This is a genomic window from Jatrophihabitans fulvus (assembly GCF_054781375.1).
Window position 1 is genome coordinate 1 of record NZ_BAAGUN010000007.1, and the last position, 115,343, is coordinate 115,343.

General features: G+C 72.2%; 102 protein-coding genes and 4 tRNA genes (1 of these 106 running past the window's edge). 76 read left to right on the plus strand and 30 right to left on the minus strand.

Annotated elements, in window-relative coordinates; translation table 11 throughout:
• Positions 1-114: 114 nt before the first annotated feature.
• Both ACYVP9_RS19530 and ACYVP9_RS19535 read right to left on the minus strand, forming a co-directional pair.
• On the minus strand, positions 115-606 hold the full coding sequence (locus ACYVP9_RS19530; RefSeq protein ID WP_460606625.1) for a cysteine hydrolase family protein: 492 nt from the start codon (positions 604-606) through the stop codon (positions 115-117).
• Complete coding sequence (locus tag ACYVP9_RS19535) at positions 603-2,084, minus strand: purine-cytosine permease family protein (protein ID WP_460606626.1); 1,482 nt, start codon at positions 2,082-2,084, stop codon at positions 603-605. Before ACYVP9_RS19535 ends, ACYVP9_RS19530 begins: the two co-directional genes overlap by 4 nt.
• A 240-nt stretch (positions 2,085-2,324) precedes the next feature.
• Between ACYVP9_RS19535 and ACYVP9_RS19540 the strand changes: the two genes are divergently transcribed.
• From ACYVP9_RS19540 to ACYVP9_RS19560, 5 genes are all read left to right on the plus strand, one after another.
• Entirely contained in the window at positions 2,325-2,558 is a 234-nt protein-coding gene (locus tag ACYVP9_RS19540; RefSeq protein WP_460606627.1) for a DUF4244 domain-containing protein, read from the plus strand.
• A 76-nt stretch (positions 2,559-2,634) separates the two neighbouring features.
• Complete coding sequence (locus tag ACYVP9_RS19545) at positions 2,635-3,003, plus strand: TadE family type IV pilus minor pilin (RefSeq protein ID WP_460606629.1); 369 nt, start codon at positions 2,635-2,637, stop codon at positions 3,001-3,003.
• The gene (locus tag ACYVP9_RS19550) at positions 3,000-3,407 is read left to right on the plus strand and encodes a flp pilus-assembly TadE/G-like family protein (protein WP_460606631.1); all 408 of its coding nucleotides are present in this window, start codon (positions 3,000-3,002) and stop codon (positions 3,405-3,407) included. The genes ACYVP9_RS19545 and ACYVP9_RS19550 overlap by 4 nt, the downstream gene beginning before the upstream one ends.
• Positions 3,408-3,530: 123 nt before the next feature.
• On the plus strand, positions 3,531-4,742 hold the full coding sequence (locus ACYVP9_RS19555; protein WP_460606632.1) for a L,D-transpeptidase: 1,212 nt from the start codon (positions 3,531-3,533) through the stop codon (positions 4,740-4,742).
• 225 nt (positions 4,743-4,967) lie between these two features.
• Positions 4,968-6,215, plus strand: coding sequence for an IPT/TIG domain-containing protein (locus tag ACYVP9_RS19560; protein ID WP_460606633.1), 1,248 nt, complete (start codon positions 4,968-4,970; stop codon positions 6,213-6,215).
• Positions 6,216-6,286: 71 nt separating this feature from the next.
• On the opposite strand, the gene ACYVP9_RS19565 is transcribed toward ACYVP9_RS19560, so the two are convergent.
• The gene (locus ACYVP9_RS19565) at positions 6,287-8,620 is read right to left on the minus strand and encodes a DEAD/DEAH box helicase (RefSeq protein ID WP_460606634.1); all 2,334 of its coding nucleotides are present in this window, start codon (positions 8,618-8,620) and stop codon (positions 6,287-6,289) included.
• Between the two features lie 200 nt (positions 8,621-8,820).
• On the opposite strand from ACYVP9_RS19565, the gene ACYVP9_RS19570 reads away from it, so the two are divergent.
• The 10 genes from ACYVP9_RS19570 to ACYVP9_RS19615 all read left to right on the plus strand — a co-directional run bounded on the left by ACYVP9_RS19570 (position 8,821) and on the right by ACYVP9_RS19615 (position 21,820).
• On the plus strand, positions 8,821-9,165 hold the full coding sequence (locus tag ACYVP9_RS19570) for an STAS domain-containing protein (RefSeq protein ID WP_460606635.1): 345 nt from the start codon (positions 8,821-8,823) through the stop codon (positions 9,163-9,165).
• 199 nt (positions 9,166-9,364) lie between these two features.
• Complete coding sequence (locus ACYVP9_RS19575; RefSeq protein ID WP_460606637.1) at positions 9,365-11,707, plus strand: proton/sodium-translocating pyrophosphatase; 2,343 nt, start codon at positions 9,365-9,367, stop codon at positions 11,705-11,707.
• A 280-nt stretch (positions 11,708-11,987) separates the two neighbouring features.
• Positions 11,988-12,896 carry a hypothetical protein gene (locus ACYVP9_RS19580; protein ID WP_460606638.1) on the plus strand — a complete coding sequence of 303 codons (909 nt, stop codon included), beginning with the start codon at positions 11,988-11,990 and terminating at the stop codon, positions 12,894-12,896.
• A gap of 73 nt (positions 12,897-12,969) precedes the next feature.
• Positions 12,970-13,599, plus strand: a complete 630-nt coding sequence (locus ACYVP9_RS19585; RefSeq protein WP_460606639.1) for a hypothetical protein — start codon at positions 12,970-12,972, stop codon at positions 13,597-13,599.
• Between the two features lie 63 nt (positions 13,600-13,662).
• The gene (topA, locus tag ACYVP9_RS19590; protein ID WP_460606641.1) at positions 13,663-16,422 is read left to right on the plus strand and encodes a type I DNA topoisomerase; all 2,760 of its coding nucleotides are present in this window, start codon (positions 13,663-13,665) and stop codon (positions 16,420-16,422) included.
• Between the two features lie 157 nt (positions 16,423-16,579).
• Entirely contained in the window at positions 16,580-18,586 is a 2,007-nt protein-coding gene (locus ACYVP9_RS19595) for a bifunctional MFS transporter/dTMP kinase (protein ID WP_460606642.1), read from the plus strand.
• Positions 18,583-19,200, plus strand: coding sequence for a dTMP kinase (tmk, locus tag ACYVP9_RS19600; RefSeq protein WP_460606643.1), 618 nt, complete (start codon positions 18,583-18,585; stop codon positions 19,198-19,200). Before ACYVP9_RS19595 ends, tmk begins: the two co-directional genes overlap by 4 nt.
• Before the next feature lie 22 nt (positions 19,201-19,222).
• Positions 19,223-19,765, plus strand: coding sequence for a MarR family winged helix-turn-helix transcriptional regulator (locus ACYVP9_RS19605; RefSeq protein ID WP_460606644.1), 543 nt, complete (start codon positions 19,223-19,225; stop codon positions 19,763-19,765).
• Positions 19,762-20,976 (plus strand): DNA polymerase III subunit delta', encoded by a 1,215-nt coding sequence (locus ACYVP9_RS19610; RefSeq protein ID WP_460606645.1) that lies wholly within the window; start codon positions 19,762-19,764, stop codon positions 20,974-20,976. The genes ACYVP9_RS19605 and ACYVP9_RS19610 overlap by 4 nt, the downstream gene beginning before the upstream one ends.
• Positions 20,977-21,010: 34 nt before the next feature.
• On the plus strand, positions 21,011-21,820 hold the full coding sequence (locus tag ACYVP9_RS19615) for a PSP1 domain-containing protein (protein WP_460606936.1): 810 nt from the start codon (positions 21,011-21,013) through the stop codon (positions 21,818-21,820).
• Positions 21,821-21,865: 45 nt separating this feature from the next.
• Here ACYVP9_RS19615 and ACYVP9_RS19620 read toward each other — a convergent pair whose 3' ends face one another.
• Positions 21,866-25,096 (minus strand): TIM-barrel domain-containing protein, encoded by a 3,231-nt coding sequence (locus ACYVP9_RS19620; protein WP_460606647.1) that lies wholly within the window; start codon positions 25,094-25,096, stop codon positions 21,866-21,868.
• On the minus strand, positions 25,093-26,343 hold the full coding sequence (locus tag ACYVP9_RS19625) for an ROK family transcriptional regulator (protein ID WP_460606648.1): 1,251 nt from the start codon (positions 26,341-26,343) through the stop codon (positions 25,093-25,095). The genes ACYVP9_RS19620 and ACYVP9_RS19625 overlap by 4 nt, the downstream gene beginning before the upstream one ends.
• A 149-nt stretch (positions 26,344-26,492) precedes the next feature.
• On the opposite strand from ACYVP9_RS19625, the gene ACYVP9_RS19630 reads away from it, so the two are divergent.
• Positions 26,493-27,047, plus strand: a complete 555-nt coding sequence (locus ACYVP9_RS19630) for a hypothetical protein (protein ID WP_460606650.1) — start codon at positions 26,493-26,495, stop codon at positions 27,045-27,047.
• Positions 27,048-27,054: 7 nt separating this feature from the next.
• Here ACYVP9_RS19630 and ACYVP9_RS19635 read toward each other — a convergent pair whose 3' ends face one another.
• The 4 genes from ACYVP9_RS19635 to ACYVP9_RS19650 are packed head-to-tail and all read right to left on the minus strand — an operon-like array spanning position 27,055 to position 29,901.
• Positions 27,055-27,819: an AIM24 family protein gene (locus tag ACYVP9_RS19635; RefSeq protein ID WP_460606651.1), complete on the minus strand. Its 765-nt coding sequence runs from the start codon at positions 27,817-27,819 to the stop codon at positions 27,055-27,057.
• Complete coding sequence (locus tag ACYVP9_RS19640) at positions 27,819-28,460, minus strand: AIM24 family protein (protein WP_460606653.1); 642 nt, start codon at positions 28,458-28,460, stop codon at positions 27,819-27,821. Before ACYVP9_RS19640 ends, ACYVP9_RS19635 begins: the two co-directional genes overlap by 1 nt.
• Positions 28,461-28,466: 6 nt before the next feature.
• Positions 28,467-29,084 carry an AIM24 family protein gene (locus tag ACYVP9_RS19645; RefSeq protein ID WP_460606654.1) on the minus strand — a complete coding sequence of 206 codons (618 nt, stop codon included), beginning with the start codon at positions 29,082-29,084 and terminating at the stop codon, positions 28,467-28,469.
• 34 nt (positions 29,085-29,118) lie between these two features.
• On the minus strand, positions 29,119-29,901 hold the full coding sequence (locus tag ACYVP9_RS19650) for a PI-PLC domain-containing protein (protein ID WP_460606655.1): 783 nt from the start codon (positions 29,899-29,901) through the stop codon (positions 29,119-29,121).
• A 124-nt stretch (positions 29,902-30,025) separates the two neighbouring features.
• Between ACYVP9_RS19650 and ACYVP9_RS19655 the strand changes: the two genes are divergently transcribed.
• The 3 genes from ACYVP9_RS19655 (at position 30,026) to ACYVP9_RS19665 (ending at position 31,508) form a co-directional block, all read left to right on the plus strand.
• The gene (locus ACYVP9_RS19655; protein WP_460606656.1) at positions 30,026-30,784 is read left to right on the plus strand and encodes a VOC family protein; all 759 of its coding nucleotides are present in this window, start codon (positions 30,026-30,028) and stop codon (positions 30,782-30,784) included.
• A gap of 52 nt (positions 30,785-30,836) precedes the next feature.
• Positions 30,837-30,912, plus strand: a tRNA-Thr gene (locus ACYVP9_RS19660).
• A 287-nt stretch (positions 30,913-31,199) separates the two neighbouring features.
• Complete coding sequence (locus tag ACYVP9_RS19665) at positions 31,200-31,508, plus strand: STAS domain-containing protein (RefSeq protein ID WP_460606657.1); 309 nt, start codon at positions 31,200-31,202, stop codon at positions 31,506-31,508.
• Positions 31,509-31,519: 11 nt separating this feature from the next.
• On the opposite strand, the gene ACYVP9_RS19670 is transcribed toward ACYVP9_RS19665, so the two are convergent.
• From ACYVP9_RS19670 to ACYVP9_RS19680, 3 genes are all read right to left on the minus strand, one after another.
• Entirely contained in the window at positions 31,520-31,813 is a 294-nt protein-coding gene (locus tag ACYVP9_RS19670) for an STAS domain-containing protein (RefSeq protein ID WP_460606658.1), read from the minus strand.
• 70 nt (positions 31,814-31,883) lie between these two features.
• Positions 31,884-32,261, minus strand: coding sequence for a cupin domain-containing protein (locus ACYVP9_RS19675; protein ID WP_460606937.1), 378 nt, complete (start codon positions 32,259-32,261; stop codon positions 31,884-31,886).
• A gap of 23 nt (positions 32,262-32,284) precedes the next feature.
• Complete coding sequence (locus ACYVP9_RS19680; RefSeq protein ID WP_460606659.1) at positions 32,285-32,731, minus strand: GNAT family N-acetyltransferase; 447 nt, start codon at positions 32,729-32,731, stop codon at positions 32,285-32,287.
• Positions 32,732-32,769: 38 nt separating this feature from the next.
• On the opposite strand from ACYVP9_RS19680, the gene ACYVP9_RS19685 reads away from it, so the two are divergent.
• Complete coding sequence (locus tag ACYVP9_RS19685; RefSeq protein WP_460606660.1) at positions 32,770-33,126, plus strand: FKBP-type peptidyl-prolyl cis-trans isomerase; 357 nt, start codon at positions 32,770-32,772, stop codon at positions 33,124-33,126.
• Here ACYVP9_RS19685 and ACYVP9_RS19690 read toward each other — a convergent pair whose 3' ends face one another.
• The gene (locus ACYVP9_RS19690; RefSeq protein WP_460606661.1) at positions 33,127-34,146 is read right to left on the minus strand and encodes an Lrp/AsnC family transcriptional regulator; all 1,020 of its coding nucleotides are present in this window, start codon (positions 34,144-34,146) and stop codon (positions 33,127-33,129) included. It lies immediately after the preceding gene.
• A gap of 147 nt (positions 34,147-34,293) precedes the next feature.
• On the opposite strand from ACYVP9_RS19690, the gene ACYVP9_RS19695 reads away from it, so the two are divergent.
• The 17 genes from ACYVP9_RS19695 (at position 34,294) to ACYVP9_RS19775 (ending at position 54,557) form a co-directional block, all read left to right on the plus strand.
• The gene (locus tag ACYVP9_RS19695) at positions 34,294-35,826 is read left to right on the plus strand and encodes an MFS transporter (RefSeq protein WP_460606662.1); all 1,533 of its coding nucleotides are present in this window, start codon (positions 34,294-34,296) and stop codon (positions 35,824-35,826) included.
• A 149-nt stretch (positions 35,827-35,975) separates the two neighbouring features.
• Positions 35,976-37,286, plus strand: coding sequence for a geranylgeranyl reductase family protein (locus tag ACYVP9_RS19700; protein WP_460606663.1), 1,311 nt, complete (start codon positions 35,976-35,978; stop codon positions 37,284-37,286).
• 95 nt (positions 37,287-37,381) lie between these two features.
• On the plus strand, positions 37,382-37,741 hold the full coding sequence (locus tag ACYVP9_RS19705) for an NADH-quinone oxidoreductase subunit A (RefSeq protein WP_460606938.1): 360 nt from the start codon (positions 37,382-37,384) through the stop codon (positions 37,739-37,741).
• A gap of 87 nt (positions 37,742-37,828) precedes the next feature.
• A complete protein-coding gene (locus ACYVP9_RS19710) occupies positions 37,829-38,368 on the plus strand; it encodes a NuoB/complex I 20 kDa subunit family protein (RefSeq protein ID WP_460606664.1) in 540 nt (179 codons plus the stop codon).
• Position 38,369: 1 nt separating this feature from the next.
• Positions 38,370-39,131: an NADH-quinone oxidoreductase subunit C gene (locus ACYVP9_RS19715; protein WP_460606665.1), complete on the plus strand. Its 762-nt coding sequence runs from the start codon at positions 38,370-38,372 to the stop codon at positions 39,129-39,131.
• A complete protein-coding gene (locus ACYVP9_RS19720) occupies positions 39,122-40,444 on the plus strand; it encodes an NADH-quinone oxidoreductase subunit D (protein ID WP_460606939.1) in 1,323 nt (440 codons plus the stop codon). The genes ACYVP9_RS19715 and ACYVP9_RS19720 overlap by 10 nt, the downstream gene beginning before the upstream one ends.
• 79 nt (positions 40,445-40,523) lie before the next feature.
• A complete protein-coding gene (gene nuoE, locus ACYVP9_RS19725; protein ID WP_460606666.1) occupies positions 40,524-41,564 on the plus strand; it encodes an NADH-quinone oxidoreductase subunit NuoE in 1,041 nt (346 codons plus the stop codon).
• Positions 41,565-41,567: 3 nt separating this feature from the next.
• Positions 41,568-42,860 (plus strand): complex I 51 kDa subunit family protein, encoded by a 1,293-nt coding sequence (gene nuoF / locus ACYVP9_RS19730; RefSeq protein WP_460606667.1) that lies wholly within the window; start codon positions 41,568-41,570, stop codon positions 42,858-42,860.
• Positions 42,860-45,304: an NADH-quinone oxidoreductase subunit G gene (locus ACYVP9_RS19735; protein ID WP_460606668.1), complete on the plus strand. Its 2,445-nt coding sequence runs from the start codon at positions 42,860-42,862 to the stop codon at positions 45,302-45,304. Before nuoF ends, ACYVP9_RS19735 begins: the two co-directional genes overlap by 1 nt.
• Entirely contained in the window at positions 45,304-46,629 is a 1,326-nt protein-coding gene (nuoH, locus tag ACYVP9_RS19740) for a complex I subunit 1/NuoH family protein (RefSeq protein ID WP_460606669.1), read from the plus strand. Before ACYVP9_RS19735 ends, nuoH begins: the two co-directional genes overlap by 1 nt.
• A gap of 149 nt (positions 46,630-46,778) precedes the next feature.
• A complete protein-coding gene (nuoI, locus tag ACYVP9_RS19745) occupies positions 46,779-47,327 on the plus strand; it encodes an NADH-quinone oxidoreductase subunit NuoI (protein WP_460606940.1) in 549 nt (182 codons plus the stop codon).
• Positions 47,317-48,123: an NADH-quinone oxidoreductase subunit J gene (locus ACYVP9_RS19750; protein ID WP_460606670.1), complete on the plus strand. Its 807-nt coding sequence runs from the start codon at positions 47,317-47,319 to the stop codon at positions 48,121-48,123. Before nuoI ends, ACYVP9_RS19750 begins: the two co-directional genes overlap by 11 nt.
• The gene (gene nuoK / locus ACYVP9_RS19755; protein ID WP_460606671.1) at positions 48,120-48,419 is read left to right on the plus strand and encodes an NADH-quinone/ubiquinone oxidoreductase subunit 4L family protein; all 300 of its coding nucleotides are present in this window, start codon (positions 48,120-48,122) and stop codon (positions 48,417-48,419) included. The genes ACYVP9_RS19750 and nuoK overlap by 4 nt, the downstream gene beginning before the upstream one ends.
• Positions 48,420-48,477: 58 nt before the next feature.
• The gene (gene nuoL / locus ACYVP9_RS19760) at positions 48,478-50,364 is read left to right on the plus strand and encodes an NADH-quinone oxidoreductase subunit L (RefSeq protein WP_460606941.1); all 1,887 of its coding nucleotides are present in this window, start codon (positions 48,478-48,480) and stop codon (positions 50,362-50,364) included.
• Positions 50,361-51,932 carry a complex I subunit 4 family protein gene (locus ACYVP9_RS19765; protein WP_460606672.1) on the plus strand — a complete coding sequence of 524 codons (1,572 nt, stop codon included), beginning with the start codon at positions 50,361-50,363 and terminating at the stop codon, positions 51,930-51,932. The genes nuoL and ACYVP9_RS19765 overlap by 4 nt, the downstream gene beginning before the upstream one ends.
• On the plus strand, positions 51,929-53,527 hold the full coding sequence (nuoN, locus tag ACYVP9_RS19770; RefSeq protein ID WP_460606673.1) for an NADH-quinone oxidoreductase subunit N: 1,599 nt from the start codon (positions 51,929-51,931) through the stop codon (positions 53,525-53,527). Before ACYVP9_RS19765 ends, nuoN begins: the two co-directional genes overlap by 4 nt.
• Positions 53,528-53,549: 22 nt before the next feature.
• Positions 53,550-54,557 carry a polyprenyl synthetase family protein gene (locus tag ACYVP9_RS19775; RefSeq protein WP_460606674.1) on the plus strand — a complete coding sequence of 336 codons (1,008 nt, stop codon included), beginning with the start codon at positions 53,550-53,552 and terminating at the stop codon, positions 54,555-54,557.
• 2 nt (positions 54,558-54,559) lie between these two features.
• On the opposite strand, the gene ACYVP9_RS19780 is transcribed toward ACYVP9_RS19775, so the two are convergent.
• Positions 54,560-55,324, minus strand: coding sequence for an esterase/lipase family protein (locus tag ACYVP9_RS19780; protein WP_460606675.1), 765 nt, complete (start codon positions 55,322-55,324; stop codon positions 54,560-54,562).
• A 91-nt stretch (positions 55,325-55,415) separates the two neighbouring features.
• Here ACYVP9_RS19780 and ACYVP9_RS19785 point away from each other — a divergent pair, with 91 nt between their 5' ends.
• Positions 55,416-55,682 carry an excalibur calcium-binding domain-containing protein gene (locus tag ACYVP9_RS19785; RefSeq protein ID WP_460606676.1) on the plus strand — a complete coding sequence of 89 codons (267 nt, stop codon included), beginning with the start codon at positions 55,416-55,418 and terminating at the stop codon, positions 55,680-55,682.
• A gap of 9 nt (positions 55,683-55,691) precedes the next feature.
• Here ACYVP9_RS19785 and ACYVP9_RS19790 read toward each other — a convergent pair whose 3' ends face one another.
• The gene (locus ACYVP9_RS19790; RefSeq protein WP_460606677.1) at positions 55,692-56,426 is read right to left on the minus strand and encodes a DinB family protein; all 735 of its coding nucleotides are present in this window, start codon (positions 56,424-56,426) and stop codon (positions 55,692-55,694) included.
• Between the two features lie 25 nt (positions 56,427-56,451).
• Positions 56,452-57,378 (minus strand): EamA family transporter, encoded by a 927-nt coding sequence (gene rarD, locus ACYVP9_RS19795; protein WP_460606678.1) that lies wholly within the window; start codon positions 57,376-57,378, stop codon positions 56,452-56,454.
• A 169-nt stretch (positions 57,379-57,547) separates the two neighbouring features.
• Here rarD and ACYVP9_RS19800 point away from each other — a divergent pair, with 169 nt between their 5' ends.
• Positions 57,548-58,570 (plus strand): DUF2235 domain-containing protein, encoded by a 1,023-nt coding sequence (locus tag ACYVP9_RS19800; RefSeq protein ID WP_460606679.1) that lies wholly within the window; start codon positions 57,548-57,550, stop codon positions 58,568-58,570.
• Here the strand turns inward: ACYVP9_RS19800 and ACYVP9_RS19805 are convergent.
• A complete protein-coding gene (locus ACYVP9_RS19805) occupies positions 58,563-59,606 on the minus strand; it encodes a 2-oxoacid:ferredoxin oxidoreductase subunit beta (protein ID WP_460606680.1) in 1,044 nt (347 codons plus the stop codon). The genes ACYVP9_RS19800 and ACYVP9_RS19805 overlap by 8 nt on opposite strands.
• Positions 59,599-61,470, minus strand: coding sequence for a 2-oxoacid:acceptor oxidoreductase subunit alpha (locus ACYVP9_RS19810; protein WP_460606681.1), 1,872 nt, complete (start codon positions 61,468-61,470; stop codon positions 59,599-59,601). Before ACYVP9_RS19810 ends, ACYVP9_RS19805 begins: the two co-directional genes overlap by 8 nt.
• Before the next feature lie 259 nt (positions 61,471-61,729).
• Between ACYVP9_RS19810 and ACYVP9_RS19815 the strand changes: the two genes are divergently transcribed.
• On the plus strand, positions 61,730-62,134 hold the full coding sequence (locus ACYVP9_RS19815) for a hypothetical protein (protein WP_460606682.1): 405 nt from the start codon (positions 61,730-61,732) through the stop codon (positions 62,132-62,134).
• A gap of 90 nt (positions 62,135-62,224) precedes the next feature.
• Here the strand turns inward: ACYVP9_RS19815 and ACYVP9_RS19820 are convergent, their stop codons facing one another.
• On the minus strand, positions 62,225-62,713 hold the full coding sequence (locus ACYVP9_RS19820) for a beta-class carbonic anhydrase (RefSeq protein WP_460606683.1): 489 nt from the start codon (positions 62,711-62,713) through the stop codon (positions 62,225-62,227).
• A gap of 90 nt (positions 62,714-62,803) precedes the next feature.
• Here ACYVP9_RS19820 and htpX point away from each other — a divergent pair, with 90 nt between their 5' ends.
• Genes htpX through cysS form a run of 3 tightly spaced genes read left to right on the plus strand, consistent with a single transcriptional unit; the run spans position 62,804 to position 66,373 of the window.
• Complete coding sequence (gene htpX / locus ACYVP9_RS19825; protein ID WP_460606942.1) at positions 62,804-63,664, plus strand: M48 family metallopeptidase; 861 nt, start codon at positions 62,804-62,806, stop codon at positions 63,662-63,664.
• Between the two features lie 38 nt (positions 63,665-63,702).
• The gene (locus ACYVP9_RS19830; RefSeq protein ID WP_460606684.1) at positions 63,703-64,881 is read left to right on the plus strand and encodes a cysteine--tRNA ligase; all 1,179 of its coding nucleotides are present in this window, start codon (positions 63,703-63,705) and stop codon (positions 64,879-64,881) included.
• A 19-nt stretch (positions 64,882-64,900) separates the two neighbouring features.
• Positions 64,901-66,373, plus strand: coding sequence for a cysteine--tRNA ligase (cysS, locus tag ACYVP9_RS19835; RefSeq protein ID WP_460606685.1), 1,473 nt, complete (start codon positions 64,901-64,903; stop codon positions 66,371-66,373).
• On the opposite strand, the gene ACYVP9_RS19840 is transcribed toward cysS, so the two are convergent.
• The gene (locus ACYVP9_RS19840) at positions 66,374-66,865 is read right to left on the minus strand and encodes a YajQ family nucleotide-binding protein (protein ID WP_460606686.1); all 492 of its coding nucleotides are present in this window, start codon (positions 66,863-66,865) and stop codon (positions 66,374-66,376) included.
• A gap of 77 nt (positions 66,866-66,942) precedes the next feature.
• Here ACYVP9_RS19840 and ACYVP9_RS19845 point away from each other — a divergent pair.
• Positions 66,943-67,024, plus strand: a tRNA-Tyr gene (locus ACYVP9_RS19845).
• A gap of 57 nt (positions 67,025-67,081) precedes the next feature.
• Positions 67,082-67,576: a DUF6328 family protein gene (locus tag ACYVP9_RS19850; RefSeq protein ID WP_460606687.1), complete on the plus strand. Its 495-nt coding sequence runs from the start codon at positions 67,082-67,084 to the stop codon at positions 67,574-67,576.
• Positions 67,577-67,709: 133 nt separating this feature from the next.
• On the opposite strand, the gene ACYVP9_RS19855 is transcribed toward ACYVP9_RS19850, so the two are convergent.
• The 3 genes from ACYVP9_RS19855 to ACYVP9_RS19865 are packed head-to-tail and all read right to left on the minus strand — an operon-like array spanning position 67,710 to position 70,555.
• Positions 67,710-68,543: a COG4705 family protein gene (locus tag ACYVP9_RS19855; RefSeq protein ID WP_460606688.1), complete on the minus strand. Its 834-nt coding sequence runs from the start codon at positions 68,541-68,543 to the stop codon at positions 67,710-67,712.
• 48 nt (positions 68,544-68,591) lie between these two features.
• Positions 68,592-69,884, minus strand: a complete 1,293-nt coding sequence (locus ACYVP9_RS19860; protein ID WP_460606689.1) for a sensor histidine kinase — start codon at positions 69,882-69,884, stop codon at positions 68,592-68,594.
• A complete protein-coding gene (locus ACYVP9_RS19865) occupies positions 69,884-70,555 on the minus strand; it encodes a response regulator transcription factor (protein WP_460606690.1) in 672 nt (223 codons plus the stop codon). Before ACYVP9_RS19865 ends, ACYVP9_RS19860 begins: the two co-directional genes overlap by 1 nt.
• Before the next feature lie 91 nt (positions 70,556-70,646).
• Between ACYVP9_RS19865 and ACYVP9_RS19870 the strand changes: the two genes are divergently transcribed.
• Genes ACYVP9_RS19870 through ACYVP9_RS19880 form a run of 3 tightly spaced genes read left to right on the plus strand, consistent with a single transcriptional unit; the run spans position 70,647 to position 73,824 of the window.
• Positions 70,647-72,182 (plus strand): glycosyltransferase 87 family protein, encoded by a 1,536-nt coding sequence (locus ACYVP9_RS19870; protein WP_460606691.1) that lies wholly within the window; start codon positions 70,647-70,649, stop codon positions 72,180-72,182.
• On the plus strand, positions 72,179-73,084 hold the full coding sequence (locus ACYVP9_RS19875) for an undecaprenyl-diphosphate phosphatase (protein WP_460606692.1): 906 nt from the start codon (positions 72,179-72,181) through the stop codon (positions 73,082-73,084). The genes ACYVP9_RS19870 and ACYVP9_RS19875 overlap by 4 nt, the downstream gene beginning before the upstream one ends.
• The gene (locus tag ACYVP9_RS19880; protein WP_460606693.1) at positions 73,081-73,824 is read left to right on the plus strand and encodes an ABC transporter permease; all 744 of its coding nucleotides are present in this window, start codon (positions 73,081-73,083) and stop codon (positions 73,822-73,824) included. The genes ACYVP9_RS19875 and ACYVP9_RS19880 overlap by 4 nt, the downstream gene beginning before the upstream one ends.
• Before the next feature lie 22 nt (positions 73,825-73,846).
• Here the strand turns inward: ACYVP9_RS19880 and ACYVP9_RS19885 are convergent, their stop codons facing one another.
• Positions 73,847-75,346, minus strand: coding sequence for a lytic murein transglycosylase (locus tag ACYVP9_RS19885; protein WP_460606694.1), 1,500 nt, complete (start codon positions 75,344-75,346; stop codon positions 73,847-73,849).
• A gap of 264 nt (positions 75,347-75,610) precedes the next feature.
• Here ACYVP9_RS19885 and ACYVP9_RS19890 point away from each other — a divergent pair, with 264 nt between their 5' ends.
• From ACYVP9_RS19890 to ACYVP9_RS19985, 20 genes are all read left to right on the plus strand, one after another.
• Positions 75,611-76,870 carry a COG1470 family protein gene (locus ACYVP9_RS19890; RefSeq protein ID WP_460606695.1) on the plus strand — a complete coding sequence of 420 codons (1,260 nt, stop codon included), beginning with the start codon at positions 75,611-75,613 and terminating at the stop codon, positions 76,868-76,870.
• Between the two features lie 215 nt (positions 76,871-77,085).
• Entirely contained in the window at positions 77,086-77,709 is a 624-nt protein-coding gene (locus ACYVP9_RS19895) for a response regulator transcription factor (RefSeq protein ID WP_460606696.1), read from the plus strand.
• Between the two features lie 124 nt (positions 77,710-77,833).
• Complete coding sequence (locus ACYVP9_RS19900) at positions 77,834-82,651, plus strand: hypothetical protein (RefSeq protein ID WP_460606697.1); 4,818 nt, start codon at positions 77,834-77,836, stop codon at positions 82,649-82,651.
• 2 nt (positions 82,652-82,653) lie between these two features.
• Positions 82,654-83,364, plus strand: coding sequence for a Pvc16 family protein (locus ACYVP9_RS19905; protein WP_460606698.1), 711 nt, complete (start codon positions 82,654-82,656; stop codon positions 83,362-83,364).
• Positions 83,365-83,508: 144 nt separating this feature from the next.
• Positions 83,509-84,231, plus strand: coding sequence for an eCIS core domain-containing protein (locus tag ACYVP9_RS19910; protein ID WP_460606699.1), 723 nt, complete (start codon positions 83,509-83,511; stop codon positions 84,229-84,231).
• A complete protein-coding gene (locus ACYVP9_RS19915) occupies positions 84,228-86,333 on the plus strand; it encodes an ATP-binding protein (protein ID WP_460606700.1) in 2,106 nt (701 codons plus the stop codon). Before ACYVP9_RS19910 ends, ACYVP9_RS19915 begins: the two co-directional genes overlap by 4 nt.
• The gene (locus ACYVP9_RS19920) at positions 86,330-90,244 is read left to right on the plus strand and encodes a hypothetical protein (protein ID WP_460606701.1); all 3,915 of its coding nucleotides are present in this window, start codon (positions 86,330-86,332) and stop codon (positions 90,242-90,244) included. Before ACYVP9_RS19915 ends, ACYVP9_RS19920 begins: the two co-directional genes overlap by 4 nt.
• Complete coding sequence (locus tag ACYVP9_RS19925; protein WP_460606702.1) at positions 90,241-91,236, plus strand: hypothetical protein; 996 nt, start codon at positions 90,241-90,243, stop codon at positions 91,234-91,236. Before ACYVP9_RS19920 ends, ACYVP9_RS19925 begins: the two co-directional genes overlap by 4 nt.
• 180 nt (positions 91,237-91,416) lie before the next feature.
• A complete protein-coding gene (locus ACYVP9_RS19930) occupies positions 91,417-92,982 on the plus strand; it encodes a phage tail sheath family protein (protein WP_460606703.1) in 1,566 nt (521 codons plus the stop codon).
• A gap of 30 nt (positions 92,983-93,012) precedes the next feature.
• Complete coding sequence (locus ACYVP9_RS19935) at positions 93,013-93,459, plus strand: phage tail protein (protein WP_460606704.1); 447 nt, start codon at positions 93,013-93,015, stop codon at positions 93,457-93,459.
• Positions 93,459-93,920: a hypothetical protein gene (locus tag ACYVP9_RS19940; RefSeq protein ID WP_460606705.1), complete on the plus strand. Its 462-nt coding sequence runs from the start codon at positions 93,459-93,461 to the stop codon at positions 93,918-93,920. Before ACYVP9_RS19935 ends, ACYVP9_RS19940 begins: the two co-directional genes overlap by 1 nt.
• The gene (locus tag ACYVP9_RS19945) at positions 93,917-94,075 is read left to right on the plus strand and encodes a DUF6760 family protein (RefSeq protein ID WP_460606706.1); all 159 of its coding nucleotides are present in this window, start codon (positions 93,917-93,919) and stop codon (positions 94,073-94,075) included. The genes ACYVP9_RS19940 and ACYVP9_RS19945 overlap by 4 nt, the downstream gene beginning before the upstream one ends.
• Positions 94,076-94,132: 57 nt before the next feature.
• Positions 94,133-96,313: a hypothetical protein gene (locus tag ACYVP9_RS19950; protein WP_460606707.1), complete on the plus strand. Its 2,181-nt coding sequence runs from the start codon at positions 94,133-94,135 to the stop codon at positions 96,311-96,313.
• A gap of 16 nt (positions 96,314-96,329) precedes the next feature.
• Positions 96,330-96,770, plus strand: a complete 441-nt coding sequence (locus ACYVP9_RS19955) for a phage tail protein (protein ID WP_460606708.1) — start codon at positions 96,330-96,332, stop codon at positions 96,768-96,770.
• 1 nt (position 96,771) lies between these two features.
• Positions 96,772-97,533 carry a CIS tube protein gene (locus tag ACYVP9_RS19960; protein WP_460606709.1) on the plus strand — a complete coding sequence of 254 codons (762 nt, stop codon included), beginning with the start codon at positions 96,772-96,774 and terminating at the stop codon, positions 97,531-97,533.
• Positions 97,523-99,340, plus strand: a complete 1,818-nt coding sequence (locus ACYVP9_RS19965) for a VgrG-related protein (RefSeq protein WP_460606710.1) — start codon at positions 97,523-97,525, stop codon at positions 99,338-99,340. Before ACYVP9_RS19960 ends, ACYVP9_RS19965 begins: the two co-directional genes overlap by 11 nt.
• A 27-nt stretch (positions 99,341-99,367) precedes the next feature.
• Entirely contained in the window at positions 99,368-99,775 is a 408-nt protein-coding gene (locus ACYVP9_RS19970) for a GPW/gp25 family protein (protein ID WP_460606711.1), read from the plus strand.
• Entirely contained in the window at positions 99,775-101,727 is a 1,953-nt protein-coding gene (locus ACYVP9_RS19975) for a baseplate J/gp47 family protein (RefSeq protein WP_460606712.1), read from the plus strand. The genes ACYVP9_RS19970 and ACYVP9_RS19975 overlap by 1 nt, the downstream gene beginning before the upstream one ends.
• Entirely contained in the window at positions 101,724-102,272 is a 549-nt protein-coding gene (locus ACYVP9_RS19980; RefSeq protein ID WP_460606713.1) for a phage tail protein, read from the plus strand. Before ACYVP9_RS19975 ends, ACYVP9_RS19980 begins: the two co-directional genes overlap by 4 nt.
• A complete protein-coding gene (locus ACYVP9_RS19985; RefSeq protein WP_460606714.1) occupies positions 102,269-103,720 on the plus strand; it encodes a zinc ribbon domain-containing protein in 1,452 nt (483 codons plus the stop codon). Before ACYVP9_RS19980 ends, ACYVP9_RS19985 begins: the two co-directional genes overlap by 4 nt.
• Before the next feature lie 75 nt (positions 103,721-103,795).
• On the opposite strand, the gene ACYVP9_RS19990 is transcribed toward ACYVP9_RS19985, so the two are convergent.
• From ACYVP9_RS19990 to ACYVP9_RS20005, 4 genes are all read right to left on the minus strand, one after another.
• Positions 103,796-105,727 (minus strand): hypothetical protein, encoded by a 1,932-nt coding sequence (locus ACYVP9_RS19990; RefSeq protein WP_460606715.1) that lies wholly within the window; start codon positions 105,725-105,727, stop codon positions 103,796-103,798.
• 403 nt (positions 105,728-106,130) lie between these two features.
• On the minus strand, positions 106,131-106,913 hold the full coding sequence (locus ACYVP9_RS19995) for a succinate dehydrogenase/fumarate reductase iron-sulfur subunit (RefSeq protein ID WP_460606943.1): 783 nt from the start codon (positions 106,911-106,913) through the stop codon (positions 106,131-106,133).
• Between the two features lie 46 nt (positions 106,914-106,959).
• Entirely contained in the window at positions 106,960-108,912 is a 1,953-nt protein-coding gene (locus ACYVP9_RS20000; RefSeq protein ID WP_460606716.1) for a succinate dehydrogenase flavoprotein subunit, read from the minus strand.
• A 9-nt stretch (positions 108,913-108,921) separates the two neighbouring features.
• Positions 108,922-109,734: a hypothetical protein gene (locus tag ACYVP9_RS20005; RefSeq protein ID WP_460606717.1), complete on the minus strand. Its 813-nt coding sequence runs from the start codon at positions 109,732-109,734 to the stop codon at positions 108,922-108,924.
• Positions 109,735-110,086: 352 nt separating this feature from the next.
• On the opposite strand from ACYVP9_RS20005, the gene ACYVP9_RS20010 reads away from it, so the two are divergent.
• The 3 genes from ACYVP9_RS20010 (at position 110,087) to rpmG (ending at position 110,465) form a co-directional block, all read left to right on the plus strand.
• A tRNA-Thr gene (locus ACYVP9_RS20010) sits at positions 110,087-110,159 on the plus strand.
• A 26-nt stretch (positions 110,160-110,185) separates the two neighbouring features.
• Positions 110,186-110,259, plus strand: a tRNA-Met gene (locus tag ACYVP9_RS20015).
• 41 nt (positions 110,260-110,300) lie between these two features.
• Complete coding sequence (rpmG, locus tag ACYVP9_RS20020) at positions 110,301-110,465, plus strand: 50S ribosomal protein L33 (RefSeq protein ID WP_460606718.1); 165 nt, start codon at positions 110,301-110,303, stop codon at positions 110,463-110,465.
• 174 nt (positions 110,466-110,639) lie between these two features.
• On the opposite strand, the gene ACYVP9_RS20025 is transcribed toward rpmG, so the two are convergent.
• Positions 110,640-111,125 (minus strand): DUF559 domain-containing protein, encoded by a 486-nt coding sequence (locus tag ACYVP9_RS20025; RefSeq protein WP_460606719.1) that lies wholly within the window; start codon positions 111,123-111,125, stop codon positions 110,640-110,642.
• Between the two features lie 785 nt (positions 111,126-111,910).
• Between ACYVP9_RS20025 and ACYVP9_RS20030 the strand changes: the two genes are divergently transcribed.
• The 5 genes from ACYVP9_RS20030 to ACYVP9_RS20050 are packed head-to-tail and all read left to right on the plus strand — an operon-like array spanning position 111,911 to position 115,307.
• Complete coding sequence (locus ACYVP9_RS20030; RefSeq protein ID WP_460606720.1) at positions 111,911-112,615, plus strand: TetR/AcrR family transcriptional regulator; 705 nt, start codon at positions 111,911-111,913, stop codon at positions 112,613-112,615.
• Positions 112,612-112,941 (plus strand): DUF4873 domain-containing protein, encoded by a 330-nt coding sequence (locus ACYVP9_RS20035; protein ID WP_460606721.1) that lies wholly within the window; start codon positions 112,612-112,614, stop codon positions 112,939-112,941. The genes ACYVP9_RS20030 and ACYVP9_RS20035 overlap by 4 nt, the downstream gene beginning before the upstream one ends.
• A 37-nt stretch (positions 112,942-112,978) precedes the next feature.
• On the plus strand, positions 112,979-113,428 hold the full coding sequence (locus tag ACYVP9_RS20040) for an FAS1-like dehydratase domain-containing protein (RefSeq protein WP_460606722.1): 450 nt from the start codon (positions 112,979-112,981) through the stop codon (positions 113,426-113,428).
• On the plus strand, positions 113,425-113,838 hold the full coding sequence (locus ACYVP9_RS20045; protein ID WP_460606723.1) for a MaoC family dehydratase: 414 nt from the start codon (positions 113,425-113,427) through the stop codon (positions 113,836-113,838). Before ACYVP9_RS20040 ends, ACYVP9_RS20045 begins: the two co-directional genes overlap by 4 nt.
• The gene (locus ACYVP9_RS20050) at positions 113,826-115,307 is read left to right on the plus strand and encodes a gluzincin family metallopeptidase (RefSeq protein ID WP_460606724.1); all 1,482 of its coding nucleotides are present in this window, start codon (positions 113,826-113,828) and stop codon (positions 115,305-115,307) included. Before ACYVP9_RS20045 ends, ACYVP9_RS20050 begins: the two co-directional genes overlap by 13 nt.
• Before the next feature lie 4 nt (positions 115,308-115,311).
• Here ACYVP9_RS20050 and ACYVP9_RS20055 read toward each other — a convergent pair whose 3' ends face one another.
• A protein-coding gene (locus tag ACYVP9_RS20055; protein WP_460606725.1) for a pyridoxal phosphate-dependent aminotransferase crosses the window boundary here: on the minus strand, positions 115,312-115,343 show its 3' end. The gene runs 1,168 nt beyond the window's last position; only the last 32 of its 1,200 coding nucleotides appear in the window; its start codon lies off the right edge, out of view — the gene reads right to left on this strand; it ends in the stop codon at positions 115,312-115,314.

The following is a 115,343-nucleotide window of genomic DNA, read 5'->3' on the forward strand; positions in this document are numbered from 1 at the left end:
GGTGGCGGGCGGTGGCGGGCGGTGGCGGGCGGTGGCGGGCGGTGGCGGGCGGTGGCGGGCGGTGGCGGGCGGTGGCGGGCGGTGGCGGGCGGTGGCGGGCGGTGGCGACGCCTGTCAGAAGACGCGCACGAGCGGCTCGAACAGGGCCATCGCCTCGAGCGCGCGGACGTGGGAGGTGTCGTCGGCGCCGGCGCACGCATCGCGCACGACCCGGACCCGTCGGCCGGCGTCGGCCGCGGCCAGCACGGTCGACAGCACGCAGCAGTCGGTCGACACGCCTGCGACGACGAGCTCGTCCCCGCACGCCGCGGCCAGCCGCGCGTCCCACTTGCCGAACGTCGGCGCGTCGAGGGTCTGACGGTCGCCGAACGGTGCCACGAGCCGCCACATCGGGTCCTCGGTCGGACGCAACGCGAAGGGCCACTGCGCGTAGTAGTCGCGCCACGCGCCCTGCGGTTCGGACGGCGCGACGAAACGCGTGAACACGACGTCCGGCTCGTGCTCGGCCACCAGCCGCTCGATCACCGGCACGATGTCGCCGAAGCGCGGCGCGCCCCACGGGCCGGTCGCGAAGACCTCCTGCAGGTCGATGACGACGAGGGTCACGCGACGGTTTCCTGGCGGCGGACGGTGGCGGCCGTGCCGGCGAGGGTGACGAGGAACCCGACCGCGAGGGACACGAGCACGCCGAGGCCGGCACCTGCCCATTCACCGGTGCGGCCGCCCAGGTGGAGCGGACCGAGCAGATACCCCTGCCAGGTGAGCCAGTCGACCTTGCTGGTGGCGGTGACGAGGCCCCAGCCGATCGCGGTGCCACCGGCGAGGGCCAGCATGGGAAGGGCACGGACGTCGCCGTAGCGACCGCGGCGGTCGAACAGGGCATCGGGGTCGTAGTCGCGGCGCCGCAGCGCGACGTCGGCGAGCATCACGCCGCACCACCCGGCGATCGGCACGCCCAGGGTGACGAGGAAACCCTGGAACTGGCCGACGAAGTCGTCGGCGAAGAAGACGACGTAGATCGAACCGCCGACCATGACGACGCCGTCGACGAGCGCCGCGACGGGCCGCGGCAACCGCACGCCCGCGGCGAGCAGGGCGAGTCCTGACGAGTAGATGTCGAGCACTGCGCCTCCGACGAGGCCCAGCACGGCGACGACGAGGAACGGCACCAGGGCCCAGGTGTCGAGCAGCGACGCGAGTGCACCGACGGGATCGCCCGCGATCGCGTCGCGCAGGTCGGCCGACGAGCCTGCCAGCAGCAGGCCGAAGACGAGCAGCAGCACCGGCGCGAGGGCGCCGCCGAACGTCGTCCACCCCACGACCCCGCCGCCGGGCGAGCGGCGGGGCAGGTAACGCGAGTAGTCGGCCGCGGCGTTGACCCAGCTGATGCCGAACCCGGTCAGGAACAGCACGAAGCATCCGAGGACGTTCTGCCAGTCGCCGGAGGGCACGGCGCTCACGGCGGACCAGTCGATGTCGCCGGCGACGACCACGAGGTACACGACCGTGAGCACGCCGGTCACGACGGTGATGACGGCCTGCATGCGCATGATGACGTCGAACCCGGCGAACCCGCCCAGGATGATCAGCCCGGCCACGACGACGAGCGCGAGCACCTTGGTCGCGGCGCCGGAGCTCCAGTCGAGCTCGCGGAACACCGTCGCGGTGGCGAGCGTCGCGAGGATCGTCAGCGCGGTCTCCCACCCCACGGTGAGCACCCAGGACAGCACCGCCGGGACGCGGTTGCCGCGGACGCCGAAGGCCGCCCGGCTCAGGACCATCGTCGGTGCCGATCCGCGTTTGCCGGCGAGCGCGACGAAGCCGCACAGCAGGAACGACGCGACGATGCCCAGCGCACCCGCGATCAGGGCCTGCCAGAACGAGACGCCCAGGTACAGGCCGAACGAGCCGTAGCTGAGCCCGAACACCGACACGTTGGCGCCGAACCAGGGCCAGAACAGTTGCCTCGGACGGCCCTTGCGCTCGTCGTCGCCGATGATCTCGATGCCGTTGGTCTCGATCGCGGTCGTGCGGGCGGACGACCCGCGCGGCTCGGCCTGCGGCTGCTTCTGCGTCGACACCATGGTCGCCTCCTCGGACGGTGCGCGGACACGACGCTAATGCGTGGCGCCGACATTCCCGCGCGTGCGCGGCGGAGCGCGGGAAGGCGTAGCGACAGGCGGCGAGCCGGGGCGCACGCGACCCGCCCGGACCGTAACCCCGGACCCCGACGTGACGGGGTTTCGCCGTCCACAGGCAGGCGGTCGTCCACAGACGGCCGTCGGCGGACGGTCGGACCGGCCCGTTCGATCCAGGCTCTCCGCATGACCGCTCTTCTCGCCCTCGCCCTGATCCCGCTCCGTTCACTGCCGTCCCGGCTGAGCGCCGGCGCCCGCCGGGCCCGCCGCGCCGTCGACGCCGGCATGTCCACGGCGGAGTACGCCGTCGGCACCGTCGCCGCCGTCGGCTTCGCCGTCGTCCTCTACAAGGTGGTGCGCAGTCCGGCGGTCTCGTCGGCCCTCAGCCAGATCGTGAAGTCGGCTCTGAATGCGATCTGACCCCGGCCCGTGCCCGGACGGGTGTCGGCAGCCGGGCGGGCGCGGGCGGCGACTCCGCCGCCGTCGCGACGCCGGCATGGCGACCGTCGAGCTCGCCGCGTGCCTGCCGGTCCTCGTGGTGGTGCTGGGCGCTGCGCTGACCGCGCTCGCCGTGGTGTCCGGACGGGTGCGGGCCCAGGACGGCGCGCGTGAAGCCGCGCGGGCGGCGGCGCGCGGCGATCTCGCGGTCGCCCGACGTCTCGCGGCCGACGCCGCGCCCGGTTCGACGCTGTCGGTGGCCGCGTCCGGTACCGGCGAGGGCGGCACGGTGACGGCGACCGTCCGGCTGACCGTGCGGCCGCTCGGCGACCTGCTGCCCGCGTTCACCGTGACGGCCCGCGCCACCGCGGCGACCGAACCGCTCGGCGACGACAGGTCCGCGGCAGCTGCGGGCGCGGCGGGATGAGCCGCCGGCGCGTCGCACTGCCGACCGCGTCACTGCGGACGGAACAGGGGTCGGCGTCGGTGTGGGTCGTGGCCGCGTGCTCGCTCGTCATGCTCGTCGCCACCGCCTCGGCAGTGCGCTCCGGGGCGGTGCTGGCCCGGCACCGCGCCGAAGCGGCCGCCGACCTCGGTGCGCTCGCCGGCGCGACCCGTATCGGGCTGGGCGGTGCGCCCTGCGACGCGGCCCGGGTCGTCGTCACGCGCAACGGCGCGCGGTTGACCGGGTGCCGGGTCCGGCTGGCCGCCGACACGCGCAGCGGCACCGTCGTCCTCACCGTGACCTCGGCGCTTCGGTTGCCCCTCGTCGGTCTCGGCACCGTCACCGCCTCCGCGCGGGCGGGCCGGCTACCCGCCGGCACATCGTGACCGTGACGTCCACGCCACCGCGGGTGTGGCGCGTCCTGCCGCGCCGTCAGGACGCTGAGAGGACGAGACCGGACCGAGACCGGTCCCACGCAACCGCGGCGCACTCCGCCACGTCGAACCGTCGTGACGATCGGAACGCTGCGCGGTCGAGCCCGCGCCCACCTGACCCACTCCGTGCTCCGGCCCGCCGCCGTCGCGTCCGTCGCACTGGCGGCGGTCGCGCTCGCCGCGTGCTCGGGCACCTCGGGCACCTCGCACGGTGCGTCGGCGCCCGGTTCGGCCGGCACCCCCTCGGCACCGGGGGCCGGCGGCTCGTCGGGTGGCTCCACGCCCGTGGGCGGGCCCGGCGCCTCCAACAGCCCCCGCAGCTCCGACAGGTCGAGCAGCTCCGACAGGTCGAGCAACTCCGACAGGTCGAGCAACTCCGACAGCTCCCGCGGCACCAACGGCTCCCGCGGCACCAACGGCTCCCGCGGCACCAACGGCTCCCGCGGCACCAACGGCTCCCGCGGCACCAACGGCCCCCGCAGCGCCAACGGCCCCGCCAGTCCGGTGCACATCAGCCTGTACAACGCCGACGGCGCGCACTACGGCGTCGGCATGCCGGTGATCGCCTACTTCTCGCGGCAGATCACCGACGCCGCGCCGCTCCAGCAGGCGACGACGATCACCGTCGACGGCAAGCCCGCCCACGGCGCGTGGTATTTCGAGCAGTCCGGCGCCGGCCACGGTCCGAACGAAGGGCACCTGCGGCTGCAGGGGTTCTGGCCGGCACACTCCACGATCCGCATCGACCTGCCGGCAAAGGGACTGTCGGCCGGCACGGGGCTGGTCTACGACGACAGCCTGACCCTCGAGTTCTCCACCGGGGCCCGCACCATCGGTTACGTCAACGACCGCGACCACATGATGACGATCATGAGCGACGGCACGCGGTGGGGACGCTTCCCGGTCTCGCTCGGCGCCGCCGACACCCCGACCCTGCGCGGCACGAAGGTCGTCATGGAGAAGCAGTACGACACGAGCATGCGCGGGCCGGGCTATTACGACCCCGACGTCTACTGGACCGAGCGGCTGACCTACGGCGGCGAGTACCTGCACGCGGCGCCGTGGAACGAGCCGCCCTACGGCAACATCGGCCGCAGCGACAGCTCGAACGGGTGCACGAACCTGACCACCGCCGACGCGAAGCGCATCTACGACTTCCTCCGGGTCGGCGACGTCGTCACGTACCCCAACGCCTCCGGACCGCGCATGAGCATGGGCGAGGGCTTCGGCGACTGGAACGTCTCCTGGTCGCAGTGGCGCACGGGCGGTCTCGTGCCGACGACCTGACCCGAGGCGCCGCGCGACGCACGGCCGGCTCGAGGATCCACAGGCACGCCGAACCACAGAGGGCCCTGAGGGCCTTGATCACTTGTGTGGCCTGTGTGACCCTTCGGGGGCTCGGGGGAGAATCAGGAGTACTTCATGCGCTCATTTCGCGCTTTTCGTCCCGTCCGTCCCGCCGGACCCGCCCGGCCGCACCGTCTCCGCCGTGCGTCTCGCGTGGTCCTCGCGGTGACGGTCACCGCCACCGCGGTCGGCGCGACGACGGTCGCCGTGTCGTCGCCGTCGGGCGCCGCGCCGGCACTGCCGACGATCACGTCGCTGTCGTCCCACAGCGGCGTCTGGTGGGGCGGCCTGCAGATCACCGTGCGGGGCACCAACTTCACCGGCGTCCAGAAGGTGACGTTCGCGCAGAGCTCCGGGTGGGACGTCACCGTCGTGTCCCCGACGCTGCTGACGGTGCGCACGCCCGACCACGCCAACGGCCTGACGCACGTGCGGGTGACCACCGCCGCCGGGCAGTCGCGGCGCAGCGACGCGACGAAGTACACCTTCACCTCCCCGACCATGGACACGCCCATCTACGGCGGGTTGACGGCTCGCCAGGAGCAGCGCATCTCGTGGCAGGTGCGCCAGAAGCACCGTCCGGCCCGCATCGCGCCGAAGGCGAAGGCCTGGACCCGCGCCATGGGTCTCACTGCCATCCACCGGGCGCAGTCGTGGCTCGGCCTGCCGTACTCGTGGGCGGGTGGCAGCCCCAAGGCCCCGACCTACGGGGTCTGCTCTCGCAACGGCGGCGACAACGACTGCCGCGTCATCGGCTTCGACTGCTCGGGCCTGACTCTCCACTCGTGGGGTCCGTACCGCACCCTCGACCACTACGCGCAGACGCAGAAGGGCCAGGCGGGTCGGTTCCACCCGACCGTCGGGCAGCTCGTGCCCGGCGACCTGGTCTTCTTCTCGTCCTACATCCCCGACGGCATCGGCCACACCGCGATCTACGAGGGACGCGGCTGGGTGATCGAGGCCGGACAGAGCGGCACGCTGGTGCGCCGGTCCCGGCTCGCCGACCTGATCAAGTGGGACGGGGAGTACCGCGGCGCGGTGCGTCCGATGAGCACCGGCAAGCAGGCCGCCGGTCCCGTGATCACCTCCGCCACCAAGACGGTCCCGGCCGCGGGTGGCCGGGTCACCCTGACCGGCCGCAACCTGTCCGACGTCACCGCCGTGACCGTCGGCACCAGCCGCGTCTACACGTTCGTCCAGCGCACCGCGACCAAGCTCGTGGTGAACGTGCCGGCCCGGGCGGCGGGCAGGACCACCCTGATCGTGAGCAACCCCTGGGGCAACTCGCGCACGCTCGCGCTCGGCTACACCGGCCGGACGGTCACCGCGCACCGCGCGCAGACATCCCCGGGGACCCTGCCGCCGGTCGGCATGCGGCACACCGGCAACCGGGCCGCCACCCCCGCCCGCTGACGACCGGGCCGACCCGCGCACCACCGCGGGTCGGCCCGCTCGACCCACCCGCTGGGGTCGGTCGGGTTCGGTCAGTCCGACGCGAGGTGCCCGAGCACGAGGTCGAGGAGCACGACGGCACCCGCCTTGTCGAGCGGCTCGTTGCCGTTGCCGCACTTGGGCGACTGCACGCACGAGGGGCACCCGGTCGGGCACTCGCACGCGGCCACCGCCTCGCGGGTCGCCCGCAACCAGTCGACGAGCGTCGCGTGCCCCCGCTCGGCGAACCCCGCCCCACCGGGATGCCCGTCGTAGACGAACACCGTCGGACGCCCCGTGTCGGGGTGCAACGCCGTCGACACCCCGCCGATGTCCCAGCGGTCGCAGACCGCGAGCAGTGGCAGCAGCCCGATCGCGGCGTGCTCGGCGGCGTGAGCGGCGCCGGGGACGTCCGCGATCGACAGCCCGACGGCATCGAGGGCGGCCTGCTCGATCGAGTACCAGACGGCCGTGGTGCGCAGTTCCCGCACCGGCAGGTCGAGCTCGATCTCGTCCATCAGCTCGCCGGTGTCCAGACGCCGCCGCACGTAGCCGACGACCTGGTTGCTGACGTCGACGGTGCCGAGCGAGACCCGCACCGGACCGTGCCGCGACGCGGCGCGCTCCTGCACGATCGCGATGTCGGTGACGTCGCGCGCCGACGTCGACCACGGCGGCGACTCCGGGTGCACCGTGGCGACCGCGTCCTCGACGTCCAGGTCGTCGACCACGTAGGCCCGGCCCTGGTGCAGGTAGACGGCGCCGGGATGCACCGTGCCGTGCGACGCCCCGGCGTCGACGGTGCCCACCAGCGCCCCCGTCGACCGCTCGACCACCGACACCGGCGGCCCTCCCGCGCCGCGGATGTCGGTGTCGGGACGGTCGTGCTGCGTCCAGAACCACCCGGCCGGACGGCGCCGCAACCGGGCCCGGGCCACGAGGTCGTCGAGCACGACGGTCACCGGGGCGGTGTCGCCGTCCGCCGCGAACCAGCGCGCCTCGTCCGGACGGATCGGCAGCTCGGCGGCAGCGCAGCACAGCTGCGGCGCGAGCACGTAGGGGTTCGCGGGGTCGAAGACGCTGGCCTCGACCGGCCGTCCGAAGAGGGCCTCGGGGTGGTGCACCAGGTAGGTGTCGAGCGGGTCGTCGCGGGCGACGAACACGACGAGCGACTCGTCGCCGCGGCGTCCGGCCCGACCGGCCTGCTGCCACACGGACGCGCGCGTGCCCGGGTAACCGGCCAGCACGACGGCGTCGAGTCCCGAGATGTCCAGACCCAGCTCGAGGGCGTTGGTCGCGGCCACCCCGAGCAGCTGCCCGGACGACAGCGCCGCCTCGAGGGCGCGACGCTCCTCGGGCAGGTACCCGGCCCGGTAGGGCGCGATGCGGTCGGCCAGCTCGTCCAGGCCGGCCTCGCCCAGGTGGCGGACGGCGCCGAGCGCAGCGAACTCGGCGCCCCGCCGCGACCGCACGAACGCGATCGTCCGCGCCCCCTCGACCACCAGGTCGGCGAGGATGCGACCCGCCTCGGCGCCGGCCGCGCGCCGTACCGGCGCGTCGTGCTCGCCGCGCAGTTCGGTCAGCGGCGGTTCCCACAGCGCGAACGTCTGGGCCCCGCGGGGTGACCCGTCGTCCTGGACCGCGACCACCGGCGCGCCGACCAACCGGCTCGCCGCCGCCGCGGGTTCGGCCACCGTCGCCGACGCGAGCACGAACACCGGGTCGGCGCCGTAGTGCGCGCACACCCGCCGCAACCGCCGCAGCACCTGCGCGACGTGCGAGCCGAACAGCCCGCGGTACCCGTGGCACTCGTCGACCACCACGTACTTCACCCGGCGGAAGAACGACGACCAGCGTGCGTGCGCCGGCAGGATGCCGCGGTGCAGCATGTCGGGGTTCGTCAGCACCCAGTTGGCGTGCGACCGGACCCAGTCGCGCTCGGTGAACGGGGTGTCGCCGTCGTACGTCGCCGCTCGCACCGCGGGCAGTACGAGCTCCTGCAGCGAGCGGAGCTGGTCGCCGGCGAGCGCCTTCGTCGGCGAGAGGTACAGCACCCGGGACCGGTCGTCCTCGAGCAGGGCGGTGATCGCGGGCAGGTGGTAGGCGAGCGACTTGCCCGACGCGGTGCCGGTCGCGACGACGACCGACGTGCCCTCGTGCGCCAGCGACGCCGCCTCGACCTGGTGCGTCCACGGCCGCGCGACCCCCCGGGCGGCGAGCCGGTCGCGCAGCACCGGCGCGACCCAGGCCGGCCAGTCGCCCGTGCGGCCGTCGCGGGCGGCGATGCGCTCGACGTGCGTGACCGGCGACCGATCGGGCGCGACGCCGAGCAGCAGCCGGTCGAGCAGATGCTGCACGATGACGTTCCCCTCCTGGGCCTGTGGCATGCTTGCCCCGGCAGACCGCCGGGCGACGCACGGCTCCATGGAACCCTTCCGCACCGACAGGCCGCGCTGGCGGCCGAACCGGGTGCGGGTGGCGGGTCCGAGCGGCGCGGCGGGTCAGGGCGCAGCACGCGCCCCTGCCCCATCGACTGCGACGGTGTCCGCACCGGCGCACGGCACGTCAGGACGAAAGGGTGGCACGCGTGGAGCTCTCGGTCTCACGCCAGTCGGTCGGCGGGTTCCCCGTCGTGGCCGTGAGCGGGGAGGTCGACGTCTATTCGGCGCCGGCGCTCAAGGACAGCCTCACGGAGCTGCTGCAAGGAGGGGTGTCGACGGTCGTGGTCGACCTGACCGCGGTGTCGTTCCTCGATTCCACCGGCCTGGGCGCGCTCGTCGAGGCCCGCTCGGCCACCACGGACGCCGGCGGCGCGCTGCCGCTCGTCTGCACCCAGGAGCGCATCCTCAAGCTCTTCGCGATCACCGGTCTCGACGGCGTGTTCTCCATTCACGCCAGCGTCGACGACGCGGTCGCCGCGCTGCAGAGCTGACCCGTCGGCCGGGATCCCGGCCACCCTGGGCGGACACCCCGGCGTGGGACCCCGCCCGCAATTCCCCCTCAGCGCGGGCTAAAGTACGCGGGTCAGCGCCGGGCGCCACGGTTCTGTGGCGATTCGTCCCCGGCGCACAACCATGTCACCGGTGCCGCGCCGATCCACGGCGGTGCCGTGAGTCGAGCAGGGGAGCTCTATGGTCTCGCACCACCTGGGGAGCGCCGGGACGCTGGCCGCGGACAATCCGCTGGCGATCGACAGCGGTCAACGCGGCTTCGTCGTCGTCATCGCGGTCGTCGCGGTCCTCGCACTGGTCTACGCGTACGTGCTCGTCCGCGAGGTCCTCGCGGCCGACACCGGCACCAAGAACATGCAGGACATCTCGCAGGCCGTGCAGGAGGGCGCCGCGGCGTACCTCAACCGGCAGTTCCGCACGCTCGGGGTCTTCTCGATCCTGGTGTTCGTCCTGCTGCTGATCCTCCCGGTCAACGAGGGCGGCGCCAGCGTCCGCATCGGCCGCGCGATCTTCTTCCTCGTCGGGGCGGCGTTCTCGGCCGCGGTCGGCTACATCGGCATGACGATGGCGACCCGCGCGAACGTCCGCGTCGCCTCGGCCGCCCGCGGCGGCAAGGCCGAGCGCGGCTTCCACATCGCCTTCCGCACCGGCGGCATCGTCGGCATGCTCACCGTCGGCCTCGGCCTGCTCGGTGCCTCGATCGTGCTGATCGTCTACAACGAGCACGCCCCGACGGTGCTCGAGGGCTTCGGCTTCGGCGGCGCCCTGCTCGCGATGTTCATGCGTGTCGGCGGCGGCATCTTCACCAAGGCCGCCGACGTCGGCGCCGACCTCGTCGGCAAGGTCGAGGCGGGCATCCCCGAGGACGACCCGCGCAACGCCGCCACCATCGCCGACAACGTCGGCGACAACGTGGGTGACTGCGCCGGCATGGCGGCCGACCTCTTCGAGTCCTACGCCGTCACGCTCGTCGCCGCGTTGATCCTCGGCCAGGCCGTGTTCGGTGCGGACGGCCTGCTGCTGCCGCTCGTCATCGGCGGCATCGGCGTCATCAGCTCCGTGGTCGGCATCCTCGCCACCAAGCTGCGCGCGTCCGACCGCAACGGCCTCGTGCCGATCAACCGCGGCTTCTTCATCTCGGCCGCCACCTCGCTCGTGCTCGTCGCGATCGCGACCTTCACGATGCTGCCCTCCAAGTTCAGCGACTTCGACGGCGTCCAGGACTTCAAGTTCAACGGTGACCTGCCGACGGACGACGCCAACCCGGCGCTCATCGCGTTCCTCGCGGTGCTGATCGGCATCGTGCTCGCGGTGGTCATCCAGCAGCTGACCGGCTACTTCACCGACACGCTGCGCCGTCCGACCAAGGACGTCGCCGAGACGTCGCTGACCGGCCCGGCCACCGTCGTCCTCTCGGGCATCTCGCTCGGTCTCGAGTCCGCGGTGTACACCGCGGTGCTCATCGGCCTGGCCGTGTTCGGGGCGTTCCTGCTCGGCTTCGGCTCCGTCGGCGTCGCGCTGTTCGCCGTCGCGCTCGCCGGCTGCGGCCTGCTGACGACTGCGGGTGTCATCGTCTCGATGGACACCTTCGGCCCGATCAGCGACAACGCGCAGGGCGTGGCCGAGATGTCCGGCGACATCGACGAGCAGGGCGCCCGCGTCCTGACCGATCTCGACGCCGTCGGCAACACCACGAAGGCCATCACCAAGGGCATCGCGATCGCGACGGCCGTGCTCGCCGCCACCGCGCTGTTCGGCTCGTACACCGACGCGATCACGCAGGCATACGAGCGGTACAACGCCAAGGGCCTGCTGGACTTCAAGATCATCTCGCCGAACATCCTGATCGGTGCGATCTTCGGTGCGGCCGTGGTGTTCCTCTTCAGTGGCCTGGCCATCAGCGCCGTCGGCCGCGCGGCCGGCCGGGTGGTGTTCGAGGTGCGCGAGCAGTTCCGCACCAAGCCCGGGATCATGGACTTCAGCGAGAAGCCCGACTACGCCCGCGTCGTCGACATCTGCACCAAGGACTCGCTGCGCGAGCTGGCCACGCCCGGCCTGCTGGCGATCTTCGCGCCGGTCACCATCGGGTTCGCCTTCGGCGCCGGCCCGCTGGCCGGCTACCTCGCCGGTGCCATCGCCGCCGGTGTGCTCATGGCCGTGTTCCTCGCGAACTCCGGTGGCGCATGGGACAACGCGAAGAAGCTCGTCGAGGACGGCGCGCACGGCGGCAAGGGCAGCGAGGCCCACGCCGCCACCGTCATCGGCGACACCGTCGGCGACCCGTTCAAGGACACCGCGGGTCCTGCCATCAACCCGCTGATCAAGGTCATGAACCTGGTCGCGGTGCTCATCGCCCCCGCTGTGGTGCAGTTCAGCCTCGGCGAGGACAAGAGCAACGTCGTCCGCGGCATCGTCGCGCTGATCGCGTTCCTGATCATCGCGGGCGCGGTGACCGTGTCGCGGCGCCGGCAGGTCTCGATGGGTGACGCCCCGAAGCCGGAGGCCACCGCGCGGGCGACCTGACCCGCACGGCAGCTCCGCCGAACACCCGTTCCGGGCGGTCGGTCCTCACGGACCGGCCGCCCGGTTTCGTCGTTCGCGGCCCTCCTCGGCTCGGGCCCGCGGGCTTTGCGCACAATCGCCCGATTCGGTGATGGGGAGGGCAGGACTGCCCATCCGATTCCGATCTTGACAAGTGGCCGCGGTGGGTAAGCACTGCCAGACTGGCCGACGACGTCAGGTGGAGCGGACTGAAGAAGACCGGCGGCCTGGAACGACCACCGATTCGAGAAGCGAGCACGCGATGAGCAATTACCCCCCGCAGAACCCGGGCGGTTACGGTCCCGGCAACGACCCGTACGGCCAGAACCCCGGTGGTTACGGCCAGCAGGGTGGTGGCTACGGCCAGAACCCCGACCCGTACGGCCAGCAGGGCGGCGGTTACGGCCAGAACCCCGACCCGTACGGCCAGCAGGGCGGCGGCTACGGCCAGCCCGGCGGTTACGGACAGGGCGGCGACCAGTACGGCCAGCAGGGCGGCTACGGCCAGCCCGGTGGCTACGGCCAGAACCAGCCGCCGTGGGGCGGGCCGCCCGCCGGCCCGCCGAACAACAACCGCCGCAACGCGATCATCGCCGCGATCGTCGCGGTCGTCGTCATCGCCGGCGGCATCATCGCCCTGGTCGCGTTCACCGGCGGCGACGACGACAAGACCCCCGTGGGCCAGTCGGGCAGCCCGACGCCGACGATCAGCGGGTCGCCGTCCGGGTCGGGGTCGAACGACTTCCCGAGCACGGGTTCGTCCCCCTCGTACGCATCGCCGTCGTACTCGTTGCCGTCGTACAGCACGCCGTCGTACTCGCTTCCGTCGTACAGCACGCCGTCGTACTCGTTGCCCTCGTACGGCTCGTCCGGCTCGGCGTACGGCTACTCGGCCTACAGCACGGGCCTGCGGTACTTCCTGAACCTGAACGCCAAGAGCCTCGACGGCATCAAGGCCCTGGCGTGCCCCACGACGCGCATCACGCTCACCCAGAGCACCCTCGACACGGTCCGCTCCGCCTACCCGAGCGGCACCGCGAACGAGACCGGCTCGACGGCCACGCTGAACGGCGTCATCAATCTCCAGTCCGGCCAGTCGGTCAAGATCGTCCTGACGTTGCGCGAGACCGCCGACGACCGCTGGTGCCTCGCCAAGACGATGGGCGGCTGAGCCCGGGACACACCCGACGCGAGCACACCCTCGGTGCCCGGCGACCTCGCGGTCGTCGGGCACCATGTCGTTCGTGACCCAGTTCTCGCTGTTCGGTGCGGCCGCCGCCGACCCGGCAGCGGAGGACCTGGACGGGTTGGTGATCGCCGGTGGACGGTGGGTGCGCGGGGCCGGCGGGGCACGGCTGTCGGTCGTGGTACCCGACCGGTGGCGTGCCGACGAACTGGCCGGCGTGTTCGCCGCGCTCGGCGTCGCCGAGCCCGAGGCGGACGAGCGGATCGTCACCGCCGCCGGCACCGGCGGCCTCGCCGTCCGCACCGCGTTCTCGCCACGGCTCGAACCCCACGCTGCGCGGTGGACACGCGGCGCGAACCACGCCCTGCCCCGTCCGTTCGTCCTCACCGTGACCGGCCTGCGGCTCTGGGCGGTCGCGGCCGGCCGCCGCGACGGTGCCGCGTACCTGCTCGCGACCGGCTCGGGCGGCTCGGCCGGCGCGACGGACGAGGTCGTCCATCAGGCGGCGGGTGCCGAGTTGTCCCGGCTCGGGGTGGCGGCGGTGTCGCTGTCGCAACGGCCCGGGCCGGGCTGGCGCGTGACGTCGGCGCGGCGGCTGCGGCGACTGCACGAACTGGTGGGACCCCCGCCGGACGGCGGCGCCGACGAGTGGCCGTTGCCCACTCCCGCCTTCCCGCCGCGCGGCTGAGCGAACACCCGTCCTGTACCGTCCGGCTCGACGAGGTCCCGCCGGGGCCGCAAGATCGAGAGGGTGACGCCGGTGGCGGCAGGCACAGGGTCCGCGGGCACCAAGCTGGTGATCGTGGAATCCCCTGCCAAGGCCAAGACGATCGGTGGCTACCTCGGCAAGGGCTACATCGTCGAGGCCTCGATCGGCCACATCCGCGACCTGCCGCGCAACGCCGCGGACGTCCCGCCGAAGTACAAGGGCGAGTCGTGGGCGCGGCTCGGCGTCGACACCGAACACGACTTCGAGCCGCTGTACGTGGTGAGCGTCGACCGCAAGCAGCAGGTGTCGAAGCTCAAGCAGCTGGTCAAGGAAGCCGACGAGCTCTACCTCGCCACCGATGAGGACCGCGAGGGCGAGGCCATCGCCTGGCACCTGGTCGAGACGCTGAACCCGAAGATCCCCGTCCGCCGCATGGTGTTCCACGAGATCACCCCGCAGGCGATCGCCGCCGCCGTCGCCAACCCGCGCGAGATCAACGAGTCGCTCGTCGACGCGCAGGAGACCCGCCGCATCCTCGACCGGCTCTACGGCTACGAGGTCAGCCCGGTGCTGTGGAAGAAGGTGCTGCCGCAGCTGTCGGCCGGGCGCGTGCAGTCGGTCGCGACGCGCATGGTCGTCGAGAAGGAGCGCGAGCGCATGGCGTTCCGCTCGGCCGACTACTGGGACGTGGTCGGCACCTTCGCGCCGCAGCAGCGCAAGCCCAACGACCCCGAGAGCTTCACCGCGACGCTCGTGTCGGTCGACGACACCAGGCTGGCCACGGGACGCGACTTCGACCCGTCCACCGGTCGCGCGCCGGCGAACGTGCTGCACCTGGACGAGGCCGGCGCCCGCGGTCTGGCCGCGCGCCTCGACGGCCGCGCATTCTCCGTGCAGGGCGTGGACGAGAAGCCGTACCGGCGCCGTCCGTACCCGCCGTTCATGACCTCGACGCTGCAGCAGGAGGCGGGGCGCAAGTTCCGCTGGTCGGCGCAGCAGGTGATGCGTACCGCCCAGCGGCTGTACGAGAACGGCTACATCACCTACATGCGCACCGACTCGACGAACCTGTCGCAGACGGCGCTCACGGCGGCGCGCACGCAGGCCCGCGAGCTGTACGGCGACCAGTACGTCCCCGCCGAGCCGCGCACCTACAACCGCAAGGTGAAGAACGCGCAGGAGGCGCACGAGGCCATCCGCCCGTCCGGCGACTCGTTCCGCACGCCGGGCCAGGTGGCGAGCGAGCTGTCGAGCGACGAGTTCCGGCTCTACGAGCTCATCTGGCAGCGCACGCTCGCGTCCCAGATGGCCGACGCGGTCGGCACGACGATGACGATCCGGTTGGGTGGCACGTCGGCCTCGGACGAGGCGGTCGTGTTCACCACCTCGGGACGGACGATCACCTTCCCCGGCTTCCTGCGGGCGTACGTCGAGGACAGGGACGAGTCCGGCGACAAGGACGACGCCGAGAAGCGCCTGCCGCAGGTCGAGCGCGGCGACGGTCTCGACCCGCGTGACTTCACGCCCACCGGTCACACCACCTCGCCGCCCTCGCGCTACACCGAACCGTCGCTGGTGAAGGCGATGGAGGAACTCGGTGTCGGCCGACCGTCGACCTACGCCTCGATCATGCAGACGATCCAGGACCGCGGTTACGTCTGGAAGAAGGGCCCGGCGCTGGTGCCGACGTGGACGGCGTTCGCCGTCGTCGGCCTGCTCGAGTCGTACTTCTCGCGGCTGGTCGACTACGGCTTCACGGCGTCCGTCGAGAACGACCTCGACGACATCGCCAACGGCGGGCGCTCACGCATCGAGTGGTTGACGAAGTTCTACTTCGGCTCCGCCGACGAGGGTCCTGATTCCCAACGCATCTCGGCGCAGGGCGGGCTGAAGCGGCTGATCGCCGCCCGGCTCGAGGAGATCGACGCGCGCGGCGTCAACTCGATCAAGCTGCCGCACGCACCCGAGGACGTCGTCGTGCGCGTCGGCCGCTACGGGCCCTACCTGCAGGAGGGCGACGGCGACGAGTCGCGCCGTGCCTCGCTGCCCGAGGACCTCGCCCCCGACGAGCTGACCGCGGAGAAGGTCGAGGAGCTGCTGTCGGCGCCGTCCGGCGACCGCGACCTCGGCGAGACCGCCGACGGCCGCACCGTCACCGCGAAGGCCGGCCGCTACGGCCCGTACGTCAGCGACGGCGAGAAGTCGGCGTCGCTGTTCAAGTCGATGTCCCTCGACACGATCACCCTCGAGGACGCCGAGAAACTGCTGACGCTGCCGCGCACCCTCGGCCAGCTCGACGGCGAGGACGTCACCGCGCAGAACGGCCGGTACGGCCCGTACATCAAGAAGGGCAGCGACTCGCGGTCGATCGACACCGAGGAACAGCTGTTCACGATCACGATCGAGGAAGCGCAGGCCATCCTCGCCCAGCCCAAGCAGCGCGGGCGCCGGGCGGCCGCCGCCCCGCCGTTGCGTGAGCTCGGCGAGGACCCGGTCTCGCAGAAGAAGATGGTCATCAAGGACGGCCGCTTCGGCCCGTACGTCACCGACGGCGAGACCAACGCCTCGCTGCGCAAGGGCGACGAGATCGAGTCGATCACCGACGAGCGCGCCTCGGAGCTGCTGGCCGACCGGCGCGCCCGGGGTCCGGCGAAGAAGGCTCCGCGCAAGGCGGCGAAGAAGACCGCGGCCAAGAAGGCGGCCGCGAAGAAGACCGCGACAAAGGCGGCCGCGAAGAAGACGACCGCGAAGAAGGCGGCCAAGAAGGCGGCGAAGAAGGCGGCCCCGGCCGCCGCCGACTGAGGCGCGGCTGCCGCCCCGCCGCGGGTGGAGCCGGGGGCGTGGTCGGGGTGACCGATAGAATTCCGGCCGTGACCTGGGCCCTGGCGTGTCGGGCACCGGTGCAGGTGGGCCGGTGACCCGGTCCGCCGACTCCGCTCGTCGCCGTGAGAACTCACTGGTGACACTGGCCCGGATCCCCGTCGTCCGTCGCATGTGGGCGGCGATCACGCTCTCGAGCCTGGGCGACTGGCTGGGCCTGCTGGCCAACACGGCGCTGGCGCAGCAGCTGACCCGCGACTCGTCCTACACGACGCAGGGTGCGGCGATCTCCGGCGTGCTGCTGGTGAAGCTGGCCCCGGACCTGCTGTTCGGGCCACTCGCCGCGGCGTTCGCCGACAAGCTCGACCGCCGCAAGACGGTGATCGTCGGCGACACCCTCGCCGGTCTGCTCTACGCGTCCATCGCGCTCGGGTACGAACTCGTGTGGCTCTACGTGGCCCAGTTCATGATCGAGGCGATCGGGCTCTTCACCCAGCCCTGCAAACAGGTCATCCAGGTCTCGATCGTCCCCAAGCGGTTGCTGGCGACCGCGAACCAGATCTCGTTGTTCTCGGTGTACGGCACGGTGCCGATCGCCGCCGGACTCTTCGCGCTGCTGTCGGCGGCGAACCGGCTCGCGGGCACCGACACGACCGTGCGCAGCGGCGACGTCAACGTGGCCATCGTGGTGGCGCTGGCGCTCAACACCATCACGTTCTTCGTCAGCGCGGCGACCGTGTTCTACAGCCGGCGCGACATCCCCGCCGTCCCCGCCGAACGGGAGCAGGGGAAGAGCATCGTCGCGCTGCTGCGCGAGGGCATCTCGTACATGCGCGCGAACGACCTGATCCGCGGCCTCTACGTCGGCATCATCGGCGCCTTTGCCTCCGGCGGTCTCGTCGTCGGTGTCGCGCAGCTGTGGGTCCGCACGCTCTCGGCGGGCCCGGCCGGGTACTCGATCATGTTCGGCACCGTCTTCGCCGGGCTGGCCGTCGGCATGCTCGTCGGGCCGCGGGTGCTTCCCAACGTCTCGCGCAGCCGGGTGTTCGGGCTCGCGATCGGGTTCTCCGGCGGTTCGCTGCTCGTGATGTCGCTGATCCGCGACATCGTGCTCGCGGTCGTCTTCGCCTCGCTGGTCGGCCTCTTCGCCGGCATGGCCTGGATCATCGGGTACACGATGATCGGCCTCGAGGTCGAGGAACGGTTGCGCGGCCGCATCTTCTCGTTCGTGCTGTCGTCCGTGCGCATCATGCTGCTGGTCGCCATCGCGGTCGGACCGCTGATCGCGGGCGTGCTCGGCTCGCACCGCATCAAGATCGGGCAGTCGTACCTGCGGTTCTCCGGACCCGGCCTGACGCTGTTGCTCGGAGGTGTCCTCGCCCTGGGCGTCTCGCTCTACGCCACCTCGAGGGCGGGTGAGTCCCGCAAGCGTTTGCGCGACATCGCGCGAAAACGATTCCTGCGGACGTCCGCGGCGTACGGCGCGGAACGGGGCGGCCTGCTCGTGACCGTCGAAGGTGTCGACGCGGCCGCGACGGGTCGGTACGCGCACCTGCTCGCCGAGACCGCCCGCTCGCTGCGGCTCGTGGTCGTCGAGACGGCCGAGCCGACGTCCAGCGCGACGGGCCATCGGGTCACCGAACTGCTCGCCGACGGGTCCGGCGTCGAGCCCGAGACCGCGGCGCTGCTGTCGGCCGCCGATCGGGCCGAACACGTCGCCGCGGTGATCCGACCGGCGCTCGACCGCGGCGAGGTCGTGGTCTGCGACCGGTTCGTGCTGACCTCGCTCGCCGTGCACGGCGGCGGTCGCGGGGCCGACGTCGACGGCATCCGCGCCGTCAACGCCTGGAGCACGGGCGAGCTCGCCGCCGACCTCACCGTGGTCGTCGAGGGTGGTGAGCCGTCGTCCGTCGCCGGCGCGGTGGGCGAGCTCGACCTCGACGGCATCCGGCTGGTTTACGACGACGAGCTCGACGCCCACCCGGGACGGGTGCTGCGCTGCCACGACCTCGCGCCGGAGCACCTGCCCGCGGAGGTCGGCGACCGGCTGCGCCGCCTCGTCGAGCGGCGCGCCTCGCTGCTGGCCGAGCACCCGGACCTGCCCGCCCTCGCCCAGGACGCCGCCGTCGGCGAGCGCGCCACGTGACAGGGCGGTTCGTCGCGTTCGAGGGCGGCGAGGGCGTCGGCAAGTCGACCCAGCTGCAGGCGGCCGCCGACTGGCTGCGCGCGACACACGGCCGCGAGGTCGTCACCACCCGCGAACCGGGCGGCACGCCGCTGGGCGCGCACCTGCGCGAGCTCGTGCTCGCCCCCGACGGCGACGTGACGCCGCGCGCCGAGACGCTCATCTACGCCGCCGACCGCGCCCACCACGTCGACACGGTCATCGCGCCGGCGCTCGCGCGCGGGGCGGACGTGCTGACCGACCGGTTCGTCGACTCGACGCTCGCCTACCAGGGCGCCGGACGGGGCCTGGGCGAGGGCGCCCGCATGGTCACCACGTGGGCCACCGGAGGGCTCGTGCCGCACCTCACCGTGCTGCTCGACCTGGACCCGCGGGTGGGGTTGCGGCGGGCCGGTGAGCGCGCGGCCCTCGACCGCCTCGAGTCGGCGTCCGCCGCGTTCCACGCGGCCGTCCGCACCGGCTTCCTCGAGCTGGCCGCCGCCGATCCGGACCGCTACGTCGTGCTCGACGCCGACCGCCCGGCGGACGAGATCGCCGCCGACGTGCGCGAGGCGCTCGGTCGGTTGCCCGGCTGAGCAGATCTCTCGGCGTCAAGAGATGTGCGACCATCGACCCGTGGCCGACGAGGTGGACGGGATCGTCGCGGCGTGGCGCCGCGAGCGCCCCGACCTCGACGCCGCGCCGCTCGAGGTTCTCTCGCGCCTCGACCGCCTGGCCGGGGTGCTCGCCGAGCGGCGCCGCCGCATCTTCGCCTCGCACGGCCTGCGCCAGCACGAGTTCGACGTGCTGGCCGCGCTGCGCCGCGAGGGGGAGCCGTTCACGCTCACCGCGGGCGAGCTCGCCGCCCGCACCCACGTCACCTCCGGCACGATGACCAGCCGCCTCGACGGGCTGACCGCCCGCGGTCTCGTCGCGCGCACGGCCGACCGGGCGGACGGTCGCCTCGTGCGGGCCTCGCTCACCGCGGCCGGACGCGAGATGGTCGACGCCGCGTTCTCGGCCCTGCTGGCCGCCGAGCACGAGCTGCTCGCCCCGCTGCCGCCCGCGTCGCTGGGCCCGCTCGCCGACACCCTGCGGGCGCTGCTGTCGCGGGTGGAGTCGGAGCACCTGTCGGCGCCGACCGGCACAATCGGCCCGTGACCGTCTGGGACCAGCTCGTCGGGCAGGACTCCGCCGTCGCGACCCTGCGCTCGGCCGCCGGCGCCGCGGCAGACATCGCCGCCGGCCGCCCGGTGCCGTCCGGGTCGATGACGCACGCCTGGTTGTTCACCGGCCCCGCCGGCTCAGGGCGATCGGTGGCCGCCCGGGCCTTCGCCGCCGCGCTGCAGTGCGAGCGTGCCGACGATCCCGGCCCGGACGGCGAACGGCTGCTCGGCTGCGGCGAGTGCGCGCAGTGCCGCACGGTCGCCGCGGGCACGCATCCGGACGTCCGCAACGTGGTGCCGCAGGGGCTGTCGATCAGCGTGGCCGAGATGCGCTCGACCGTGGCGGGGGCGTCGCGCCGTCCGCAGCTGGGCCGCTGGCAGGTGATCGTCATCGAGGACGCCGACCGGCTCACCGAGCAGGCGTCCAACGCGATCCTCAAGGCGATCGAGGAGCCACCACCGCGGACGGTCGTGCTGTTGTGCGCACCGTCGCTGCACCCGGACGACGTGATGGTGACCGTGCGGTCGCGCTGCCGGCTGGTCACGCTGCGCACCCCCGCCGCCGAGGCGGTCGCCGGGGTGCTGCGCGACGAGGGCGTCGACCCGTCCACCGCCGAGTGGGCGGCCGCCGCCGGGCAGGGCCACGTCGGCCGCTCGCGGCGCCTCGCCCGCGACGCGGACGCCCGCGAGCGTCGCGCCGCCGTGCTCGCCATCCCGGCCTCGCTCGACTCGCTGCGTGCCTGCCTGCTGGCCGCCGACCACCTGGTCGGCGCGGCCGAGGCCGAGGCCACCGCCCTGTCCGCCGACCTCGACGCCGGCGAGACCGAGGCACTGCAGGTCGCGCTCGGTCAGGGCGCCACCGGCAAGGGGGTCGCGACGTCCGTGCGCGGGTCGGCGGGCGTGCTCAAGGACCTCGAGAAGCGGCAGAAGTCGCGCGCCACCCGCACCCAGCGCGACGCGCTCGACCGTGCGCTGGTCGATCTCGCGGCGTTCTACCGTGACGTGCTGCTGCGCATCTCCGGCTCGACGGTCGCCCCGTCGCACCCCGATCTCGCCGACGACGTCCGCACCGTCGCGAGCCGGCTCGACGCCGCCGGCGTGCTGCGCCGTCTCGACGCGATCCTTGCCTGCCGGCAGGCGATCGACGACAACGTGAAGCCGCGCATCGCCGTCGAGGCGATGACCGCGTCGCTGCGCCTGCCCTGACCCCGCCTCCCGCCAGTACGGTGGCGGGGTGCCGATGATGTGCGCGGTCGTCTTCCAGCCGCAGGGGCGGCTGTACTACGCCGACCCCGGCGAGCTGCGCGTCGCCGTGGGCGATCGCGTGCTCTACCCGACCGAGGACGGCGCCGAGGTGGCGCAGGTCGTCTGGGCGCCCGAGTGGGTGACCGAGCCGGTCGGCGGGCTGCCCGTGCTCGCCGGCGTCGCCGACGAGGCCGCGGTCGACGCCGCCGCCGCATCACGCAAGGTCCGTGCCCACGCCCGGGTCGCGAGCCGCAAGCTGATCCGTGAGCACGAGCTGCCGATGAAGGTCGTCGGCGTCGACCACCTGCCGCACGAGCGCAAGGTGACGATCTACTTCACCGCCCCGCACCGGGTCGACTTCCGCGCGCTCGTGCGAGACCTCGCCGCCACGCTGTCGAGCCGCGTCGAGCTGCGGCAGCTGTCCGCCCGCGACGAGGCCCGCCTCACCGGTGGCGTCGGCAGCTGCGGACGCGAGCTGTGCTGCTCGACCTTCCTCGTCGACTTCGAGCCGGTCAGCGTCCGCATGGCCAAGGACCAGGACCTGCCGCCCAATCCGATGCGCATCTCGGGCGCCTGCGGCAAGTTGATGTGCTGCCTGAAGTACGAGCACCCGCTGTACGAGCAGTTCGCCGCCGAGGCGCCGCCGGTGGGGGAGCAGGTCGACACCCCCGACGGCCCCGGCAAGGTCGTCGGTCACGACGTGCCGGGCGAGAAGGTCGTCGTGCGGTTGTCCGCCGACGGCCGCCGCACGCCGTGCGCGCTCGCGTCCGTCTGTTCGAGCCGCAAGGCGTACGACTCGAAGTAGGCAGGCACACGGGCCGGCGGACGGTCGTCCGCCGGCCCGTGGGCGCTACTTGTAGGTGACGACCAACCGGTCGCGGACGCTCTGCTTCGGCGTCCGGACGGTCAGCGTGCGGGTCTTGCGGTGCCACGTCCAGGAGGCCGCGGAGACCTTCCGTCCGTCAACCTTCACGACCGTGGGGGCGGTGGCGTTCGTGAACGACACCGTCCAGGCGCGTTGCCTCACCTGTCCGGCGAACGATCCCTGCGACGGCGCGATGGTCACCCGGTTGCCCTTGGCCGTGATGCGGGTGGTGGCGTGCCGGGCGGACGTCGTGGTGCCGTCGTCCTCGTAGAGCGAGTACGAGCCGGCCGCACCCTGCGCGACGGTGACGGTGACGGCGTCCAGCGGGTGCTGCACGTCGTTCGCGACGTTCTTCGTGCGGGTGGCCACGATGCCGCCCGAGCGGACGAACACCGGCATCGTGTCGAGATCGGTGGTGATCTCGGCGGTGGTGCCGCCCTGATAAGTCTTGCCGGTGAACCAGTCCGTCCAGGTGCTGCCGGCCGGGAACCAGACGGACGTCGTCGCCGAGGTGCCGGGCGTGGTCACGGGCGCGACGAGCACGTCCGGACCGTAGAGGTACTCGGCGTCGGCGCGGGCGTACGCCTCCTGCTGGTCGGGGTACTGCAGGTACAGCGGCTGCGTGATCGGCGCACCGGTCGCGCGGGCCCGCTCGGCGAGGCCGTAGGTGTACGGCACCAGCTTCTCGCGCAGGTTCAGGAACGCGGTCGCCGACGTGTCGGCCGCCGCGCCGTACTGCCACGGGAGCCGGTCGCTGTGGTTCGAGTGCAACCGGTCGATGGGCTGGAAGGTGCCGAACTGCACCCACCGCGCGTAGAGGTCGTCCGGCAGCTTCGTCGATCCCGGTTCGGTGCCCGGCTCCTGCAGTCCGCCGGTGTGGCCGCCGATGTCGTGACTGATCGACGGCAGTCCGGTCGCCGCCGACTCGCCGGGCGTGTAGCCGACCTCGAACGCGAGGGTCCGCCATGTCGAGATCGTGTCGCCGGTGAAGTGCAGCGTGGTGCGCTTGTCGGCCCATGGTCCGGTCGGCAGCGGGGTGGCGTTGCCGTACCCGCCGGCCTCGAGGGTGCCGTAGGCCCGCGAGAAGGCGAAGCCGCGGTCGACCGTCCGCGCGGTGTAGTCGGCGTACGCCTGGTTCACCCATGCGTCGCCGGTGACGCCGGGCAACGACGAGATCGACCCGTCGCAGCACCAGTCCATCCACCACAGGTCGTTGCCGTCGGCCTGCATGTCGTCGTGCAGCGACAGGTAGGCCTTGAGCTGGTCGGCGTCGCCGAAGTCGAAGACGTAGCAGTCGCCGCCGCCCCCGCCGCACGAACCCGGCTTGAGCTTGCCCTTGGCGATCTGCTGCGCCTTCGGGAACTGCGGGTCGGACGCGAGGATGCTCGGGTGCAGGTTCAGCGACGTGTGCAGCCCCTGCGCGTGCGCCCAGGCGAAGAACGCCTTCGGGTCGGGGAACTTGGCCGGGTCGATCTCCCACCCGTTCCACTGGTTCGGCGTCTTGTAGTCGGTGTCGACGACGAGCACGTCGAGCGGGACGCCCTCGCTGCGGAAGCGCGGCACGATCGTCTTCTGGAAGTCGGCCGCGGTGCGGTCGTAGTACTCCGAGTACCACGTGCCGTACGCCCAGCGGGGCAGCAGCTTCGCCGGCCCGGTGAGGGTGGAGAGGTCCTGCAGCGCCTGCAGGTAATCGTGGCCGTAGCCGAACACGTACCCGTCCTGGTACGGCTGCTGCGCGGGCCGTTGCGTGACTTTGCGCATCTTCGCGTCAAAGATGGCGGACGCGGTGTCGTCCAGCAGCGACCAGCCGTCCTGGTAGAGCAGGCCGGGGTTGGTGATCGCGCCGCCGTCGACGTTGTCGATGCTGCGGCGGTACCCGCCGAGCGGCGCGTGCGCGTCGAGCACCGGCGACGCCGCTCGGACGAACGCGACGGTGTCGACGTTGACGTTGCAGCTGTCGTCCGTCGGGCAGCCGAGGGTCACCGTGTTCGTCCCGGCCGCGAGCCTCACCGGGATCGAGACGGTCCGCCACGTGTCCCAGCTGCTCGTGGGCGCGAGCGTGGCCGTCGTCGGGTCGGACGTGCCCACCTGCACCGAGACGGAGCGGTCCCGCACGGCCTGCGCACCGGCGGCGGAGTTCGCGTAGCGCAACTGCAGGCGGTACGCGCCCGCCTTCGGAACGCCGGTCACGGTGACGGTGTCGGACGCGCCCGTCTTCTCCAGGCCACCGACGAAGCCGCGGCCGGAGTAACCGTTGTGGTCGAAGGCGAGGCGGGCCCCGCCGGCGAGCGCACCGGTGTCGGCCTCGCAGACGGAGCCGAACGCGCACGGCGTCACGGCCGGCGGCGTCACCGGCGGGTAGTCGGCGCCGGGGGTGACGACGGCGACGTTGTCGACGTTGACGTTGCCCGAGTCGGACGCCTGCCGCGACACCACCACGGTGTGCGTGCCCGCCGACAACGAGAGGCGCGTGGTCGCCACCGCCCAGGTGTCCCAGGTGGCGGTGGGCGCGAGCGACAGGGTCGAGGCCGCCCCGCCGTCCGCGGCCACGCTCAGCGTGCGGGTGGTGATCTTGCCGTCGCCGCCCTGGTTGTTGGCGTAGCGGACGGCGACGTCGTAGTCGCCGGCCTTCGCGACCGTGGTCGTGAACGACAGGCTGTTGCCCTCGTGCTCGAACCCGGCGACGAAGGCGCGGCCGGTGAAGCCGCTGTGGTCGGTGGCGGACGTCAGGCCGGACGTCGTGAGGTCCTCGGCCTCGCACCGGGTGCCGACGGCACAGGCCGCCGCGGCGGTGCCGCTCCACGGCGCGGCGGTGACGCGGTGGCCGCCGTCGTCGACGAGCACCTTCAGGTTCTTCGCCGTGAACGGACCCGAACCCACCTTGTAGCGCAGGGTCACCGCGGACGTGTCGATCGTCAGCCAACCGCCCACGACCTTGGACGTGAACCGGGTGCGCGGGAAGCCGTCGCGACCGACGGCGTTGAAGGTGGCCGCATCGACGAAGTGCGCGTCGCCGGCGTACTCGGTGCGGATCACCGTCGGCGACAGCACCTCGAAGCGGGCGTCGCCGGAGACGACGGCTCGCTGCCGAGCCGACGGCGCCGACGGTGCCGCCGAGGCGGTCGGGGCCAGCGCCGCGGCGAGACCGCCGCCGAGCGCCAGGGCCGCGACGGCGACGGTCAGCCGCCGGACGCGGGAACGGGGGACTGGTCTCACAGATGTGCTCCTTGCGGTGGTGGGACGGACAGCGGCGGCCGTGAGCTCGACCGCACGGACGGGAGATCCCGGATCGGCCGCCGGTCCTGTGACCGGTCGGCGAAGCGGGCGGGTTCGGTGAGCACGAGCGCCAGGGCGCCGGCGAGGGAGGCGCGCTCGCCCTGCGGGGTGACGGCGAGCTCGACGGGGGAGCCGAACGGCAGCGCGTGCAGCTCCCGGCGGATGGGGTCCTCGAGCAGCTCGCCGAGCGCGGTCAGCTCGCCGCCGAGCACGATGCGCGCGGGGTCGAGCACGACGGCGAGGTCGGCCAGGGCCGTCGCGAGCGCGTCCGCGCCCTCGCGGACCACCCGGCGCACGGCGGCGTCCGTCCGCGCGGTGTCGACGAGCCGGGCGAGGGACGGCACCGTGCCGGCGAGGCGGCGCAGCATGCCGTCGCCGCCGGCGTACAGCTCGAGACAACCGCGTCGGCCGCACCAGCACCGCTCGCCGTCGGGCCTGGCGGTGACGTGCCCGAACTCGCCGGCGAACCCGTGGCGGCCGCGGACGATGCCGCCGTCGCGGGCGGTGCCGAGCCCGATGCGGCTGGCGATCTTGACGTAGAGCACGTCCCCGCCGTCCGTGGGCGGACGGGTGACCGCCTCGCCGAGGGCGCCGAGGTTCGCATCGTTCTCGGTCACGACCGGGATGCCCCACCGGGCGGCCACGCTCTCGGCGAGTGACGACTCCGCCCAGCCCGGCAGCACGTCGGGTACGGCGAGGCGGCTGCTGCCGGTGGCGACGGGGGCGGCGATGCTGACGGCGGCGCCGAGCAGGTCCTCGGGGTCGACCCCGGCCTGCTCGAGGGCCTCCTCGATGCTGCGCAGCACGATGCGGCTGCCGCGCGCAGCGGTGTGGCCGCGGGCGGTGGTCGTCCAGCGCTCGGCGAGCTCGCTGTGGGACAGGTCGCCGACCGCGACGGCCACGTGACGCACCCCGATGTCGACCGCGATGGCGATGCCGGCGGACTTGTCCAGACCGACGCGGTTGGCCGGACGGCCGCGCCCGCCCGCGGGGCCGGTGCTGCGCTCGGTCACGAGCCCGCGCTCGCGCAGCTCGCCGAGCACGCTGGACACGGTGGCGCGGGACAGCCCGGTGTGGCGGGCGAGCTCCGCGCGGGTGGCCCAGCCGGCGTGCCGCAGCACCCTGACGACATTGGCGCGGTTCGTCGCGCGCAGGGCGCCGCTGGTGGGCTGCACCCGTCGTGTCACGCCTGGTCCTGTCCGCTCGCTGTGCTCGTGCGAGGAGGAACATGTCGCGTCGACAGGGATTTGGTCAATAGTTCGACAGAAATACGGATTTATGCAGTCTCATCCGGTATGCCCCTCCCGGTGTCCGACCCAGGTGCTTCGATGCGCGTATGACCGGGACACGGGCGGCCGGGGTCGCTGTGGCGCTGCCGAGCTTCGACGGCGCGGCGTTGATCGTCGCGCTCGACGCGCAGCGGGTCGCGCGCGATCTCGACTGGACACAGCTCGCGCAGGCGATGACCGACCAGTCCTATGCGCTCAACGCCGAGCTCGGCGACCACGCCATGTGCCCGGGCGCGCTGCTCCGCACGACCAAGCGCGGCACGATGTCGTGCCAGTACGCGATGCAGCTGCTGCGGTGGCTCGGCCGTCCGCCCGAGCACTTCCTCACCGGACCGGTCGCCGACGTCGGCGACACCACCCTGCCCACCGCCGGTCCCGACCGGCGGTTGCGCTGGAACCTGCCGCGCCTCGGCCGTGCGCTCGACGAACGACGCCGGGCGGACGGCCTCACCTGGGGCGCGCTCGGCGAGATCTTCGGCGTCAGCCCGTCCCGGCTGTCGAACCTGCGCACCGCGCGGCTCGCCGACATGGACCTCGTCATGCGCGTGACGCAGTGGCTGCGCCGGCCGTCCGCCGACTTCATCGAGCCGGCGGGCTGGTGAGGCCGCGCTAGCGGTTGGCCTGCTGCGCCCGCGCGACGAGGCGCTGGCCGAGCGCGCCGGCCGACTGCGCGTCGAGCAGGTTGGTCTGCGACTCGACCAGGCGCATGAGCGCGGGGTCGACGCGCAGCATCTCCGACGACTGCATCAGGATGTTGCCGCTGCCGGTGAAGTCGTACTGCCGCTCCTCGCCCGACTGGCGGCCGAACATGCCCTGCACGCCGGCCATGAACGACTGCGCCATCCAGTTGAGGTCGTGGTGGATCGAGGGGGACGGGCAGTCGGCCCAGCCGAGCAGCGCGTCGGGGTCGGCGCGGAACGGCGGTTCGACGAAGATCACCGGACCGTTGGACGACGCCAGGAACTTGCCCGTGCCGATGAGCACGAGGAAGCCGGGGACGATCGACTGCTTGAGCTCGAGGCCGGTCTCGAAGGCGAGCAGGTTGCGCGCCTTGATGGTCAGGTTGCCGTTCTCGAGGTCGTAGCTGTTGATGTCGTTGCCGCGGTCGCCGATCACAAGCTTGCCCTGGCCGCTCGCGACGACCCAGTCCTGCGTGTAGAGCGGGGACGAGAACCGAGCGGCGACCCACGCGGCCCTCGACGCGAACGCCGCCACGCCCGAGAAGTCGATGCTGCCGTAGTAGGCGATCATCGCGCCCTTGGACGTGAACCACTCGCCGTTGAGGTCGATCGAGAAGGCGTACGGGTTGATGTTGTCGTTCGCCGGCAGCGAGTGCGGGTTGTACAGCGGCGACTTGCCCATGTTCACCGACATCAGAACTTCTCCTCCGAGGCCTGCACGAACACCTTGCCGTGACCCGAGATGTGCAACTGGAAGGCCTCGCCCGAGCCGCGTCCGATGAGCTCGCGCATGCCGACACTGGCCTTGAGGTCGACCTGCAGCGCGCCGATGTGACCGACGTAGGCCTGGGGGTCGACGCCCACCCAGTCACCGTTGAGCGGCAGCTCGAAGGTGCCGCCGTGCGACAGCAGCGCGACCGATCCGGTACCGATGATCTTGGTGGTGGCGAGGCCCTGCCCGGTGACGGCGCCGCGGACGGCCGAGCGGATGCCGCCGCTGCCGATGAACTCGACGGACGTCTGCAACCGGGCGCTGTACGCGAGCAGCCGGTCGGCCTCGGCGGTGAGGGTCTCGTTGTTGAGGTCGAGCGTCGTGACGTGCAGGCCCCGGAAGCCGTACAGCACCGAGCCGGTGCCCTCGGACGCCATCATCGGCGACGACTCGCCGGACATCATCGCGCCGATCATGCCGCCCACGCCCTGGCCCTGACCGGCGATCGGACGGAACGACACCTGGCCGTCGTAGCCGAGCATCGCGCCGCGGCGGGCGAGGATCTCGTCGCCCGGCGCGACGTTCGCCCGGACGACCTTGGAGTTGATCTTCTCGAAAGGCACGATGAATCAGCGCTCCGCCGGCTGGATGTACACGCTGCCCTGGCCCTCGAACCGGAGGCTGAACGGTTCGCCGCCGCCCTCGCCGACGAGGCTCTTCCAGCTCACGCCGGAGACGAGCGACATCTGCAGGTTGCCGGTGCCGGCGACGTAGGCGTCCGGGTCGACGACCAGCGGCATGCCGGGCGCGACCTCGAGGCCGATGAGCGGACCCTCGGACGTGATCGCCGCCTGGCCCGTGCCGGTGATGCTCGTGGTGGCGAGCCCCTGACCCGCGGTCATGCCCCGCAATCCTGCGAACTGCACGTCGAGCTGCAGCCCCTGCGTCACGCAGAGGATGTGCTCGGACTCGACGGTCAGCCGGTCGTTCTGCAGGTCGACGACGGTGACGTCCAGGGCCTTCTCGGCGAGGTACACGCGACCGGCGCCGGTGCACTCCATCATCTTGATCGACTCGCCGGCGACCTTCTGCTTCAGTGCGGCCTTGAAACCGCCGCCGCCGCCCATGCCGGCGTGCTTGAAGTCGATGTTGCCGACGTAGGCCACCATCGATCCCGCGCTCGCACGCAGGGTCTCGCCCTGCAGATCCACCACCAAGATGCGGTGGTCGGCCGTCAGTGTGGCCACGCATTGCCTCCCGGGTCGCGACGGTCCGGGCAGGTTATCGGGTCAGGTCCGTCAGCGGGGCGTCGTAGGTGTCCGGCGTGTGCCACTGGCCGCGGGAGATCAGGACCTCGCGCAACAGATCGGGACGATCCGTGATGATCCCGTCGACGCCGGCGTCCAGCAGTCGGTGCATGGTGTCCGAGTCGTTCACCGTCCACACGAGCACCCGCAGCCCGGCGTCGTGCGCGCGAGCCAACAGGTCGTCCCGGAACACCGGCAGGCGCCCGAGCCGAAGCGGCACGTGGGCGAACGCGGCGTCGCCGTAGCGCGCCCGTCCGCGACCGGACGCGAGGTGGGCCAGCGCGCGCCACGGCAGCGCCGTGCACAGCTCCGGTCCGACGGCGTCGGCGAGCGAGCGCAGCCAGCCCTCGCGGGCGCCGGCGACGCACACCCGTCGCGCGGCCCCCGTGCGCCGCAGCAGATCGGCGAGGACGGGGACGGCCGCCGGCTCCTTCACGTCGATCGTGAAGCAGGCGTCGGGGAACGTGCCGAGCAGGTCGTCGAGGGCGACGACGGGCCCGCCCCGCTGCACGGGCAGGCCGCTGAGCTGCGGCAGCGTCCGGTCGGCGACGCGGCCGCGCCCGCTCGTCACGCGTTCGAGGCGTGCGTCGTGGAAGGCGACGAGCTGCCCGTCGCGGGTGAGGCGGACGTCCGTCTCCAGGAAGCGCACGCCGAGCGAATAGGAGCGGGTGAACGCCTCGAGCGTGTTCTCGGCGGCGAGTCCGGCACCGCCGCGATGGGCGACGGCGATCGGACCGGGCCGGTCGCGGTACCTCACCAACCCAGGATGGAGGCGTCCGCGGGCCGGATCGACCATTCGGCGGGCCGTTCACCGAACCTTCGCCGCCCCGCCTCCCGCCGTCGCCCGCGCGTCGTCGGACGTTTCCCCTACGGTCGCTCCCATGCGACGGGACGAGCCCTGGGCACCCGGCACGCCGTGCTGGACCGACGTGCTGACGAACGAGCCCGAACGCAGCCGCGACTTCTACGCGGGACTGTTCGGCTGGGCGTTCGAGCCCGCGGACGGCGGGTGGACGGCACGGCTCGACGGCCGCGCGGTGGCGGGGGTCGTGCCGCGCGAGCACGCCGCGGTCTGGAACACCTACTTCGCGGTCGCCGACGTCGACCTCGCCGCGGCGGCCGTGACCGCCGCCGGCGGGGTGCTCGAGGTGCCGCCCGTGCCCGTCGGCACGCTCGGCCGCACCGCCGTCTGCCTCGACCCGGCGGGGGCGGCGTTCGGCCTCTGGCAGGCCGGAGACCTCGTCGGGTGCGAGGTGGCGGACGAACCCGGCTCGCTGCGCTGGAGCGAGCTGGTCTCCCGCGACCACGCCGCCGCCACTGCGTTCTACGTCGCGGTGTTCGGCCACGGCACCTGGGACGTCGGCACCGACGAGTACCCGATCACCGTGCTGCGGGTCGACGGGCGGGAGGTCGCTAACACCGAGCCGATGCCGCCCGGGCTGCCCCATTCCGTTCCCTCGCACTGGCGCACGTACTTCGACTCGGCGGACGTCGACACCCACGCCACACGCTGCGTCGAGCTCGGGGGCACGGTGATCGAGAGTCCGCACGACTCGCCCTTCGGACGGTGGGCGAGCCTCGCCGACCCGCTCGGCGCCCGCTTCTCGGTGATCACCCCGCCGGACGGCGCTCCCCGATGAACCCGGGCACCCGCACCGGTTAGACTCGGCCGTCGCGCTTTCGCGAGCGCACGCCGCCTTAGCTCAGTCGGCAGAGCACCTCACTCGTAATGAGGTTGTCCGGGGTTCGATTCCCCGAGGCGGCTCCACCACGGCCCCGGGAGACCGGGGCCGTTCTGCATCCCTGGACGGCGCGCGACCCGTCCGCACGCCGTGACTCGCGCCTGGTCTCGACACGTGTCACGGGCGGACGCCGACAACCACGGGGCTGGGTGCGTCGTGACACAGGGTGCCCGACTCGCAGCACCACGCGTCACGGGGTGTCCGAATGCGGGTCGATGACGGGTCGGCGGACTCTCGGAACGGGGCCGCCGTCCTCGACGAGAGGGACCTAATCCCGCGCAGCGCGTGCTACGGAGCGGGCACCCTGAGCGACGTGACTGCCGACATCCAGCTCGAGAACCGCACGGGCCGCCCCTGGGTGGTGCTGTCCGGCGACATCGATCTCGGCGTGCTCACGATGGTCTTCTCCGCGTTGAACGCCCACACGCAGTCCGGGGACGTCACCGTCGATCTGTCGGCCGTCGCCTCGATGGACGCCTCGTCGCTGGCGATCCTGTTCATGAGCTTCCGCTCGGCCCACACCGTCCGGCTCGTCAACGTGCCGCCGGCCGTCGCCGACATGCTGGAGCTGACCGACACATCGACGCTGATCTCGGTCGACCACTCGCTCGCCACCCCGTAGGGGACGGACGCTCAGGCGTCCTCGACCTGCAGCACACCGATCAGCCCGGTGGCGGCGAGCACCCGGTGCACCTGGGGCTGCAGGCCCCGCAGCCGCAGCTGGGTACCCACGCCCTCGGCCTGGCGGTTGAGCCCGACCAGGAAACCGATGCCGACCGAGTCGAGGAAGCTGACCTCGGAGAGATCGAGCAGCAGCGTCTGCGGCCGCTCGTCGGTGAGCGCGGTCGTCACCTTCTCCTGAGCCTCCGACGCCGTGCGGATGTCGATCTCGCCCGAGAGGTGCACCGTCGTGATCCCGTCCGCCACGTGACCGACAGTAGTTGCCGTGACACACATGCGACAGTCGAGCCCTTTGAGCCCGTCGAGCCCGTCGCCGTCACGGCAGCAGCGAGAAGTCCTCGAAGTCGAAGCCGGGCGAGACCACGCACGCCACCAGCGTGGGGACCTCCCCGGCGGGCGCCGCGGTCTGCCAGGCGTTCGCGGGGACGAGCAGCTGACCGCCCTCGTGCAGCACCGTCGCGCCGTCCGTCCCGTCGGGGACGTCGCCCGTGCCGCCCAGGGTGACGCGGACGGGCCCACCGCCCTGCCACAGCCACAGTTCGGGTGACGTCACCCGGTGCCAGGCCGACTCCTGACCCGGTTCGAGCAGGAACGCCACGCAGGTCGCGAGTGCGCGGGGGCCGCGCGGGGTGTCGACGGTCGCGCCGTGGCGCCACGTCTCGCGGTACCACCCGCCCTCGGGATGGGGTTGCATGCCCAGCGCGCGGGGATCGAGGGTCACGACGCCCCCGCCGGCCGGTGCATCGGCGTGTGCGGGATGCCGTCCTCGACGTAGTCGTCACCGGCTCGGGCGTAACCGAAACGGGTGTACCAGTGGGCGAGGTGCGCCTGCGCCTCGAGCACGGAATCGCGGTCGCCGACCAGGTCCAGCGCCCGGGCCATCAGCTGCCCGGCGAGTCCCCGGCCGCGGGCGGCCGCGGCGGTGGCGACCCGTCCGATGCGGGCGCGGCCGTCGGCGTCGGCGAGCAGGCGCAGGGTCGCGAGCACGGTGCCGTCGTCGTCCGCGATCCACAGCTGGCGGGCGTCGGGTTCGGCGTCGCGGCCGTCGAGGTCGAGGTACACGCAGTCCTGCTCGACGACGAACACCTCCGAGCGCAGCGCGAGGATGCGGTAGAGGACGAGGGGGTCGAGCTCGGCGAGGAGCGCGTCGTGCACATCGGCCACCGGACGAGCCTGCCAGACCGCTCGTGTTGACTGGGGGCATGACCAAGCCCCTTGTGGAGTTCCCCGGCGGCGACGAGCCGTCCGAGCTCGTCATCAACGACCTCACCGTCGGCGACGGCGCCGAGGCCAAGCCCGGCGACCGCGTCGAGGTGCACTACGTCGGCGTCGAGTTCGACACCGGCGAGGAGTTCGACGCCTCGTGGAACCGCGGCCAGTCGATCGAGTTCCCGCTGCAGGGCCTCATCCAGGGTTGGCAGGAGGGCATCCCCGGCATGAAGGTCGGCGGACGTCGCCAGCTGATCATCCCGCCGCACCTGGCCTACGGCCCGCCCGGCGGTCACCGGCTCGGCGGCAAGACGCTGGTGTTCGTGATCGACCTGCTGGACGTGAAGTAGTCAGGACACGGCGAGTCGGTCGCCGTCGGTGACGGCGCCCGACTGCTTGATCTGCCGCAGCACGGGCAGCACCTCGACGCCCCGCACGCCCGGGATCGCGCCGACGGACCCGGTGACGAAGCGGTACAGGTGCTCGACGTCGCGGCACACGACCGACGCGGTGAGGTTCTGCGCGCCCGTGATCGCGGCCGCGAACGGTATCTCGCGCTGCGCGGCGACGGCCCGGCCCGCGCTGTCCAGCGCGCCCGGCTCGACCTGCAGGAACAGCGAGGCCGTCGTGTGCAGCCCGAGCGCCGCGGTCGACAGGTCCAGGTCGAGGTAGGCCGCGCCCTGCTCGATCAGCGCGGCCAGCCGGCGGGCCGCCCTCGACTCCGACATGCCGGCCGCCTGGGCCAGCCGCGACATCGGCGCCCGGCCGTCGCGGGCGAGTTCGTCGATCAGCGCGTAGTCCTCCGGACGCAGCTCGACCGGGCCGCGGTCGTCCACCGGCGCCTCCTGCGCGGTCGCGGCGACGGCCGCGGTCTGCTCGGGCGTCAGGACGTCGGCCAGTTCGATCCAGTCGTCGTTGAGTCCGGTCCCGACCCCGACGAAGCGGTGCATCACCATCGCCGCCGACATGCCGAGCACCGGCGCCGTGCGCGGCAGCCTCTGCATGAGCAGGTCGTCGCGGCTCTCGGACGAGCGTGCCCGCAGCACGCACACCAGCTCGGCGCCGCCGGACACGACGGTCACCCAGCTCACGTCGTCGCGCTGCGCCAGCGCGCGGGCCAGCGAGTCCGCGCCGCTCGGGCGCACCTGCAACCGCACCATCCAGTTGTGCTGGCCCAGTGCCGCCGGGCGCAGCAGCGCGGTCACCCGGATGACGCCGCTGCGGTGCAGCCGCCGGTAGCGCCGGGCCACCGTCTGCTCCGAGACGCCGAGCACCTGGGCGGCGACCCGGAAGGGGATGCGCGGCGACAGCTGCACGACGCGGATGATCTGCTCGTCGAGCCGGTCGAGAGCGGCGGATTCCGTCGGCATGGGGTCGATGATGGCGGAAAGCGACGTCCGGCGGCGTCTCGGGCGGTCCGCGTCCGCGCCCGGCGCGATAGTGGCGACGTTGTCGATCCCGATGGTGCTCGCCCGTCGGGACGGCAGGAGGATCGCAACGACCGAGGGAGGAACCTCATGCGCAAGTGGTTGCCGCTGGTGACGGTGTGCCTGGGCACGTTCATGCTGCTCATCGACGTCACCATCGTGAACGTCGCCCTGCCCGACATGGCGACGGACCTCGAGACCTCGTTCAGCTCGCTGCAGTGGGTGGTCGACGCGTACGCCCTCGTGCTCGCCGCGCTCGTGCTGGGCACCGGCTCGATCGCCGACCTGGCCGGCCACCGCCGCACCTACATCGCCGGGCTCGCGCTGTTCGCGCTCGCCTCGCTCGTCTGCGGCATCGCCCCGAACTCGGGCGCGCTGATCGCGGCGCGAGCGGTGCAGGGGCTCGGTGCCGCGGCGATGTTCGCGACCGTGTTCGCCCTGCTCAACAGCACCTACAGCGGACGCGACCGCGGCGTCGCGTACGGCATGTGGGGTGCGGTCGCGGGGGCGTCCGCAGCGATCGGACCCATCATCGGCGGCCTGCTGACGCAGGGCGTCTCGTGGCGCTGGATCTTCTTCGTCAACCTGCCGGTCAGCGTGGTCGCGATCGTGCTCTCGGTCGTCGTGCTGCGCGACACCCAGACCCGGGTGCGGGCGCGCGTCGACGTCCTCGGCATCGTCCTGTTCAGCGGCGCCGCCGGCTCGCTGACCTACGGGCTGATCGAGGCGACCGAGGTCGGCTGGGGCGAGCCGGGCAGCTGGGGCTGGCTCGTCGCCGCGCCGGTGTTCGTCGCCGCGTTCGTCGTCACCGAGAAGCGGGTCGCCGCCCCGATGCTCGACATGCGCCTGCTCGCCAACCGCCGCTTCAGCGGCGTGCTGATGGCGGGTCTGACCTCGAACTTCGCCGCGTTCAGTGCCTTCACCTACACGACGATCTGGCTGCAGTCGGTGCTCGGCCTGAGCCCGATCGAGGCCGGCGTGATCGGCCTGCCGCTGTCGCTCGCGTCGTTCTTCGTGTCGGCCGTCATCGGACGGTTCCTGCACCACCGCGAGCCCGGCCCGATCATCGGCGGCGGCCTGGCGCTGATCGGCGCCGGGGGACTCGTCGGTGCGGCGCTGGTGCACGGTGGGGCGAGCTGGCCCGCGCTGCTGCCCGGCTTCGTGCTCGTCGGCGTCGGCGTCGGGCTCGCCACCCCGACCCTGAGCTCGGCGGCGATGGCCGCCGTCCCGGTGCAGCGAGGCGGCATGGCGGCGGGCGCCGTCAACACCGCCCGCCAGCTCGGTCTCGCGCTCGGCATCGCCGTCCTCGGCTCGGTGTTCGCGTCCCGCGCGGCGCACGTGCTCGCCGAGCGTGCGGTGCCGCAGTCGGACGCCGTGTCCCGCGCGGTCTCGGGCGGGCAGTCGGGCGCGGTGCTCGCCCAGGCGCCGTCGGCGGCGCGGGAGTCGCTCGAGTCGGCCGTCCGCGCCGCAGCCGTCGAGGGTGTGCAGTGGTCGCTGCTCGTGTCTGGTGTCGTCGGCGCGATCGCCGCGCTGCTGACCGTGTGGCTGGTGCGGCAGCCCCGCGGCGCCGGTGTCGCCGCCGCGCCGGCCGACAGCACGGGACCGGTGGCGCAGCGCGTCTGATCCGCCTGCCGTCGGGGTCACCGTCGGGCCCGTCCGTCACCGCGGGCGGGCCCCGCGCGTTTGGGCCGCGTCCGAACGCAGGCTTACACTCGGCTCAGGACGCTAGTGAAAGCGTTCACAAAGTCCCGAACCGTTGCAGGAGTGGCTCCATGCCGGCATCCACGGCCGAAGTCCGTCCGGATTCGGTGGCACCGGACGCCGCCCAGCAGGCCGACGTGATCGTCGTCGGCGCGGGCCCGTCCGGCAGCAGCGCCGCCTACTGGCTGGCGACCGCCGGGCTCGATGTCGCGCTCGTCGAGAAGACCGAGTTCCCGCGCGAGAAGGTGTGCGGCGACGGCCTGACGCCGCGCGGCACCCGCGCCCTCGTCGACATGGGCATCGACGTCAGCGAGGCCAACGGCTGGTTGCACAACCGCGGCCTGCGCGTCGTCGGAGGCGGCCAGCGGCTGCACCTCGACTGGCCGCAGCTCACCAGCTTCCCGCCGTTCGGCCTCGTGCGCCCGCGCGCCGACCTCGATGCGATGCTCGCGAACCAGGCCGTCAAGGCCGGGGCGCGGCTCTACCAGAACACCACCGTCACCGAGCCGATCGTCGAGAACGGCCGCGTCGTCGGCGTCACCGGCCGCACGGCCGACAAGCAGCCCGTCGCGTTCCGCGCCCCGATCGTGCTCACCTGCGAGGGCGTCAGCGGCAAGCTCGCGCAGAAGCTCGGCGTGCACCGCAACGACAAGCGGCCGCTGGGCGTCGCCGTCCGGCGGTACTACACGAGCCCGAAGACGCACGACGACTACCTCGAGTCGTGGCTCGAGCTGTGGGACGGCAAGCCCAACGAGTCGCAGCTGCTGCCCGGCTACGGCTGGATCTTCGGCATGGGCGACGGCACCGTGAACGCCGGGCTCGGCGTGCTGAACTCCTCCGCCGGTTTCCAGAAGACCGACTACCGCGCGATGCTGACGCGCTGGCTCGACAACACGCCCGAGGAGTGGGGGCTGCGCGAGCAGAACGCCACCTGCCCCACCCGCGGCGCCGCCCTGCCCATGGGCTTCAACCGCACCCCGCACTACGTCGACGGCATGCTGATCGTCGGCGACTCGGGCGGGTCGGTGAACCCGTTCAACGGCGAGGGCATCCCGTACGCCATGGAGTCGGGCAAGTTCGCGGCCGAGGCGGTCGTGCAGGCGATGGCCCGTCCGGACGGCCCCAGCCGCGAGGCCGCGCTCGCCGCCTACCCGGAGCGCATGCGGCAGGAGTGGGGCGCGTACTACCGCCTCGGCGGCATCTTCGTGAAGCTCATCGGCAAGCCGTCGGTGATGCGCGCGTGCACCCGTCACGGCCTGCCGCACCCGGCGCTCATGCGTTTCGTGCTCAAGCTGCTCGCGAACCTGACCGACCCGAAGGACGGCGATCTCTCGGACCGGTTGATCACCACCCTGACCGCCCTCACACCCCCCGTCCGATAGGCGTTAGGTATGCCTAAGACCCGGCTGGGGCGAGACCGCGGACTAGCCTGTGAACGGCCGGTCCGTTCCTCCAAGAAGGGAGATGTGGCCTAGTGCTGGCGCCGTATCTGCCGATCGTCCTGCTCTTCGCCCTCGCGCTCGCGTTCGCGACGTTCTCGGTGACGATCGCACCCTTCACCGGACCGAAGCGCTACAACAAGGTCAAGCTCGACTTCTACGAGTGCGGCATCGAGCCGACGCCCGACACGGGCGGGGCGAAGCGCTTCCCGATCAAGTACTTCCTGACGGCGATGCTGTTCATCGTCTTCGACATCGAGATCATCTTCCTGTACCCGTACGCCGTGGCGAACAAGTCGCTGGGACTGTTCGGGCTCGTCGAGGTGATCCTGTTCATCGTCACCGTGTTCTCCGCGTACGCCTACGTCTGGCGCCGCGGCGGACTGGACTGGGACTGACACCCCGATGAGCGAACGCAGTGAGCGAATCAATCAGCACAGGGTTATCCGGGCCCCGCGTCAGCCCGGAGCGAAGCGAGGACTGACGTGGGTCTAGAGGAAAAACTGCCGGACGGCGTGCTGCTCGCCTCCGTCGAGAAGCTGGTCAACTGGACGCGCAAGTCGTCGCTGTGGCCGGTGCAGTTCGGTCTCGCGTGCTGCGCGATCGAGATGATGAGCTTCGGCGGCCCGCGCTCGGACTCCGCCCGCTTCGGCATGGAGGTCTTCCGCGCGTCGCCGCGCCAGGCCGACCTCATGATCGTCGCCGGCCGGCTGAGCCAGAAGATGGCGCCGGTGCTGCGGCAGATCTACGACCAGATGCCCGAGCCCAAGTGGGTGCTCTCGATGGGCGTCTGCGCCTCGAGCGGCGGCATGTTCAACAACTACGCGATCGTCCAGGGCGTCGACCACGTCGTGCCCGTCGACATGTACCTGCCCGGCTGCCCGCCGCGCCCGGAGATGCTGATCGACGCGATCCTGAAGCTGCACCACAAGATCATGAACGAGCCGCTCGGCCCCAAGCGGGCCGCGAAGCTGGCCGACCAGAAGGTCGAGCTCGTCCCGTCGTCCTACAAGTACGGCCGCTGACATGGGTGGACCAGTCGAGAGGCCCGTGCCCGAGGACTCCACGCCGGAGCAGAACGCGGCCGACGTCGCCCGCGCGACCGTCGGCACCGGCCGGGGCGGCGTCGGCCCGGCCAGCGACTCGCCCTACGGCGTGCAGCGGCAGGGCATGTTCGGCGTCAGCGGCAGCGGCGACACCTCCGGCTTCGGCGGCCTCGTGCGCGAGCCGTGGACGCCGCCCTCGGCCGAGCGTCCGTACGGCAGCTACTTCGACTCGCTCGTCGACGCGCTCATGGACGCGTACCCGAAGGCGTCCGAGGCGGTGCTCAAGGTCGTCGTCGACCGCGACGAGCTGACGCTGTACCTCGCGCGCGAGCACCTCGTGGGGGTCGCGAAGACCCTGCGCGACGACCCGAACCTGCGCTTCGAGCTGTGCTCCAGCGTGTCCGGCGTCGACTACCTGGGTTCGGCGAACCGCCTGCACTCGGTGGTGCAGCTGCGCTCGATGACCTACCGCCGGCGCGTCCGGCTCGAGGTCGCGGTGCCGGTCGAGGACCCGCACGTGCCGTCGCTGACGTCGATCTACCCGACCGCCGACTGGCAGGAGCGGGAGACGTTCGACATGTTCGGGATCGTCTACGACGGGCACCCCGCGCTCACGCGCATCCTCATGCCCGACGACTGGGACGGGCACCCGCAGCGCAAGGACTATCCCCTGGGAGGGATCCCCGTCCAGTACAAGGGCGCAACGATCCCGCCGCCGGACGAGCGGAGGGCATACAAGTGACCGATCAGTTCGCGCCAGCACGCGACACCACCGAAGGCCGCGTCTACAACCTGACCGGTGGCGACTGGGACCAGGTCTTCGGCGGCACCGACCCGATCAAGGACGAGCGCCTCGTCCTCAACATGGGTCCGCAGCACCCGTCGACGCACGGCGTGCTGCGCATCGTCGTCGAACTCGAGGGCGAGTCGGTGCAGGACCTGCGCACCGTCATCGGCTACCTGCACACCGGCATCGAGAAGAACGTCGAGTTCCGCACCTGGACGCAGGGCGTCACCTTCCTGACCCGTGCCGACTACCTCGCGCCGCTGTTCAACGAGACGGTCTACTGCCTCGGCGTCGAGAAACTGCTCGGGGTCGAGGTGCCGCGCCGCGCGCAGTTGATCCGCCAGCTCATGCTCGAGATCAACCGCGTCTCCTCGCACTGGGTCGCGCTCGCGACCGGCGGCATGGAGATGGGCGCGCTGACCGCGATGACCAACGGTCTGCGCGCCCGCGAGCGCTGCCTCGACATCTTCGAGATGGTCACCGGTCTGCGCATGAACCACGCGTTCGTCCGTCCCGGTGGCGTCGCCCAGGACCTCCCCGACGAGGCGGACGAGGCGATCCGCCAGTGGATCACCGACATCCGCGGCGAGATCAAGGGCCTGCGCGGCCTGCTGCAGGGGCAGCCGATCTGGATCAACCGGCTCAAGGACGTCGGCTGGCTCGGGGTCGAGGGCTGCCTGTCGCTGGGTGTCACCGGCCCGATGCTGCGGGCCGCCGGCCTGCCCTGGGACCTGCGCAAGACCGACCCGTACCTCTGCTACGACGAGGTCGACTTCGGCGTCCCGACGCGCGACGGTGCCGACTGCTGGTCGCGCTTCCTCGTGCGTGTGGACGAGATGGAGGAGTCCGTCCGCATCGTCGAGCAGACCCTCGACCTGCTCGAGCCGGGCCCGGTGTGGGTCGACGACCCGAAGATCGCCTGGCCGGCGCGGCTGAGCATCGGCCCCGACGGCATGGGCAACTCGCTCGAGCACGTGCAGAAGATCATGAACTCGTCCATGGAGTCGCTCATCCACCACTTCAAGCTGGTGACCGAGGGCTTCCGCGTGCCGCCGGGCCAGGTGTACACGGCCATCGAGTCGCCGCGCGGCGAGCTGGGCGCCCACGTGGTCAGCGACGGCGGCACCCGTCCGTACCGGGTGCACCTGCGCGAGCCCTCGTTCGTGAACCTGCAGTCGACCAGCGCCGTCGCCATCGGCGGCATGGTCTCCGACGTCATCGCCTCGATCGGCTCGATCGACCCGGTGATGGGAGGAGTGGACCGGTGAGCGGAGCTTGCGCAGCGAATCAGTGTCACAGCGCCGTACGTGCCTCATCGCGTCGCCCGGAACGAAGTGAGGACGCGCGATGAGTCCGCAGCACGACCAGCACGAGATGCCGACGTTCAGCGACGCGCCGTCGACCAGCGCGCCGACGAACTCGCCGTCCGGCCGCTCGAACTTCCGCACGAGCGTCATCAACCTCGAGCGCCCGGGTGACCCGAGCGTCTTCGGCGACGACATCCGCGCGGACGCTCAGAAGATCATCGCCAAGTACCCGGAGGGCCAGTCGCGCTCGGCGCTGCTGCCGCTGCTGCACCTCGTGCAGTCGGTGCAGGGCTACGTCTCGCCCGATGGCATCGCGTTCTGCTCCGACACCCTCGGCCTGACCAAGGCGCAGGTGTCGGCGGTCGCGACGTTCTACACGATGTACAAGCGTCAGCCCACGGGCGAGTACCTCGTCAGCGTCTGCACGAACACGCTGTGCGGCCTGCTCGGCGGCGACGAGATCTTCGGCGCGCTCAAGGAGCAGCTCGGCGTCGCCGAGAACGGCACCACCGACGACGGCCGCATCACCCTCGAGCACGCCGAGTGCCTCGCGGGGTGCGACTACGCGCCGGTCGTCACCGTGAACTACGAGTTCTACGACAACCAGACCGTGGGCAGCGCCCGTGCGCTGGTCAGCGAGCTGCAGTCGGGCGGTCAGCCGCAGCCGACGCGCGGCGGACCGCTGTGCACGTTCAAGCAGATCGAGCGGCAGATCGCCGGCCTGCACGACGCCGAGGGCGCGTTCTCGCCCGAGGCCACCGCGACCGGCGCCCCCACGCAGGCGGGCGTGAAGCTCGCCCTCGAGCGGGGCGACACCGCGCCGTCGTACGCGACCGACCCCGGCAGCGATGCCCCGGCCGCGTCGGCCGAGGCGTCCGCCGAGACCGCGGCGAAGACGCCCGCGAAGAAGGCGACGCGCAAGGCCGCGGCGAAGAAGACCGCGCAGGCCGAGCAGCCCGGCATCCCGGGCATGAGCGGCAACCAGGAGGAGTCCAGCGCGAGCGACCAGCCGCTGCACACCGCCGAGTCGGACCCGTCCAACCCGACCGACCCGGCCGGCGAGACCGAGAAGGAGGACTGAGTCATGCCGCTCGCACCGGTGCTGACGAAGCGCTTCACCACCTCCCAGCCGTGGAAGATCGACAACTACGAGAAGCTCGAGGGGTACGCGGCGCTGCGCAAGGCCCTGCGCATGGAGCCCGACGCGCTGGTCTCGTTGGTCAAGGACTCCAACCTGCGCGGCCGCGGCGGCGCCGGCTTCCCGACCGGCATGAAGTGGTCGTTCATCCCGAAGGACAACCCGAAGCCGAAGTACGTCGTCGTCAACGCCGACGAGGGCGAGCCCGGCACCTGCCGCGACATGCCGCTGATGATGAACGACCCGCACGCGCTGGTCGAAGGCATCATCATCGCCTGCTACGCCGTCGGCGCCCACCACGCGTTCGTTTACATCCGCGGCGAGGCCGTGCACGCGATCCGCCGCGTCACCGCGGCCGTCGAGGAGGCCGTCGGCAAGGGCTACCTCGGCACCGACATCCTCGGCTCCGGCTTCGACTGCCGCATCACCGTGCACTCCGGTGCCGGCTCGTACGAGTGCGGCGAGGAGACGGCGCTGCTCGACTCGCTCGAGGGCCGCCGCGGCCAGCCGCGCCTCAAGCCGCCGTTCCCCGCGACCAACGGCCTGTACGACTCGCCGACCGTCGTCAACAACGTCGGCACGCTCGCGAGCGTCCCGTACGTCGTGCTCGGCGGCGCCGAGTGGTTCAAGCAGCTCGGTCCGGCCGGCTCGCCCGGTCCGTGCATCTACTCGCTCTCCGGACGCGTCGCGAACCCCGGGCAGTACGAGGCCCCGATGGGCACGACGCTGCGCGAGCTGCTCGAGCTCGCCGGCGGCATGAGCCGCGGCAAGGAGCTCAAGTTCTGGACGCCGGGTGGTTCGTCCACTCCGCTGTTCACGCCCGAGCACCTCGACACCCCGCTCGACTTCGACTCCGCCGTCAAGGCCGGGTCGATGAACGGCACGTCCGCCGTCATGATCTTCGACGAGGACGACTGCGTCGTGCGTGCGGTCAAGAAGTGGTCGCAGTTCTACGAGCACGAGTCGTGCGGCAAGTGCACGCCGTGCCGCGAGGGCACCTACTGGCTCGTCGGCATCTACGAACGTCTCGAGGCCGGCGAGGGCACCCCCGAGGACCTCGACACCCTGCAAGACCTGTCCGACAACATCCTCGGACGCTCGTTCTGCGCTCTCGGCGACGGCGCGACCAGCCCGGTCACGTCCTCGCTGAAGTTCTTCCGCGACGAGTACCTCTCCCACATCGAGAACCACGGTTGCCCGTACGCGGGCAGCGAGCGCGCGCTCGTAGGAGCCCACTAGTGACTGAAGCACCCGCGAAGGAGGACCTCGTCACCGTCACCATCGACGGTCTCGAGATCTCCGTGCCCAAGGGCACGCTGCTCATCCGCGCCGCGGAGCAGCTCGGCATCTCCATCCCCCGGTTCTGCGACCACCCGCTGCTCGACCCGGCCGGTGCCTGCCGGCAGTGCCTGGTCGAGGTGCCCGACATGGGCAACGGCCGCGGCATGCCCAAGCCCGCGGCCAGCTGCACCACCACGGTCATGCCGGGCATGGTCATCAAGACGCAGCTGACCTCCGCCGTCGCCGACAAGGCGCAGCAGGGCGTCATGGAGCTGCTGCTGATCAACCACCCGCTCGACTGCCCGATCTGTGACAAGGGCGGCGAGTGCCCGCTGCAGAACCAGGCGATGAGCAACGGCCGCGCCGAGAGCCGGTTCCGCGAGGCGAAGCGGACGTTCCCCAAGCCGGTCGCGATCTCCTCGAACGTGCTGCTCGACCGCGAGCGGTGCGTGCTGTGCCAGCGCTGCACCCGCTTCTCGCTGCAGATCGCCGGCGACCCGTTCATCGAACTGCTCGAACGCGGCCCGCAGCAGCAGATCGGCACCTCGGAGGAGGTGCCGTTCCAGTCGTACTTCTCGGGCAACACCGTGCAGATCTGCCCGGTCGGCGCGCTCACCGGCGCGTCGTACCGCTTCCGCGCCCGCCCGTTCGACCTGCTGTCGACCGACTCGGTCTGCGAGCACTGCTCGTCCGGCTGCGCGCTGCGCACCGACTTCCGGCGCTCGAAGGTGACGCGCCGCCTCGCCGGCAACGACCCCGAGGTCAACGAGGAGTGGAACTGCGACAAGGGTCGCTGGGCGTTCCACAGCGCCGAGCAGGCCGACCGGCTGACCCAGCCGCTGGTGCGCAACGACGGCGAGCTCGTCCCCACGAGCTGGCCCGAGGCGCTCGAGCGTGCGGCGCAGGGCCTGGCCGAGGCCGCCGACCGCGGCGGCGTCGGTGTGCTGCCCGGCGGACGGCTCACCGAGGAGGACGCCTACGCGTACGCGAAGTTCGCGCGCGTCGCCCTCGGCACGAACGACATCGACTTCCGCAGCCGTCCCGGGTCGGACGAGGAACTCGCGTTCCTCGCCTCGTCCGTCGCCGGCACCGGACCGGAGCACGTCTCCTACGCCGACCTCGAGAAGGCGCCGACGGTGCTGCTCGCCGGGTTCGAGCCGGAGGAGGAGTCGCCGATCGTCTTCCTGCGCCTGCGCAAGGCGGCCCGCGACAAGCGGACGCGCGTCCACGCCGTCGCCCCGTTCGCCTCGCGAGGCCTCACCAAGCTCGAGGGCACGCTGCTGCCGACCGTCCCCGGCGCCGAGGCCGACGCGCTGAACGGGCTGTCCGCCGAGCTCGTCACCGCGCTCGGTGAACCCGGTGCGGTGATCCTCGTCGGCGAGCGCCTGGCCACCGCGCCGGGTGCACTCAGCGCCGCCGCCGCCCTCGCCGATCGCACGGGCGCCCGCCTCGCGTGGGTGCCGCGCCGCGCGGGCGAGCGCGGCGCGATCGACGCCGGCGCGCTGCCGACGCTGCTGCCCGGCGGACGTCCGGTGGCCGACGCCGCCGCGCGGTCCGAGGTCGCGGCGGCCTGGCACGTCGACGAGCTGCCGGCCCAGCCCGGCCGCGACGCCGACGCCATCTGGCGCGCCGCCGCCGAGGGCTCGCTGTCGGCCCTGGTCGTCGGCGGGGTCGACCCGGCCGACGCGGCCGACCCGGCTCTGGTCGAGCAGGCGCTCGGCAACGCAGGGTTCGTCGTCAGCCTCGAGGTGCGGCACAGCGCGGTCACCGCGCACGCCGACGTCGTGCTGCCGGTCGCCCCGTCCGCCGAGAAGTCCGGCCGGTACGTGACGTGGGAGGGACGGCGCCGCCCGTTCGACCTCACCATCGCCGGCACCGGGGCGCTGAGCGACTTCCGCGTGCTCGACACCCTGGCCGAGGAGCTCGACGTCGAGCTCGGGCTGCGCACGGTCGACGCGGCGCGCGCCGAGCTGCTGTCGCTCGGCACCGTCGCGCAGCGTCCGGCCGCTCCGGCGGTCGCCGCCCCCGCGCCCCAGCCGTCCGAGGGCGAGGCGGTTCTCGCCACCTGGGCCGAGCTGATCGACGCCGGCCGCCTGCAGGACGGCGACGAGCACCTCGCCGGCACCGCGAAGCCCGTGTTCGCCCGGCTGTCCGCCGGCACCGCCGCCGGCCTCGGCATCGCTGCCGGCGACCTCGTGTCGGTGAGCACCGAACGCGGCGCCGTGGTGCTGCCGTCCGAGATCGTCGCCATGCCCGAGGGCGTCGTGTGGCTGCCGACCAACGCCCGCGAGTGCGCGGTGCGCGCGACGCTCGGCGCCGTTCACGGCTCGCCGGTCACGCTGACGCGCACCGATGCGCCACCGGTCGTCGGCACCGACGCCGGCACGGGAGAGGGTGAGTGATGCACGACGCCGTGCTCGCCAGCGGGCAGAACCTGCCCGGTTTCGGCAACGCGCCGATCTGGATCGTGCTGATCAAGGTCCTCGGCATCTTCGTGTTCCTCGTCGTCATGACGCTGTTCACGATCGTGTTCGAGCGCAAGGTCGTCGGACGGATGCAGAACCGCATCGGCCCGAACCGCACCGGCCCCTGGGGCGTGCTGCAGTCGCTGGCCGACGGCGTGAAGCTCGCCTTCAAGGAAGAGATCATCCCGGTCCTGGCCGACAAGCCGGTCTACTTCCTCGCGCCGATCATCTCGGCCACGCCGGCGTTCCTCGCGTTCTCGGTCATCCCGCTCGGCCCGACCGTGTCGATGTTCGGCCACCACACCGCGCTGCAGCTGACCGACCTGCCCGTCGGTGTGCTCGTCGTCTTCGCCTGCTCCTCGCTCGGCGTCTACGGCATCGTGCTGTCGGGCTGGGCGTCCGGCTCGACGTACCCGCTGCTCGGTGGCCTGCGCTCGGCGGCCCAGATGATCTCGTACGAGGTCGCGATGGGCCTGTCGATGGTCGCGGTGTTCCTCTTCAGCGACACCATGTCGACGTCCGGCATCGTCGCCGCCCAGCACGACCTCTGGAACGTCGTGCCGCTGTTCGTCTCGTTCGCGATCTACTCCGTGTCGGTCGTCGGCGAGACCAACCGCGCGCCGTTCGACCTCGCCGAGGCCGAGTCCGAACTGGTCGGCGGTTTCCACACCGAGTACTCGTCGTTCAAGTTCGCGATGTTCTTCCTCGCCGAGTACATCAACATGGTCACCGTCTCGGCACTCGCGACGACGCTGTTCCTCGGCGGCTGGCGTGCCCCGTTCCCGCTCTCGCTGTGGGACGGCGCGAACGCCGGCTGGTGGCCCATCCTCTGGTTCACCATCAAGGTCGTCGCCTTCCTGTTCGTGTTCGTCTGGCTGCGCGGCACGCTGCCCCGCCTGCGCTACGACCAGTTCATGTCCCTGGGCTGGAAGGTGCTGATCCCGGTCAACCTGGTGTGGATCCTCGCCGTCAGCGCGATCCACACGCTGCGCGACCGCGGGTGGCCGTCGTGGCAGGCCACGGCTGTGCCCCTCGCCATCGTTCTGCTGGTGATCGTCGTTCCCGCGCTGATGGTGTGGGAGGGTGCGTCGGCCCGTCGCGCCGCCGCGCTCGCCGACGACGAGGACGAGGCCGCCGAGTACGACCAGACCTTCCCGACGCCACCGATGGACCTCGTCGTCCCGACACCGCCGCGAGAGCGCGGCGACACGCGCCTCGCGCGCAGCGGTGCCGGACGCGGCGAGCTCGAAGGGAGCGACTGAACGTGGCCACCGGTAAGCAGCCGGCACGGCGCCCGGACGCGAGTCCCGCCCTGCCCGGACACGAGCCGCCGAAGCGGTCGACCCCGACGGCCGAGCCGTCCGCGGGTGCCCTCGGCTTCGCCAAGGGCTTCGGCCTGACCTTCGGACAGATGTTCAAGAAGGTCTACACGCAGCAGTACCCGTTCGACTACTACGGCACCAAGCCGCGCTACCACGGCCGTCACGTGCTCAACCGGCACCCGGACGGACTCGAGAAGTGCGTGGGCTGCGAGCTGTGCGCGTGGGCCTGCCCGGCCGACGCGATCTACGTCGAAGGCGGCGACAACACCGCCGAGGAGCGGTACTCGCCGGGTGAGCGGTACGGCGCCGTCTACCAGATCAACTACCTGCGCTGCATCTTCTGCGGGTTGTGCATCGAGGCGTGCCCGACGCGGTCGCTCACGATGTCGAACGAGTACGAGCTCGCGCTCGACAACCGCCAGGAGCTGATCTACACCAAGGAGCAGCTCATGGCCCCGCTGCTGCCGGGCATGGAGGCTCCGCCGCACCCGATGCGGCTCGGTGACGACGAGAAGGACTACTACACCGTCCGCTCGCAGGAGCCGCTGCAGTCGGGGGAGCCGCAGAGCACCGCGAACGTCGCGGGCAAGCCGATCACCGGCACGGCCAACCGGATGGGGACGCACCATGGCAGTTGAGGTGCTCGCCGCTCCGCTGACCAACGGCACGGTTCCCCTGGGCGAGGCCATCGCGTTCTGGATCCTCGGCCCGGTGGCGCTCGCCGGGGCCATCGGCATGGTGCTGTTCCGCAACGCGGTGCACTCGGCGCTGTCGCTCGTCGCGACGATGATGTGCCTGGGCGCGTTCTACGCGATCCAGCAGGGCCCGTTCCTCGGCCTGGTGCAGATCATCGTCTACACCGGCGCGATCATGATCCTGTTCCTGTTCGTGCTCATGCTGGTCGGACGCGACTCGTCCGACTCGATCGTCGAGACGCTGCGCGGCCAACGCTGGGCCGCCGCGCTGTTCGGTCTCGGTTTCGCGCTGCTCGTCGCCATCGGCCTCGCCAAGGCGTTCGAGGGCGACAAGACCCCGGTCGACCTCGACGCCCCCAACGCCAACGGCGGCAACGTGCAGTCGCTGGCGCAGCTGCTGTTCACGAAGTACCTGTTCGTCTTCGAGCTGACGTCCGCGCTGCTGATCGTCGCCGCCGTCGGCGCGATGGTGCTCGCGCACATCGAGCGCGACGGCCGCAAGCCGACGCAGAAGACGCTCGCGCGCGAGCGCATCCGTTCCGGACGCCCGCAGCCGCTGCCCGGCCCGGGTGTGCTCTCGACCGGCAACTCGATCGGCACGCCGGCTCTGCTGCCGGACGGGTCGATCTCACACGAGTCGGTCATGGCCGGACGCGAGGAGTTCGACCTGCACGAGCCGCCCGCCGGTCTGCTCGGCACCGGCGACTACGACGACAGCGAGACGAGGTCGTCGAGGTGAACCCGAGCTACTACCTGATCCTCTCCGCCGCGCTGTTCACCATCGGCGCCGTCGGCGTGCTCATCCGGCGCAACGCGATCGTCGTGTTCATGTCCGTCGAGCTGATGCTCAACGCGGTGAACCTGACGCTCGTCACCTTCTCCCGCATCAACGGCGACCTCGAGGGCCAGGTCATGGCCTTCTTCGTCATGGTCGTCGCCGCGGCCGAGGTGGTCGTCGGCCTCGCCATCATCATGGCCATCTACCGAACCCGCAGGTCCGCGTCCGTCGACGACGCCAACCTGCTGAAGTACTAGGAGACAGGCTCCGGTGACTCTCGCCGAAACCGGCACGGCCTACACGGCCGCGACCGGCATCCAGTCCGGCGTGTGGCTGCTCGTCGCAGTGCCCGCCTTGTCCGCCGCGATCCTGCTGCTCGTCGGCAAGCGCGGCAACGCATGGGGCCACCTGCTCGGTGTCATCGTCCCGGTCGCGCTGTTCGTCTACACGGTGATGCTGTTCTTCTCCGTGCGCGACCTGCCGACGGACGAGCGGCACGTCGACCGCCTGCTGTTCGACTGGGCGCCGGTCGGCGACTTCAAGATCAGCGCCGGGTTGCTGCTCGACCCGCTGTCGCTGACTTTCGCGCTGCTCATCACCGGTGTCGGCTCGCTGATCCACATCTATGCCGTCGGGTACATGAGCCACGACGACGGGCGGCGCCGCTTCTTCGGCTACTTCAATCTGTTCATCGCCGCGATGCTGCTGCTGGTGCTGGCCGACAGCTACCTGCTGCTCTACATCGGCTGGGAAGGCGTGGGTGTCGCGTCCTACCTGCTGATCTCGTACTACTTCACCCGCAGCTCGGCGGCGACCGCGGGCAACAAGGCGTTCTTCGCCAACCGTGTCGGTGACGTCGGCCTGTCGATCGCGATCATGCTGATGTTCGCCTACACGGGCACGTCCGCGTTCGAGACCGTGCTGAACACGCAGTTCTCGCACGGCGTCGCCACCGCCATCGCGCTGATGCTCGTGCTCGGCGCGTGCGGCAAGTCGGGCCAGTTCCCGCTGCAGACCTGGCTGCCCGACGCCATGGAGGGCCCGACGCCGGTGTCGGCGCTCATCCACGCCGCCACGATGGTGACCGCGGGCGTGTACCTCATCGCCCGGTCGGCCGCGATCTTCGACGCCTCCGAGGCGGCGCGGCTCGTCGTCACCATCATCGGGGCGATCACGCTGCTCTACGGCTGCATCGCCGGCTGCGGTCAGGACGACCTGAAGAAGGTGCTGGCCAACTCGACGGTGAGCCAGATCGGCTACATGTTCCTGGCCGTCGGCCTCGGCCCGGGCGTCTACGCGATCGGCATCATCCACCTGGTCGGCCACGGCTTCTTCAAGGCCGCGCTGTTCCTCTCGGCCGGGTCGGTCATGCACGCCATGAACGACCGCATCGACATGCGCCGCTTCGGTGGGTTGTACAAGGTCATGCCGATCACGTTCGGCGTGTTCGCGTGCGGCTACCTGGCGATCCTCGGCATCCCGCCGTTCACCGGCTTCTTCACCAAGGACAAGATCATCGAATCGGCGTTCGACAAGGGCGGCACGTCGGGGTGGGTCCTCGGCATCTGTGCGCTGCTCGGCGCCGGGCTGACCGCGTTCTACATGACGCGGGCGCTGGTGATGACCTTCTTCGGCAAGCGGCGCTGGGAGGACGACGTGCACCCGCACGAGTCCAAGCCGGTCATGTGGCTGCCGATGGCGGTACTCGCGGTGCTCGCCCTCGCGGGCGGCTTCCTGATGTACATGGGCAGCGCGGTGCAGAACTGGCTGACGCCGTCGGTGGGTGAGGCCGAGGAGGCCGGCATCCACACCATCTCTCCGACCGTCCTGTCGATCATCACCGTGGTCGTGGTGCTGTTCGGTGTGGCCGGCGCGTACGTCGCGTTCGGTCGCAAGACCGTCGACATCCCGATCGAGCAGCCCCCGGGCTCGCCGGTCACGCTCGTCGCGCGCAACAGCCTGTACGCCGACAAGTTCAACGAGACGTTCCTGATGCGCCCGGGGCAGTGGCTGACCCGTGCGCTCGTGTTCTTCGACAACAGAGGGGTGGACGGCGCGGTGAACGGGCTCGCAGCCGGGTTCGGAGGCGGGTCGGCACGCGCCCGGCGGGTGCAGACGGGCTTCGTGCGCAGTTACGCGCTGTCGATGCTCGCGGGCACCGTCGCGTTGATCGCGGTCCTGCTGGCGGTGCGCTTCCAGTGAACAACTACGCCCTGCTGGTCCTCGTCCTGATCCCGCTGGTCGGATCGGTCGCGCTGTTCGCCATGAACGAGGCGAAGGCGCAGCTCGCGAAGTTCATCGCGCTCGGTGTCTCGCTGGCCGTGTTCGTCTACACGCTGGTGCTGCTGTTCAGCTTCCAGACCGGCGAGGTCGCCGAGACGACCAAGCGGTTCCAGTACACGATGTCGTGGAACTGGATCAAGGACTTCGGCGTGCACATCGCCTTCGGCGTCGACGGCATCGCCATGGTGCTCGTCGCCATGTCGACCGTGCTGGTGCCCGCGGTGATGCTCGCGTCCTGGAACTCGCTCGACAGCCGGGCGGGCGCCGAGGAGTTGCCCACCAGCGGCACCAAGCGCCGGTCCGTCACGAACTACTTCGCGCTGCTGCTGCTGCTGCTCGAGTTCTTCATGATCGGCGTCTTCACGGCCACGGACGTCTTCCTGTTCTACGTGTTCTTCGAGGCCATGCTCGTGCCGATGTACTTCATCATCGGCAGCTTCGGCGGGCCCCGCCGGCAGTACGCGGCGATGAAGTTCTTCCTGTACTCGCTCGTCGGCGGCCTCTTGATGCTGGCGTCCGTGATCGGTCTGTACGTGTCCGCGGGCACGAGCAGCTTCGCCATGACCGACCTCATGAGCAAGCCGCTGCCCGACAACGCGACGCAGAAGTGGCTGTTCCTCGGCTTCTTCCTCGCCTTCGCGATCAAGGCACCGCTGATCCCGTTCCACACCTGGTTGCCGGACGCCGGCGCCGAGGCGCCCGCGGGCGGGGCCGCGCTGCTCGTCGGCGTGCTCGACAAGGTGGGCACGTTCGGGTTCCTGCGCTACTGCCTGCTGCTGTTCCCGGACGCGTCCAAGTTCTTCGCACCCACCATCCTGGTGCTGTCGGTGATCGGCGTGCTGTACGCCGCTTTCCTGGCGATCGGCCAGCGGGACATGAAGCGGCTCGTGGCCTACACGTCCGTCGCCCACTTCGGCTTCATCGGCCTGGGCATCTTCGTGTTCACCACCCAGGGCGGCAGCGGCGCCGTGCTGTACATGGTCAACCACGGGTTCTCGACCGGTGCGCTGTTCCTCGTCGTCGGCATGCTCATCGCCCGCGGCAAGAGCCGCAACGTCGACGACTACGGCGGCGTCGCGAAGGTCGCTCCGCGGCTGGCCGGCCTGTTCCTGCTCGCCGGCCTGTCGGCCCTCGCGCTGCCCGGCATGAGCACGTTCATCAGCGAGTTCCTCGTGCTGGTGGGCACGTTCAGCCGCTACAAGGGCTACGCGATCATTGCGACCACCGGCATCATCCTGGCCGCGATCTACGTGCTGTACCTCTACCAGCGCACGTTCCAGGGGCCCGTCCACGAGAAGGTCACGAAGTTCCGTGACGCGAACACGAGGGAGATCCTCGCCGTCGCGCCGCTGATCGCGATCATCGTGTTCCTCGGCGTCTATCCCAAGCCGGTGCTGGACGTCATCAACCCGGCGGTGAAGGCCACCATGCAGGACGTCGGCAAGACCGATCCCGCCATCCAGTACGCCACCGGAGGGGGCAAATGACCGCCCTGCTCGCCGCGCCCGGCGACAGCATCACCGCGCCGTCCGTCTCGTACTCGGCGCTGTCGCCGATCCTCATCGTGCTCGGCGCCGCGATCCTCGGCGTCATCGCCGAGGCCGTGCTGCCGCGGCGTGACCGCTTCGCCGCCCAGGTCGGCATCACGATCGCCGGCCTCGCCGGAGCGCTCGTCGCCGTCGGCGTCATCCACTCGACCAAGACGGCCACGCCGTCGCCGAGCGGCAGCAACGTGCCTTTCGCCGGGTCGCTCGCCATCGACTCCGCCGGGCTGTTCATCCAGGGGACGATCCTGGCGCTCGCCATCGTCGCCGCCCTGCTGATGGCCGAGCGCAGCGTCGACGTCGGCAGCCCGATCGTGGCGTCCGCCGCCACCGTGGTGGGCTCGCCGGACGACCGGCGCCTCGCGACGAGCGAGCGGGTGCAGACCGAGATCTTCCCGCTCATGCTGTTCGCGGTCTCGGGCATGTTGATCTTCCCGGTCTCGAACAACCTGCTGCTGATGTTCGTGGCGCTCGAGGTGCTCTCGTTGCCGCTGTACCTCATGGCGGGCATGGCGCGGCGTCGCCGGCTGCTGTCGCAGGAGGCGGCGGTCAAGTACTTCCTGCTCGGCGCCTTCGCGTCCGCGTTCTTCCTCTACGGCGTCGCGATGCTCTACGGCTACGCGAACTCCGTCGACCTGCCGACGATCCTGCAGGCCACGCGCGGCTCGGCGAAGTCCGACATCCTGCTGTACTCGGGTCTCGCGCTGCTGCTGGTCGGCCTGCTGTTCAAGGCGGGCATCGCGCCGTTCCACTCGTGGACGCCCGACGTCTACCAGGGCTCGCCCACCCCGGTCACCGCGTTCATGGCGGCCTGCACCAAGGTGGCCGCGTTCGGCGCCATCATCCGGGTGCTGTACGTCGGGTTCTCGACGACCTCGTACGACTGGCGTCCGATCGTGTGGGGCGCGGCGATCGCGTCGATGGTGGTCGGCGCCGTGTTCGGCCTGACGCAGACCGACATCAAGCGCATCCTCGCCTACTCGTCGATCGCGCACGCCGGCTTCATCCTGGTCGGTCTGCTGGCCGTCAACCGCAACGGACAGCTGTCGAAGGACGGCATCTCCAGCGTGCTGTTCTACGTGCTGACCTACGGCTTCACCACGCTGGCCGCGTTCGGACTGCTCATGCTCGTCCGCGACTCCGAGGGCGAGGCGACGCGCCTCGCGCAGTGGTCCGGGCTGGCGAAGAAGAGCCCCATCGTCGCGGTCACGATGACGGTCCTGCTGATGTCGATGGCGGGCATCCCGCTGACGTCCGGGTTCACGGGCAAGTTCTTCGTGTTCCGTGCGGCGTACAGCGACGCCGGGCCGCTGGTGGTCATCGCACTTGTCAGCTCGGCGGTCGCGGCGTTCTTCTACCTGCGCATCGTCGTGCTCATGTTCTTCGCCGAGCCGCCGGAGAACGGCCCGACGATCGCCATCCCGGGCTGGTCGACGTCCATCGCCCTCACCCTCGGCGTCGTCGTCACCGTGGCGCTGGGCGTGTTCCCGCAGCCGCTGCTCGACCTCGCCACCAACGCCGCGCAGTTGACGGGCTGATGCCCGGAACCGGAGCGCGGCGGTGAGCCCGACGTCCACCCCGCCCACGCTCGTCGTCGGCTTCGACGACCCTGCGCTGGAGCACTCCGTGCGCACGCGGTTGGACGACGTCGAGCAGCAGCTGCGCGCCGCCGTCGACTTCCCGGACGAGTTCGTCACCGACGTGGCGAAGCACCTGGTGTTCGCCGGGGGCAAGCGGTTCCGTCCGATGATCGGCGTGCTCGCCGCGCACTTCGGTGACGCGGCCCGCGCCGAGGTCGCGCCGTCGCTCGTCGTCTGCGAGATCACCCATCTGGCGACGCTGTACCACGACGACGTCATGGACGAGGCGCCCGTGCGCCGCGGGGCCGAGTCGGCGAACGCCCGCTGGACCAACACGATCGCGATCCTCACCGGCGACCTGCTGTTCAGCCGGGCGTCGAACATCCTCGCCGACCTCGGGCCGTACGCGGTCAAGCTGCAGGCGGTCACGTTCGAGCGGCTGGTGATCGGGCAGATCCGCGAGACCGTCGGCGTGCGTCCCGGCGAGGACGCCATCGAGCACTATCTGTCGGTTCTCGCCGACAAGACCGGCTCGCTGATCGCGACGGCCGCCGAGTTCGGCGCGCACTTCGCCGGCGCCGACCCTGCGGTCATCACGAGCCTGCGCGCGTTCGCCGAGCAGATCGGCATGGCCTTCCAGATCAGCGACGACATCCTCGATGTCGCATCCGAGTCGGACGAGTCGGGCAAGACCCCCGGCACCGACCTGCGCGAGGGCATCGCGACCCTGCCCGCGCTGTACGCCCTGCGCGACGCCGACCCGGCCACGGCGCGGTTGCGCGAGCTGGTGTCCCGTCCGCTGCCCGACGACGCCGAGCACGCCGAGGCCCTCGCGCTGCTGCGCGCCTCGGACGCCCTCGGCGAGGCCCGGGCCACGCTGCAGGACTACGCGGACTCCGCGCGCGCGGCGCTCACCGACCTGCCCGACGTCCCTGCTCGGGCCGCGCTCGAGGCGCTCACCGAGTTGGTGATCGCCCGTACCGGCTGAACTCAGGCCGGGAACCAGCGCTGCAGCGACGGCGGCACCGTGAAGGGGTGTTCGGCCGGTCTCGGCTGCGCGAGCCGGTCGGCGACCACCCACAGCGAGGCCAGGTCGGTGCCGTAAGTCAGGTGCGCGCAGCGCACCTCCACGTTCTGGTGCCGCTCCGTCTCCGGCTCGACGCACGAGCGCCAGTGCACGATGCCGTCCCGCTTGGAGAAGATCGCGGTCGAGGGGACGGGGATCGGGCGGGACGTGTCGGCACCCGGCCCGGGCGCCCGATGCTGCTTCTCGTGCCGCCGGTAGGCGAACCCGACCCGGCTCTGCCGTGGGTCACGCAGCGCGAACGGGCTGCCGAGCGTGATGACCTGACGGACGGTCTCCGGGCGCCGCCGCGCGAGCTCGCGGGCGAAGATGCCGCCCAGGCTCCACCCGATGATCGACACCGGCCCGCCGGTGCGCTCCCGCAGCGCGTCGATCGCCTTCGGCATGCCCTCGAGGATCTCGGCGGTCGGCCCCAGGTTGCGTCCGAGCCGCCATCCCCACGTCGTGTGCCCCAGGCCACGGACGAAGCGCCGCAGCAGCACGGTGCTGCTGTCCGACGTCATCAACCCGGGCAGCACCAGCACCCCGTGGGCGTCGTCCGCCGCGGGCCGCGGCGCCCGTTCCAGCGTCCGGGCTGCGAGCGGGTACGCGCCGAGCCGCGTGATCGTCCGCGCCGGTTCGGTGAGGAACAGGGACAGGGCCGGCGCCCGAGGTGCGCGGTCGGTGGTCACCACACGCACCATTCTCGCGCGGGACGGGCTCCGGACGCGCGTCGTGGGCTACGCTTCGCTTCAGTTGATCGACTTCACATGGAGCACACGCATGCAGTTCCGCCGTCTCGTTCCCGTCGTCGCCGTCTCGTGCGCGGCCGTCCTGCTGCCGGTCACGTCGGCCGACGCCGCGGCCGCCCGCACCTTCGCCAACTGCACCGCCATGCACAAGGTGTATCCGCACGGCGTCGGCAAGGTCGGGGCGCGGGACCGCACGAGCGGCAAGCCCGTCACGACGTTCAAGCGCAGCAACACGCTCTACGCGGCGAACAAGAAGAGCGACCGCGACAAGGACGGCGTCGCCTGCGAGAAGCGCTAGGCGGCCCGCTCAGCGCCAGGGTTCGAGTGCGGGCGTCGCGCCGAGCCGGTGCGCGACCAGGTCGCCGCGCCCGGTCGCCCATGCCGCCAACGCCCAGTCGGGGCCGGTGAGCTCGACCGGCGTGCCCGCGCCGATCGTCCACTCCCGGCCGACGAGCTCGGGGCAGATCGAACCGTCCTGGCCCACCACGATGTGCAGCGCGTCGGACGTCCGGTGGGGCACCGACTCCATCGCGTCCGGCAGCAGGTCGTGCACGAGGGCCGGAGGCCAGCGGTCGGGCTCGTAGTCGGCATCGAGGTCGACCCGGTGGATCTCGACCTCGCGCAACCGCCGGGGCAGCCAGTCGCGGGCGACCCGGCCGTCGTCGGTGGGGGCGTCCCAGGCCTCGGCGTCGAGCACGGCGCCGAGCACGCGGTCGAGGCGTTCGGCAGTGTCGGCGACGTCGGCGCGCAGCTCCGTCGCCGGCCGCCCGGCTCCCGACTCGATGTCGCGGTCACGCCCGGCGTCGCCGTCGGGGTAGCGGGGCTCGATCTCGCCGCGCAGGGCGCCCGACAGTGTCGCGGTGATGCCGTCGGCGTTGCGGGCGAGGTGGCTGAGCACGTGGGCGCGGGTCCAGCCGGCGCACCGGGACGGCGCCCGGACGTCGGCGTCGGACCAGCCGAGCTCGTCCAGGCCCTTCAGCAGATCGGCCGTCGACGCGCGCAGGGCCTGCAGCACCGAGGTGGGCTCGGGGGAGTCGGTCACACTGACGATCGTGGCACGTCGGCGCTCACACCGGTGCGGCGGCGGCTGCGGTGCGCGCGGCCCGATCGTGCCGTTGCTGCCGCAGTCCGTCGACGCCGAGGACGATCAGCGCGACCCACACGAGCAGGAACCCGATGAACTCGGCGAACGGCACCGACTCGTGCCGGATGCCCACGCCGACGGCGAACTGCAGCACCGGCGTGAGGTACTGCAGCAGGCCGATGACGCTCAGCGGCAGGCGGCGGGTGCCGGCCGCGAACAGCAGCAGCGGCACCGCGGTCACGACGCCGCTCGTGACGAGCAGCACCGAGGTCGACCAGCGGGTGCCGAACACCAGGTCGCCCTGGACGGCCACGATCGCGAGCGCCGCCACCGCGGGCACGAACAGCACGCCGCTCTCGACCGCCAGGGAGTCGGCCGCGCCGACGTCCGCCTTCTTCTTGCAGAGCCCGTACATGCCGAACGAGAACGCGAGGATCAACGCGATCCAGGGCGGGCGGCCGTAGTCGATCGCGATGACGAGCACCGCCGCGGTGCCCACACCCACCGCCGCCCACTGCGCCGGACGCAAGCGGTCGCCGAGCACGAGCACGCCGAGCAGGATCGTGAACAGCGGGTTGATGAAGTACCCGAGGCTGGACTCGACCACGTGGCCGCTGTTCACGCCGTAGATGTAGGTGCCCCAGTTGCTGGTGACGAACACGGCGGCGAGGGCGAGCAGCGCCACCGTCCGCGGCCGCCGCAGCACCGCCCGCAGGCCGTCGAATCCCGGTCCGAAACGCAGGATCAGCAGGACGACGACGAGCGTCCAGGCCATGCGCGAGGCGAGGATCTCGACCGTCCCGGCCGGCAGCAGCAGCGGGAAGTAGAGCGGGAACACGCCCCACAGCCCGTAGGCCGAGACGCCGTACAGCAGTCCGGCGCGCCGCTCCCGCTGGTCGGATCCGCTCACTCCCGCCAGGCTACGGGCGGGCTGCGGGCAGGGTCGGGTCAGGTCGCGCGAACGGCCGGCGCCGTGCGGGGCCGCAACGGGTGCCCGTCCCTGCGCCCGGACGGTCGTTGCCGATCGGCCACCGGGGGCGGGAGGATCGCGCCACGTCTCAGCCGGGAGGTCGGGGGTCATGAAGCGTCTGGTCGTCTGCTGCGACGGCACCTGGAACCGCCCCGACCAGCGCTCGCCCACCAACGTGGTCAAGCTGGCGTCGGCCGTCGCTGCCGTCGGGACGGACGGTGTCACCCAGCGGACGCTGTACCAGCGCGGTGTCGGCACCACCCGCGGCGAGCGGCTGCGCGGTGGCATCTTCGGGTTCGGTCTCGCCCGCAACGTCCGCGAGGCCTACACGTTCCTCGTCCACACCTACGAGCCGGGCGACGAGGTGTACGTCTTCGGCTTCAGCCGCGGCGCGTTCACGGCCCGCAGCACGGCCGGGTTCGTGCGCAACTGCGGGGTGCTGCGCATCGACCAGGCCGACCGGCTCCGCGAGGCGTACGCGCTCTACCGCAGCCGCGACAAGCACCCGTCGAGCCCGGAGGCGACGGCGTTCCGGGAGAAGTACTCGCACGAGATCCGGGTCCGCTTCGTGGGGGTCTGGGACACCGTCGGTGCGCTCGGCGTGCCCGGCCACCTGCTCAGCTTCCTGAACCGCCGCACCCGGTTCCACGACACCGCGCTGAGCTCGACCGTCCGGGCCGGTTTCCACGCCCTCGCCGTCGACGAGCGCCGCCGCCCGTTCCGTCCGACGATCTGGCGGACGACGCCGGACGCCGACCAGGTGGTCGAGCAGGTCTGGTTCGCGGGCGTGCACAGCGACGTCGGCGGCGGGTACCCCGAGACTGGCCTCGCCGACCTGACCCTGGCGTGGATGGTGGGCAAGTGCCGCGAGCACGGTCTGACCGTCGACCAGGCGGTGCTCGACGCCGGCACGTGGCTCGACGGTTCGGGTATGCCGATGCAACCGGACGCGCTCGCGCAGCGGCACGAGTCGTACACCGGCTTCTACCGGCTCACCCGGCCCTACGTGCGCCCGGTCGACGCGACGTCACCGGAGACCGAGTCGGTGTCGCCGTCGGTCGAGCAGCGACGTGCCGCGGACGGGACGTACCGTCCGCCCAACGTGCCGGCAGCGCCGCCGACGCTCAGCTGACCTGCCAGGTGTCGGAGCCCAGCAGCAGCTGCTGCAGCGCGGCGTCGTCACCGGGTGCCTTGGCGGACGCGGTCTCGAGCTGCGCGGCCATCGCGGCGTCGTAGGTCGGCTTCTCGACCGAACGGAACACGCCCATCGGGGCGTAGCGAGGGTCGATCGACTGCAACCGCGACAGCGCGAACGCGTAGGCGGGGTTCTCGTCGTGCGCGTCGTGGGTGACCACGCGCGGGTCGCCCTCGGCGACACCCTCCTCGATCGTGAGGTTGCCGCGCTCGTCGCGGACGACCGCCTTCGACCCGTCGACCCCGAAGCGCAGCGGCTGACCGTGCTCGAGGCGGATCGTCCAGTCGTCTTTCGTCTCGGCGTCCTTGAGGGCGTCGAACGCGCCGTCGTTGAAGATGTTGCAGTTCTGGTAGATCTCGACCAGCGCGGTGCCCTGGTGCTCGGCGGCGGCGCGCAGCACCGACTGCAGGTGCTTGCGGTCGCTGTCGAGCGAGCGTCCGACGAAGGTGGCCTCGGCGCCGAGGGCGACCGAGATCGGGTTGAACGGGTTGTCGATGGAGCCCATCGGCGACGACTTCGTGATCTTGCCGACCTCGGACGCCGGGGAGTACTGGCCCTTGGTCAGGCCGTAGATGCGGTTGTTGAACAGCAGGATCTTGAGGTTCACGTTGCGGCGCAGCGCGTGGATGAGGTGGTTGCCGCCGATCGACAGGGCGTCGCCGTCACCGGTGACGACCCACACGGACAGGTCGGTGCGGGTGGTCGACAGGCCGGTCGCGATGGCCGGGGCGCGGCCGTGGATGGAGTGCATGCCGAACGTGTTCATGTAGTACGGGAACCGGCTGGAGCAGCCGATGCCGCTGACGAACACGATGTTCTCGCGCGGGATGTTCAGCTCGGGCATGAAGCCCTGCACGGCGGCCAGGATTGCGTAGTCACCGCAGCCCGGGCACCAGCGCACCTCCTGGTCGGACTTGAAGTCCTTGGCCTTGAGACCCAGATCGCGGGGTCCCGTCGAGGCGGTGTCAGTCATGCGAGATCACTCCCTGCAGCATGTCGGCGAGCTCCTCGGCCTTGAACGGCAGGCCGCGCACCTGGGTGACGCTGAGCGCGTCGACGAGGTACTTCGAGCGGATGATCATGGCCAGCTGGCCCAGGTTCATCTCGGGGATGACGACCTTCTCGTAGCGCGCGAGCACGTCGCCGAGATCGGCCGGCAGCGGGTTGAGGTGGCGCAGGTGCACCTGCGCCACCGACGCGCCGGCCGTGCGGACCTGCCGGCAGGCGGCGCCGATCGGTCCGTAGGTGGACCCCCAGCCCAGCACCAGCACCTTCGCGTCGCCGGACGGGTCGTCGACCTCGAGCGGGGGCAGCGTGCGGGCGATGCCGTCGACCTTGGCCTGCCGGGTGCGGACCATGAAGTCGTGGTTGTCGGGGTCGTAGCTGATGTTGCCGGTGCGGTCGGCCTTCTCGATGCCGCCGATGCGGTGCTCGAGACCCTTGGTGCCGGGAACGGCCCACGGCCGGGCGAGGGTCTCGGGGTCGCGCAGGTAGGGCAGGTACTCCGGGTTGCCAGAGCCGTCCTCGCCGTTGGGCTCGGTCGCGAACTCGGTGTGCAGGTCGGGCAGGTCCTCGACCGACGGGACGGGCCACGGCTCGGAGCCGTTGGCGATGTAGCCGTCCGACAGCAGGAACACCGGGGTGCGGTAGGTGAGCGCAATGCGCGCCGCCTCGAGCGCGGCGTCGAAGCAGTCGCCCGGTGAGCGGGACGCGACGACCGGCACCGGTGCCTCACCGTTGCGGCCGTACATCGCCAGCAGCAGGTCCGACTGCTCGGTCTTGGTGGGCAGGCCGGTGGACGGGCCGCCGCGCTGGATGTCGACGATCACCAGCGGCAGTTCCAGCGACACGGCCAGGCCGATCGTCTCGCCCTTGAGCGCGATGCCCGGGCCGGACGAGGTCGTGACCGCCAGCGCGCCGCCGAAGGCCGCGCCCAGCGCCGAGCCGATGCCCGCGATCTCGTCCTCGGCCTGGAAGGTGCGCACGCCGAAGCGCTTGTGCTTGCTCAGCTCGTGCAGGATGTCGGACGCCGGCGTGATCGGGTACGCGCCCAGGAACAGCGGCAGCCCCGAACGCTGCGACGCCGCGACCAGGCCGTAGGCCAGGGCGAGGTTGCCCGAGATGTTGCGGTAGGTGCCCGCGGGCGCGGCCGCCGGCTTCACCTCGTAGGAGACACCGAAGGCCTCGGTGGTCTCGCCGAAGTTCCAACCCGCCTTGAACGCGGCCGTGTTGGCGGCCGCGATCTCGGGCTTGGCCGCGAACTTCTTGGTGATGAACGCGAGCGTGCCCTCGACCGGACGCGAGTACATCCAGGACAGCAGGCCCAGCGCGAACATGTTCTTCGAGCGGCCCGCGTCCTTGCGCGACAGCTCGGTGCCCTCGAGGGCGTCGAGCGTCAGCTGCGTGAGGTCGAACGCGTGCAGGTTGTAGCCCTCGAGCGTGCCGTCCTCGAGCGGGTTGGACGACCACCCGACCCGCGCGAGCGGACGGGGCTGGAAGTCCCGCGTGTCGACGATGAGCGTCGAGCCCTTCGGCATGTCACCGAGGTTCGCCTTCAGCGCCGCGGGGTTCATCGCCACGAGCACGTCGGGACGGTCGCCCGGCGTCAGCACGTCGTGATCGGCGAAGTGCAGCTGGAAGGACGAGACGCCGGCGAGGGTGCCCTGCGGAGCGCGGATCTCGGCCGGGAAATTCGGGAAGGTGGCCAGGTCGTTGCCGAAGACGGCGGTCTCCTGCGTGAACCGGTCACCGGTCAGCTGCATGCCGTCGCCGGAGTCACCGGCGATACGGATGACGACCTGGTCGAGCTGCTCGACGTGCTTCGTGTTGTCGGCCATGCGGTGTGCGCCTCCACGGCGTCCGAGATGGCGTTCCGTATTCCGAGACGGAAACGCCGTTGTCGCAACCTACTCATCCTACGGAAACCCAGGGAAGACCTGCGGGTGTCATCGCTCACCGACCCGGCCGTCGCGCGGGCGGTCCCGGCGGAACTGTCCGAAAGGTCGACAGCGTGAGCACGCCGCAAACCGCGGGTACAAAGTCCTTGCGCACGAAGCTCATCGTCCACTAAAGCCCCACGGTCCTCTGGAGGCCGCCATGCCCGATCTCGTTCTTCCCGCGTTCGAGATGGACTGCCGCGACTGGATCGTCGTGAGCCCCACCGAGGCCGGTCTTCCCGAAGACGTCGCCGGCGCGCCGCTGCTGGCCGTGCTGTCGACCATGGTGGTCGAGGACGACATCCGCGAGGCCACCGGCGCGCTGACCGTCGGCATCATCGACGAGGAGCTCGACCTGCGCCCGCTGGTGCCGGGTGCGCCCGCGCACGAGCTGGTCGACGAGCACACCTCGACCTCGACCCGCCGCTTCGTGATGCCGGCCCCGAATCAGCAGCTCGCGCTGCTCGCCGAGTTCGTGGTCGCGGACGACCAGGCCGAGGAGCTCGGCCGCCGCGTCGAGTCGCTCATGGCGTCGTTCCGGTGGCAGGTCGCGGCCGCGGCCTGATCCGCCTCCCGTACTACTCCGCCCGCGGCAGTCCTGGCCGCGGGCGGGGTGCTTTAACCGGTCGTCCCGACGACGGGCAGGCCGGTCGTCTCAGGAGACCTCGACGATCTGCGCGCTCGCGACGTCGAAGACGAAGCCGCGGACGGAGTCACGGTGCGGCAGCCAGGGACAGTCGCGCACGGTCTGCACCGCGCGGCGGGTGTCCTCCTGCACGTCCTCGAAACCGGGGACCCGCCACGGCGGCGCGACACCGCTCTCGGCCTCGAGCTCGGCGCGGAACGCGTCGTCGTCGAAGCCCTTCATGCCGCACTCGGTGTGGTGGATGAGCACGACCTCGCGGGTGCCGAGTGCGCGCTGGCTGATCGCGAGCGAGCGCAGCACGTCGTCGGTCGGGATGCCGCCCGCATTGCGCATGAGGTGGGCGTCGCCGATGTCGAGGCCCAGCGCACCGAACAGGTCGAGACGCGAGTCCATGCAGGTCACCACGGCCAGTCGCAGCTTCGGCCGCAGCGGACGGGGCCCCGGGAAGGTGCGGGTGTACAGGCTGTTGGCGTGGACGAGATGATCTATCGCGGACACACCGTGATCGTGGCAGAGCCGGCGCGATCGCGCGCGCCCTGAGCGGGCAGTGCCGGGAACGCCACATCGGGTCCCGTGCGTTGCACCGGTATGCCCGGCGTGCGCAACAACCTCAGAACAGCCGTGTTGTTCGGGCTGCTCGGGGCCGTGCTCGTCGTCGGTGGCGGTCTCGTCGCCGGACGGGGCGGGCTGCTGGTCGGCTTCCTGCTCGCGCTCGGCATCAACGCCTACAGCTACGTCAACTCCGACCGCATCGCGCTGCGGTCGATGGGGGCCCGTCCGGTCGGTGAGGCGGAGCAGCCGGCGATGTACCGCATCGTCCGCGAGCTCGCGACGAACGCGCGGCAGCCGATGCCGCGCCTGTACGTCTCGCCGACGGCGCAGCCGAACGCCTTCGCGACCGGCCGCAACCCGCGGCACGCCGCGGTCTGCGCGACCCAGGGCATCCTGCGGGTGCTCGACGAGCGCGAACTGCGCGCCGTGCTCGGCCACGAGCTGTCGCACGTCTACAACCGCGACATCCTCATCTCGTCGGTGGCGGGGGCGCTCGCGGCCGGCGTCACGATGATCGCCCAGTTCGCGCTGTTCTTCACGCCCGGCGGCGACCGCGACCGCAACCCGCTGGCCGCCCTGCTGATGGTGTTCTTCGGTCCGCTCGCGGCCACCATGATCCAGCTGTCCATCAGCCGGTCCCGGGAGTTCCAGGCCGACGCCTCGGGTGCCGAACTCACCGCCGACCCGCTGGCGCTCGCGTCGGCGCTGCGCAAACTCGACGCCGGTACCCGACAGCTGCCGCTCCCGGCGACGCCGCGCCTGCAGACCAGCAGCCACCTCATGATCGCCAACCCGTTCGGCGGCGCCCGCACCCTCTTCGCCACCCACCCGCCCATGGCCGAGCGGATCGCCCGGCTCGAACGGCTGGCGGGCAGCGACCCCCGCTTCCAGCGGTAGGTCGAGCGGCCCGGAGGCTCTCGGGCAGAATCGGGGTCGTGACGACGGTGACCACGACGGTGTACGACACGGCGAGCCGACAGCAGGTCGCGGTGCCCGACGTGCCCACCGTCGACATCTACGTCTGCGGCATCACCCCCTACGACTCCATGCACATGGGTCACGTGGCGCTGCTCATGACCTACGACGTGCTCGCGCGTCGGCTGCGGCACCAGGGCCGCGCCGTCCGCATGGTCCGCAACATCACCGACGTCGACGACCCGCTGCTGCCGAAGGCGCAGTCGCTGGGCATCCCCTATTGGGACCTCGTGAACCGCGAGATCGACCAGATGGCCAAGGACACCGCGGCGCTCGACCTCGGGGTCGACGACGAGCCGACGGCGTCGGCGTACGTCACGCAGATGTCCGAGGCGGTCGACGAACTGCTGCGCGACGGACGGGCCTACCGGCTGGGCGAGCACATCTACTTCGACGTGTCCCGGGACGCCGACTACGGCAGCTTCAGCCGCTACGACCGCGCCACGATGCAGGAACTGTCGGGCGAGCGCGGCGGCGACCCCGAGCGCGAGGGCAAGCGTGACCCGCTCGACTTCGTGCTCTGGCAACCCGCGCGTGACGGCGAACCCGACTACGACACCGTGCTCGGACGGGGCCGCCCCGGCTGGCACATCGGCTGCTCGGTGATGAGTCGCGCCACGATGGGCGACCACATCCACATCCACGGCGGCGGGGACGACCTGATCTTCCCGCACCACGAGAGCGAGCGGGCGCAGAACGCGGCCCTGCCCGGCGGCTCGACCGTCGACGTCTGGATGCACGGCGCCCCGTTGGCCTACCAGGGCGAGAAGATGTCCAAGTCGCTCGGCAACGTGGTGCTCGCCCGCGACCTGCTGCGCGAGCACGACCCGCGGGTGATCCGGCTGGCCGTCCTCGCGCACTACCACCACCGCCACGGCAGCGAGTGGTTCGACGAGCACCTCGCTCCCGCCGCGCAGCTGTTCGGACGGCTGTCCGACGCGGCCGCCCGTCCGGGCCCCGACCTCACGCCGTTCGTCGAGCGTTTCGAGCAGCGGCTCGACGACGACCTCGACGTGCCGGGCGCGGTGGCCGTGCTCGGCGAGGCCGTCGACGCGGTGCTGGCCCACGCCGGCGACGGCGATGTCGCCGGCCCCGCCCTGCGCGACATGGCCGGCCAGCTCGGCGTCCGGCTCGACTGACCTCTCGGGAAGGAAAGCGATGGTCCAGGGTCTGCGACCCCGCCTGTTCAACTCGCTGGGACGTGAGCAGCAGGAGCTCACCACCCGCGAGCCGGGTGTCGTGCGGCTCTACACCTGCGGCATCACCGCCTACGCCGCCCCGCACCTGGGCAACATGCGGCCCTACGTCTTCAGTGACACGTTGCGGCGCATGCTCGAGTGGAAGGGCTACGCGGTCGACCAGGTCGTCAACATCACCGACGTCGGTCACGCCGTCGGCGACGGCGACGCGGGGGAGGACAAGGTCGAGGTCACCGCGCGGGCGCAGCAGCTGTCCGTCTGGGACGTCACCCGCAAGTACACGCAGCTGTTCTTCGACGACATCGCGGCGCTCAACGTGCTGCCGCACACCCACAGCCCGCGCGCGTCCGACTACGTGCCGCAGATGATCGAGTTCGCGACGGTGCTCGAGCAGAAGGGCGTGCTCTACCAGCTCGACTCCGGCGTCTACTTCGACACCGCGAAGTCGCCCGGGTACGGCCGTCTCGCGCTGCGCGACCCGAACAACGACGACAACGTCTCCCGGCTCGAGGCCATCCCCGGCAAGCGCCAGCCGCAGGACTTCGCCGTCTGGCGGGCCGAGCGCGGCGATGCGAAGCGCCTCGTGCACTGGGACTCCCCGTGGGGCCCCGGCGTGCCCGGGTGGCACCTCGAGTGCTCGGTCATGGGCATGGAACTGCTCGGCGAGCACTTCGACATCCACACCGGCGGCGTCGACCACCGCGAGATCCACCACGTCAACGAGATCGCGCAGAGCGAGGCATACCTCGACGACGGCCGCGACTGGGTGCCGATGTGGCTGCACAACGAGTGGGTGCTGCTCGACTCGGCGAAGATCTCGAAGTCGGCGGGCAGCGCGAAGGTCCTGAACGACCTCGTCGAGCAGGGCTTCCACCCGATGGCGTACCGCTATCTGCTCAGCACCGCGCATTACCGCACGCAGCTCGACTTCACCCTCGAGGCGATGGCGGGCGCCGCCGCGGCCTACCGACGCCTGCTGCTGCGCGCCGCCGACCTGCGTCCGCTGCCGCAGCTGTCGACCTACGACGCCGCCGCCGCGGCGCTGTCGTCGGATGCCGGACGGGCCGTGCTCGACGCGATCGACGCCGCCATCTCGGACGATCTCAACACCGCGCGCATCATCGCCGAGCTCAACACGGTGCTGCGCGACGACGCCCTTCCTGCGGACGACCTGCGCGTGGTGTTCGCGGTGGCCGACCGGCTCACCGGGCTGCGGCTCGGCGACCTCGATGTCGCCGAGCTCGACCGTCTCGCCGCCGGTGACGCCGGTGACGTCGACGTCGCGCGGGTCGAGCAGCTGCTCGCCGAGCGCGCCGCCGCGCGCAGCGCCAAGGACTTCGCCGCGGCCGACCGGATCCGCGACGAGCTCGGTGGCCTGGGTGTCACCGTGATCGACACCCCGGACGGCGCGCGGTGGGAGCCGAAGCGCTGACTACCGGTAGTTGGTGAACTGCAGCGGCACGTCGAGGTCGGCGGCGCGCAGCAGCGCCTGCACCTCCTGCAGGGCGTCCCGCTTCTTGCCCGAGACGCGCACCTGCTCGTCCTGGATGGCGGCCTGCACGCCCTTGGGGCCCTCGTCCTTGATGAGCTTGACGATCTGCCGGGCGTGGTCGCGGTCGATGCCCTGGCGCATCGTCCCGCTGATCACGTAGATCTTGCCGGACGACTTCGGCTCGCCGGCGTCGAACGCCTTCATCGAGATGTCGCGCTTGACGAGCTTCTCCTTGAACACCTCGAGCGCGGCCTTGCAGCGCTCCTCGGTGTCGGCCTTGATCGTGACGCCGAGCTCGCCGGACCACTCGACGCTGGCGTTCACGCCCCGGAAGTCGAACCGCGTGCCGAGTTCCTTGGCGGCCTGGTTGAGAGCGTTGTCGACCTCCTGGCGGTCGATCTTGCTGACGATGTCGAACGACGGATCTGCCATGTCGGCCATCCTAGGAAACGGTCCGCGCAGCCATCCGGTAATGTCTGGTGGCGGTCGCACACGTGCGGCTCCACCCTGGCGGGTTGCCCGAGTGGCCAAAGGGAGCGGACTGTAAATCCGCCGGCTCAGCCTACGTTGGTTCGAACCCAACACCCGCCACCGCGAGGCCCCGGGGAGACCCGGGGCCTTCGTCGTCGGCGTGGGTATCCCTGCGCCATGACGACCACCGGGCCGGACGGCCGGAACGAGACGCCGCTCGAGCGTCTCGACCGGCACTGGGCCGAGCTGCTGCAGGAGCTCCGGGTGGTGCAGACGGGCGTGCAGCTGCTCACCGGGTTCCTGCTGACGCTGCCGTTCCAGCAGCGCTTCACCCGGCTGGACGATCTCGAGCGCGGGACCTACCTCGTGACGACGGCCGCGGCCATCCTCGCCACCGTGATGCTGCAGGCGCCGGTCATCGTGCACCGCAGCCTGTTCCGGCGGCACCGCCGCGCGCAGACCGTGCTGCTCGCGCACCGGCTGACGCTGCTGGGCATCGGGCTGCTCGGTGTGGCGGTCATCGGGGTGAGCACCCTGATCGCGTCCGTCGTGCTCGGCACTGCGGCCGGACTCTCGGTCGGCGCGATCGTGGCCGCCGCCGTCCTGGGGTTCTGGGTGTTCCTGCCGCTGCGCGCGCGCACCGACGTGGTGCGCTCGGAGTCGGATGCCTGAGTCGGATGCCTGAGTCGGATGCCTGGGTCGGATGCCTGAGTCGGACGCTCGAGACGGACAGCAGCGGACGCCGGCCGGGGGAGGGTGTCCGGCCGGCGCCCGCTGGTTCGGGGCGCCCGGCGTGCGGGCGATCTCAGGTGCGGACGCGTCCGGGATGCTCGGCCTCGCCGACCTCGGTGTGATCGACCTCGGTGCGGTCGACCTCGGTGCGGTCGACCTTGGTCACCGCGAGGTAGGTGACCGTGGCGAGGATGACGCCGAGGAACAGCAGGCTGGTGCCGAGGGTGCCCAGGCCGAGGCCGCCGTCCGGGCTCGGTGAGGAGAGGTAGTCGCCGATGTTCGCGCCGAGCGGCCGGGTGAGGACGTAGGCCAGCCAGAAACAGAGCACCGCTCCGGCCCCGAGCCACCATGCGGCGAGCACCAGCAGGATGAGGCCGGCGGGCAGCACGATCGCGGCGCCGGGCGACCATCCGGTCAGCTCGAGGGTCCAGTCGCCGGCGGCGGTGCCCAGCGCGAACGTGACGAGCACGGTCAGCCAGTAGAACGCCTCGCGGGCGGGCGTGGTGATCGAGTGGATCGACAGGGTCCGTTCGCGCAGGTACCAGAGGCCGAACACGGCCAGCAGCAGCACGGCGAAGACGGTCGTGCTCAACCGCAGCGGCACGTCGTGCCCGTCCGTCAGGTTGTCGGTCAGCAACGTGCCCACGACGCTGACGAGCACGACGACGATCCAGTAGGCGGGCGCCACGTAGCGCCGTAGGGCGAACTGGACCGCGAGCGCGACGACGAAGGCGGTGCCGAACAGCAGGGTCGTGTTCGTCAGCCCGAACCCGAGGGTCTCGTTGATGTAGTCGGCCAGGCTCTCGCCCACGGTGGTGCACAGAATCTTGATCACCCAGAACCACACGGTGACCTCGGGGACCTTGTTCAGCACGCGGGTGCGCGGCCGGGCGTCGGTGTGCGTCATGGATCGAACCGTGGCGCGCGCGGTCTGAACCGTGCCTGACCGCGTGGGTCAGCCGGACGGCAGCGTCACCGCGAAGACGGTGGGTGAGACGCCCGCCCGGACGACGACGTCCCCGTCCGCCGACCGGGCCAGGCGGCGCGCGAGCGCCAGTCCGAGCCCGGCGCCACCGCGACCGTCGTCGCCGCGGTGACCCGGTTCGAAGATGCGGTCGGCATCGTCGGGCGGGACCGGCGGCCCGTCGTTCTCGACCTCGACCACGACTCCGTCGGGAGCGGTCCGCGCCCGCAGCACCACCCGGGACCTCGCGTGCCGCACGGCGTTGTCCCGCAGGGGGGCCAGGATGCGCTCGACGACGTCGGCGTCGACCCCGACGACCAGGCCGGTCGGCTCGACGGTCACCGGCGGGCCGTCGGCCGCGCCCGCGGCGACGTCCATGAGGACGGGGGAGAGGGCACTGCGCCCACCCGCGCCGCCGAGGTCGGCCCGGGCGGCGGTCAGCAGCGATTCGATGATGCGCTCCATCGCGGCGCAGTGCGCGCGCAGCGCGGCCACGTCGTCGTCGAGTCCGGGCGGCGCGTCGAGCAGGTCCAGCTGCATCCGCATCCGGGCCAGCGGCGTGCGCAGTTCGTGGCTGAGCTCGGCCGACAGGTGCCGCTCGTGGCGCAGGCTCGCGCCGAGCCGTCCGAGCAACGCGTCGAGGTCGGCGGCGAGCGAGCGCAGTTCCGCGAACCGCTGCCCCTCGCCGAAGCGGCGGCCGGGTTCGGACGTCCCCCACTCGGCGGCCTGCCGTGCCATCGCGTCGACGGGCCGCAGGGCCCGCCCCACGACGTAGCGCAGCGCCGGGTAGATGCCGGCCAGCAGCAGGACCGCGATCGTGACGGCGCCGAGCACGGCGGTCGTGCGCGTCCGCTCGTACGGCTCGCGGTCCAGCGCGGCCACGACGGAGCCGATGCGGCGACCGTCCGCGCGCAGCGGCAAGACGCGGAACCGGTAGCCGCCGCGGTCGCTGAAGGCCTTCGGGGCGGACGCGAACGCGGCCGCCCAGGACTGGAGGGACGCGCCGGCCCGGGGGCGCTCGACGGCCCGCGCGCCCTCGAAGACCCAGATTCCGGTGTCGAGAGCCGCGTCGGTGGACGCCTCGCCCACCTCGGTGATGCGGCCGTCCGTGATCTCGACGGTGGCCGCCGCGGCCTGGGCCCGCACGGTCAGCGCGTCGTCGAGCTGCTGATCCAGTCGCAGGGACAGCACGGCGGCGAACCCGGCGGCCACGAGGAACAGCCACCCGCCGATGACGGCGACTCCGAGCAGTGAGACACGGCCGCGCAGGGTCGGCGAGGCCATCAGTCGCGCACGATCCGGAACCCGACGCCCCGTGCGGACGCGAGGCGGTCGGGCGCACCGACCTCGGCGAGCTTGCGCCGCAGTTTCGTCACGTACTGGTCCAGGGTGTTGTCCGCGACGATCGCTCCCGCCGGCCACGCCGCCGCGCGCAGCTCACTGCGGCGCACCACCGCCCCCGGGTCGGCCAGCAGCCGTGCCAGCAGCTTGAGTTCGATGGGCGACAGCGCCACCTCGCGATCGTCGTGGGCCAGGCAGTGACGGACGGGATCGATGCGGACGCCGTCGACCGCCGGAGCGCTGTTGACGTGGCGTCGCAACAGCGCGCCGAGCCGAGCCACCAACTCGTCCAGGGCGAACGGTTTGGCGAGGTAGTCGTCCCCGCCGGCCGCGAACCCGGACAGGCGGTCGTGCAGGTCGCCGCGGGCGGTCAGGAACAGGACGGGGGCGTCGATTCCGCGGCTGCGCAAGGCCTGGCAGACGTCACGACCGTCGGAGTCGGGCAGCCCGATGTCCAGGACGACGGCGTCGGGGACCTCGACGGCGGCGCTGCGCAGCGCCGAGTCACCGTCCGCCGCGCTGACGAGCTCGTACCCGCGCCGGCGCAGACCGCGCGCGAGGAGGTCGCGCAGTTCGTGGTCGTCCTCGACGAGCAGGATGCGCGCGGTGGGCACGGGCCCAGTGTCGCCCAGGCCACGGGCATCGGCTGAGAACCCGCGACCAGCGGTCATGTCGTGTTCAGGCGGGCCGGGTGAGGCTCGTGTCGTGGTGGGTGCGGGGCGGACGGTCGGACGGCGTCCGACCGCACCGTCGCTCGGCACCGTCGTCGCACGTCCGGGTGCCGCGACGGCGGCCGTTGCCCTGCTCGCCCTGGTCGTGCGGCTGGCCGTGCTGTGGCGCAACGACCCGGTGCGCGGCACCTTCGGCTACGACTCGGGCGTCTACTTCGCCGGTTCCGACGCGTTCGTGCACGGGCGGCTGCCCTACCGCGACTTCGTGCTGCTGCACCCGCCGCTGCTGATGGTGGCCCTGACGCCGTTCGCCGCGCTGGCCCGGTTCGTCGGTGACAACGCCGCGTTCACCGTGGCGCTCACGTCGTTCGCGGTGCTCGGCGCCGGCAACGCGGGTCTCGTCGTGCTGGTCGCCCGGGCGCTCGGCCTGCGTTGGCGCGCCGCGCTCGCCGGCGGGGTGTTCTACGCGGTGTGGGACGGCGTCGTCGGCGCCGAGTACCTGCTCAAGCTCGAGACGCTGGCCAACACACTGCTGCTGGTCGCGCTGCTGGGGCTGCTGCGCGCGCGGCGGCCGTGGCCGACCGCGCTCGCCGCTGTCCTGCTCGGGCTGTTCGCGACGGTCAAGATCTGGGACGCGGTGCCCGCCGTGCTGCTGCTGCTGTGGTTCGCGCGGCGGACGCCGGGTCGCGCGCTCGCCGTCGTCGCCGGCGCCGCCACGGGCGCGGTGGTCGTGAACCTGCCCTTCTTGCTCGCTGCGCCGCGGGCGATGTGGACGTCCGTCGTGGCCGATCAACTCGGCCGGCCGTCGAGCCACACGGGCACGGCCGGGCGGCTGGCCGACCTGACCGGCATCTCGCACCTCCTCGCCGGGCCGACGGCACGCGATGTCGCCGCCGTCGCCGGCGTGGTCGCCGTTCTCGCGCTCGCCCGGCGCGCGGCCCGCGACCGGCAGTGGGGACGTCCGCTGCTCGTCCTGCTCGCCGCCTGTCTCGCCGTCCTGCTGCTCTCGCCGTCGTGGTTCGTGCCGTACTGCGCCTTCGCTGCCGTCCCTCTCGCGCTGGTCGTGGCGGTGGCGGCCCACGTGCCCGCCGCGGCCGGGCGACGGACGGTCCCGGTGCTGGTCTCGGTGTCGGCACTGGTCACCGTGCTGGCGGCGGCGCTGCCCCTGCCCCGCGGCGGCGTCGTCCGTGATGCCGCCGAGCTGCAGCGTGCGGTCGCGCCGTACCGCTGCGTCATGTCGGACACACCGGTCGTGCTCATCCGGCTGAACGTGTTGAGCCGCGATTTCGCGCACAACTGCGCGAACTGGGTCGACGTCACTGGTCGCACCTACGGGCGGGACCGCGGCACCGGCCCGCGACGGTCCAACCTGCGCTGGCAGCACGACCTGCGCCGTTACCTCGCGTCCGGAGACGTCGTCGTGCTGGGCCGCGTCGCCGGCAGCGGCATCTCCCGCACCACGCTCGGCGAGCTGCGCCGCGGCGGGACCGTCGCCTCGGCCGGCGGCCACACCGTCTACCTGTCCCCGTCCCGTCCGCCGAAAGCACCGAGGAGTACCGCCACACCATGACCGCGCACCTCAGCTGGCTCGAGTCCGGCGTCGTCGGCCTCGTCCAGGGCGTCGCCGAGCTGTTCCCGATCTCGAGTCTCGGGCACAGCATCCTGATCCCGGCCTGGGTCGGCGGGTCGTGGGCCCGGGACCTCGACGTGAGCAGCCCCGAGTCGCCGTACCTGGCGTTCATCGTCGGACTGCACGTCGCCACCGCGCTCGCCCTGCTCGTCTACTTCTGGCGCGACTGGGTGCGCATCGTGCGCGGGCTCGTCACGAGCGTGGTGCGGCGGGAGGTGAAGGACGCCGACCAGCGCCTGGCGTGGCTGCTCGTCCTCGCCACGGTCCCCGTCGGGCTGGTCGGTCTGATGGGGGAGCACTTCGTCCGCGTGCACCTCGGCAAGCCCGTCCCCGCCGCGATCTTCCTCGCCGTGAACGGCGTCGTCCTGTTCGCCGCAGAACGGATGCGACGCCACGACCCGACCGTCGACGGCGAGTACGTCGACGAGCGGGTGAGCGGTCCCGAGTCGGACAAGCGGCTGGCCGAGATGTCGACGGCGAAGGCCGTGGGCATCGGAGCACTGCAGATCGCCGCCCTGGCGCCGGGCATCTCCCGCTCCGGCGTCGCCACCGTCGGCGGCATGCTGCGTGGGCTCTCGCGCGAGGACGCCGCGCGCTTCTCGTTCCTGCTCGCGACCCCGGTGATCCTGGCCGCCGGTGCGCTCAAGCTCGGCGACCTGTTCGGACCGTTGGGGGACGGCATCCGGCCGCAGGTGCTGTTCGGTTCGGTCCTGTCCGGGGTGGGCGCGTACCTGTCGGTCCGGTTCCTCACCCGCTACCTCGCCCACCGCAGCCTCGTGCCCTTCGCGCTCTACTGCATCGCCGCGGGGGTTGCGAGCCTCGTGCTCTTCACCGTGCGGTGAGTGCCGACGTCCGGCTGGGCGTCGGGCTCGTCATGCTGCTCGGCATCGCGCTCGGCGTGCTGAGCGCCGGCGCGGTGCCGCACCGGCGTGCCGTGCTGGTGGCGTCGGCGCGGGCGCTGGTGCAACTGGCGGTGGTGGCGGCGGCGCTGCGCGGGGTGTTCGCGGCGCCCGTCGCCGTGGTGGCCGTGCTGGCCGTCATGTTCGGGGTCGCCACGTGGACGGCGGCGCACCGCCTCGCCGACCACGAGCACGCGCTGCGCCGCGTCGTCGCCGCGTGCGGCGTGGGCGCCGCGGTCACGATCGGGATCGTGGTCGGCCTGCCCGCGCTGTCGCGGGACGTGCGCACGCTCGTCGCCGTCAGCGGCATCGTGCTCGGCGGGACGATGACGGCGGCCACCCTCACCGGCCGGCAGCTCGGCGCCGGGCTCCGCGCGCGGCGCGACGAGGTCGAGGCCTGGTTGTCGCTCGGGGCGACCCCGCGTCACGCGGTGCGCGAGATCGCGCGGCACGCGGTGACCGAGGCGTTGGTGCCGGCGCTGGACCAGACCCGGACCGTCGGCCTCGTGACGCTGCCCGGCGCGTTCGTCGGCGCCCTGCTGGGAGGTGCGAGCGCGGGTCTGGCCGCACGCTTCCAGATCGTCGTGCTCGTCGGGTTGCTGTGCGCCGAGTCGATCACCGCCGTGCTGCTCGCCCACCTGCTCGGTTCGCCGCGGACGCTGCCGGCGGTCCATCTGGGCTGAGGTCGTACGACGATCGCACGGTTCAGATCGGCTGCGGGCCCTCGCCACCCGACCCGGGATCCGACGACGCGGCGTCGGAGGACGGGGTGTCGGTGGGGGCGTCCGTCGTCGGGTCCGGGCTCGGCGGGGTATCGGTCGAGGGGACGTCCGTCGGGTCGGTGGGGAGGTCGGTGGGCGGGCCGCTGCCCGGGTCGGAGCTCACCGGTCCGGACGTGCCGGGGTCGGACGTCGCCGGGTCGGTCGTCACGGGACCCGAGGTCGGGCCGCCCGAGCTGCCGCCCGGCGACGTCGATCCGGCACCGGACGACCTCGTCGGCTTCGGTTTCGGCGTGGGCTTCGGGTGCACCGGCTCACCGGACCCGCCGTTCTGCGGCGGCAGGCCGCGCGGCTTGCCGGGGTCGACGGGCGGGAGCGTGGGCTTCGGCAGCGACGGCAACGGCGCCGGGCTGCCGTTGCGTCCGGTGCCGGGCGCGGTGGGCACCGCGACGACGCCGGCGGCGTAGATGCGCTGGATCGCCATCACGTCGTGCACGTACTCGGTCGAGTGGTTGTAGCTCAGGATCGCCTGCACCGTGCCGCGGTAGGTCGACAGATCCCGTCCGGCGGCGCAGAGGTACGCGGCAGCGGCCGCGGCGGCGTCGTCGATGTCGTTGGGGTCCTTGCGTCCGTCGCGGTCGGCGTCGACACCCCAGCTCGCCCAGGTCGACGGGATGAACTGCATCGGGCCGACTGCGCGGTCGTAGACCCGGTCGCCGTCGAGCCTGCCGTGGTCGGTGTCGCGGATCTCGGCGGTGCCGTTGCCGTTCAGCGGGATGCCGCGGATCGGCGGGCTGCTGGTGCCGTCCTGGTGCAGCACGGCGCCGAAGGCCCGACCGTGGTTGGACTCGACCCGCCCGATCGCGCCGAGCAGCGGCCACGTGATGTGGCACCCGGGCTCGAGCCCGTCCTGCCGGGCCGCGGCGTACTGGTAGGCGGCGAGGGCGGTGGTGGGGATGTCGCCCGCGGCCAGCGTCGAGGCCGGCACCGGGTCGTCGTCCGCCGCGGCCTTCGGTGTCGCCTTCGTCGACGCGTCGGCGACACCGATCGCGGACGGACGGGCGACGTCGGGCTGACCGGCCGCGGCGGTGCTGCTCGCGGCTGCGGACGTCGGCACCGCGACCAGCGCGGCCGCCGGACTGCCGCCGCCGTCGTCCGGCTTGCCCGACGGCAGCAGCAGCCACACCAGCGCGCCGACGATCGTGATGGCGGCGAGCCCGGCCAGCGTGACGGGACCGACGACCTCCGACCCGCCCGACCCGTGCCGCGACCGGGGCGCTCGGCGCCGGCGCGACGTGGACGTGGCCGACGTGGCCGTGCGGGCGGCCGTACGAGTGGTCGTCCGGGTGGTGCGGACGGGCAACTGCTCGTCGCGGTGGTCGCGCATCGCCGACAGCTGCGAGGCGCCGACGAGCGCGCCTGCCCCCTGCCGGCCCGTGGCGCGGCCCGGCGCGGAGTGGCGCGAGGCGCGGCGTCGAGCGGCCATGAGCGATCCGATGCAGTCGGTCGGACGCGCGGGAACTCCCGCGCGAAGCGGCGTCAGCATTCCACCGGACGTCCGGGCCACACACCCCCTCTTCACATTGCCGGGACCTTTGGTGGCCGAATCGGGGCATAGCGGCCCGGTTGCCGCAGGTGGGTCCCGACCGGCCGGACCGCCGTCGCGACGATCGAAAGGGCAACGGGTTTGCCTGCCTGAAGGGCCTTTGGGGGTCCCCGCGGCGGAGGGCCGCTTCATATCGTGCGGCGCGTGAGTACGACTGCGACCCTCGAACAGCCTCAGGTCAGCCTTGCGGCCGGCAGTGAGACCGTCGTCCCGCTGATCATCCGCAACGACGGCAGCCTGGTCGAGGGGTACCGCATCGAACCGGTCGGCGTCCCCGCGCAGTGGATCACCGTCGACCCGCCCGAGGTGTCGCTGTACCCGGGCGACTCGACGACGGCCCGGCTGACGATCCGTCCGCCGCGCAGTTCCGGGGTGCCGGCGGGACAGCTCGCCTACGGCGTGCGCGTGGTGCCGACCGAGCGTCCGAACGAGGCGATCGTGCCCGAGGGCATGGTCGAGGTCCTGCCGTTCCTCGAGACGACGGCCGAGCTCATCCCGCGCACCTCGCGCGGCAAGCGATCGGCGAAGCACCAGATCGCGGTCGACAACCGGGGCAACGTGCCGGTCGGCCTGTTGTTCGACGCCGTCGACCCGACCGACGCGCTCACGATCGACGTCGACCCCGGTTTCACCGTCGGACCCGGCAACGCCGCGTTCGTCGACGTGCTCGTCCGCACCCGCCGCCGCATCTGGCGCGGCGCCCCGGTCACGCACCCGTTCGCCGTCAACGTCGTGCCGCACGACGGGCCCCCGGTGGTGCTCGACGGCACGCACCTGCAGGAGCCGGTCTTCCCGAAGTGGATCCTCAAGGCGCTGCTGGCCCTGATCGCGTTGCTGGCCCTGCTGGCCGCGCTGTGGTTCCTGGTGTTGAAGCCGGCCGTCGAGTCCGCCGCGAAGGATGCGGCGAAGGAGGCCGTCGCGGCGCCGGTCGACAAGGCGCAGCAGCAGGCCGCCGCGGCGGCGAAGAAGGCGGACGCCGCCCAGCAGGCCGCCGCGAAGGGCGGCGGAGGCGGGGCGAAGAGTTCGGGTGCGGCGGCGGCCCCGGCGGCGCAGCCCACGTCGCAGCGGCTGAACGTGATCACCGCCCGCGGCGCGACGAACTCGCAGACGCTGGCGGTCGCGGGTGACCGCAGCATGCAGGTGACCGACATCGTGCTCGAGAACCCGCAGGGCGACATCGGCCGGCTGCAGGTGTCACGCGGCAACACGGTGCTGCTGGTGCTCGCGCTCGAGAACTTCCGCGACATCGACTACCACTTCGTGTCGCCCATCGTGGTGGGCGCGGGCGGGTCGCTGAAGGCGACCGTCACCTGCACCCGGGTCGGCAAGCCGGTCGGCTCGACGCCCACGACGTGCGACACCTCGGTGCTGATCGGCGGCACGACCACGAAGACCTCGCGGTGACGTGAACGGAGGGCACGGGGGGCCATGACGATCGTCGACGCAGCGCTGTCGTGCCCGCCCGTGTGTCCGTTTAAGGAAACCCGAACCCCCTCCCGCGATCCTCGGTGGCGTCGTTGAACGCGTCGTCCGGCAGGGCCCGTTCCACGTCACCGGCCCGCCGGGGCGCCGGACGTGGAGTGCGCACTGCGGCCGGCAGGGCGTCTGGGGGTTCCGAGATGGAACGCATACCGGTCTACATCTGCGCGCACGACCCGATCTCCGAGGCGGGCGCGGCCAGTCAGCTGCGCCCGCGTCCGGAAGTGCGGTTGATCGCGGAGAGCGACGTCGCCGAGGCGCGGGTCGCCCTGTTCGTCGTCGAGACGATCGAGGAGCGGACGCTGCAGCTGCTGCGCTCGGTGCAGCGACAGGGGCCGTCCCGTGCCGTCGTCGTGGCGAGCAACCTCGACGACGCCGGGCTGATCGCCGCCGTCGAGGCCGGTGTCATCGGCATGACCCGGCGCGTCGACGCGACGCCCGAACGGCTCGTGCAGCTGATCATCCGGGCAGCGTCCGGCGAGGGCAGCGTGCCGCCCGACCTGCTCGGACGGCTGCTGAGCCAGGTGGGCAGCCTGCAGCGACAGGTGCTCACGCCGCGCGGGCTGAGCTTCAACGGCCTGGCGGCGCGCGAGATCGAGGTGCTGCGGCTCGTCGCGGACGGGTTCGACACGGCCGAGGTGGCCATGAAGCTCGGCTACTCCGAACGGACGGTGAAGACCGTCCTGCACGACGTCTGCAGCCGGCTGCAGCTGCGCAACCGCTGCCACGCGGTGGCGTACGCGCTGCGCGAGGGACTCATCTGACGAGCTGCCCTTTCGGGCCGTGGACGCGGCCCGACGGATGCCCCGGTAGGCCCTGTCCGGTTTCGGTGTCGATGTACCACGGTGTACGCGCTGCAGCCGATGAACACGTAGGTGGAGGAACGAAGTGAGGCGTCGTGCGAAGGCGCTGCGCCTCGCGGGCGTGGTGGGAGCGCTCGTGCTCGCGCAGGTGGGCACGAGCGCCGTAGGGCTCGACGGACCGGCCGGTGCGGCCGCTGTCGGGGGAGAACGGTCCCCCGGCCGGTCCGTCGCGTCGACCCCACCGGCCGCCACGCTGTTGCCTCCGGCCGATCCCACGAAGCCGCGCGTCGCGTTCACCGACGACCGGGACGCGCTGGGGGTCTACGGAGACGCCCCGCCCGGCCTGGTCGGTCCGCCGCAGACGGGTGGCCTCCTCGGGCCGGGTAACCCGTCGTTCGGCTCTGCGGCCGCTGCCCACGAGGGCGAGGCGTCGTCCATCCGCGTCGGCACCCCGCCGGTGCGCTACACGGTCTTCGTCAGCACCAGGGACGACGTGAACGGCGACGTCTATCTCGTCGTCGGCGAGGCCCAGCCCCCGACCGCCGCGGTGCGCCTGACCTGCGACGACGCGAAGGAGACCCACCCGGTGGTGTCGCCCGACGGTGCGTACGTCGCCTTCGAATCCGGCGGTGACATCCGCGTCGTGGCCACCGCCGCGCCGTGCGGGACCCCGACGACGTTGCCGTCGCAGACCGGCAACGAGCAATGGCCGGCATGGATCGCGGATGCGAACAGCCCGGGCCGACAGTTCCTCGTCTACAGCAGTGACCGGCAGAACCCGCTCGGCGACCTGTACGCGCAGGTGGGTGGATTCGGCGGCCTCCCTGACAACGGGGTCACGCGCCTGACGGACGGCGGCGGGCAGTTCGGTACCACGCAGCCGGTCATCGCCCGCAACCGCGACGGAACCCCTACGCCGTGGGTGCTGTTGTGCACCACGACGCGCTACCGCAGCGACGGTTCCCTCGGGGAGGTCACCGGCACTGCGGACGCGGTGCCCGCGACGCCTCTGGAGGTCCGCTCGGCATGGCGGGGCACCGAACCGCCGCAGAGCTCTGAGGCCGCGCCCGGCGCGGAAGGAGTCGCGTTCACCGGTAACGACGCCAACCCACTCGGCAGCGTGCTCCTCGCGGTCCAGCGCACCGCGACCGCGACCGAACCGCCCTTCGTGTACGACCCCACACAGCTGCGCCGGTTGTACGACACGACCTTCGAATCGCGGGTGACCTCCCACCCGGCGTGGGTGGGCGGCGATCTGCTGGTCACCTACCGCCGCACCGACGCCGACATCACCGACGCGCAGAGCGACGACGGCAGCGACCGGGACCAGGTCGCCGCCTCGGACCCCGCCGACGCGTCGACGCCCGCGTACTCGCCCGACGGGTCGCAGATCGCGTTCAGCCGCCGGATGGGCACCACCGCCGGATCCGGACGCCGGCTGTACATCGCCCGGGCGGACGGGTCCGACCCGCAACCGGTCCAGGACGGCTTCCTCGACGACGCCGACCCGAACGCGAACCCGAACGGTGTCACCCATTACGACCTCTGGCCGTCCTGGTCACCGGACGGCACGAAGCTGGCCTTCGTCCGCACCGCCTACCAGTTCCGGACGGCCGGACGCTTCACCGAATTCTCCCGCGCGATCTGGGTCGCCGACCTGGCCGCAGGGACGGCGTCACGGGTGACGACCGGCGACGACGGGCTCGCCGTCTACGGGCATCCCACGTGGTCGCCGGACGGGACGCGGCTCGTGGCGGGCCGCAGTTCGGTGCCCACCGATCTCGCGCTCACGCTCGCGGTGTCGAGCACGGCATTCACCGTGGGCGACACGGTCACGATCACCGCCACCGTCGACAACCCGAGCGGCGGTACCGCCCCGTCCTCGACCGTCGAGATCACGGCGCCGGCCGGACTGGACCTGCAGCCGACCGCGACATGTCCGGGCACTGCCGCTCGTGTCGTATGCGCGACGGGCGACGTCGACGCCGGTCGTCGGGTGCAGGTCGTCGTGCAGGCGACCGCGAGCGCGCCGTTCACGAACGTGGCCGTCACCGCGACCGCCGACTCGACGAACGACGATTACGACAGCGCGAACAACAGCAGGTCCGTCACCGTCTCCGCCGTGCCCCTGAGCGCCGACGTCCAGATCACGCGCTTCGACACCGACTCCGGCACGACCACCAGCAGTCCCACGACGTTGCGGGTGAACATCCAGAACGTCGGTCCCAGTGCAGCGGCCAGCCCGCTGCTCGTCATCACGGTGCCGAGCCAGACGACGGTCACCCTGATCAACGGCTGCACGGTGCGTCCGGACTCCACGCCGCAATCCTTCAAGTGCGATCTGCCGACACTGGCCGCGGGTTCCGGCGAGCGGCAATTGACGTTCGTCCTGACGCAGACGACCTGTACGCCGAACCCCGGCCTGACCCTGAACGCCGACGTGTCCAGTTCGACGCCGGACCCGGTCGATTCGAACAACCACAGGACATACGGCGTGGGAACCGAGGAGTGCATAGCGCTGCGCGCGCCCCTGCCCGGTGAGCACCGGGCGTCGCTGCCGAGTGCCGTTCCCACGGGACCCGGTCTGCTCCTCGCCGCCGGCGGGCCGGTGGTCGCGCAGTCGGAGTACGCGTCGAGCGAGTCGCGTGGCTTCGGAGGGAAGACGTTCGCCGTCGACCCGCCGGTTCTCGTGCTGGTCGACCTGGCATCCGCGGCGCAGCACGACGTCCGGATCGTCTGTTCGGCGCCGTCCGGCCGGTGCCCCCTGTACGGCAGCAGCCCGTCGTGGGCGCCGTCGGGCAACCGCATCGCCTACGACGACGGCGGGCAGCTGAACGTCACGACCCTCGGCGACGACCCGACCACGGGCGACACGACACCGGACCTCGCCGGCGAGCCCGATGCGTTGGTCGGGTTCATCACGTACGCGTCGGGCACCGGCGGCACACCGACCGCAGCCCGGCGGACATTGTCCGAGGCGCACGACCCGGCGTGGTCGCCGGACGGCACGCAGCTCTACTTCACCGGGCAGCCGGCCGGGGCGCCGAGCAACGCGGGCATCTACGCGATCACACCCGGTGGCACCGGATTGCGCGCCATCGCGCAAACTCCGCAGCCGGAGTCGGAGCCGACGGTGCAACCGTCCGTCGACCTGGCCGTGACGATCGCGGCGACACCGGCGACGATCACTCCCGGTGGGACGAGCACCGTGGCGGTGACGGTCGAGAACCTCGCCGACGTGCGGGCCGCGAACACGGTGTTGACGGTGTCGGTGCCCGCCGGCCTCGCGTACACGCCGCCGAGCACCCCGCCGACGACCTGCACGGCTGCCGCGGGCGGGTTCACCTGCGACCTCGGGACGTTCCCCGGCGCAGCGACGCGGACGTTCACCTTCGACGTCACCACGACCACCCTCGGCACGTACACGATCGGTGCGCAGGTCACGACCGACAGCGTGGACGTCGACCTGACGAACAACACCGCGCGCACCCAGGTCGTCGTCCGCCGGTTCAGCACCGACCTCGCGGTGACGCTGTCCGCCGACCCGGCCGTGATCGTCCTCGGCGACACCAGCACCTTGACGGCACGGGTGACGAACGGCGACGAGCGTGCGGACGAGACCGTGCTGACCGTGACGATCGCCGCCGGGCTCACGCCCGGCGACGCCCCGTCCGGCTGCACGCTGGCCGACCACACGCTCACCTGCTCCTACGGCAACCTGCTGCCCGGCGACACGCGCACGGCCGCGATCGAGGTGACCGGACCGACGGTGGGCTCCTACCCCTCCACGGCCACCGTCGACTCGGCGAGCGACGATCCCGACGAGTCGAACAACACCGCGTCGGCCACCGTCGAGGTGCGGCGCTATCTCGCGGACGTCGGCGTGACCCTCACCGCCGCACCGGACCTGGTCACGATCGACGACTCGACGCTGCTGCGGGCCCGGGTGCGCAACAACGGTTCCGAGCTCGCGCTGGACACCGTGCTGACCGTGCAGATCGCCACGGGACTCGAGCCCGGCACGGCGCCGCCCGGGTGCACGCTCGCCACGCGCACGCTCACCTGCGCGTTCGGCGACCTGGCCGCCGGCGCCGTGCGCACCGTCGAGATCGAGGTCACCGCGCCCACGCTCGGCACGCAGACCTCGATCGCGACGGTGACGACCGACAGCAACGACGAGGTGCCCGGCAACGACCTCGACACCGCGGACGTCCGCGTCGTGCGGCGGCTCGCCGACGTCGCGGTGTCCGTCCGCTTCGACCGCGACACCGCCTACGTCGGCGGTGACGCGCGGCTGCGGGTCACCGTCCGCAACAACGGGCCGTCGCCCGCCGACAACGTCCGCCTCGACACCGACGTCGCCACGCGCCTGCGTCCCAGCGCGAGTCCCAGCTGCGCGGCGGGCGCCAGCACCTGCGAGCTCGGCACGCTCGCGCCGGGTGAGTCGCGCACCTATCTCGTGGAACTGAGCCCGGCCGGCCTCACGCCGACACCGCGCAACTACCGCCGCACCGCAGCCGCGGCGGTCACCACGACGAGCGACGAGGCCGTCACGACGAACAACGTCGACCGGGACGAGCTGCTCGTGCGCCAGCCGACCGTCCGGCTGCTGCCGCCGATCGGTCCGCCCGGTTTCGTCACGGTCGTCTTCGGCGAGAACATGCCGCCGAACTCGCTCGTGCGGTTGCGCTGGAGCACCGGCATCACCAGCACGACCGGCGCGGTACGGGTCGCCGCCGACGGCACGCTGCAGACGCCGATGCTCGTCGTGCGCCGCGACGGTGACCTCGGCCTGCGCAAGCTGTACGCGACCTCGGTCCTCGCCCGCTTCTCCCGGGTGAGCGCCGACATGCTCGTCGTGCCCCGCACGCAGTCGCCCCCGGACTTCGTCGGACGGGGCTGAGGATGATCCCGCAGATCGACGAGGTGTTGCGCGACATCGTCCGCGGCGAGGCTCTCAACGGCGCGACCGACGTCGAGGTCGTCCTCGACGCGCCGACGAAGGACTGGGCGGCCCGCCGCAACGCCCCCACGGTCAACCTCTACCTCTACGACATCCGCGAGGACCTGCGCCGGCGCGAGAACGGATTCGTCGAGCGCATGGACGGCAACCCGGGCGCGCGCACGCGGCACCGCATCCCGCGCATGTTCAAGTTCTCCTACCTCGTGACCGCCTGGACGCAGCGGCCCGAGGACGAGCACCGCCTGCTCGCGTCGTTGATGCGGTGCTTCCTGCGCTACGACTCGGTGCCGCCGGGACTGCTGCCGGTGGCCGACGGCGAGGCGAAGCTGACGGTCGGCCTGCCACCCCCGGAGGACCGCGCGTTCGCCGACGTGTGGACGGCACTGGGTGGGGAACTCAAACCCTCCCTGGACGTGGTGGTCATCGCCCCGATGGACGTCGGCGTCCCCGAGGAGGCCGGGCCACCGGTCTCGGACGGCATGTACCTCGACCTGGCCGACACCGTCCACGGCGGGCAGGACACCGGACGGCACCAGCACGTGCCCGTCGCCGCCGGCGACGCCGCGCCCGGGTCGGCCGCGCCGGACGATCGGGCGGACGGTCTGCGGCTCGGTCGCGGCAGCACGCCGCGGACGCAACGCAAGCGGGGCTGACCGTCACCGGCGCGGGTTGCCCGAAGGGGCAGGCAACTCGTCCCGCGCGAGGGCAGTCCGGTCCCTCGTGCCGGCCGGGGACGGCTGGGATCGTCGCAGGCGCGCAGCACACCAGGCGAACAGCCGTGGAGCAGGGAGGTCGCGATGCGATCGCGGCAGGGCGGCGGGTCCGACGGGGTGCTCGACGTCGCCCCGGCGGCCGGCAACCCCGCGCGTCCGCCCGGTGACCACGTCCCCGGTGCCGACCGCCCGCCGGCGGCCGCGCTCGCCGCCGCCGGTGCCGGACGCGGCGACGCCCTCGCACCACATGACCTGCTCCGGCTGCAGCGCTCGGTCGGCAACGCGGCGACCGGTGCGCTGCTGGACAACGGTTTCGAGATCCCGTCCGGCGGGTCGCCGCTGTCGGCCGACGTCCGCGGCGACATGGAGCACCGTTTCGGCACCGACTTCTCCGACGTGCGGGTGCACACGGACGCGTCCGCGCACGCGTCCGCCTCCTCGGTCGACGCACAGGCGTACACGACCGGCAACGACATCGTCTTCGCGCACGGCAACTACGACCCGCAGTCGGCCGCCGGGCGGCACATGCTGGCCCACGAGCTCACCCACGTCGTGCAGCAGCGCACCGGGCCGGTCGAGGGCACCGACGCCGGTCTCGGTGTCGCGGTCAGCGATCCCGGCGACCGGCACGAGCGCGACGCCGTCGCCAACGCCGACCGCGTCATGTCCGAAGCGTCGACCCCGACCGCCTCGGCGCCCGCGGCGCCGACGCAGTCCGTGCAACGCATCGAGGACGACAGCCCGGCCGTGCAGCGCGCGACGATCCACGACCACGAGCACGACGAGCTGCGGGACGCCGACCAGTGACGTCGACCGCGACGCCCGGCGAGCTGCTCGACCCGGCGGACACGCTGGACGCGTCCCTGGCCCACCTGCGGGCGCGTCTCGAGGCCCTCGAAGGGCGTGTCGCCACGGTGATAGCCCAGCGGCGGGCCCGCCGTCCGCTCGCCGACGACCGGTTCCGCGGCGCGTTCCTCTCCGACGCCCAGATCGACGCGCTGCTCGCCGATCCGGGCGGTGCAACGGAGGGCGGGCACGATCCCGCGGCGGCCGTCGAGGCAGCCGTCGACGGAGCCGAGGCGGACGGGTCGGTCACGCGGCTGCGTCGCCTGCAGCGCGTCTTCGCGCTCGACGCGGTGGCCGTCGACCTGCTGCTCGTCGCGCTCGCGCCCGACCTCGACCCGCGCTTCGAACTGCTCTACGCCTACCTGCACGACGACCTGACGCGGCGGCGGGTCAGCGTCGGCCTCGCGCTCGAGCTGGCCGGACGCGACCCGCTCGACGCCGCCGCCCGCGCCGCGCTCGACCCCGCCGGAGCGCTCGTGGCCACCGGCCTGCTCGAGATCGACGGGGCGGACGGGCCCGCCCTGGGCCGCACCCTGCGCGTACCCGACCGGGTCACGGCGCACCTGATCGGTCACGAGGTCGTCGACCGCGTCGTCGAACCGCTGCTCGTGCCGTCCGTCCCGCTGCCCGGCCCCGTGGCCGACCGCGCCGCGGCGGCATTGCGGTCGGGCACGTCCGTGTTCTACGTCCGCGAGGCGGCCGGCACCAGCGGGCCGTCCGTCGCGGCCGCCGCCCTCGCCGACGTCGGGTTGCGGACGCTCGCGCTCGACCTCGCGGCCGGACGGACGGCAGCGTCCGGCTCGGCCGTCGCGCTCGTACCGGCCGTCGTGCGGGAGGCGGGCCTGACCGGGTCCGGGCTCGTCGTCGAGAAGGCCGACAGGCTCGCCGTCGACGACCCGGCCGCGCTGCGCCGGCTCGTGGAGTCGCCGACGTCGGTGTTCCTGTGCGGCGCCCGCACCTGGGACCCGGATTGGGCACGGTCGGTGCCCTTCTCGCTCGAGGCGCCGGTCACGACCGAGGCCGAACGGGCCGAACTCGTGCGCGCGACACTCGGCGACGCCACCGCGGTCGGCGAGGCGGACGTCGCCGCCGTCGCCCGCCTGCGGATGCGTCCGCTGCAGATCGTCCGCACCGTGCACGCCGCGCAGCGCGAGGCGGCGGCCGAGGGCCGTCCGCTCGGCCTGGCCGACCTCGAGGCGGCGGCCCGGCAGCTGAACTCCGTGTCCCTGGACGCGCTGTCGACGCGCATCACGCCGGCCGCCACCTGGGAGCAGCTCGTGCTGCCCACGACGGTCGCCAACTCGGTGCGCTCGGTCGTGAACCGGGCCCGTCACAAGGAGCTCGTGCAGCGCCGGTGGGGTTTCGGCGTCGGCACCCGCAGGCTGGGCACCCTCGCCCTCTTCGGCGGGCCGCCGGGCACGGGCAAGACCCTGGCCGCCGAGGTCATCGCCGGCGAGCTCGGCGTCGACCTCTACGTCGTCAACCTCGCGACGGTGGTCGACAAGTACATCGGCGAGACCGAGAAGAACCTCGACCGCATCTTCGACGCCGCCGCCGACGTCAACGGCCTGCTGTTCTTCGACGAGGCCGACGCCCTGTTCGGCAAACGTTCCGAGGTGAAGGACGCGCGCGACCGCTACGCCAACGTCGAGGTCGCGTACCTGCTGCAGCGGCTCGAACGCTTCGACGGCATCGCCGTGCTCGCCACGAACCTGAGCGCCAACCTCGACGAGGCGTTCGCGCGGCGCATCGACGTCACCGCGCAGTTCCGGCTGCCCGAGCCGGCCGAGCGGCGCACGATCTGGCAGATCTCGCTCGCTCCGGACGCGCCCGTGGACCCCGACCTGGACCTCGACTTCATGGCGTCGTCCTTCGAGCTGTCGGGCGGCAGCATCCGCAACATCTGCGTGACGGCGGCGTACCTCGCCGCTGACACCGGCGGTCCGATCGCCATGCGGCACCTCGTCCGCGCCGCCGCGCAGGAGCACCGCAAGCTCGGCCGCCTGGTCGTCGAGAGCGAGTTCGGACGGCACTTCAGCCACACCGCCGAGGTGACGGCATGAGCGCGCGGACGCCCGCGGGGTCGTCGTCCGAACTGATGGAGCGGGCGGCGGCGGCGACGAAGTCGATGTCCGGGCCGGCGTCGGGAAAGGACGCGGGCTCACGGGGCACGGGCAGCCTGCAGCGCCTGCTCGGCAACGAGGGCACCGGGTCGTTGCTCGGCTCGCTCGGTGGCAACGTTCCCGGGCTCGCCAAGGACGCCGGCGCCGTCGCGGCGGGTATCGCCACCGCCGGCATGGGCGCCACCGCGGGCATCGGGGGTGTGGGCGGCCTGCTGGCCGGCGCTGCGCCCGGCATCGCGGGGTTGCTCGGTGACAAGGGCGGCGCGTCCGGAGGAGCGGCCGACGCGGCTGCCGCGGGCGGGGCTGCCGACGCGGCGGCGAAGGGCGTGGCGGCGGAGGCGTCCGGACGTGGCGCGTCCGGACCGGCCGGCGGTGCTGGCGGGGGCGCCCCAGGCGGTGCTGCCGGGGGCGCCGCGGCGTCCCGGGGGGCGGGCAGTTCCGCCGCGGCGGGGCTCGCCGCCGGTGCGGCAGCCGGTCAGGCGGCGGCCGGTCACGCCGGGGCGCGGGCCGCCGGAGGTGCGCCCGGCGCCGCACGATCCGGAGCACAGGGCGGCGGCGCCGGGAGGGCCGCCGGAGCGGCAGCGGCCGGTCCGGCCGCCGGCAGCGATGGTCCGACCCCGGGCGGTGCGTCCATCGACCACGAGCTGGCCGAGCACCAGAGCTGGGCGACGGCGGGGGCGCGCGTCGGCGCGGCCGGATCGGACGAGCGGGCCGCGTATCTCGCCGACATGGCCGGCGGCGGGCTCGTCGAGGGTTTCGGTGACAGCCTGCTCACCGGCCTCGCGATGGGGCTCGGCATCAAGCTGCTCGAGGAGGCCATCCCGATCCCGGGCGTCGGTCTCGTGATAGGCGGCGTCATGGCGCTGCACGGGATCATCGAGAACTGGGACACCACTGCGGCCTCGATCAAGGCCATGGGCACCGGCGCCGACATCTACGAGGAACTCGCCAACGACATCGCCGGCGTGCTGACCATCCTCGACCTGATGGTCAACGTGCTGAACGTGATCGGTGGCATCGCCGGTGCGATCGCGATCGCGATGTGGATCATCACCGTTGCGACCCTGGGCGCCGCCACCCCGCTCGCCGCTCTCATCACCACAATCGCGGGCGTCACCCTCATGGCGGCGGGCATCGTGAACGGCCTCATCCAGGCGACGTTCCAGCCGGTCGTCGCCATGTTCCGGGCGTTGCACGCGTTCAAGAGCCAGGCCGACCCGCGCTCGGTCGCGGCGCAGGGCCAGCAGGTGCAGAACGCCACCAAGATCATGGGCGGACAGCTCGGCGGCCTCGCGGTCATGGGCATCATGGCGGCCGGCGAGGGCGGCGCGCAGGGTGAGGAGCACGGCAACGCGCCCACCAAGCCGGGCGGGTCCGCCCGCGGTGGCGTCGAGCCGACGAGCGTCGCCTTCGAGCCGCCGGGGGGCGGCGGAGGGGCTCACCCGACCGCGCCGACGGAGGTGGGCCCGTCGTTCGGCACCGCGCCCACGGAGGTGGGTCCGGCGTTCGGGACGGCTCCGACCGAGGTGGGTCCGGCGTTCGGCACTGCGCCGACCGAGGTGGGTCCGGCGTTCGGGTCGGCTCCGACCGAGGTGGGTCCGGCGTTCGGGTCGGCTCCGACGGAGGTGGGTCCGGCGTTCGGGTCGGCGCCGACGGAGGTGGGTCCGGCGTTCGGCTCGGCGCCGACGGAGGTGGGTCCGGCTCCGGGTCAGTCGCCGAAGGCGTACACGGTCGAGGCGCCCGCCAAGGGGGGTCTGGGTACCGCGCCGACCGAGGCGGGTCCGGCGTTCGGGTCGGCGCCGACGGAGGTGGGTCCGGCGTTCGGCTCGGCGCCGACGGAGGTGGGTCCGGCTCCGGGTCAGTCGCCGAAGGCGTACACGGTCGAGGCGCCCGCCAAGGGGGGTCTGGGTACCGCGCCGACCGAGGCGGGTCCGGCGTTCGGGTCGGCGCCGACCGAGGTGGGTCCGGCGTTCGGGTCGGCGCCGACGGAGGTGGGTCCGGCTCCGGGTCAGTCGCCGAAGGCGTACACGGTCGAGGCTCCTGCCAACGGGGGACTGGGCACGGCGCCGACCGTCGAGGCCCCCGCCATGGCCGCGCCCGAAGGACCGTTGCCCGGCCAGCGCAACCCCGTCCAACAGATGACCGCCGTCGACCCGAGCCAGGTGCCGGGACCGCAGCCGGCCGACTTCCGCAGCGGCCCGGTCGGGTCGTTCGAACCGCCCGCCCGCAACAACAACGTCCAGCAGATGACCGCCGTCGACCCCAGCCAGGTGCCGGGACCGCAGCCCGCGGACTTCCGCAGCGGTCCGGTCGGCTCGTTCGAACCGCCCACCCCCGCGCTCGCGCCGACGGAGGCGATGCCGGCCGCGCTCGCGCCGACGGAGGCGATGCCGGCCGCGCTCGCGCCGACGGAGGCGATGCCGGCCGCGCTCGCGCCGACGGAGGCGATGCCCGCGGTCGCCCCCCGCGAGCAGGTCGTCCCGGCCGGCGGAGCGCGGGAGGGGCTCAACCCGTACGCGAAGACCATGGTGCCGAGCGAGGCCGCGGGCGCGACCCCGAACACGTCGCCCGACGCGCGGGTGGTGGCACCGGCGGACGCGACCGGCGGCGCGAACCCGTGGGGACGCACGATGACGCCACAGGAGCTCGCCGGATCCGCGCCCACGCAGTCCATGCCGGCCGTCGAACCCGTCCCGGACACGCAGCGGCGGATGCCCACGATGCCCGGGCTCGCTCCCGGGCGCACCCCCACGCTCCCGGGCGTCGCGCCGCAGGCCAACCCGCCCGTCCGCACGCCGACCAACCCCGGCCTGGGGCCGCTGGTCCCCGGCCGGACGCCGACCATCCCCGGCATCGCGCCGCAGGGACCCGGCGGCGTCGGACCGGGCAGCGGGTCCGGCGGCACCCCGTCGCTGGGCAACGACCTCAAGGCCTCGGTGTCGAGGGACGCCGCCGCCGCCGGGGAACGCCGTCCCGAGATCGCGATCGACCCGGCGACGGGGGCGGGCGCCGAGATGGTCGACCCGCGGTACAAGAACCCGCCGGGCACGCCCGAGCAGATCGCCGCGATCCACGCCGACATCGCGCGTATCGACGCCGAGACCGCGCAGGTCGAGGCGGCGAAGGCGAAGCACCAGGACCAGGGTCAGCAGGCGCAGGCGCTGAGCCAGGCCGCCGGCCAGGCCCGGCAGGCCGCCGATCAGGGCGGGCAGAAGGCCGGCGCGACCGGTGCCGAGGCGTCGGCGAAGGAGCAGACCAACCAGCAGGCGCAGGGCCAGCAGAACGACGCGCACGGCAAGGTCGCGAGCTATCCCGAACGGGCCGCCGGCCTCGCCACCTTGCGGACGCCGTTGACCGCCTTCCGCGGCTTCCTGCACTTCGCCGAGATGGTGCCGGGCGACGTCGGCGCCAAGTTCCACAGGATGGACGCCGAGGCCCGCAGCTTCGAGAGCGCGCTCGCCCGCGTCGGCGCCCAGATGACGAAGACCGCCGCGCAGGGGCCGGGGCAGATCATGGCGTGGCAGGGCGAGCAGCAGCAGCTCGTCGACGCCCGCACGAAGTCGCAGGGCGCCGGACAGGAGTTCCAGCAGCAGTCGCAGACGGCGTCGAAGATCGCCGCGGACGCCGACGCCGCCGCCGCGCAGCGCCAGGCGAAGGCGGCACAGGCGGCCGCCCACGGCGGCAAGCTGCAGCAGGCCAAGGCGCAGCAGCATGCCCGGGCCGACACCCTGGCCGCGCAGCTGCAGAGCTGGGCGGCGGAGCACAAGGCGGCCCGCACCGCCGCCATCGAGCAGACGAAGCAGAAGTACGAGGCGCGGGGGTACACCGTGACCGTCCGCGGCGGCGGGTGACCGGCCGGTCGGACGGGACGGCGCCGCCCGTTGCCGATCAACTGGTCGCGCTCGCGTCCCGCCTCGTCCGTGAGGGCAGGTTCGCCGAGGCGATCGGGCAGTTGCGGGACGCCGCCGACCGCAACCACCGCACCCGCCGCCGCCTCGAGGAGTCCCGCTGCCGCGCCGCCCTCGCGTCGTGCCTGCGTCTCACCGGCGACCTCGCCGCGGCCGAACAGGAAGCAGCGACGGCGCTCCGGCTGGCGGGGGACGACACCGCAGCGTCCCTCGCCGCCGCGGCCGAACAGGTCGAGGTGGCGGCCGCGCTCGGGCGTCCGGCCGAGGCTCGCCGCGCTCTCGACACGGCGATCGCGACGGCCGGACGCTCGAGCGTGGGATCGGCACGCACCACCGCGGCGCTGCTGCGACGGCGCGCCGGGCTCCGTGCTCAGGAGGGCGACGTGCGCGGCGCCGGTGCCGACCTCGCCGAGGCGGCGCGGTCGTGGCGCGACGCGGGCGACCGGACCGCCGCCGCGCGGGCGCTGGTCGAGCGGGCGACGGCGCTGCACCAGGGCGGCGTCGACGGCGCCGACGCTGCCGTCGACGAGGCGCGGCAGGCCGTCCGCGACGAACCGGCCCTCGCGGGCGAGCTCGACCTGCTCGACGTCGCCGTCGCCCTCGAGCGCGGCCGGCCCGACGAGGCGGCGGCCGCTGCCGGGCGCGCCCGGCAGCACGCGCTGGACGCCGTCGCGCCCACCACCTATGTCGCGGCGAGCGTCGCGCTCGCCGAGCTGGCCGACCTGCGAGGCGACCGCCTCGCCGCGTACGAGGCGCTCGCGGTGGGGTGCGCGACGCTCGGCGACCTGGTCGGACGCGACGGCGCGGACGCGGTCTTCGCCCCGCGGTTCGATGAGCTGCGGACGGCCTGGGCCGGCTCGGCGGACGACCTCGACACCGTTCGCGCCGCGTACGAACAGCACCGCCGCGACGTCCGGCCGGACACCGGCGGCTGACGCGCGCCGCCGCGCGGCGCGGGCGGGAGACCGTCCGCATGAACGGGCCAACATCGATTGCCCTTACGTGCAGCGGTTTCCACCCCGTGTCGGGGCCTTCGAGCCGTTTCCCACACCCGCGCGACACCCGAGAGTGACTCACGCCGATCACGCTTCGCCGAAGCTCCCTGGAGGGTTTGCATGCCGACGTATCTGTCGCCCGGTGTCTACGTCGAGGAGGTGGAGGCCGGGTCGCGTCCCATCGAGGGTGTCGGCACCGCGGTCGCCGCGTTCGTCGGACTGGCCGAGAAGGGCCCGCTCAACGAGCCGACGCTCGTGTCCAACTGGACGCAGTTCACCGAGAAGTTCGGCGACTTCGTCCCCGACACCTACCTCGCCCACGCGGTGTACGGCTACTTCCTGAACGGTGGCGGCAACTGCTTCGTCGTCCGCATCGGCGATCCGTCGGCGGGGGAGAACGGCAACGGCCGGCGCTCGGTGCCGAAGTCGATCGCGCCGCCCGCGCAGGCGCAGGTCGGCGGCTTCCGCGTCACGGCGAAGCCGAACGCGCCGACCCGCAGCAAGAAGGTCACCGTCGACATCCAGGACCCGTCGGGCGAGAACCAGCCCGAGGACCTCTTCAAGCTCGTGGTGAACGTCGACGGCAAGGCGGCCGAGACCTACGACCACGTCACGGCGAAGCGCGGCGACAACAACGTCGTCGAGAAGGTCAATACCGAATCGAAGCTGATCAACCTCGAGGAGCTCACCTCGGGCAGCGCGCTCGCCAAGCCCGACAAGGGCGTCACCGAGCTGGTCGAGCCGCCCGCCGAGCCCGAGGGACCGTCGCCCGACCAGCTCTCCGCGAACGACTACGTCGGTGACGCCGCCGACCGGACCGGCTTCAGCGGCCTCGAGGCGGTGGACGAGGTGACGATGGTCGCCGTCCCGGACCTCGTCGCCGCGTACGAGCAGGGCGCCATCGACATGGAGACGTTCAAGGCGGTGCAGCTCGCGGTCATCGCGCACTGCGAGCTGATGGGCGACCGCATGGCCATCCTCGACCCGCCGCCGGCCCTGTCGCCGCAGCAGATCAAGGACTGGCGCGTCAACGAGGCCGGCTACGACAGCAAGTACGCCACGCTCTACTGGCCGTACGTGAAGGTGCTCGACCCGGCGACCGGCACCAACAAGTTCGTGCCGCCGTCCGGTCACATGGCGGGCATCTGGGCCCGCAACGACGACACCCGCGGCGTGCACAAGGCACCGGCCAACGAGGTCGTCCGTGGCGCGATCACGCTGCAGACGCAGTTGACCAAGGCCGAGCACGACCTGCTCAACCCGGTGGGCATCAACTGCATCCGCAGCTTCCCCGGCCGCGGCGTGCGGGTGTGGGGTGCGCGGACGCTGTCGAGCGACCCGGCGTGGCGCTACCTCAACGTCCGCCGGCTGTTCAACTACCTCGAGGAGTCGATCCTCAACGGCACGCAGTGGGTCGTGTTCGAGCCCAACGACTACGCGCTGTGGTCGCGCATCCGTCGCACGATCGCGGCGTTCCTCGTCAACGAATGGCGCAAGGGCGCACTGTTCGGCCTGACGCCGGACGAGGCGTTCTACGTGAAGTGCGACAGCGAGACCAACCCGGCCGAGGGCATCGACGCCGGCCAGGTCGTGTGCCAGGTGGGCGTCGCGCCGGTGAAGCCGGCCGAGTTCGTCATCTTCCAGCTCGCCCAGTTCTCGGGCGGCACCAGCCTGGTCAACGAGTAACCGACCCCCGATCCCGAGGAGCACAGACCCATGGCACTGCCCGACGCGCTCGACTCGTCACCGGCCTACGCCTTCATCGTCAAGATCGACGGCATCGCGATCCCCAAGGTGATCGAGGTGTCGGGCCTGAAGAGCGAAGTCGACAAGATCGACCTCAAGCAGCAGACCGAGGACGGCAAGTACGTCGCCCGTCAGGTCATCGGACGGCCGAAGCCGGGCGAGATCACCGTGACCCGCGGGCTCACCGACTCGAAGACCGTCAGCGACTGGCTCAAGCAGGTCGCCCAGGGCGACCTCGCGGGAGCCCGGAAGACGGCGTCCGTCGAGATGCTCGACTACGCCGGCGCCCCCATCAAGACGTACAACTTCACCAACTGCTGGGTGCGCAGCATCGAGGTCAGCGGCCTCAAGGCGGGCGCCACCGAACAGGCGACGGAGAAGTTCGTCATCTGCTACGACGAGTCCAACGTCTCCTGATGCAGCGCAACCGAGGACAGGCGCTCGCCGAACCACCCGGCCCGCCGCAGGCCGCGGCGCCGGAACCGATGCCGCGGGAGGAGCGCGAGACGCTGCGCACCGAGTTCGACTTCGAACTCCCGCGCGGGTTCGTCGACGGCGACGGGGTCACGCACCGGCGCGGCACGATGCGCCTCGCCACCGCCCGGGACGAACTGCTGCCGCTCTACGACGCGCGCGTGCAGGAGAACCCGGCCTTCACCACCGTCGTGCTGCTCAGCCGCGTGATCACCTCGCTCGGCACGCTCACGAGCATCTCGTCGAACCACATCGAGAACATGTTCGCCTCGGACGTCGCGTTCCTGCAGGACTTCTACCGCCGCATCAACGCCGAGGGTCACACCCGCGCCGCCGTCACCTGCCCCGACTGCTCGCACCGCTTCACCATCGAGCTAGGGGGTGGGCGCCTGGGGGAATCGTGACGTACGCGCCCGCGCGCATCCACCGCGAGGTCGCGTACGTCGCCTACCACTTCCACTGGTCGCTGGACGACATCCTCGATCTCGAGCACGCGCAGCGGCTGCAGTACGTCCGCGAGATCGCGGACATCAACACCCGACTGTCCGAGGAGCGCTGACGCGAAGTGGGTTGGTTTTCCCGACGCAGTCACGCGTCGTCCCCGACGGCGGCGCCCGTGTCGCCGCCGGCCGCGGCACCGGACGCCGGGCCGACCCGCGAGGCGGGCTGGGCGTACGTTCCGCCCCTGCAGCGGACGATCGGCACGGCGCCGTCGCTGACTCAGCCGACGGTCTTCCCGCACACCCTGCGGGCGTGGGGCGATCCCTCGTTCACCGGACGGATGAGCCACGCCGTCAGTGCCGACGCGCCCGCCGGTGTCGTCGACGCCGACGGAGGTGGCGTCGGGACGGGCGCGCCCGTGCCGCACGCGCCGCACACCGGACTGCCGCTGCCCCCGCCGCCCGCCGCCCCGCCGGTGAAGCCGGTGCAGCGGGCGCGGTCGGCGCCGACGCTCACCTCCGCCGCCGACGCCCCGCGCTGGACGATGCCCGTCACGGTCGTGCCCACTCCCGTCCCCGAACCCGCGTCCGCCAGTGCGTCCGACAGTGCGTCCGACAGTGCGGACGCGACGCCCGACCCGCCCGCCGCGCCGCCTACGGCGGACCTGCCCGTCGGTCCCGCGCGACCCGCCGCCCCTGCCGCGACGCGGACCCCGGCGACGCCGGCGACCCCACAGGCGGCTGCAACGCCGGCTGCGCCGGCGATGCCCGTCCAGCGCAGCGTGCCGACGGTCGGCGCCGAGCGCCCGGACGTCCGGGTCGGCGTCGACAACGGCGGGGCGACGGAGGTGCCGATCCCGGTACGTCCCAGCCCGCCCGCGTCCCCGGCGCCGCCCCCGGCCGCGCCGCTCGCGACCCCGCCCACGGCGGCCGCGCCGGCGGCGACACCCGCCCCGGTGTCCGCGGCCGCCCCGCTGGTCGCGCCCGCCGAGCGGTCCCGCAGACTCGGTCTCGGCGAACCGCTGTCGTCGCTGCCGCTGCAGCGCGCGGTCAGCACCCCGCCCAGTGGATCGGATGTTCCTACCGACTCGACGCCCGACGTCGCGGTGACGCCGGCGCCGGAGGACGTACCGGTGCTGTCCGACCGCGCCGGCACGGCCCCGCCCGTCCCGGACGTCCCCTCGCCCTCGTCCGCGGCGGCCTCGTCCGCACCGGCCACGCCGGCGCCGCCACCCGCCCTGCCGGTCGCGCGCCCGGCCGCGGCCACCCCGGTGCAGCGCGCCACCGGCGCCTCGGCGCCGGCCGCGTCGCACTCGGCCACCGGGCCCGATCGCGACGCTCCCGCACCCACCGTGTCCGCCGCGTCCGCCGCCCCGAGCCCGGTCGACCCGGCCCCGTTGCGCACGACCGGCCTGCTCGCCAGCCATCCCCTCGTCCCGCAGGTCGACGCCGCGACGTCGGCCACCGCTCCCGCGGTGCCGCGCACCGCCGGCTCGGCCCCGTCGGGTCACGCGCCCGCCCCCCGGGCCGGCGCACCCGCCACGGCCCCGGTGCAACGCATCAGCTGGCTTCCCGTCGACGTCCCGCCCGCCCGCGCACCCGGCGGCGACCGCATCACGCCCACCCGGGTCGTCGACACGCCGGGCGCAGCTGCCCCGCCTGCCCGTGCCGTGCAGCGCTTCTCGCTCGGCGACCTCGCGCCACCCTCGCTGCCCGAGCTGCCGTCGCTTCCGCAGGGCATGCCGCAACCGCCCCAGGGCATGCCTGCGATGCCCGAGCTGCCCTCGGCGCCCGAGCTTCCGGACCTGCCGTCGATGCCGACGATGCCGTCGATGCCGCAGGGGATGCCCCGGCTTCCACAGGGCATGCCGCAGGTCCCGGGTCTGCCCGGACTCCCCGGCATGCCGTCGCCCCCGCAGGGGATGCCGCAGCTGCCCGGCATGCCCGCGCTCCCGCAGGGCGTGCCCGCGCTGCCCGAGGTCCCGCAGCTGCCGGGCATGCCCGCGATGCCGACGGTGCCGGGCGTCCCGGCCGGCCCGTCCCTGCCGGCGACACCGTCGCTGCCGGACCCGTCCGCTCTGCTCGGTGGAGCCGGGGACGCGGTGTCCGGGGTGGCCGCCCCGATCGCCGACGGGGTCGGCGCGGCCGCGTCCGCGGTGACGGGAACGGTGACGGGAGCGGTGTCGGGGGCGGCGTCGGCCGTCGCGGGGGCCGCCGGGGCCGCGGGCGCCGCCGGGCAGAGCCCCGCCCAGCTGGACCAGCTCGCCAAGCAGCTCGTCGAGCCGCTCACCCGCCGCATCCGCGCCGAACTGCTCATGGACCGGGAACGTCGTGGCGTCCGCTCGGACGCGAGGTAGGTAGGAGAACCCAACGATGGCCGTACTGCAGGACGTCGACACCGCCGTCTCGGTGACCTTCGTCGTCAAGCTCGACGACGTCGAGCTGGGGGCGTTCAGCTCGTGCGACGGGCTCGGCGCCGAAGTGGTGATGGAGACGCGCGACGAGGGCGGCAACAACGGGTTCGTGTGGCAGCTGCCGACCCGGCTGAAGTACCCGAACGTCAAGCTGACCCGTCCGCTCGGCAAGGACACGTCCAAGATCGCCGACTGGTTCGCGACCATGGCGACCGGGTACGAGCGCAAGACCGCGACCATCGAGGCGAAGACGGCGGACGGCCAGCTGGTCGCGCAGTGGGGACTGCTCGACGTCGTCCCCGTCCGCTGGACCGGCCCGTCGCTGTCACCCGACTCGCCCAAGGTGCTCACCGAGACCATCGAGATCGCGCACCACGGCTTCGTCCCGTCGGGGGGCTGACATGGGCAGCCCGCTCGGATTCAGCGCCCCCGCCACCGGCGGCGCCGGTGGCCAGCCCAAGCTCGAGCACGCCTACCTGCAGCTGCACGAGCCGTCCGCCGACGGTTCGATGTCGACACCCGGGGCGCAGCTCGGCCGCATCGACTTCCAGTTCAACCCCAAGGAGCTCAGCGTCACCAAGGCCGCGCAGTGGACCCGCGCGAGCGGCCGCGGCAACGACAAGAGCGGACCCCCGCAGTACAACGGTCCGCAGCCGTCGAAGCTGACCCTGGAGATGTTCTTCGACGCGTCGGCCAAGCAGGACGACAGCGTCGTCAAGGCGGTCGAGCAGCTGTTCGCGTGCTGCGTACCGACCGAGGCGTCGTTCCAGCAGAAGAAGGGGTCGCCGCCCTGGGTGCTGTTCCGGTGGGGCGGGCTGACCGGGTTCCTCGCGTACGTCAGCAGCGTGGCGGTGAAGTACACGCTGTTCACCGCGGGCGGCACCCCGATCCGGGCGACGGTCACCGCGACGCTCGAGGAGCTCGCCGGTTCGCCGTCCGGCCAGAACCCGACCTCGGGCGCGCTCACCGCGCAGCGGGTGCACACCGCCGTCGAGGGCGACAGCCTCGCAGGGATCGCCTACAGGGAGTACGGCAACGCCGCGCTGTGGCGGGCGGTCGCCGAGGCCAACGACATCGACGACCCGACCCGGCTGCTGCCGGGCACGCGGTTGATGCTGCCCGCGCTGACCGACCTGACGAAGCCGGCCGCCCGTGCCCACTAACGCGCCCGCGTACCAGCTGCTCGTCGAGGTCGAGGGCAGCCCGCTGCCCGCCGACGTCTCCGGCCTGCTCGCGGGCGGGTTCGTCGACACGAGCAGCACCGTGCCCGATCTGTTCGTCCTGCACTTCTCGGACGACTACGGGACGGTCGTCGACAAGGGTGGCTTCCGTATCGGCGCGACGGTGAAGGTGAGCGTCCAGGCCACCAACGCCGAGCCGCCGAAGGAACTGCTCACCGGCGAGGTCACGACGCTCGAGACCGAGGTCGATTCGTCGGGCAAGCACCTCGCGGTGCGCGGCCTGGACGTCTCGCACCGGCTGTTCCGCGGCCGCCGCGCCGAGGCGTACGTCAACATGATGCCGTCGGACATCGTGCGGCAGGTCGCCCAGCGTGCGGGCCTGCAGGTCGGTGAGCTGACGAGCCGCGGCACGGTCCTGCCACACGTGTCGCAGCCCGCGCTGAACGACTGGGACTTCCTGCAGAACCTCGCCCGCGACATCGGTGCCGAACTCGTCGTCGACGGCGGCAAGCTCTCGCTGCGCGACCCGCAGGACGCCGCGGACGCGCCCGGCAGCACCGACGCCGACCGCACCCCGCAGGTCATCGAGTTCGGCAAGAACCTGCAGACCGTGCGCGCCACGGTCACCAGCGCCGAGCAGGTGCCCGAGGTCGAGGTGCGCGGCTGGGACCCGCAGGTCAAGCAGGTGGTCGTCGGCACCGCGCAGGCCCGCACCCGCAGTGCCACCCTGGACGGCGCCAGCCCGACCACCTTCGCGGCGACGTTCGACAGCCCGTCCTGGGTCGAACCCGACTCCCGGCTCGTCGCCGCGGGCCAGGCGCAGGCGCGGGCGGACGCGATCTCCGAGCGGTTGAGCGGCACCTTCGCCGAGCTCGACGGTGTGGTCACCGGCAACCCCGAGCTGCGCGCGGGTACCGCGGTCAGCCTCGTCGGGCTCGGCACCCAGTTCGACGGCAAGTACACCCTCAGCGCCGCGCGCCACGAGTTCTCGCCCGACACGGGGTACCGCACGTCGTTCAGCGTCAGCAATCAGTCGGACCGCTCGCTCTACGGCCTGAACACCGGGGCTGCGGGCAGCACGTCCGCACCGCTCACCTCGGGCGTGCTGCAGGCGATCGTGACCGACCTCAACGACACCGAGGACCTCGGTCGGGTCAAGGTGACGGTGCCGGTGCTGTCCGACCGGTTCGAGTCGGGCTGGGCGCGTGTGCTGCAGCTCGGTTCCGGAGCCGATCGCGGCGTCACCTGGTTGCCCGAGGTGGGCGACGAGGTGCTCGTCGCCTTCGGTATGGGTCACGTCGACGAGCCGTACGTGCTCGGCGGCGTCTACAACGGCCACGACAAACCGCAGCATGGCTGGTCCGGGTACGTGGACAGCAGCGGGCAGGTGCAGCGCCGGGCCCTCGTCGGCCGTACCGGCATGTACGTCGAGCTGTTCGAGTCGTCGAGCGAGACACGGCTGCAGCTCGAGACGAACGACGGCCAGCGCGTCACCCTCACCCAGGAGGGCGACCAGAAGATCGAGATCACCGCGAGCGGCCCGGTGAACGTGACGACCTCGAAGGACGCCACCGTCACCGCCACCAGCGGCACCGTCAAGCTCGACGCCTCGCAGATCAACCTCAGCGCCACGAACGCGCTCGAACTGTCCGGGTCGACGGTGAAGATCACCGCCAACACCAGCGCGGAACTCAACGGCGCCACCGTGAAGGTGGCCGGCAGCGGAACGGCTGAACTGTCCAGCAGCGGCCCGACGACGGTCCGCGGCTCCATGGTCAACATCAATTAGAGCATCTACGCGATAAAGGCAGGAACAGTGGGTCAGGAGTTCATCGGCACCGGATGGGCGTTCCCGATGCGCACCGACGCGACCGGACGCATCGCTCTGGTCAGCGCCGAGCGCGAGATCGAGGAGAGCATCCGGCTGATCCTCGCGACCGCGCCGGGCGAGCGGCCGATGCGGCCCGAGTTCGGGTGCGCGGTGCACGACTACGTCTTCGCCCCCGCCGACGCCGGCACCGCCGGCGACATCGCCTACGCCGTCCGGGTCGCGCTCGAGAGATGGGAACCGCGCATCACCCTCACCGGTGTCACCGTCCGCTTCGACGCGGTCGACGCCGGCACGCTCTACATCGACATCGAGTACGCGGTGCGCGGCACCAACGACCCGCGCAACCTCGTGTTCCCGTTCTACGTGATCCCCCCGCACGAAGAGGTGGTCTGATGGCGCTGCCCGCCCCCAACCTGGACGACCGCCGCTTCCAGGACCTCGTCGACGACGCGAAGCGCATGGTGCAGCAGCGCTGTCCGGAGTGGACGGACCACAACGTGTCCGACCCCGGCGTCACGCTCATCGAGACGTTCGCGTTCATGACCGACCAGCTGCTGTACCGGCTCAACCGGGTGCCCGACCGGCTGTACGTCACGTTCCTCGAACTGATCGGCACGCGCCTGTTCCCGCCGACGGCCTCGAGCGCGGCGGTGACGTTCTGGCTGTCGGCGCCGCAGCCCGAACCGGTCACGGTCGCGGTGGGCACCCCGGTGTCGACGCTGCGGACGGAGCAGGAGGAGGCGGTCGTCTTCGAGACGAGTCGCGAGCTCGTCGTCCCGCCGCGCAGCCTGCAGCACGTGGCGAACCAACCCGTCGACCAGGCCGTCTACCCGCGCCCCGAGGCGATCGTCGGCGGTGAGCCGTTCTCGTGCTTCACCGGACGTCCGCAACCGGGCGACGTGCTGCTGCTGGGCCTCGACGAGGCCGCGCCGCACTGCGCGGTGACGCTGCGGTTCGACTGCTCGGTGCAGGGCGTCGGCGTCGACCCGAAGTACCCCCCGCTGGTGTGGGAGGCGTGGGACGGCTCGGCGTGGCTCGCCTGCGACCTCGACCGCGACGACACCGGTGGCCTCAACCGGGCGGGCGACGTCGTCGTCCACGTGCCCGGCGGGCACGTCACGTCCCTGGTCGAGGGCACGCGCGCCGGCTGGCTGCGCTGCCGCGTGGTCGAGGCCGAGCCGGGGTTCCCCTTCTACAGCGCGTCGCCGACCGTCCGCAGCGTCAGCGCGTTCACCATCGGCGGCACCACCACCGCGGTGCACGCCGAGACGGTGCGCGACGAGATCCTCGGCATCAGCGAGGGGGTGCCCGGGCAGTCGTTCTTCCTGTCCCGCACGCCCGTCGTCGGCGGCGACGGCCGCTTCGAGGTCGAGGTGGCGGCGGGCAGCGGCTGGGACGTGTGGCGCGAGGTCACCACGTTCGCGCAGAGCGGGCCGGACGACCACGTCGTGTCCGTCGACCGCACCACCGGCGAGGTGCGCTTCGGTCCGGCCGTCCGCGAGCCGGACGGGTCGCTGCGCCACTACGGTGCCGTGCCCCCGAAGGCGGCGCCGCTGCGCGTACGGCACTACCGCACCGGCGGCGGCACCGCGGGCAACCTGTCGGCGGGCATGCTGCGGGTGCTGCGCACCCCCATCCCGTTCGTCGACCGGGTGCAGAACCGCCGTCCAGCCGTCGGCGGCATCGCGGGGGAGACCGTCGAGCAGGCGAAGGTGCGGGGACCGTTGCAGCTGCGCACCCGCGACCGCGCCATCACCGCCGCCGACTACGAGTACCTGGCCCGCGAGATCGCCCCGGACGTCGCCCGGGTGCGCGCCGTGCCCGCGGGCGACGGCGCCGATGCGGGCGGGCTGCGGCTGCTGGTCGTCCCGTCCGCCGCCCCGGACGGCAACGGCCGGCTGCGCTTCGAGGACCTCGTGCCCAGCGAAGAGGTGCTCGGGCGCATCACCGAGTACCTGGACGAGCGCCGGGCCATCGGTGCGCGGTTGCTCGTCGAGCCGCCGTTCTACCAGGGCGTCACCGTGGTCGCCCAGCTCACCGCGCGCCGCAACGCCGACACCACCGCCGTGCAGGAGGCGGCGGTCCAGGCGCTCTACCGCCACGCCGACCCGCTCACCGGCGGACGGGACGGCACCGGCTGGCCGTTCGGACGGGCCGTGCACGTCGGCGAGATCTACGCGGTGCTGCAGGGTGTGCCCGGCGTCGAGATCGTCGACGACGTCAAGCTGTTCGCCGCCGACCCGATCACGAGCAAGCGCGGCGAACCCGCGCAACGCGTCCCGCTCGACAAGCACGCGCTGGTGTTCAGCTTCGAGCACCGCGTCCGGGTGGTGAGCGGCGAGTGACCAGCACGCGGGGCATGGTCGACGACCTCGAGTCGTCCGCGCCGCTCGGGCAGCGGCTGCCCGCGGTGATGCAGGACGACCCGTTCGCGATGCGCTTCGTCTCGGCGTTCGACACCGCGTTCGCTCCGGTGCTCGCGACCCTCGACGACCTCGCCGCATACGTCGACCCGCACCTGGCACCGGACGATTTCGTCCGCTGGCTCGCCGGCTGGGTGGGGGTCGAGCTCGGCGACGCCACGCCTCCCGAGGTGCGCCGTGACCTGGTCGCCGGCGCGGTCGAGCTGTTCCGCCAGGACGGCACGGTGGCCGCCCTGGCGCAGGCGGTCGCGCTGGTCACCGGTGGCGCGGACGTCGAGATCACCGAGAGCGGCGGCGCCCGGTGGTCGCAGGTCAGCGGCACCGCGCTGCCCGGCGACGCCTCGGCGACCGTCCGGGTGCGTGTCACCGCCGCCGACGGCGCGTCGGTCGACCGGCGACGGGTCGCCGCCGCCGTCGCCGCCCTCGTACCCGCCCATGTCGTCCCGACCGTCGAGGTGGTCCCGTGATCGTCTGCACCGTGTGCGGCACGCAGAACGACGAGGGGGAGTCGTTCTGCGGTGAGTGCGGCTCGTACCTCGAATGGGAGGGCGAGCGAGTCGGTCCGGAACCTGAACCCACCGCGGCGCCGGCTGCCGAACCCGAACCCGCTGCCGCCGGCCCCGGGTTGCTGCAGCGCGTCAAGGACGCCGTCGGCATCGGCGAGAACGGCAAGGACGACGCCCCGCCCACGGCCTCGCCTCCGACACCGGACGTGCGACCCGGACCCGCACCGTCCGGCGCCCCGGGAGAGCTGGGCAGCTGGTCGCCCACACCGTCCGCCGACGCCCACCCCGCCGCGCCGTCCGCCGCGGCGGGCTCGCCGTCGCCGGCACCTGCGGCGGACCCGCAGACCCCTGCGCCTGCCCCGACGGCAGCCCAGGCGCCGCCGGCCCCGGCCGAGGCACAGCCGGCGGCCCGTCACGCAACACCCGCCGTGCTCCCGACGCTGCAGCCACCGCAGCCGGCACCGGCTCCGGCGGCGCCACCGCGGCGGGCGGCGCAGCCCACGGCGACACCGCCCGCTCACCCCCCGGCCGTGCCCGCCGCAGACCCGTCCGCCCGACCCCCGTCGGCGCAGGGGCAGTCCGAGCCGCCCGGGGTGGCGGCCGTCCGCCCGGGAGCGGCCGCGCCGCGCGCACCGCGCCGTCGCGAGGTGCCGCCGCTCGACCGTCCGCCGGCGCCGGGCGAGCAGATCTGCGGTACCTGCGGCGCGGGCAACGTCCCCACCCGCAAGTTCTGCCGCCGCTGCGGCACCGACCTCGCCGACGCGCCCATCGCCGCGAGACCCCCGTGGTGGCGACGGTTGTTCTCGCGCTCCCCGAAGGCTGATCCCGTCGCCGGCACCCGGCAGAAACGCCGCCGCAAGCGCCGCCGCCCGCGAGGCGTGCTGCCGCTCGGCGTGATCCTCGCGCTCGTTCTGGCGGCCGTGTTCACCCGCAGCTACTGGCTGCCGCTGTACGACAAGGTGCTCGACCGCGTGCAGGGCACCAAGACGGTCGAGCCGGTCGCGCTGTCGGCGTCCAGCTCGGCGCGCGGTCACACCGCGTCCGAGCTGCGCGACGGGGCCACCAACCAGTTCTGGGCCCCCCGAGGCCGAGCCGTCGGACAGAGCGTCGAGGCCCGGTTCGAGTCCCCGTTCCGCCTCGTGATCCTGCGGGTGTTCAACGGCGCCGCCGGTGACCTGAAGCCCTACCTGCGACAGTCGAGTCCGAAGAGGATCACGGTGACCCTCGTCCGCAAGGACAAGGGGCCGCTGACCAGGACGTTCACGCTGGACGACAAGCCGGGAGGTCAGGAGCTCGACATCGCCGAGGACGACGTGACCGCCGTGCGCCTCACCGTCGACTCGGTGAACCGGCCGGGCCCGGGCCGGCTCGTCGCACTGGGCGAACTGGAGTTCCTCGCCCGGGACTGATCGTGCTCACGACGACGCCGCGCCGTGCCCCGGGGAAGGACACGGCGCGGCGGTTCCTGACGTCCGCGCGGCGACTCAGCCGGCGCGGGCGACCAGGGTCAGGAGGGTGCGCGTCTTCGACGGCACCCAGTGGTTGACCCGGGGGGCGACCCACCCGCGCACGGTCACGACCTTGCCCGCCCAGCTGAGCCCGCCGAGCGCGCTCACGGTCCTCAGCCGCTTGCCGTTCGCGGGCGCCCACTTGCTGGCGTTGCGCACGGTCACGGTGCCGGCGATCGAGGCCTTCCTGCTCACCGCGATCACGTCGATGCCGCGGGGTCCGGCGTCGAGCACGGTGGTGGCGCCGGCGACCTGGGTGAAGTTGCCGGTGGTCGAGAACCGCGTGGCCGAGTTGCTCGAGATCGTCAGCACGTCGCGGTTCACGACGGTGCCGCCGGTGAAGAGCACGTAACCGCGCACCGAGGTCGTGCCGCGCAGGTCGAGCGTGGTGTTGTTCAGCCCGATGCTCGGACGGTTCGCGAGCGTGGTGCCGCCGGAGACGATCGTCGGCGTGTCCAGGACGAGTCGTCCGGAGCCGACGGTCGTCGACCGGCCGAGGGTGGCCGGGGCGCCGCCGAGCACCTGCAGTTCACGTCCGGCAGGCAGTTCGAGGCGGCCGGTGTTGCGGAAGGAGATGTTGCGCAGCACGACCGGACGCACGGCAGCGGCCGCGAAGGTGGCCTGCGTCAGCCGCAGCGTGCCCTGGTTGGTGATCGAGTCCGGCGAGACGCAGCAGACCTGCGAGTCGAGCCGCGCGCCCGGGCCGAGCTCGAGCACGCCGTCGGAGGCGTTCACGAACCTCGTCAGGTCCCGCGTGTCCAGAGCGGCGCCGTTGCCGATGAAGGTCGTGCCGTGGTTGACGACCGACACCGACTTGCTGCCGCCGGGCGTGTAGTCCCGCCCGAGCAGCAGGCGCTTGTTGTTGCCCGAGGCGACGCCGGTCACCGCGAAGTCGGTGCCCTTGCCGATCGTGAGGCCTGCCTGCAGCGTGCCGCCGTACCAGCCGAGCGTGCCGTTGCCGGTGACGGAGAACGTGCCGCCGAACTGCGACCCGGCGAGGTCGGACCCGCTCGTTCCGAGGTTCAGCTGGAAGCCGTCCGACAGCTTCTGCGTGCCGGTGAAGTGCGACTCGACGGTGCTGCGCAGTCGGTACTGCCCGGCGCCGCTCCACGTCGATCCCGACGCGGCGGTTGCCACACCCCCGTGCGAGACGAGGGCGCTGCCCGCGCCGACGACGACGCGTCCCTTCTGGTCGAAGGCGAGGTGGTCGATCACGGTGGCGCCACCGTCGACCCGGATGGTGCCGTTGTTCACGACACGGCCCGGGGTGACGCAGCAGCTGTAGTAGCTGAAGTCGTTGGCACCGCGGGTGGTCAGCGTGCCACCGGTGGCGACCGTCAACCGCCGGCCGGGCTCGATGGTCCACGAGGTGTCGACGACGCCGTCACCGTTCTTGTCGACCGCCGTACCCGACACGTCCAACGAGCCCTGCACCGTGATGTTCCGGTACTGGTGGAGCCCGACGGGGGCGTCGGCGATTGCTCCGGTCGCGCTCGCCGCGAGAGTCACGTCGCTGTCGATGGTGCCGCCCGACCACAGGAACGATCCGGTGACCGTCACCGGTCCGCCGGCGATCGAGGTTCCGCACGGGTCGCCGAACGAGCTGCGGCCCGGCACGACCTCGAGCGAACTCAGGGTCACGGACGGGACGTGGTCGACGTGCGCGGTGCACGCGTCCTGCGGGCCCTCGACGCGGACGGAGTCGCCGTTGCCGGGGACGCCGGTCGGCGACCAGTTCCGCCCGTCGGTCCAGGAGTGGTTGTCGGCGGCGTCGTCGAGGCTGTTGCCGACCCACCGGTAGGACGTTCCACCCGCGGCGCCGTCCGCGAGGGCGGGGGCGGCGAACGCGAGGAATGCCGCGACCGCGAGGGACAGTCCGGCCGCGGTGGCGGCGAGACGTGAGGACATGGGAGTGCTCCACTGGTGAGAACGGGTGGCGTCGGGTGGGTCCCGGCGCCGGTGTCCTCAGCCTGGAAGTCGGGCGGCGTCCGCGTGAGGTGGCTGGTCGGTCACCCCGAGGGGTACTGGCACGGGGTGCTGGCACCCCCGGGGCGCACCGGCTCCGACTTCGCGATCCGTCCATCGCGTGCCATCGCGCACCCTCGACCCGTTGTCGACAGTCCATACCGTCTGGTCTTTTCGCGTTCTGATCAGCCCGACTTGGCACAGCGGGAGCGGGGTGCATACTGAGGAGGACCCAGGCGGCCGGCTCCCCCGTACGGCCGCCTGGGTCTTCTCGTGCCCGGGCACGGAATGTTCGGGTCGCGAGCGAACATTTCCGCAGGTCACGCCCGCGGAGCGGGCGCCGCGGTCAGCTCGGCCGGCGGCGGATCTTGTTGCCGAGCCACACCAGCGGGTCGTACTTGCGGTCGACGACGCGCTCCTTGAGCGGGATCAGCGCGTTGTCGGTGATCTTGATGTGCTCCGGGCAGACCTCGGTGCAGCACTTGGTGATGTTGCACATGCCGAGGCCGTGGTCCTCCTGGGCGGAGTGCTGCCGGTCGAGCGCGTCGAGCGGGTGCATGTCGAGTTCGGCGATGCGCATGAGGAAGCGCGGACCCGAGTAGGCCTCCTTGTTGTCCTCGTGGTCACGCACCACGTGGCAGACGTTCTGGCACAGGAAGCACTCGATGCACTTGCGGAACTCCTGCGAGCGTTCGACGTCGACCTGTGCCATGCGGTACTCGCCGGGCTCCAGCCCGGGCGGCGGCGCGAACGCAGGCGTCTCCTGGGCCTTCTTGTAGTTGAAGGACACGTCGGTCACGAGGTCCTTCATCACCGGGAATGCGCGCATCGGCGTGACCGTGATGACGTCCCCCTGTCCGAAGGTCGACATGCGGGTCATGCACATCAACCGCGGACGGCCGTTGATCTCCGCGCTGCACGATCCGCACTTGCCCGCCTTGCAGTTCCACCGGACGGCGAGATCGCCGGCCTGGGTGGCCTGCAGCCGATGGATGATGTCGAGCACGACCTCGCCCTCGTTGACGCGGACGGTGTAGTCGACGAGCTCGCCTCCCTCGGCGTCGCCACGCCAGACGCGGAAGTGCGCGTCGTAGCCCTTGTCGTCGCTCCCGGCCTTCGCGTTCGCCATCGCCTCGTCCGGGCTGACCTCGGCGTTCTCCTCGACTGCGGTCATCTCAGACGCCTTCCTCGGAGACGCCGGCGATCTCGGCGTCGGTGAAGTACTTCTTCAGCTCGGACTTCTGGAACAGCTGCAGCAGGTCCGGACGCATCGGGGCGATGGGCTGCTCGGTGACCTCGATGCCGGTGCCGCGCTCGTCGAGGGCGCAGATCAGGTTCTTCTGCCGCCACTCGGGTGACATCTTCGGGAAGTCGTCACGGGTGTGGCCGCCGCGCGATTCCTCGCGCAGCAACGCCGCCTTCGCCATGCTCTCGGCAACCATGATCATGTTGCGCAGGTCGAGCGCGAGGTGCCACCCCGGGTTGAACGCCCGTCCGCCGGTGACCTTGATGTGCTCGGCGCGTTCCTTCAACTTGGCCAGCCGCTCGAGGGCGTCCTGCATCTCGCCCGCCTTGCGGATCAGCCCGACCAGATCGTTGATGATCTGCTGCAGTTCCTCGTGCAGCTCGTAGCTGCTCTCGCCGTCCTCCTTCTGCATCGGCTCGAGCGCGATGCGCTTGCACGCCTCGATCTGCGCGTCGGTGACGCTCGGGTACTGGCCGCGCAGCTGCTTCACGTACTGCGCCGCGCCCTCGCCCGAGCGCTTGCCGAACACGAGCAGGTCGGACAGCGAGTTGCCGCCGAGCCGGTTCGAGCCGTGCATGCCGCCCGCCACCTCGCCGGACGCGAACAGCCCCGGCACCCGGTTGGCGGCGCCGGTGTCGGGCTCGACCTCGATGCCGCCCATGACGTAGTGGCAGGTCGGGCCGACCTCCATGGGTTCGGCGGTGATGTCGACGTCCGCCAGTTCCTTGAACTGGTGGTACATCGACGGCAGGCGACGCAGGATCTCGTCCTTCGGCAACCGGGAGGCGATGTCGAGGAACACGCCGCCGTGGGGTGAGCCGCGTCCCGCCTTGACCTCGCTGTTGATCGCGCGGGCGACCTCGTCGCGCGGCAGCAGGTCGGGCGTGCGCTTGTTGTTCTCCGGGTCGCTGTACCAGCGATCGGCCTCGGCCTCGTTGTCCGCGTACTGCTCGCGGAACACGTCCGGCACGTAGTCGAAGGTGAACCGCTTGCCGTCGGAGTTCTTCAGCACGCCGCCGTCGCCGCGCACGCCCTCGGTGACGAGGATGCCCTTGACCGACGGGGGCCAGACCATGCCGGTGGGGTGGAACTGCACGAACTCCATGTTGAGCAGCGTCGAGCCCGCCCGCAGGGCCAGGCCCATGCCGTCGCCCGTGCACTCCCAGCTGTTGGACGTCACCTTGGCGACCTTGCCGATGCCGCCGGTGGCGAGCACGACCGCAGGCGCCTTGAACACCACGAAGTCGCCGGTCTCGCGGTAGTAGCCGAACGCACCGGCGACCGGGCCGCCGCGGCGGGTCTGGACGAGGTCGGTGACGGTCACCTCGGCGAACACCCGCAGTCGACCCTCGTCCGCCCCGGTGTTGCCCTTGGCCTTCGCGTCGTCCTGCTGCAGCGAGACGATCTTCTGCTGCATGGTGCGGATCAGCTCGAGTCCGGTGCGGTCGCCGACGTGCGCGAGGCGCGGGTACTCGTGGCCGCCGAAGTTGCGCTGGCTGATGCGGCCGTCCTTGGTGCGGTCGAACAGCGCGCCGTACGTCTCGAGCTCCCAGACGCGGTGCGGCGCCTCCTTGGCGTGCAGCTCGGCCATGCGCCAGTTGTTGAGGAACTTGCCGCCGCGCATCGTGTCGCGGAAGTGCACCTGCCAGTTGTCGTTGCCGTTGGCGTTGCCCATCGCCGCGGCGCAGCCGCCCTCGGCCATCACGGTGTGGGCCTTGCCGAACAGCGACTTGCAGATGACCGCGACCCGCAGGCCTGCCTCGTGCGCGGCGATCGCGGCCCGCAGGCCCGCGCCGCCGGCGCCGAGGACGAGGACGTCGTAGCTGTGGGTCTCGACGGGTGCCTCGGTGGGCCGGACGCCGTTGCCGGTGGTGTCGGACATGCGCTCTCCCTAGTTGACGAAGCGCAGGTCGCTGATCGTGTTCGAGGCCACGAGCGCGACGTACAGGTCGGTGATCACGAGCGTCGCCAGGGTGGTCCAGGCGAGCTGCATGTGCTTGGCGTTGAGTCCGGAGATGAACGTCCACGCCCGGTAGCGCAGCGGGTGACGCGAGAAGGTGCGCAGCTTGCCGCCGACGATGTGGCGGCACGAGTGGCACGACAGCGTGTACGCCCACAGCAGCACCACGTTGGCGAGCATGATCAGCGTGCCGAGGCCGAAGCCGAAGTGGTGCCCGTCGTCGCCGTCCGGGGGCATGAACGCGAGCACGACGTCGATCGTGTTGACGACCGAGATGATCCCGGCCGCGACCCAGAAGTAGCGGTGCAGGTTCTGCAGGATCAGCGGGAACTTCGTCTCGCCGGTGTACTTCGCGTGCGGCTCGGCGACGGCGCAGGCCGGCGGCGACGCCCAGAACGCCCGGTAGTACGAGCGCCGGTAGTAGTAGCAGGTGAGCCGGAAGCCGAGCAGGAACGGCAGCGTCACGATGGCGAACGGGATGAGCGGCGGGAAGTCGCCGAACCACGTGCCCAGATCGCGGGACTGCTCCGTGCAGCTGCTGGTCACGCACGGCGAGTAGAACGGCGACAGGTAGCGCTCGTCGACGGAGTAGTACGCGGCCTGCCAGACCGTCCGCAGCGTCGCGTAGAGCACCCAGCCGGCCAGCAGCACGAACGTGACGACCGGGGCCTTGCGCCAGTTGTCGGTGCGCAGCGTGCGGACGCCGATGCTCGCCCGCCCGGGTGCGGCGACTCCCGCGCGCATGTTCGCCCGGGTGGGTGGCTCGCCCCCCGGTCCCGCGTCGGGCCCTCTGCTCGGACGTTCGGTAGCGCGAGTCACCGCGGCCGTCACCGTTCCTTCGTCGAGGTCCGTGACGGCGACGGCAGACCCTGTCGTCGCGTGCCGGCGGACAGAACGTGAGCTGAACGGGTGTGAGTTTGGTCCCTTTCGCGAGCCGAGGCCAGAGGTTCACCCCGTCCGGCGACGGTTTCGGTGCCCGACCGTGATCGGCGGAGCGGGCCGCCGAGGGCTGCCGTGAGAACGGGCGTCCCGCGTCGTGTAACCTGATCGGCTGGCGCACGATGCTGTCGGATCGCGGTCCGCAGCAGGGTGTTCCGCCCCCTTAGCTCAGTCGGCAGAGCGTCTCCATGGTAAGGAGAAGGTCTACGGTTCGATTCCGTAAGGGGGCTCTGGCAGGTGTCCGATCACCGGCCGGGGCGAGGTAGCTCAGGCGGTTAGAGCACACGGCTCATAATCGTGGTGTCGCGGGTTCGAGTCCCGCCCTCGCTACTAGATCCAGACAGCAGTAACCGATTCGAGAGGCACGACCCGTGGCAGCCACCGACGTCCGGCCGAAGATCACTCTGGCTTGCCAGGACTGCAAGCACCGCAACTACATCACCAAGAAGAACCGTCGTAACGACCCTGACCGGTTGACGATGAAGAAGTTCTGCCCGTTCTGCGGCAAGCACACCGAGCACCGCGAGACCCGCTAGTCCCGCAGCTCGACCCACGGCCCCGCCCGGTCCGCCCGGCGGGGCCGTTTCGTGTGCCCTGAAACCGGGCAGTTCGTCCGTGGATCTTCAGGCAGTTCGGGTGTGCGGGCGCAGCGGGGGTCTGAAATCGGCTCTGTCCGCCGACGATCAGGCGGCGTGTCGTCCCGGTGGCCGTCAGCCCGTGAGTGCGCGGCGAAGTTGGTCCACCACCAGCGCCGGCTCGCAGCGCAGGATGACGCTCGGGAAGCGCAGTACGCGGTCGCCAGCGATGACGAGTTCGTTCTGACGCAGCTGGTCTGCCCACCAGCGCGACGCAGCGAGGTGCATCGCGCCGTCCACCTCGACCACCAAACGGCGCGGCGAGCGCCATTCGACATCCAGGTAGCGACGGCGTCCGGACGGTTCGAGGCGGACGGCTTGACGCATCGGTTCGGGAAGTCCCGCCCGCCTGCACATCCAGGCGAAATCGAGTTCGGACAACGCTTCGGCGCCCTGGCCCATGTCGTGCGCGGCCGACAGCAGAAGGCTGCGGTGCCGGATCCGGGTGGACTCTCGGACGGCGGTGACGACGTCGCCCGATCTCACGAGCCGCTGCTGTACGACCGCGGCCAACACCCCGCACCCGATGCGCGGATCGGCCGTTCCGGCGGCGGCCAGCACTGCACTCTGCGCCGGTCGGTGCAGCCGCCTGCGCCCGAGGATGTCGCGGCTGTCCCATCGTTCGGTCCAGTGCACTCGGACGGCGACTCCGGGCGGACGTCTCACCCGCGCGCCACGCGGCACAAGGATGTGGACGGCCTCGCGAGGCCAGCCCTCGAGCCCCCACTGCGCCAACGACGTGAACGAGGTGTGGACGGCGTGGGGCCCGCCGTGCACCAGAGCGAGCGCGCGTCGTGTCGTCGACACGTCGGTCGGCTTCGGTGAGCTCGCCGTTGTGCCGCACGATGCCCCGTCCGATGCGTTGCCACCGGCCCGCGCGCACCTGCGCCCGTACCTCGTCCGCGCTCCATCCGTACCGGCCGAGTTCGGGTACGCCGGCGACCCGCGGCCCGGACGAGAGGGCACGGACGGCGGATGCGGTCGGCATCGGACCATCGTGAAGCTCGGCAGACGGCGGTGCGCCCACCCGGCACCCGCCTGTGGACGGCACGGCGCCCTGTGGACGGAGGGCCCGTCGCCGTGAGCCGCAGCCTCCGCGCCTGTCTGAAGATCCGCCCCGTCCGTCGATCTTCAGGCGGTTCCGGTGCCCGGGCGCGGCGAGGGTCTGAAGATCCGCCCCGTCCGTCGATCTTCAGGCGGTTCCGGTGCCCGGGCGCGGCGAGGGTCTGAAGATCCGCCCCGTCCGCGGATATTGGGGTCACCACATCTCGCCGCGCCGATCCGGGCGGCGCGGAGGCGGTTAGGGTGGTTGTCACAGGTATTGCCCGGCGCGTGGGGAGGTCGTCATGTCAGCTCGGTCGACCCGCGACACCGCCGGCGAGACCCCCGCCGAGGACGGTCGGCGGCTGCGCTGGGCCAAGCACCGCACCGAGCGCCGCGCGGCCTTCGTGGCGGCCGGCGCGGAGGCGATCGACCAGCACGGCCCCGCGGCGTCCGCGGAGCAGATCGCCGAGGCGGCGGGTGTCAGCCGCACCGTGCTGTACCGCTACTTCCGCGACCGTGAGGACCTCCGCCAGGCCATCGCGCAGCACGTGGCGAAGGCCGTCCTCGACTCGGTGCTGCCGAAGCTCGCCCTCAGCGTCGAGAGCACGCCGCGCCAGGTCATCACGGCGGCGATCGGCACGATCATCGGCTGGCTGGACGAGCACCCCAACCTCTACCTGTTCCTGCGGTCGCGCCGCGAGGGCCTCGAGTCGGTCGAGAACACACTGGCCGACAACATCGCGTCGCTGTTGAAGATCCTGATGGTCTTCTTCGGCATAGACGGCGACGAGGCCGACCCCGGCGCCTACGGCATCGTCGGTTTCGTCGAGGCCGCGGGCGGCTGGTGGCTGCAGCACCGCTCGATCCCGCGGGCCGAGTTCACCGATCTCGTGTGCACGGGCGTCTGGCACCTGCTCGACGGCACCGCCCGCGACCACGGTCTGCACGTCGAGTACGACGCGCCACTGCCGATCGGCCCGCTGGCCGCTGCGAAGGAGACCACGTGAGCACCAGGCAGCTTCCCGACGAGGACGGTTACGACGGTCCCGCCGAACTGCTCGACGCCGACGGCGCGGCCACGCCCGTGACGGTCAAGCTGCGCGGCCACTTCGACCCGGTCACCGGCAAGTACAGCTGGTACGGCCGGGTGGCCGCCGACCCGGCGGTCACGGCTCTCGTCGAGCGCAACCCCCGATCGGTCACGCTGCGCACCCCGCACGCCGAGGTCGCCACGGCGCTGGCCGACGTCGACCCGTGGGGACGTCCGCGGGTCGAGGGGTTCGGCGAGGCGCCGTTCCCGGTGCTGACCGACCTGCCCGCCGGGGACCATTAGCCCCACGCGCCTCACGCGCATGACATAGCCTCCCGCCATGCCCGTGGACGCGTCGTACGCCGGACGCACCTTCCCGCCCACCGACCCGTACCGCGTGAGCCGCGAGAAGATCCGCGAGTTCGCCGACGCGATCAACGACCCGAACCCGGTCTATCGCGACGCCGGCGCCGCCCGCGCCGCCGGGCACGCGGACGTCCTCGCGCCGCCCACCTTCGCGACGCGGTTGACCCTCGAGGCCGCCGCCGTGGTCATCGCCGACCCGGACTTCGGCCTGGACTTCAGCCGGGTCGTGCACGGCGAGGAGCGCTACGAGTACCACCGCCCCATCGCCGCGGGCGACGAACTCGAGGTCGTCACGACGGTCGACAGCATCCGTGCGGTCGCGGGCAACGACATGGTCGGCCTGCGGTTCGACGTGCGGACGACGGACGGCGAGCCCGTGACCACCGCCCGCATGCTGCTCGTCGGACGGGGGGAGGACGCGTGAGCGCGGCACCGGTCGCCGGGGACGAGATCCCGGCCCGCGTCTTCCCGGTCACCCGCGCCGACCTGGTCCGCTACGCGGGCGCCTCGGGCGACTTCAACCCCATCCACTGGAACGATCGGGTCGCCCGCGAGGTCGGCCTGCCCGGCGTCATCGCGCACGGCATGTTCACCATGGCCACGGCCGCCCGCCTGCTGACCGACTGGGCCGGCGACCCGGGGGCCCTCGTCGAGTACGGGGTCCGCTTCACCCGGCCCGTGCCCGTCCCCGACCCCGGCGAGGCCACGCTCACGGTCTCCGGAGTGGTCAAGAAGGTGCGCGAGGACGGTCTGGTCGAGGTCACCGTCACCGCGACGGTCGACGGTGACACCGTGCTGTCCCGCGCCCGGGCCGTGGTCCGATGGCCCGCCTGACGGCCCGGCGGACGACGGCCGCGCTCCTCCTGGCGGTTACGCTCGGCGCCTGTTCGACGACGGACGGGACGGGCAGCACCGGCTCGTCGACCCCGGGCGGCAACGACTTCCCGGCCTCGCGGGCGCCCGCGACGGGCGCGCCCGCGGCGTCGTCGGCGCCGTCGTCCACGAGCGGGGCACCGGACGCTGCGGCCTGCCCGAGCAGCTACGCCGCGCCCGACGCCAACCGGCCCAGGGTGTCGCTGGCGTTCACCGTCGCGGCCGACCACAGCACGGTCACCGGCACCGAGCAGGTCACGTTCGCGCCCGACAAGCCGATCACCGAGCTGGTGTTCCGCCTGACCGCGAACACCCGGCCCAGCGTCGCCCAGGGCAACCGCATCCGGATCACGTCCGCGACGTCCTCCCCGTCCGGCGAGCCGTTCACCTTCACGCAGGCCAATGCCGCCCCCGGCACGCAGGGCGGCCTGCTGCGGGTGCCGCTCGGCCGCACCGTCGCCGCGAACACCGTGGTCACGGCGAAGCTGGCCTTCACCCTGACCCTGGGCGCCGACTCGTTCGACCGGTTCGGACGCTCCGACGACTTCGCGTGGTTCGGCTCCGGGCAGCCGCTGCTCGCGTGGCAGCGCGGGTACGGGTGGCACACCGAGGACCTGCTGAACTTCACCGCCGAGAGCGCGACGAGCGAGGCCATGGACACCGAGCTGTCGGTGACCGCCCCGTCCGACGACGTCGTCATCGCCTCGGGCAACCCGGCCGATCCGCCGAAGGGCTCCGGCGACACCCGCACGTGGACGTCGTCGCTGGCCGCGGCGCGGGACGTCCTCGTCTCGGTCGGCCCCTTCGCGGTGAAGGACGTGAGGGTCGGACGCACGGCCCTGCGTGTCGGCGCGCCCGACCAGGACGAACTCACCGCGCAGGTCGAACAGTTCGAGCGGGCGATCGAGGTGCTGTCGAAACAGTTCGGGCCGTTCCCGTTCCCGTCACTGGCGGTCGCCCGCGTGCCCGCGCAGGGCGGCGGCATCGAGTACCCGGGATCGATCCTGATGCTCGACAGCTCGCAGCTGGTGGCGGTGCACGAGACGGCGCACGAGTACTTCTACGCGATGGTCGGCAACTCGCAGTCGCAGCACCCGTGGCTCGACGAGGCCTTCGCCTCGTACGCCCAGGAACTCGTCGACGGCACGCCGTCGCACTCCGGCGACCTGCAGAGCCCCGGCGACGTCGACTCCTCGACGCAGTCGTACGGCACCGACGAGAACGGCTACTACTTCACGACCTACGACAAGGGTTCGGCCGCGCTCGAGGCCGCCCGCACCGCCGCCGGCGGCACGGCGTTCGACGCGGCGATCCGCTGCTACGTGAACGCGAACGCCTGGCGTATCGCCGAACCGTCCGATCTCGAGGCGGCGCTGGCGAAGCTCCCGAAGGCCGTGCGGGTGCTGCAGCAGGCGGGCGCCCTGCCGTAGGGCGTCAGCCCCCGGACACCAGCTTGGCGATGCGGG

Coding starts and splice junctions, on each gene's coding strand:
- ACYVP9_RS19535 (WP_460606626.1), bottom strand. CDS start 2,084: ATGGTGTCGACGCAGAAGCAGCCGCAGGCCGAGCCGCGCGGGTCGTCC.
- ACYVP9_RS19540 (WP_460606627.1), top strand. CDS start 2,325: ATGACCGCTCTTCTCGCCCTCGCCCTGATCCCGCTCCGTTCACTGCCG.
- ACYVP9_RS19545 (WP_460606629.1), top strand. CDS start 2,635: ATGGCGACCGTCGAGCTCGCCGCGTGCCTGCCGGTCCTCGTGGTGGTG.
- ACYVP9_RS19550 (WP_460606631.1), top strand. CDS start 3,000: ATGAGCCGCCGGCGCGTCGCACTGCCGACCGCGTCACTGCGGACGGAA.
- ACYVP9_RS19565 (WP_460606634.1), bottom strand. CDS start 8,620: ATGCCACAGGCCCAGGAGGGGAACGTCATCGTGCAGCATCTGCTCGAC.
- ACYVP9_RS19575 (WP_460606637.1), top strand. CDS start 9,365: ATGGTCTCGCACCACCTGGGGAGCGCCGGGACGCTGGCCGCGGACAAT.
- ACYVP9_RS19580 (WP_460606638.1), top strand. CDS start 11,988: ATGAGCAATTACCCCCCGCAGAACCCGGGCGGTTACGGTCCCGGCAAC.
- ACYVP9_RS19605 (WP_460606644.1), top strand. CDS start 19,223: ATGTGCGACCATCGACCCGTGGCCGACGAGGTGGACGGGATCGTCGCG.
- ACYVP9_RS19615 (WP_460606936.1), top strand. CDS start 21,011: ATGATGTGCGCGGTCGTCTTCCAGCCGCAGGGGCGGCTGTACTACGCC.
- ACYVP9_RS19630 (WP_460606650.1), top strand. CDS start 26,493: ATGACCGGGACACGGGCGGCCGGGGTCGCTGTGGCGCTGCCGAGCTTC.
- ACYVP9_RS19635 (WP_460606651.1), bottom strand. CDS start 27,819: ATGTCGGTGAACATGGGCAAGTCGCCGCTGTACAACCCGCACTCGCTG.
- ACYVP9_RS19655 (WP_460606656.1), top strand. CDS start 30,026: ATGCGACGGGACGAGCCCTGGGCACCCGGCACGCCGTGCTGGACCGAC.
- ACYVP9_RS19675 (WP_460606937.1), bottom strand. CDS start 32,261: ATGCAACCCCATCCCGAGGGCGGGTGGTACCGCGAGACGTGGCGCCAC.
- ACYVP9_RS19685 (WP_460606660.1), top strand. CDS start 32,770: ATGACCAAGCCCCTTGTGGAGTTCCCCGGCGGCGACGAGCCGTCCGAG.
- ACYVP9_RS19690 (WP_460606661.1), bottom strand. CDS start 34,146: ATGCCGACGGAATCCGCCGCTCTCGACCGGCTCGACGAGCAGATCATC.
- ACYVP9_RS19695 (WP_460606662.1), top strand. CDS start 34,294: ATGCGCAAGTGGTTGCCGCTGGTGACGGTGTGCCTGGGCACGTTCATG.
- ACYVP9_RS19700 (WP_460606663.1), top strand. CDS start 35,976: ATGCCGGCATCCACGGCCGAAGTCCGTCCGGATTCGGTGGCACCGGAC.
- ACYVP9_RS19715 (WP_460606665.1), top strand. CDS start 38,370: ATGGGTGGACCAGTCGAGAGGCCCGTGCCCGAGGACTCCACGCCGGAG.
- nuoE (WP_460606666.1), top strand. CDS start 40,524: ATGAGTCCGCAGCACGACCAGCACGAGATGCCGACGTTCAGCGACGCG.
- nuoF (WP_460606667.1), top strand. CDS start 41,568: ATGCCGCTCGCACCGGTGCTGACGAAGCGCTTCACCACCTCCCAGCCG.
- nuoH (WP_460606669.1), top strand. CDS start 45,304: ATGCACGACGCCGTGCTCGCCAGCGGGCAGAACCTGCCCGGTTTCGGC.
- nuoI (WP_460606940.1), top strand. CDS start 46,779: ATGTTCAAGAAGGTCTACACGCAGCAGTACCCGTTCGACTACTACGGC.
- ACYVP9_RS19750 (WP_460606670.1), top strand. CDS start 47,317: ATGGCAGTTGAGGTGCTCGCCGCTCCGCTGACCAACGGCACGGTTCCC.
- nuoN (WP_460606673.1), top strand. CDS start 51,929: ATGACCGCCCTGCTCGCCGCGCCCGGCGACAGCATCACCGCGCCGTCC.
- ACYVP9_RS19785 (WP_460606676.1), top strand. CDS start 55,416: ATGCAGTTCCGCCGTCTCGTTCCCGTCGTCGCCGTCTCGTGCGCGGCC.
- ACYVP9_RS19800 (WP_460606679.1), top strand. CDS start 57,548: ATGAAGCGTCTGGTCGTCTGCTGCGACGGCACCTGGAACCGCCCCGAC.
- ACYVP9_RS19805 (WP_460606680.1), bottom strand. CDS start 59,606: ATGACTGACACCGCCTCGACGGGACCCCGCGATCTGGGTCTCAAGGCC.
- ACYVP9_RS19810 (WP_460606681.1), bottom strand. CDS start 61,470: ATGGCCGACAACACGAAGCACGTCGAGCAGCTCGACCAGGTCGTCATC.
- ACYVP9_RS19815 (WP_460606682.1), top strand. CDS start 61,730: ATGCCCGATCTCGTTCTTCCCGCGTTCGAGATGGACTGCCGCGACTGG.
- htpX (WP_460606942.1), top strand. CDS start 62,804: ATGCCCGGCGTGCGCAACAACCTCAGAACAGCCGTGTTGTTCGGGCTG.
- cysS (WP_460606685.1), top strand. CDS start 64,901: ATGGTCCAGGGTCTGCGACCCCGCCTGTTCAACTCGCTGGGACGTGAG.
- ACYVP9_RS19840 (WP_460606686.1), bottom strand. CDS start 66,865: ATGGCAGATCCGTCGTTCGACATCGTCAGCAAGATCGACCGCCAGGAG.
- ACYVP9_RS19850 (WP_460606687.1), top strand. CDS start 67,082: ATGACGACCACCGGGCCGGACGGCCGGAACGAGACGCCGCTCGAGCGT.
- ACYVP9_RS19855 (WP_460606688.1), bottom strand. CDS start 68,543: ATGACGCACACCGACGCCCGGCCGCGCACCCGCGTGCTGAACAAGGTC.
- ACYVP9_RS19860 (WP_460606689.1), bottom strand. CDS start 69,884: ATGGCCTCGCCGACCCTGCGCGGCCGTGTCTCACTGCTCGGAGTCGCC.
- ACYVP9_RS19875 (WP_460606692.1), top strand. CDS start 72,179: ATGACCGCGCACCTCAGCTGGCTCGAGTCCGGCGTCGTCGGCCTCGTC.
- ACYVP9_RS19885 (WP_460606694.1), bottom strand. CDS start 75,346: ATGGCCGCTCGACGCCGCGCCTCGCGCCACTCCGCGCCGGGCCGCGCC.
- ACYVP9_RS19895 (WP_460606696.1), top strand. CDS start 77,086: ATGGAACGCATACCGGTCTACATCTGCGCGCACGACCCGATCTCCGAG.
- ACYVP9_RS19905 (WP_460606698.1), top strand. CDS start 82,654: ATGATCCCGCAGATCGACGAGGTGTTGCGCGACATCGTCCGCGGCGAG.
- ACYVP9_RS19910 (WP_460606699.1), top strand. CDS start 83,509: ATGCGATCGCGGCAGGGCGGCGGGTCCGACGGGGTGCTCGACGTCGCC.
- ACYVP9_RS19920 (WP_460606701.1), top strand. CDS start 86,330: ATGAGCGCGCGGACGCCCGCGGGGTCGTCGTCCGAACTGATGGAGCGG.
- ACYVP9_RS19930 (WP_460606703.1), top strand. CDS start 91,417: ATGCCGACGTATCTGTCGCCCGGTGTCTACGTCGAGGAGGTGGAGGCC.
- ACYVP9_RS19935 (WP_460606704.1), top strand. CDS start 93,013: ATGGCACTGCCCGACGCGCTCGACTCGTCACCGGCCTACGCCTTCATC.
- ACYVP9_RS19940 (WP_460606705.1), top strand. CDS start 93,459: ATGCAGCGCAACCGAGGACAGGCGCTCGCCGAACCACCCGGCCCGCCG.
- ACYVP9_RS19955 (WP_460606708.1), top strand. CDS start 96,330: ATGGCCGTACTGCAGGACGTCGACACCGCCGTCTCGGTGACCTTCGTC.
- ACYVP9_RS19960 (WP_460606709.1), top strand. CDS start 96,772: ATGGGCAGCCCGCTCGGATTCAGCGCCCCCGCCACCGGCGGCGCCGGT.
- ACYVP9_RS19975 (WP_460606712.1), top strand. CDS start 99,775: ATGGCGCTGCCCGCCCCCAACCTGGACGACCGCCGCTTCCAGGACCTC.
- ACYVP9_RS19990 (WP_460606715.1), bottom strand. CDS start 105,727: ATGTCCTCACGTCTCGCCGCCACCGCGGCCGGACTGTCCCTCGCGGTC.
- ACYVP9_RS19995 (WP_460606943.1), bottom strand. CDS start 106,913: ATGGCGAACGCGAAGGCCGGGAGCGACGACAAGGGCTACGACGCGCAC.
- ACYVP9_RS20000 (WP_460606716.1), bottom strand. CDS start 108,912: ATGTCCGACACCACCGGCAACGGCGTCCGGCCCACCGAGGCACCCGTC.
- ACYVP9_RS20005 (WP_460606717.1), bottom strand. CDS start 109,734: ATGCGCGCGGGAGTCGCCGCACCCGGGCGGGCGAGCATCGGCGTCCGC.
- ACYVP9_RS20030 (WP_460606720.1), top strand. CDS start 111,911: ATGTCAGCTCGGTCGACCCGCGACACCGCCGGCGAGACCCCCGCCGAG.
- ACYVP9_RS20040 (WP_460606722.1), top strand. CDS start 112,979: ATGCCCGTGGACGCGTCGTACGCCGGACGCACCTTCCCGCCCACCGAC.
- ACYVP9_RS20050 (WP_460606724.1), top strand. CDS start 113,826: ATGGCCCGCCTGACGGCCCGGCGGACGACGGCCGCGCTCCTCCTGGCG.